This window comes from Acinetobacter sp. CWB-B33 (assembly GCF_039655955.1).
GTDB classification, from domain to species: domain Bacteria; phylum Pseudomonadota; class Gammaproteobacteria; order Pseudomonadales; family Moraxellaceae; genus Acinetobacter; species Acinetobacter bouvetii.
In genome coordinates this window covers 1-115,343 of sequence record NZ_JAGFEU010000006.1, presented here as the reverse complement: position 1 = coordinate 115,343, position 115,343 = coordinate 1, and the positions used below count along the sequence as shown (strand labels likewise).

At 45.3% G+C, this 115,343-nt stretch carries 95 protein-coding genes, 3 tRNA genes and 1 rRNA gene (1 of these 99 running past the window's edge); 39 read left to right on the top strand and 60 right to left on the bottom strand.

Features of this window, described 5'->3' with window-relative positions; all coding sequences use genetic code 11:
• A protein-coding gene (locus JZ784_RS15290; protein ID WP_346315452.1) for an AAA family ATPase crosses the window boundary here: on the top strand, window positions 1-1,709 show its 3' portion. 715 nt of this gene lie to the left of the window's left edge; the window shows 1,709 of its 2,424 coding nt (coding positions 716-2,424); the start codon falls outside the window, past its left edge; it ends in the stop codon at window positions 1,707-1,709.
• Window positions 1,710-1,823: 114 nt separating this feature from the next.
• On the opposite strand, the gene guaA is transcribed toward JZ784_RS15290, so the two are convergent.
• Together guaA and JZ784_RS15280 are read right to left on the bottom strand one after the other, a co-directional pair.
• On the bottom strand, window positions 1,824-3,392 hold the full coding sequence (gene guaA / locus JZ784_RS15285; RefSeq protein WP_005012168.1) for a glutamine-hydrolyzing GMP synthase: 1,569 nt from the start codon (window positions 3,390-3,392) through the stop codon (window positions 1,824-1,826).
• Between the two features lie 223 nt (window positions 3,393-3,615).
• Window positions 3,616-4,032: a DoxX family protein gene (locus JZ784_RS15280; protein WP_346315451.1), complete on the bottom strand. Its 417-nt coding sequence runs from the start codon at window positions 4,030-4,032 to the stop codon at window positions 3,616-3,618.
• A 192-nt stretch (window positions 4,033-4,224) separates the two neighbouring features.
• On the opposite strand from JZ784_RS15280, the gene JZ784_RS15275 reads away from it, so the two are divergent.
• On the top strand, window positions 4,225-4,854 hold the full coding sequence (locus JZ784_RS15275; RefSeq protein ID WP_005012171.1) for a DedA family protein: 630 nt from the start codon (window positions 4,225-4,227) through the stop codon (window positions 4,852-4,854).
• A 33-nt stretch (window positions 4,855-4,887) separates the two neighbouring features.
• On the opposite strand, the gene JZ784_RS15270 is transcribed toward JZ784_RS15275, so the two are convergent.
• From JZ784_RS15270 to JZ784_RS15250, 5 genes are all read right to left on the bottom strand, one after another.
• A complete protein-coding gene (locus JZ784_RS15270) occupies window positions 4,888-5,481 on the bottom strand; it encodes a threonine transporter RhtB (RefSeq protein ID WP_346315450.1) in 594 nt (197 codons plus the stop codon).
• Window positions 5,482-5,812: 331 nt separating this feature from the next.
• Window positions 5,813-6,220, bottom strand: a complete 408-nt coding sequence (locus tag JZ784_RS15265; protein ID WP_005012173.1) for a hypothetical protein — start codon at window positions 6,218-6,220, stop codon at window positions 5,813-5,815.
• Between the two features lie 13 nt (window positions 6,221-6,233).
• Window positions 6,234-7,070, bottom strand: a complete 837-nt coding sequence (locus JZ784_RS15260) for a ParA family protein (RefSeq protein ID WP_005012175.1) — start codon at window positions 7,068-7,070, stop codon at window positions 6,234-6,236.
• A 114-nt stretch (window positions 7,071-7,184) separates the two neighbouring features.
• Complete coding sequence (locus JZ784_RS15255; protein WP_026253476.1) at window positions 7,185-7,577, bottom strand: SirB2 family protein; 393 nt, start codon at window positions 7,575-7,577, stop codon at window positions 7,185-7,187.
• A gap of 16 nt (window positions 7,578-7,593) precedes the next feature.
• A complete protein-coding gene (locus tag JZ784_RS15250; RefSeq protein WP_005012178.1) occupies window positions 7,594-7,902 on the bottom strand; it encodes a BolA family protein in 309 nt (102 codons plus the stop codon).
• A gap of 234 nt (window positions 7,903-8,136) precedes the next feature.
• On the opposite strand from JZ784_RS15250, the gene JZ784_RS15245 reads away from it, so the two are divergent.
• The 3 genes from JZ784_RS15245 to JZ784_RS15235 all read left to right on the top strand — a co-directional run bounded on the left by JZ784_RS15245 (window position 8,137) and on the right by JZ784_RS15235 (window position 8,454).
• Window positions 8,137-8,209: transfer RNA gene (locus JZ784_RS15245), tRNA-Gly, on the top strand.
• A gap of 47 nt (window positions 8,210-8,256) precedes the next feature.
• A tRNA-Gly gene (locus tag JZ784_RS15240) sits at window positions 8,257-8,332 on the top strand.
• Between the two features lie 46 nt (window positions 8,333-8,378).
• Window positions 8,379-8,454 (top strand) — tRNA-Gly (locus JZ784_RS15235).
• Window positions 8,455-8,744: 290 nt separating this feature from the next.
• Here the strand turns inward: JZ784_RS15235 and JZ784_RS15230 are convergent.
• The 5 genes from JZ784_RS15230 to JZ784_RS15210 form a co-directional block, all read right to left on the bottom strand.
• Complete coding sequence (locus JZ784_RS15230; protein ID WP_346315449.1) at window positions 8,745-10,115, bottom strand: MFS transporter; 1,371 nt, start codon at window positions 10,113-10,115, stop codon at window positions 8,745-8,747.
• 113 nt (window positions 10,116-10,228) lie between these two features.
• Window positions 10,229-11,446: an OprD family outer membrane porin gene (locus JZ784_RS15225; protein WP_346315448.1), complete on the bottom strand. Its 1,218-nt coding sequence runs from the start codon at window positions 11,444-11,446 to the stop codon at window positions 10,229-10,231.
• Between the two features lie 135 nt (window positions 11,447-11,581).
• On the bottom strand, window positions 11,582-12,670 hold the full coding sequence (locus JZ784_RS15220; protein WP_346315447.1) for an aromatic ring-hydroxylating dioxygenase subunit alpha: 1,089 nt from the start codon (window positions 12,668-12,670) through the stop codon (window positions 11,582-11,584).
• 41 nt (window positions 12,671-12,711) lie between these two features.
• Window positions 12,712-13,671 carry a PDR/VanB family oxidoreductase gene (locus JZ784_RS15215; RefSeq protein ID WP_346315446.1) on the bottom strand — a complete coding sequence of 320 codons (960 nt, stop codon included), beginning with the start codon at window positions 13,669-13,671 and terminating at the stop codon, window positions 12,712-12,714.
• A gap of 117 nt (window positions 13,672-13,788) precedes the next feature.
• The gene (locus JZ784_RS15210) at window positions 13,789-14,538 is read right to left on the bottom strand and encodes a LuxR C-terminal-related transcriptional regulator (protein WP_346315445.1); all 750 of its coding nucleotides are present in this window, start codon (window positions 14,536-14,538) and stop codon (window positions 13,789-13,791) included.
• A 348-nt stretch (window positions 14,539-14,886) separates the two neighbouring features.
• Here JZ784_RS15210 and JZ784_RS15205 point away from each other — a divergent pair, with 348 nt between their 5' ends.
• Both JZ784_RS15205 and JZ784_RS15200 read left to right on the top strand, forming a co-directional pair.
• Window positions 14,887-16,098, top strand: a complete 1,212-nt coding sequence (locus JZ784_RS15205) for an iron-containing alcohol dehydrogenase (protein ID WP_005012190.1) — start codon at window positions 14,887-14,889, stop codon at window positions 16,096-16,098.
• Window positions 16,099-16,288: 190 nt separating this feature from the next.
• Window positions 16,289-17,257, top strand: a complete 969-nt coding sequence (locus JZ784_RS15200; RefSeq protein WP_346315444.1) for an alpha/beta hydrolase — start codon at window positions 16,289-16,291, stop codon at window positions 17,255-17,257.
• Window positions 17,258-17,265: 8 nt separating this feature from the next.
• On the opposite strand, the gene JZ784_RS15195 is transcribed toward JZ784_RS15200, so the two are convergent.
• Window positions 17,266-18,453, bottom strand: a complete 1,188-nt coding sequence (locus JZ784_RS15195) for a transcriptional regulator (RefSeq protein WP_346315443.1) — start codon at window positions 18,451-18,453, stop codon at window positions 17,266-17,268.
• Window positions 18,454-18,660: 207 nt separating this feature from the next.
• Between JZ784_RS15195 and JZ784_RS15190 the strand changes: the two genes are divergently transcribed.
• From JZ784_RS15190 to JZ784_RS15145, 10 genes are all read left to right on the top strand, one after another.
• Window positions 18,661-20,172, top strand: a complete 1,512-nt coding sequence (locus tag JZ784_RS15190) for an aldehyde dehydrogenase family protein (protein WP_005012199.1) — start codon at window positions 18,661-18,663, stop codon at window positions 20,170-20,172.
• A gap of 269 nt (window positions 20,173-20,441) precedes the next feature.
• A complete protein-coding gene (locus tag JZ784_RS15185; RefSeq protein WP_346315442.1) occupies window positions 20,442-21,344 on the top strand; it encodes a LysR family transcriptional regulator in 903 nt (300 codons plus the stop codon).
• Between the two features lie 495 nt (window positions 21,345-21,839).
• Complete coding sequence (ribBA, locus tag JZ784_RS15180; protein ID WP_005012202.1) at window positions 21,840-22,961, top strand: bifunctional 3,4-dihydroxy-2-butanone-4-phosphate synthase/GTP cyclohydrolase II; 1,122 nt, start codon at window positions 21,840-21,842, stop codon at window positions 22,959-22,961.
• 11 nt (window positions 22,962-22,972) lie between these two features.
• Window positions 22,973-23,443: a 6,7-dimethyl-8-ribityllumazine synthase gene (gene ribE, locus JZ784_RS15175; protein WP_005012203.1), complete on the top strand. Its 471-nt coding sequence runs from the start codon at window positions 22,973-22,975 to the stop codon at window positions 23,441-23,443.
• Window positions 23,444-23,447: 4 nt separating this feature from the next.
• Window positions 23,448-23,897 (top strand): transcription antitermination factor NusB, encoded by a 450-nt coding sequence (gene nusB / locus JZ784_RS15170; protein WP_005012209.1) that lies wholly within the window; start codon window positions 23,448-23,450, stop codon window positions 23,895-23,897.
• 19 nt (window positions 23,898-23,916) lie between these two features.
• Complete coding sequence (gene thiL, locus JZ784_RS15165) at window positions 23,917-24,834, top strand: thiamine-phosphate kinase (RefSeq protein ID WP_346315441.1); 918 nt, start codon at window positions 23,917-23,919, stop codon at window positions 24,832-24,834.
• Window positions 24,812-25,333, top strand: coding sequence for a phosphatidylglycerophosphatase A (locus JZ784_RS15160; protein WP_346315440.1), 522 nt, complete (start codon window positions 24,812-24,814; stop codon window positions 25,331-25,333). The genes thiL and JZ784_RS15160 overlap by 23 nt, the downstream gene beginning before the upstream one ends.
• Window positions 25,334-25,354: 21 nt before the next feature.
• A complete protein-coding gene (gene glmU / locus JZ784_RS15155) occupies window positions 25,355-26,719 on the top strand; it encodes a bifunctional UDP-N-acetylglucosamine diphosphorylase/glucosamine-1-phosphate N-acetyltransferase GlmU (protein ID WP_346315439.1) in 1,365 nt (454 codons plus the stop codon).
• Between the two features lie 12 nt (window positions 26,720-26,731).
• On the top strand, window positions 26,732-28,570 hold the full coding sequence (gene glmS / locus JZ784_RS15150) for a glutamine--fructose-6-phosphate transaminase (isomerizing) (RefSeq protein WP_005012215.1): 1,839 nt from the start codon (window positions 26,732-26,734) through the stop codon (window positions 28,568-28,570).
• 68 nt (window positions 28,571-28,638) lie between these two features.
• Window positions 28,639-30,009 (top strand): phosphomannomutase CpsG, encoded by a 1,371-nt coding sequence (locus JZ784_RS15145; RefSeq protein WP_346315438.1) that lies wholly within the window; start codon window positions 28,639-28,641, stop codon window positions 30,007-30,009.
• Between the two features lie 52 nt (window positions 30,010-30,061).
• Here the strand turns inward: JZ784_RS15145 and galE are convergent, their stop codons facing one another.
• From galE to tviB, 24 genes are all read right to left on the bottom strand, one after another.
• Complete coding sequence (galE, locus tag JZ784_RS15140) at window positions 30,062-31,081, bottom strand: UDP-glucose 4-epimerase GalE (RefSeq protein ID WP_346315437.1); 1,020 nt, start codon at window positions 31,079-31,081, stop codon at window positions 30,062-30,064.
• Window positions 31,074-32,747 (bottom strand): glucose-6-phosphate isomerase, encoded by a 1,674-nt coding sequence (pgi, locus tag JZ784_RS15135; RefSeq protein ID WP_346315436.1) that lies wholly within the window; start codon window positions 32,745-32,747, stop codon window positions 31,074-31,076. Before pgi ends, galE begins: the two co-directional genes overlap by 8 nt.
• Window positions 32,747-34,003: a UDP binding domain-containing protein gene (locus JZ784_RS15130; RefSeq protein WP_346315435.1), complete on the bottom strand. Its 1,257-nt coding sequence runs from the start codon at window positions 34,001-34,003 to the stop codon at window positions 32,747-32,749. The genes pgi and JZ784_RS15130 overlap by 1 nt, the downstream gene beginning before the upstream one ends.
• Window positions 34,004-34,023: 20 nt before the next feature.
• Window positions 34,024-34,899, bottom strand: coding sequence for a UTP--glucose-1-phosphate uridylyltransferase GalU (gene galU, locus JZ784_RS15125; RefSeq protein WP_346315434.1), 876 nt, complete (start codon window positions 34,897-34,899; stop codon window positions 34,024-34,026).
• Window positions 34,900-34,939: 40 nt separating this feature from the next.
• Window positions 34,940-35,560 (bottom strand): sugar transferase, encoded by a 621-nt coding sequence (locus JZ784_RS15120; protein ID WP_130145430.1) that lies wholly within the window; start codon window positions 35,558-35,560, stop codon window positions 34,940-34,942.
• A 131-nt stretch (window positions 35,561-35,691) separates the two neighbouring features.
• Window positions 35,692-36,813 carry a glycosyltransferase gene (locus JZ784_RS15115; RefSeq protein WP_346315433.1) on the bottom strand — a complete coding sequence of 374 codons (1,122 nt, stop codon included), beginning with the start codon at window positions 36,811-36,813 and terminating at the stop codon, window positions 35,692-35,694.
• 1 nt (window position 36,814) lies between these two features.
• Window positions 36,815-38,449 carry an alginate lyase family protein gene (locus JZ784_RS15110; protein WP_346315432.1) on the bottom strand — a complete coding sequence of 545 codons (1,635 nt, stop codon included), beginning with the start codon at window positions 38,447-38,449 and terminating at the stop codon, window positions 36,815-36,817.
• A 1-nt stretch (window position 38,450) separates the two neighbouring features.
• Window positions 38,451-39,506, bottom strand: coding sequence for a glycosyltransferase (locus JZ784_RS15105; protein ID WP_346315431.1), 1,056 nt, complete (start codon window positions 39,504-39,506; stop codon window positions 38,451-38,453).
• 5 nt (window positions 39,507-39,511) lie between these two features.
• On the bottom strand, window positions 39,512-40,714 hold the full coding sequence (locus JZ784_RS15100; protein WP_346315430.1) for an O-antigen ligase family protein: 1,203 nt from the start codon (window positions 40,712-40,714) through the stop codon (window positions 39,512-39,514).
• The gene (locus JZ784_RS15095) at window positions 40,704-41,849 is read right to left on the bottom strand and encodes a glycosyltransferase family 4 protein (RefSeq protein ID WP_346315429.1); all 1,146 of its coding nucleotides are present in this window, start codon (window positions 41,847-41,849) and stop codon (window positions 40,704-40,706) included. Before JZ784_RS15095 ends, JZ784_RS15100 begins: the two co-directional genes overlap by 11 nt.
• A complete protein-coding gene (locus JZ784_RS15090; protein ID WP_346315428.1) occupies window positions 41,846-42,922 on the bottom strand; it encodes a polysaccharide pyruvyl transferase family protein in 1,077 nt (358 codons plus the stop codon). The genes JZ784_RS15095 and JZ784_RS15090 overlap by 4 nt, the downstream gene beginning before the upstream one ends.
• Window positions 42,897-43,424, bottom strand: coding sequence for an acyltransferase (locus JZ784_RS15085; protein ID WP_346315427.1), 528 nt, complete (start codon window positions 43,422-43,424; stop codon window positions 42,897-42,899). Before JZ784_RS15085 ends, JZ784_RS15090 begins: the two co-directional genes overlap by 26 nt.
• The gene (locus tag JZ784_RS15080; RefSeq protein WP_346315426.1) at window positions 43,421-44,593 is read right to left on the bottom strand and encodes a hypothetical protein; all 1,173 of its coding nucleotides are present in this window, start codon (window positions 44,591-44,593) and stop codon (window positions 43,421-43,423) included. The genes JZ784_RS15085 and JZ784_RS15080 overlap by 4 nt, the downstream gene beginning before the upstream one ends.
• Complete coding sequence (gene wecC / locus JZ784_RS15075) at window positions 44,594-45,853, bottom strand: UDP-N-acetyl-D-mannosamine dehydrogenase (RefSeq protein ID WP_346315425.1); 1,260 nt, start codon at window positions 45,851-45,853, stop codon at window positions 44,594-44,596.
• Between the two features lie 18 nt (window positions 45,854-45,871).
• Window positions 45,872-46,993, bottom strand: coding sequence for a UDP-N-acetylglucosamine 2-epimerase (non-hydrolyzing) (gene wecB / locus JZ784_RS15070; protein WP_346315424.1), 1,122 nt, complete (start codon window positions 46,991-46,993; stop codon window positions 45,872-45,874).
• Window positions 46,994-47,204: 211 nt separating this feature from the next.
• Entirely contained in the window at window positions 47,205-49,055 is a 1,851-nt protein-coding gene (locus JZ784_RS15065) for a nucleoside-diphosphate sugar epimerase/dehydratase (RefSeq protein WP_346315423.1), read from the bottom strand.
• Between the two features lie 39 nt (window positions 49,056-49,094).
• Window positions 49,095-50,282 (bottom strand): DegT/DnrJ/EryC1/StrS aminotransferase family protein, encoded by a 1,188-nt coding sequence (locus tag JZ784_RS15060; RefSeq protein WP_346315422.1) that lies wholly within the window; start codon window positions 50,280-50,282, stop codon window positions 49,095-49,097.
• A gap of 31 nt (window positions 50,283-50,313) precedes the next feature.
• Window positions 50,314-50,970 (bottom strand): NeuD/PglB/VioB family sugar acetyltransferase, encoded by a 657-nt coding sequence (locus tag JZ784_RS15055; RefSeq protein ID WP_346315421.1) that lies wholly within the window; start codon window positions 50,968-50,970, stop codon window positions 50,314-50,316.
• The gene (locus JZ784_RS15050; protein ID WP_346315420.1) at window positions 50,963-51,574 is read right to left on the bottom strand and encodes a sugar transferase; all 612 of its coding nucleotides are present in this window, start codon (window positions 51,572-51,574) and stop codon (window positions 50,963-50,965) included. Before JZ784_RS15050 ends, JZ784_RS15055 begins: the two co-directional genes overlap by 8 nt.
• Window positions 51,575-52,717: a glycosyltransferase family 4 protein gene (locus JZ784_RS15045; RefSeq protein ID WP_346315419.1), complete on the bottom strand. Its 1,143-nt coding sequence runs from the start codon at window positions 52,715-52,717 to the stop codon at window positions 51,575-51,577. It abuts the gene before it with no gap.
• A 395-nt stretch (window positions 52,718-53,112) separates the two neighbouring features.
• The gene (locus tag JZ784_RS15040) at window positions 53,113-54,183 is read right to left on the bottom strand and encodes a glycosyltransferase (protein WP_346315418.1); all 1,071 of its coding nucleotides are present in this window, start codon (window positions 54,181-54,183) and stop codon (window positions 53,113-53,115) included.
• Window positions 54,180-55,391 (bottom strand): oligosaccharide flippase family protein, encoded by a 1,212-nt coding sequence (locus JZ784_RS15035; protein WP_346315417.1) that lies wholly within the window; start codon window positions 55,389-55,391, stop codon window positions 54,180-54,182. The genes JZ784_RS15040 and JZ784_RS15035 overlap by 4 nt, the downstream gene beginning before the upstream one ends.
• 5 nt (window positions 55,392-55,396) lie before the next feature.
• Entirely contained in the window at window positions 55,397-56,416 is a 1,020-nt protein-coding gene (locus tag JZ784_RS15030; RefSeq protein WP_346315416.1) for an NAD-dependent epimerase/dehydratase family protein, read from the bottom strand.
• Between the two features lie 20 nt (window positions 56,417-56,436).
• Window positions 56,437-57,714 carry a Vi polysaccharide biosynthesis UDP-N-acetylglucosamine C-6 dehydrogenase TviB gene (tviB, locus tag JZ784_RS15025; protein ID WP_005012260.1) on the bottom strand — a complete coding sequence of 426 codons (1,278 nt, stop codon included), beginning with the start codon at window positions 57,712-57,714 and terminating at the stop codon, window positions 56,437-56,439.
• A gap of 873 nt (window positions 57,715-58,587) precedes the next feature.
• Here tviB and JZ784_RS15020 point away from each other — a divergent pair.
• The 12 genes from JZ784_RS15020 to JZ784_RS14965 all read left to right on the top strand — a co-directional run bounded on the left by JZ784_RS15020 (window position 58,588) and on the right by JZ784_RS14965 (window position 69,102).
• The gene (locus JZ784_RS15020) at window positions 58,588-59,688 is read left to right on the top strand and encodes a polysaccharide biosynthesis/export family protein (protein WP_346315415.1); all 1,101 of its coding nucleotides are present in this window, start codon (window positions 58,588-58,590) and stop codon (window positions 59,686-59,688) included.
• A complete protein-coding gene (locus tag JZ784_RS15015) occupies window positions 59,688-60,116 on the top strand; it encodes a low molecular weight protein-tyrosine-phosphatase (RefSeq protein WP_005012263.1) in 429 nt (142 codons plus the stop codon). Before JZ784_RS15020 ends, JZ784_RS15015 begins: the two co-directional genes overlap by 1 nt.
• A 19-nt stretch (window positions 60,117-60,135) precedes the next feature.
• The gene (locus tag JZ784_RS15010; RefSeq protein WP_346315414.1) at window positions 60,136-62,328 is read left to right on the top strand and encodes a polysaccharide biosynthesis tyrosine autokinase; all 2,193 of its coding nucleotides are present in this window, start codon (window positions 60,136-60,138) and stop codon (window positions 62,326-62,328) included.
• Between the two features lie 247 nt (window positions 62,329-62,575).
• Window positions 62,576-63,289, top strand: a complete 714-nt coding sequence (locus JZ784_RS15005; RefSeq protein WP_346315413.1) for an FKBP-type peptidyl-prolyl cis-trans isomerase — start codon at window positions 62,576-62,578, stop codon at window positions 63,287-63,289.
• 56 nt (window positions 63,290-63,345) lie between these two features.
• Entirely contained in the window at window positions 63,346-64,038 is a 693-nt protein-coding gene (locus JZ784_RS15000) for an FKBP-type peptidyl-prolyl cis-trans isomerase (RefSeq protein WP_005012266.1), read from the top strand.
• A gap of 204 nt (window positions 64,039-64,242) precedes the next feature.
• On the top strand, window positions 64,243-64,989 hold the full coding sequence (locus tag JZ784_RS14995; protein ID WP_346315412.1) for a dienelactone hydrolase family protein: 747 nt from the start codon (window positions 64,243-64,245) through the stop codon (window positions 64,987-64,989).
• Window positions 64,990-65,039: 50 nt separating this feature from the next.
• A complete protein-coding gene (locus JZ784_RS14990; RefSeq protein ID WP_130145391.1) occupies window positions 65,040-65,399 on the top strand; it encodes an HIT family protein in 360 nt (119 codons plus the stop codon).
• A gap of 139 nt (window positions 65,400-65,538) precedes the next feature.
• Entirely contained in the window at window positions 65,539-66,567 is a 1,029-nt protein-coding gene (gene mutY, locus JZ784_RS14985; RefSeq protein WP_346315411.1) for an A/G-specific adenine glycosylase, read from the top strand.
• 84 nt (window positions 66,568-66,651) lie between these two features.
• Window positions 66,652-67,194 (top strand): M23 family metallopeptidase, encoded by a 543-nt coding sequence (locus JZ784_RS14980; protein WP_026253473.1) that lies wholly within the window; start codon window positions 66,652-66,654, stop codon window positions 67,192-67,194.
• A gap of 16 nt (window positions 67,195-67,210) precedes the next feature.
• Complete coding sequence (locus JZ784_RS14975; protein WP_005012281.1) at window positions 67,211-67,456, top strand: hypothetical protein; 246 nt, start codon at window positions 67,211-67,213, stop codon at window positions 67,454-67,456.
• A 33-nt stretch (window positions 67,457-67,489) separates the two neighbouring features.
• Window positions 67,490-68,044: a DNA-3-methyladenine glycosylase I gene (locus JZ784_RS14970; RefSeq protein ID WP_346315410.1), complete on the top strand. Its 555-nt coding sequence runs from the start codon at window positions 67,490-67,492 to the stop codon at window positions 68,042-68,044.
• Window positions 68,045-68,079: 35 nt separating this feature from the next.
• Entirely contained in the window at window positions 68,080-69,102 is a 1,023-nt protein-coding gene (locus JZ784_RS14965; protein WP_346315409.1) for an NAD(P)-dependent alcohol dehydrogenase, read from the top strand.
• A gap of 63 nt (window positions 69,103-69,165) precedes the next feature.
• Here the strand turns inward: JZ784_RS14965 and JZ784_RS14960 are convergent, their stop codons facing one another.
• On the bottom strand, window positions 69,166-70,611 hold the full coding sequence (locus JZ784_RS14960) for a PLP-dependent aminotransferase family protein (RefSeq protein WP_346315408.1): 1,446 nt from the start codon (window positions 70,609-70,611) through the stop codon (window positions 69,166-69,168).
• Between the two features lie 97 nt (window positions 70,612-70,708).
• Here JZ784_RS14960 and JZ784_RS14955 point away from each other — a divergent pair, with 97 nt between their 5' ends.
• Entirely contained in the window at window positions 70,709-71,143 is a 435-nt protein-coding gene (locus tag JZ784_RS14955) for a hypothetical protein (protein ID WP_346315407.1), read from the top strand.
• A gap of 22 nt (window positions 71,144-71,165) precedes the next feature.
• Here JZ784_RS14955 and JZ784_RS14950 read toward each other — a convergent pair whose 3' ends face one another.
• On the bottom strand, window positions 71,166-71,810 hold the full coding sequence (locus tag JZ784_RS14950) for a hypothetical protein (protein ID WP_005012300.1): 645 nt from the start codon (window positions 71,808-71,810) through the stop codon (window positions 71,166-71,168).
• Between the two features lie 58 nt (window positions 71,811-71,868).
• Window positions 71,869-72,690, bottom strand: coding sequence for a 4-hydroxy-tetrahydrodipicolinate reductase (gene dapB / locus JZ784_RS14945; protein WP_346315406.1), 822 nt, complete (start codon window positions 72,688-72,690; stop codon window positions 71,869-71,871).
• A gap of 209 nt (window positions 72,691-72,899) precedes the next feature.
• On the opposite strand from dapB, the gene JZ784_RS14940 reads away from it, so the two are divergent.
• The gene (locus JZ784_RS14940) at window positions 72,900-74,540 is read left to right on the top strand and encodes a Wzy polymerase domain-containing protein (RefSeq protein ID WP_346315405.1); all 1,641 of its coding nucleotides are present in this window, start codon (window positions 72,900-72,902) and stop codon (window positions 74,538-74,540) included.
• A 109-nt stretch (window positions 74,541-74,649) separates the two neighbouring features.
• On the opposite strand, the gene dnaJ is transcribed toward JZ784_RS14940, so the two are convergent.
• From dnaJ to JZ784_RS14920, 4 genes are all read right to left on the bottom strand, one after another.
• The gene (gene dnaJ, locus JZ784_RS14935) at window positions 74,650-75,768 is read right to left on the bottom strand and encodes a molecular chaperone DnaJ (protein WP_346315404.1); all 1,119 of its coding nucleotides are present in this window, start codon (window positions 75,766-75,768) and stop codon (window positions 74,650-74,652) included.
• Between the two features lie 104 nt (window positions 75,769-75,872).
• The gene (locus JZ784_RS14930) at window positions 75,873-76,250 is read right to left on the bottom strand and encodes a hypothetical protein (RefSeq protein WP_018573160.1); all 378 of its coding nucleotides are present in this window, start codon (window positions 76,248-76,250) and stop codon (window positions 75,873-75,875) included.
• Window positions 76,251-76,384: 134 nt separating this feature from the next.
• Window positions 76,385-79,522: an efflux RND transporter permease subunit gene (locus JZ784_RS14925; RefSeq protein WP_346315403.1), complete on the bottom strand. Its 3,138-nt coding sequence runs from the start codon at window positions 79,520-79,522 to the stop codon at window positions 76,385-76,387.
• A 2-nt stretch (window positions 79,523-79,524) separates the two neighbouring features.
• Window positions 79,525-80,628: an efflux RND transporter periplasmic adaptor subunit gene (locus tag JZ784_RS14920; protein WP_346315402.1), complete on the bottom strand. Its 1,104-nt coding sequence runs from the start codon at window positions 80,626-80,628 to the stop codon at window positions 79,525-79,527.
• A 150-nt stretch (window positions 80,629-80,778) separates the two neighbouring features.
• Here JZ784_RS14920 and JZ784_RS14915 point away from each other — a divergent pair, with 150 nt between their 5' ends.
• The 4 genes from JZ784_RS14915 to JZ784_RS14900 all read left to right on the top strand — a co-directional run bounded on the left by JZ784_RS14915 (window position 80,779) and on the right by JZ784_RS14900 (window position 86,859).
• Window positions 80,779-81,396, top strand: coding sequence for a TetR/AcrR family transcriptional regulator (locus tag JZ784_RS14915; protein WP_346315401.1), 618 nt, complete (start codon window positions 80,779-80,781; stop codon window positions 81,394-81,396).
• Window positions 81,397-81,557: 161 nt separating this feature from the next.
• Window positions 81,558-84,242 (top strand): phosphoenolpyruvate carboxylase, encoded by a 2,685-nt coding sequence (ppc, locus tag JZ784_RS14910; protein ID WP_346315400.1) that lies wholly within the window; start codon window positions 81,558-81,560, stop codon window positions 84,240-84,242.
• Between the two features lie 297 nt (window positions 84,243-84,539).
• Window positions 84,540-85,844, top strand: coding sequence for a solute carrier family 23 protein (locus JZ784_RS14905; RefSeq protein WP_346315399.1), 1,305 nt, complete (start codon window positions 84,540-84,542; stop codon window positions 85,842-85,844).
• A gap of 109 nt (window positions 85,845-85,953) precedes the next feature.
• A complete protein-coding gene (locus JZ784_RS14900; protein WP_346315398.1) occupies window positions 85,954-86,859 on the top strand; it encodes a LysR family transcriptional regulator in 906 nt (301 codons plus the stop codon).
• On the opposite strand, the gene JZ784_RS14895 is transcribed toward JZ784_RS14900, so the two are convergent.
• The 4 genes from JZ784_RS14895 to JZ784_RS14880 all read right to left on the bottom strand — a co-directional run bounded on the left by JZ784_RS14895 (window position 86,856) and on the right by JZ784_RS14880 (window position 91,439).
• Complete coding sequence (locus tag JZ784_RS14895) at window positions 86,856-87,593, bottom strand: sulfite exporter TauE/SafE family protein (protein ID WP_005012315.1); 738 nt, start codon at window positions 87,591-87,593, stop codon at window positions 86,856-86,858. The genes JZ784_RS14900 and JZ784_RS14895 overlap by 4 nt on opposite strands.
• Window positions 87,594-87,774: 181 nt before the next feature.
• Entirely contained in the window at window positions 87,775-89,250 is a 1,476-nt protein-coding gene (locus tag JZ784_RS14890) for a sulfite reductase subunit alpha (RefSeq protein WP_346315397.1), read from the bottom strand.
• Window positions 89,251-89,259: 9 nt separating this feature from the next.
• On the bottom strand, window positions 89,260-89,850 hold the full coding sequence (locus JZ784_RS14885; protein ID WP_346315396.1) for a PepSY-associated TM helix domain-containing protein: 591 nt from the start codon (window positions 89,848-89,850) through the stop codon (window positions 89,260-89,262).
• 29 nt (window positions 89,851-89,879) lie between these two features.
• Window positions 89,880-91,439: a DUF2271 domain-containing protein gene (locus JZ784_RS14880; RefSeq protein ID WP_346315395.1), complete on the bottom strand. Its 1,560-nt coding sequence runs from the start codon at window positions 91,437-91,439 to the stop codon at window positions 89,880-89,882.
• A gap of 100 nt (window positions 91,440-91,539) precedes the next feature.
• On the opposite strand from JZ784_RS14880, the gene JZ784_RS14875 reads away from it, so the two are divergent.
• Entirely contained in the window at window positions 91,540-92,433 is an 894-nt protein-coding gene (locus tag JZ784_RS14875) for a DUF4198 domain-containing protein (RefSeq protein ID WP_346315394.1), read from the top strand.
• A gap of 64 nt (window positions 92,434-92,497) precedes the next feature.
• Here JZ784_RS14875 and JZ784_RS14870 read toward each other — a convergent pair whose 3' ends face one another.
• The 8 genes from JZ784_RS14870 to JZ784_RS14835 form a co-directional block, all read right to left on the bottom strand.
• Window positions 92,498-92,785, bottom strand: coding sequence for a chorismate mutase (locus tag JZ784_RS14870; protein WP_346315393.1), 288 nt, complete (start codon window positions 92,783-92,785; stop codon window positions 92,498-92,500).
• Window positions 92,766-94,088, bottom strand: coding sequence for a hypothetical protein (locus JZ784_RS14865; RefSeq protein WP_346315392.1), 1,323 nt, complete (start codon window positions 94,086-94,088; stop codon window positions 92,766-92,768). Before JZ784_RS14865 ends, JZ784_RS14870 begins: the two co-directional genes overlap by 20 nt.
• 72 nt (window positions 94,089-94,160) lie before the next feature.
• Window positions 94,161-95,846, bottom strand: coding sequence for a dihydroxy-acid dehydratase (ilvD, locus tag JZ784_RS14860; RefSeq protein ID WP_346315391.1), 1,686 nt, complete (start codon window positions 95,844-95,846; stop codon window positions 94,161-94,163).
• 34 nt (window positions 95,847-95,880) lie between these two features.
• Window positions 95,881-96,057 carry a hypothetical protein gene (locus JZ784_RS14855; protein ID WP_346315390.1) on the bottom strand — a complete coding sequence of 59 codons (177 nt, stop codon included), beginning with the start codon at window positions 96,055-96,057 and terminating at the stop codon, window positions 95,881-95,883.
• Window positions 96,058-96,726: 669 nt separating this feature from the next.
• The gene (gene ilvD / locus JZ784_RS14850) at window positions 96,727-98,556 is read right to left on the bottom strand and encodes a dihydroxy-acid dehydratase (RefSeq protein WP_346315389.1); all 1,830 of its coding nucleotides are present in this window, start codon (window positions 98,554-98,556) and stop codon (window positions 96,727-96,729) included.
• A 355-nt stretch (window positions 98,557-98,911) separates the two neighbouring features.
• Window positions 98,912-99,262, bottom strand: coding sequence for a hypothetical protein (locus JZ784_RS14845; RefSeq protein ID WP_346315388.1), 351 nt, complete (start codon window positions 99,260-99,262; stop codon window positions 98,912-98,914).
• A 146-nt stretch (window positions 99,263-99,408) separates the two neighbouring features.
• The gene (locus JZ784_RS14840; protein WP_346315387.1) at window positions 99,409-100,224 is read right to left on the bottom strand and encodes an OmpA family protein; all 816 of its coding nucleotides are present in this window, start codon (window positions 100,222-100,224) and stop codon (window positions 99,409-99,411) included.
• A 74-nt stretch (window positions 100,225-100,298) separates the two neighbouring features.
• A complete protein-coding gene (locus tag JZ784_RS14835; RefSeq protein WP_346315386.1) occupies window positions 100,299-107,216 on the bottom strand; it encodes an ESPR-type extended signal peptide-containing protein in 6,918 nt (2,305 codons plus the stop codon).
• Window positions 107,217-107,626: 410 nt separating this feature from the next.
• Between JZ784_RS14835 and fmt the strand changes: the two genes are divergently transcribed.
• Window positions 107,627-108,589: a methionyl-tRNA formyltransferase gene (gene fmt, locus JZ784_RS14830; RefSeq protein ID WP_346315385.1), complete on the top strand. Its 963-nt coding sequence runs from the start codon at window positions 107,627-107,629 to the stop codon at window positions 108,587-108,589.
• Window positions 108,586-109,893, top strand: a complete 1,308-nt coding sequence (rsmB, locus tag JZ784_RS14825; protein ID WP_346315384.1) for a 16S rRNA (cytosine(967)-C(5))-methyltransferase RsmB — start codon at window positions 108,586-108,588, stop codon at window positions 109,891-109,893. The genes fmt and rsmB overlap by 4 nt, the downstream gene beginning before the upstream one ends.
• Before the next feature lie 96 nt (window positions 109,894-109,989).
• On the opposite strand, the gene JZ784_RS14820 is transcribed toward rsmB, so the two are convergent.
• On the bottom strand, window positions 109,990-110,133 hold the full coding sequence (locus JZ784_RS14820; protein WP_005012345.1) for a methionine/alanine import family NSS transporter small subunit: 144 nt from the start codon (window positions 110,131-110,133) through the stop codon (window positions 109,990-109,992).
• 1 nt (window position 110,134) lies between these two features.
• Window positions 110,135-111,622, bottom strand: coding sequence for a sodium-dependent transporter (locus JZ784_RS14815; RefSeq protein WP_346315383.1), 1,488 nt, complete (start codon window positions 111,620-111,622; stop codon window positions 110,135-110,137).
• A 707-nt stretch (window positions 111,623-112,329) separates the two neighbouring features.
• On the opposite strand from JZ784_RS14815, the gene JZ784_RS14810 reads away from it, so the two are divergent.
• Window positions 112,330-113,022, top strand: coding sequence for a TIGR04219 family outer membrane beta-barrel protein (locus JZ784_RS14810; protein WP_346315382.1), 693 nt, complete (start codon window positions 112,330-112,332; stop codon window positions 113,020-113,022).
• A 288-nt stretch (window positions 113,023-113,310) separates the two neighbouring features.
• Here JZ784_RS14810 and JZ784_RS14805 read toward each other — a convergent pair whose 3' ends face one another.
• Together JZ784_RS14805 and rrf are read right to left on the bottom strand one after the other, a co-directional pair.
• Window positions 113,311-114,684: an MFS transporter gene (locus JZ784_RS14805; protein ID WP_346315381.1), complete on the bottom strand. Its 1,374-nt coding sequence runs from the start codon at window positions 114,682-114,684 to the stop codon at window positions 113,311-113,313.
• A gap of 544 nt (window positions 114,685-115,228) precedes the next feature.
• A 5S ribosomal RNA gene (gene rrf, locus JZ784_RS14800) occupies window positions 115,229-115,343 on the bottom strand.

Sequence of the window (115,343 nt, the reverse complement as noted above, 5' to 3'; positions counted from 1 at the left end):
TCGAATTACTTAACCCTCCAGAACTGCAATCTTATACTTTAAATTTCCCTTCCCTAATGAATTCAACAGTGCAAATTTTGAAAACTGTTGTTGGTGGTTCTCAGAAAATTGAGGAGTTAGTCCAAGATAGTGATCTTAATTCATGGGTTCAGCAAGGTCATCACCTACATAAGGGTCGATCTAATTGCGCTTTCTGTACTAATGAGATTAATGAACAAAGACAAGTAGAGTTAAGACAACATTTTGATCATGAAACACAACTTCTTCAAAATCGTATTGTAGATGGTATAAAACAGATAAAAACTTTATTGGAGAGTCAAAGTTTTATAATAAATTTTAATATAAATCATTACTATCAAAAATATCATGGCACTTTAGTTGAATTAAAAGCAAATCTTCACGCGACTATAGATCTACAAAAGATCTCACTTGAACAAATTATAAAATTACTCGAACAAAAAAATGGAAAACTATTTACTCAGTTAGAAGCTGAATATCCAATGGACTATTCAGATCGTATCAAAGCTATTCTTGAACAAATCTCTGGAATCCGAGATGAATGTATTCAATTGAATATCAACTTAAAAACCCAACAAAGCGAAGCTAAAAATATTTTACGCCTCAACCACGTTTATCATTTCTTGCAAAATATTAATTATACTCAACAAAATTCAGATATAAACCTAGCTTTTCTAGCTATAGCTCCTTTAGAAACTGAACTAACAACCCTAAAAACTAGAAAAGGAATAATCCTGTCAGATATTCAAATTGAAGAAGCTAGATTAAAATCTGAGGATGAAGCTTGTATTCGTATCAACGATATTATTAATCATGACTTTGGCCATCAGCATTTGAGTCTTGAGCCAATTGAGACTTCTAACACTAATGGTCAATCCATAAAATTTGAAATACAGCGACTTAAAAATGGAATAAAAACCAAAGCTCACAACTTAAGTGAAGGTGAATGTAGTTTAATTTCTTTTTGCTATTTCTTAGCAAAAATTCAAGATGATTTAAACCAAGACAAGAAACCAATTATTTGGATAGATGACCCAATTTGTAGTTTAGATAGCAATCATATTTTCTTTATCTTTTCTCTAATTGAAGAAAAAATTGTAGTTAATCAAAAATTTGGGCAACTTTTCATTTCAACACACAATTTAGAATTTTTAAAATACTTAAAACGACTCAATGGGAAAAAATGGGGCAACATACAATTTTTTATTGTCAAAAGAAACTTTGATTCCTCTGCTATAGTTCAAATGCCAAATTATATGAAAAACTATTTTTCAGAACTTAACTTCCTATTTCATCAACTATATCTTTGTGCAAGCGAAGAAAACATTAACGATCAAAACTATAATGTTTTTTATAATTTCCCCAATAATGCTAGGAAATTTTTGGAGTTATATTCTAACTTCCACTATCCCGATGGATTCTCTAATACCGATACGGAAAAGCTTAAATCCCTTTGGGGCGAACATTTAATATTTACCTTTACAGATAGAATCAATAATGAATATTCGCACTTAGCAGGAATATTCGAAAGATCTTTTACTCCCTTAGAACAACCTGAGATGAATAAAGCTTCTTTTGCTATTTTAAAAAGAATTATTTCTTTAAATCCAAGACAATATGAAGGTTTCTTAAAAAGTATCGGAATCGAATCAACAACCCAAGATCCTCTTTACATAAAACTAACTACATAAAAAAAGAGCGCCTAGGCGCTCTTTTTTATTGAATATTTAGGGTAACCTAAATAGCCTCAAGCATAGCTTTCGGCGTAAAACTGGCACGAAGCAGTGCTTCGTGAAATCCCAGTTTTACTCCCATTCAATCGTAGCTGGTGGTTTAGACGAAACGTCATAAACAACACGAGAAACGTCTGCAATTTCGTTCATGATGCGTGTAGAGATTTTGTCTACAAGATCATAAGGAAGGTGCGCAAAACGCGCTGTCATAAAGTCAACTGTTTCAACGGCACGAAGCGCAATCACCCATGCATAACGGCGGCCATCACCGACGACACCAACCGATTTAACCGGTTGGAATACAGCAAAGGCTTGAGCAGTCTTATCATACCAGCCGCTTGCGCGAAGTTCCTGCATAAAGATGTCATCTGCTAGACGTAAAATGTCCGCATATTCTTTTTTCACTTCACCCAAAATACGCACGCCCAAACCTGGACCTGGGAATGGATGACGGTAAAGCATTTCAAACGGTAAACCTAAAGTTGTGCCTAAACGGCGAACTTCATCTTTAAACAAGTCACGGATAGGCTCAACCAATTCAAACGCTAAATCTTCCGGTAAGCCGCCCACGTTATGGTGTGATTTAATCACGTGCGCTTTGCCATTTTTAGTGGCAGCAGATTCAATCACGTCAGGGTAAATTGTGCCTTGCGCAAGGAAGTTTACGCCATCAAGCTTACGCGCTTCCTCAGCAAAGACTTCAATAAATTCACGGCCAATGATTTTACGTTTTTTCTCAGGATCCACTTCGCCGGCAAGCGCAGTTAAGAAACGGTTTTCAGCATCTGCACGGATCACTCGGATACCCATGTTTTTCGCAAACATGTCCATCACTTGCTCGCCTTCGTTCAAACGAAGCAAGCCGTTATCCACGAATACACATGTCAATTGATCGCCAATCGCGCGGTGTAAAAGCGCAGCCACGACAGATGAATCCACACCGCCAGATAAGCCTAGAAGCACTTTTTGATCGCCAATTTGCTCACGCAGCTGTTCTACGCGCAAATCAATAATGTTTTCAGAGTTCCAAAGGTTACGGCAGCCGCAGATGCCGTGAACGAAGTTAGACAGCAGCTCTGCGCCTTTTGCAGTGTGCGTTACTTCAGGGTGGAACTGAATCCCGTAAAAACGGCGGGCTTCATCAGAAACCATCGCATACGGACAGCTTGGCGTGCTTGCAGTAACCTGGAATCCTTCAGGAATACGCGTTACTTTGTCGCCATGGCTCATCCACACTTTTAACTGGTCTTTAGTATCTTCTAAATCGCCAATTAATTTGTCACGAACTTGAATATTGACTTCAGCATAGCCAAATTCATGCACTGTACCCGGCTCTACTTTGCCGCCCAGCTGCTCTGACATGGTTTGCAGGCCATAGCAAATGCCAAGAACAGGCACGCCTAAGCTGAATACAACTTCTGGCGCGCGCGGACTACCTTCTTCATGAACACTTTCTGGACCGCCCGAAAGGATGATCCCGTTTGGGTTAAATGCACGAATATCTTCTTCAGACATATCAAATGCGTACATTTCTGAATAAACACCAGCTTCACGTACACGGCGTGCAATAAGCTGGCTATATTGAGAACCGAAATCCAAAATCAGGATGCGGTCTTCAGTAATTTGGGTATTGGTAGTCATGGCAAACAACTATGCAGGCAACGAATATAAGCGCGGTATTCTAGCATTTTTCCACGCAATGCGCACACTATTCGGACAGACCCCTAAATTGGCCGATTCCAGTGACATTGACGGCGCACATTCCTCAAAAAATAGAGATACATCGACCGGCCTTCAACAGCAGGAAGCCGCTGAAAGCGGCTTCCTTATTTTACGGCTGGGCAAAAAGCCCTCAATCTGCGGATTATTTTTCAATAGCCTGATCAATACTGAATTTTCCTGCGCCCTGCAGCATTAAGAACAGCAGGCCGCCGGTCATGGCAAAATTCTTCATAAAATTGATGCTGTCCTCGGCGCCGCCATGAAATAAAAATGCCGTGATGAGGCTAAACACTGCCAAGCCCAATGCCGCAAAGCGTGCCTGAAAACCAAACAGCAATGCCAAACCGCCGCCGAACTCTACCAGAATCGTTAAAGGCAGCATGGCGCCCGGCACCCCCATAGACTCCATATAACCGACTGTTGCACTGTAGGCCGTTATTTTCCCCCAACCGGCAACAAGAAAAATGTACGCCATAAGAATACGGGCAATCAGTGCAACAGCCGCATTGGCGGCGGGTTGATTGACAAGATTTTTAACAGCAGCATTTGGATTAAACATGGTGACACCTTTTGAATTCTATTTTGAAGATGGGTCAATGGTACGTCGTTGCTTTTATCTAATAAATATAGATTATCAACACTCAGCGTTCCGTATTTAAAACAATGTGAAATGAAATTAATTACGTTTTAATACTGACTTTACAAGACTGTGCTGATAGCATTCCATTACATTTTTGCTTGTTTTTCACTCATGGAACTTATTGATTTTATATTACATGTAGATGACCACCTGCTGGAATTCATTGCCAATTATGGTGTCTGGATTTACGGCATTCTGTTCCTGATTATTTTTGTCGAAACAGGTTTAGTGGTGATGCCGTTTTTGCCGGGTGACAGCCTGCTTTTTGCCGCTGGCGCATTGGCTGCATCTACAGGGGCAATGGATCCTTGGATTTTATTTATCTTGCTGTTTCTGGCCGCAGTTTTAGGTGACACGCTGAATTATCATATCGGCAAGTACATCGGCCCTCGGGTATTTGAAATTGAATCCCGCTTTATCAATAAGCAGCATTTAATTGCGACACAAAACTTTTTTGCCAAGCATGGCGGTAAAACCATTATTTTTGCCCGCTTTATCCCTTTTGCCCGCACTTTTGCGCCTTTTGTGGCTGGCGCCGGCAGCATGAATTATAAATTTTTCCTGAGCTACAATGTCATTGGCGCGCTGTGCTGGACAGGTTCATTCATTCTGCTGGGCTATCTGTTCGGCAACATGCCTATTGTGAAAGACAACTTCACGCATTTAATTTTCGGCATTATCATTATCAGCGTCTTGCCGGGCATTATTGGCTTTATCCGCCAAAAAATGAAGAAAAACTGATTCTTCGGCGCCGCGGCCATCTGCGCTTTCCGCTTAAGAAAAAAAGCGGATCAGCAAAGGCAGCATGCACAGCACCAGCATCATGGCCGATCCCTTATATAAAAGATCGGCTTTGATCTGCTTGGTATCGCCAGACAGAATTGCGCGCCCAAAAGACATCCAAAACAAGGCGCACGGCAGCAGCACCAGACTGAATACCGCAAAAACCAAGATAAAATTGGTGGAATTTCCCCATGTTTCCAGCGGCAAAATGCCGGCAGCGAACAGCAGCGCTTTCGGATTCTTAAGCGTTGAAAAAAACAGCTGGCGCGGACGGATAGACGTGAAACGCTGATTGTGCTTATGCAAGTCTGAAGACTTCCACAGACGGAAAGCCAGCCAAAACACATAGGCCATACTCAAAAAATGCAGAATATGAATTAAATTTGGCCAAATGGGCGCACTTAAATGAATCAATAAAGCCCAAAGATTAATGGCATAAAAATAGCCAAAAAATTCTGCAGGAATAAATAAGCTGGTTTTCGCGATGCCCTGTTGATGCGCTGAGCTTGCCAGCAATGCATTGGTCGGGCCTGGCGTCATCAGTACCGCAATCATTGCTAAAACAAAAAGCCAACTCTCAATCATAAAAACCCGGAACTATGCAAAAGTGGGCACACCTTAGCTGAAAATAATTTATAAAAACAAGTACAGATCAGGCTAAAAAAGAATTTTACGGCCGGCATCACAGGAAATAAATGCAGAATTGAGAGCACTGGAACAGTTTTGCACATAAAATCAATGTTAATTTTATTTTATATTTTTCAAATATTTAACATCAAAAAATCATCTTCCCCATAAGCACGGAGCAGATATTTGAAAATGCAGGGATACATCGACAAGTTTTATTACACTTTTCTCATGCTCAGCCTATTTTGCAGAAGCAGGCTGAGCATGAGGGTGCATGCATGAAATGCTATTATTGCGCAGCGGCTGTCCGTGGAATCATCGGACAGCCTTTAAATTTAGCGGCTTGAAGCACGGCTTCCTGTTCGCCCATCAAACGGGCAATTTCTGTCTTTTTGGTATTGGAAGACTGGCCCATATTGACCGAAACACTAGGGCCAATGCCCCAGCCGCCGTGATTGCTCCAGCCGCCGCCTAAACCGACACCTACTCCCATGCCTGTACGCTTGGCAGGCTGTACGCCATTATTCAAATATTCCTGAATGCGGTTATATTCGCTTTGCAATTGAAAACAATTCAGTGACTGGTACTGTGTCGGTGAAACATAGGTTGGCTTTACCGCCGTGGCGCATGCGCCCAACAGCAGTGAACTGGCGGCCAAAAGGCTTAACTTGAGAAGGCTGAATGTGCTTGCTTTCATAAATGTCTCGATCTTATTTTTGCTCAATTTCATTGAACAATGATTGATAGGCCTGCGTCAATTTATGATCTGCTGCCAAATGCACCAACGGCTGATTTTTATGATGCGATTCTTTCATCAAAACTGACGGCGGCAGCATATTTTCAAGCACCGGCAATCCTTCATCCTTCAGCTGCTGCACCACTTCACGCGGCAGCTTGGCCTGCGCCTGAAATTGATTCACCACAATGCCTTCGATTTCCAAACCGTCATTGTGGTCATCCTGCGTTTCAATCACATTTTCAATCAGTGTTTGCAGTGCGCGTTTTGAAAAAACATCACAATCAAACGGAATCAGTACCCGGTCGGAGGCAATCAATGCCGACAGCGTAAAAAAGTTAAACGCAGGCGGCGTGTCGATAAACACACGCTCATATTTTCCGCTCAGCTGCTGCAGCGCATCGCGCAGCTTATAAATTTTATGCTTAGACTCGAGCGCATAAGCCAAAGCGCCTAGGCTTGGGCTGGCAGGAATGACATCTAAATTCTTAAACGGCGATTGGTGCACATAACTGTCCAATCCTTTAGAACGGTTTTTTAAAATTGAACCAATGGCATTGCCCAGCAAGCCTTTGCTTTGCTGCGTGCCCAGCACTTCTTCAAAATAATTTTCAATATTGGGTTCCAATGCAGGCTTATCGGCCGAATACGTCGCGTCATCCCCCAGCAAATACTGGCTGGAATTGGCCTGCGGGTCCAAATCAATCACCAGCGTTTTTAAGCCCTGATGCGCGCTGATGGCCGCCAAATTTACTGTAATGCTGGATTTCCCCACACCGCCTTTTTGGTTAAACACCACTCGTGTACGCATAAAACCCCTCTATCTCATTATTATTTAAACTGTTCTCAGTCTACCTGAGAACAGTTTATGTGCAATTTATTATGTCTGACAATTTATGCATCCTAAAGCATCCCTGCCTGAAGATCAGCCAAAGTTCGGCTTAATCATGACCAAGCCAATAATGGCAAGCAAGGCCACAGCCGCCAAGAATAAGCCTGCGCGGCGCTGCTGCAGCTGTACAGTATCAGTTTTACGGTAGGCCTTGCTTAATGACGACAACATGACTAAAAACAGTACTACTTTGGCATAAAACCATGGCTGCACATCAAAGTTTTTCATCACTAATAGCGCAATACCTGTCGCTGCAATCAGCGTCATGGATAAATGCTGCAGCGCCACAAACAGCTTTCGGCCTGCTGGGTTCGGCTGATTGCCCTGCACCCCCTTAAACAGCGTAAAGGCCCGGATGAAAATGGCCAAAACAGCCAATGTAACCGCGGACATATGAATGATTTTAATCAGCAATTGAGTTTCCATATTCATTCAATGTCCGTTAAGGCTTTGGAGCGTGCGCGCAGTCAGGGCTGGAGGTATCCTGCCCTTTCCATTCTTCAGGCAAATAGGCGTGAATCGCCAGCGCATGAATACTGCCCGGGCCTAATAAATCGCCTGCCGCTGCGTAGACTTTTTGATGACGCTGCACCAAACGCAAGCCAGCAAAAGCCTCACTGACGATCACCGCTTTAAAATGTGATTCTTTGCCTGGGAAATAGCCGCCATGGCCTGCAGATTCATTCACCACGTCTAAATGGCTTGGCGATAACTGCTGTAAACGTTCGATGAGTTGCTGTTCCAAGCTCAAAGCTGCGCTCCAAAATTAAAAAAACTGCTTTCAGTATAGCGTGTTCTCACTGCCGGTTCCGCTGTCATGAGCAAATTTAACTCAGCAGAACACTGCCTGCAGCACCTAAAATCAAAGCGTTTTGTTTAAATATTTAGCAACCATCTTAAAATTGTTTTTATTTTATGCAATTGAACCAAGGTTTTGCATAAAGTTATTGACCTTGAAACTGCTTACTGTATTATACGTGGCTATGCGGGAATAGCTCAGTTGGTAGAGCATAACCTTGCCAAGGTTGGGGTCGGGAGTTCGAGTCTCCTTTCCCGCTCAAAATTTTTTCATTCGGTTTTTTATTTAAAAAATTGGATAGACTCCGCGGGAATAGCTCAGTTGGTAGAGCATAACCTTGCCAAGGTTGGGGTCGGGAGTTCGAGTCTCCTTTCCCGCTCCAAATTTTTTTCGATTCAGTTTTTTAGTAAAAAAACAGGATAGACTCCGCGGGAATAGCTCAGTTGGTAGAGCATAACCTTGCCAAGGTTGGGGTCGGGAGTTCGAGTCTCCTTTCCCGCTCCAAATTCAAAAAGCCCTGATCGAAAGATTGGGGCTTTTTATTGTCTTTTTCTCAGCGATTGGCCTAGAACGAAATCCTCCATGATTTTATGAGCAGCCAAATACCGCCTATAGCAGCTCAGCATCACCCTAAAAATACCTTCACCCTGCTCAAAAATGTGTAAGCCCCAATAGACGTACAGAATTGAAATCACCTGATATTGACCGTCACTTATTTCCCTCATTCAGATATTAAAAAAGCCCCAGTCAATCACTGGGGCTTTGAAATCCAAACCAGTATCACATCACCAAAATTATTTGCGCCATACCAGCGGTGACTTGCTTTGTTCAGCTTCATGATCAGGCCCTAATGGAATGCCCGTGCGGTCACGAATAGCCAAGGTCGAAAGCAGTGCAACGGTCGCCATGAATGCTAAATAGTATGAAACCGCAGCGGTTGAACCCGTCACACTCACTAGCCAAGTGCCAATCATTGGCGCAAATGCCCCGCCTAAAATTGCACCCAGCGCATATGAAATTGAGATGCCTGAAAAACGAATTGATGCAGGAAAAAGCTCAGCATAATAAGAAGACTGCACGCCATACGTTAAGCCAATGCCGCTTGCCAAGAAACATAAACCCAGCGCAAAAAGCTGGAAAATCCCTGTATTTACCAAGGGAAATAAAGCAAAAATACCGACAAGCTGCACGATCCAGCCCAAGACATAGGTCTTTTTACGTCCAATTTTATCGGACAAGGCCCCTGAAATATAAGTAGTAATCAGCCAGCAGAAAGAAGCCATCGTGACAGCAATCAATACTGGCGTACGCGCCATGGCTAAAGGGCCATCAGGATTTGTCGCATAGTTTTGAATAAATCCGCCCGTGGTCATATAACCGCTTGCACTGTTCCCGGCAAAGACCAAGGCCGCTAACAATACAACAAGGCTATGGTTTTTAAATAAATCGCGAATCGGTGTTTGAGATGCGCTTTTACGCTCTTTGATTTCTTCAAAAACAGGGCTTTCTTCAACTGTACGGCGAATCCAATGGCCAATGAACAGCAGCACGACGCTGAATAAAAATGGAATGCGCCATCCCCACTCTACAAACGCATCTCCTGGAGCAATCACACCGGTCATCAGCGCAAACATGCCCGAAGCAAGGATCAAACCTAAGGGCACACCAATTTGCGGGAATGCGCCAAAACGGCCACGCTTATGCTTGGGTGCATGCTCGACCGCCATCAGTACAGCGCCGCCCCATTCACCGCCAGCCGCAATCCCTTGAAAAATACGCAGCACCAGCAGCAAAATAGGCGCCATCACACCAATACTGGCATAGGTTGGCAATAAGCCAATACATGTTGTGGCTAAACCCATCAATACCAATGTCGTGACTAAAACAATCCGGCGCCCATATTTATCCCCTAAATACCCTGCTAAAAAGGCGCCAAAAGGACGAAATAAAAAGCTGATGCCAACGGTGGCAAAGGCCAGCAATGTTCCTAAAGTATTGCCTGCCGGCGCAAAGAACAGGTCTTTAAAGATCAGGCCTGCCGCTGCCGCATAGATAAAAAAGTCATACCATTCAACCGTCGTTCCCACAATGGTGGCATAGGCGACTTTTCGCTCATCCCTGGTCATGCGGTCCTTGCCTGACACTGCTGCAGAAGTTAATTCCATCTCTATCTCCATATAATAGAATGTTTTTTGACTGCCTATTTGTTAATATATTAACTAAATGGTAAAAAAAATTTAAACCATTAATTTCGCATCACACTCAGTTGATTTCGTGATTAAAATTTCTTTGTATAAGTGACAAAAAAACGATTTTCATCAAAATCATTGCCATATTTAGTGTCATATTTTGCAAATAAATATTGCAAGCCCACACCTTTCAAATAATCATGCTGAAAATTATAGGCACCGATGAGATTCAGCTCTGACTCATTATTTTCAATACCATCCGCAAGTTTAATTTTTTCACCGTATGAGTATTTCACCAAGGCATTTAAGCCTGGCACATAATCTTTAAAATTATAACCATAGATGAAATGATACGTTTGTTCATTCTTTTTGAAAAACCCGGTGACATTCCAGTTCACAAAGTAAAGCTCTGGAATGTAGCCATCCAGCGCAGGGAATGCATCTCCCACTATTTTTTGCACGCCGGCAGCCACGGTATGATTTTTATATTTTACAGTTTCAATCACACCAATATTTTGGCTGTCAATAGCTGCAATTGAGCCGGTGTCTTGCACATTGAAATAACGCACTTTAGAATTGAGCTGGGTATCCGCACTCAAAGCATAGTTATGCTCTAAACCCACATAGTGTTTATTGAAAATATTTTCTAAATGCGCAAATGAATACGCTGCTTTCAGCTGATCATTCACGCGATATTTAAGATCGATATAGCTCATCCCATCTGACTGAATCTTATTGCCATTTTGGGTATAGGATAGCTTTCTGAACTGATCATCATTGCGTGCTGAATATTTGCTGAGCACGCCCAGCTCAAGGCTCAAATGATCATTGACGGTACTGCTTAGAGTTCCCCCCAAATACGTACCAACCAACTGGCGGCTCGCATCAATATTTGCAACCGGCGAGTCAGACCAAATCTCACCGGCCTTCAGCACATTCTCTTTATATTTGAGTTTTACTGCGCCCCCAAATTTAGCATAGTCAGAGGCCTGCTTTTGGCTCTGCGCATCGAAAGGCAGCACCGAATCAGCGGCATGCTTATCATTGCTCAAACGCACTGCATATTGCACATTTGCATCCAGGCCAATTTGCAGCTGATCGATTGGCGTATCTTGAAATTTTGAATCATAAAATAATGAAATGGCTTGCGACCAACTGCCGGTATCTTTAACTGCATCATTATCAAAATCACGATCAATATATGCATTTTTCAAAAAAAGCTTCCAATGATCTTCTGCAAGCGCATTTTGAGAAAGCCCTATGCTTAATATCGCCAAGCTCAAAAGCTTGATTTTTTTTGATCTCATCATCATTTTCCATTTTCCGAGGTGAAGTCCATTTACACGCTTTCAACTTTAATTAATATATTAACTATTTTTTTAAAATCATACCCCGACTAAAGGCGTATTTCAATTTAATTTAAATATGCCTTTAACTTTAATTTAGCCTTTCTCTTGTTCGGCACGTTTTTTTAAATAAATGCGTGTTGCAACTGCGGGTGAGTCACTGGCGACAGAAATTTCAAAATGATGCTCATCCTGATCATCTAAAATCGCTTCCAATGCACCTAAACCCTCAACATCCTCTTGAAAGGCTGCAAATAATTGCTCATGCATAAAACGTTCAATGTGTTCATCATTTAAGGCAAAATCGCGGCCGTGAACAATAAAATAATGCATGGTATTGTTGGTTTCCGGGGTCAAAATATGCGCGGTATGAATTTTATAATTTTCACGCGTTTCTTCATCCAGTGCCGAATCATAAAATTTCACACTGACCTGATGTAAGCCTGGAGACAAAAATTCTGAGGTTGCAATGCGCGCAGCGGTATCTTTTCCCGCCAAGCCTGTTGTTTGCCCCCAAACTGGCGATAAAGTCGTGGGTACAACTTCACGAATGAGTTTGTAATGCCCATCCTTTAATTCGGTCTTATACGGCGCGCTGGCATAGTCTGGCGTGCCAATTGTGGCAGCATGCAAAAAGGTTAAATGGGTTAAATCCATCAGGTTTTCATGCATGCTGACATAATTTCCTGGATGGAAAAAATAGCCCGATGTACATGCCCAATTTGAGTCCTCCAGCCAAGACAAATGCGGAATCTTAGATTCATCCGCAAGACTTTGATCCCCCAGCCAAATCCAAACCAGTGGCCCAGTTTCTGCCAGTTTATAGGTTTTAATGCCAATCCCATGCGGGCATTTGCTTTGTGACGGAATTTCAACCAGGTCACCCGTGCAGCTATATTTAAAGCCATGATAGCCGCAAATAATATTGTCACCGTCTAAGTGGCTTTTAGACAGCGGGAATGACCGGTGTGCGCAGCGGTCTTCCAGCGCAATTGGCGCCCCGTCCAAAGTACGGTACATCACCACACGCTTATTTAAAATTTTCCGCGCTAAGAGTTCACGGCCGACCTCATCTTTAAACGCAGCCACATACCATTCATTTAAAATTAATGGCGTATCTTTATTGGCCATTTTATCGCTGGCTTTACGGCAAGCTTCAATAATATTCACTACTGGAATCGTCATGTTATTTCCCTATTTTTTTGATTTGAATATTTATTTCACAGTCAAAGATCAAGCTCAATCATTGCGCTTTTGGCGCGAGACACACAAATCAGCATCGATGTATTTGCAGCTTTTTCTTCATCACTTAAAATCATGTCTAGATGATCCGGCGTTCCTGAACATACCGTGACTTCACAGGTGCGGCAGATCCCAGCACGGCATGAAAAGGGCAAATCCAGTCCGGCTTGCTCTAAGGCATCTAAGATTGACTGGTCCGCCATCACCGGTATTTCTTGCCCGGAGCGTTTTAATTTGACCCGAAATCCTCCGCTATCGGTTGCTGCCGGTACTGAGGCTGGCGCACTGAACCATTCAAAATGCACATGCTGGGCAGGAAGATGGCCAGCAGCATCCTTCACGCTTTGCATTAAAGCCTCAGGGCCGCAGCAATAGAGATGTTCTTCTGGAGACAATGAAGCAACCACCTTGCTGATATCGAGCTGACACCCTTCATGCTCATCATTGAAATGAAAATAAATATTGCGATCTGATAACTGCTGCAGCTCTTCATAAAACCCAGCGCGCTGTTTATTGCGCACACTGTAAAATAACCGCCATTTTTTCCCTTGCGCTATGCATCTGCGGAGCATAGACAAAATCGGCGTAATGCCTATGCCGCCGGCAATAAAGCAATATTCAGATGCATCGACTAAACTAAAATTGTTTCGCGGCGGACTCACTTTAAGCAAATCCCCCATACGCAAAGCCTGATGAATATTTTGTGAACCGCCGCGCCCATTTGGCGCCAGTCCAACAGCAATCACATAACGATGCGTTTCACTGGGACAATTCAGCAATGAATAATGCCGGATACAGCCGTTTTGCAAATACACTTCCAAATGTGAACCTGCGGTAAAAGGGCTTAATGGCTTTTTTTCCGGATGCTGCAGTTCCAGCACCACAATATCTTTGGCTTCTGACTTGAAGTCAGTAATGCGCAGTTCGAATGCTGAACGTTCCATAGCGAAGGCTTCCATTCCATATATTCCCTATATGTTCTGAAATATATACAACATCCTGACGCGGCCTTGTCCCCCAAAAAGAGGACGTCCATGGCCTGAAAGACTCGTTCAATACATTTAAGCGTGCATAAACATTGCAAACAGCTGGTTTTTAAAATGAATCCCCAATTTATCAAAGGCGCGGTTGCGGTAGGTTTTGACCGTCGACTCTTTCAGCCCCATCGTGACCGCAATGCCGGCATAGCTCATTCCCTTTAATATCAAAGCGCAGACTTCAATTTCTTGCGGCGCCAGCAAAGGCTGTCTTTTCAATAGCTGGACTTTAAAATCAGGCTGGACTTGCAATGCTAAATGACCTTGCATCAGCTTAGACAATGCAGGAATCATCTGTTCAAAATTGGCAATTTCATGATCCGAATAAAAGCCCTGCTCTTTATGGCGGTATAAATTAAATAAAACCGGATGATTATTTTCATCTCGATAAAAACCGCACAAGCGCTGAATTAAATTATTTTGTTCGTAAATTTCACGCCGATAGGGCGAAAAAGCAATATCCTCCGCACACACCTGCCCAGTCAGTATTTGATGCTGCTGAAGCTCTTGATTCACTAAATTTTGATATAAATCATCATAAGCATGAAAGCGCTGTACATACGACTGGCCGCAGCGCAAAGGGACGCTGTGATGATCATTATATGTGCCGCATAACAATAGGGCTGGAGACTGATCCTGCACCCTCAAAATAGAAAAGTGCTTCGCTTGCACCCACTCTGCAAGGCAGGCCAATAAAGACGAATCAAATTGCGGATGTCCCATCAGCGCAACCAGATCAAGAAAGTTCGTCAAATTTCTACGTTCATTCATCATGCAAATCCTTTGAGATGAGTTTAATGAATATATTAAGTTTCCGCACAAGATGAAACCGCTTTTCATAGCAAAATATTGTTGCAGCACTCAAGCCATAGCTGATGTGTTCTAGCCGACTCGGGTTATATCGACCTTAGTGGCATGAAAAGCGCGCTTAAACTTTTTTAAAAATTAAAAAAATAAATAAATATCAAATTCTTAAAAATTAAATCTGATAGCGCGCCAGCAATCCCTTATGTTTGGTAGGTCTTTGGTAGGTGTAATTTTCAGAACCGCTATTCAATACTCATTTTACGGTGAGCATCACCCATAACAATGACGACAATGAATGGTAGAAGGAATCGCACCATGGCTTTTAAAAATATTGCAGATCAAACGAACGGTTTTTACATCCCTTGCGTATCGCTCTTTGGCCCAGGCTGCGCCAAAGAAATCGGCGGCAAAGCGCAAAATCTGGGCGCGAAAAAAGCGCTGATTGTGACGGATGCCGGTTTATTTAAATTTGGTGTTGCAGACACCATTGCGGGCTATTTAAAAGAAGCCGGCGTAGACAGCCACATCTTCCCCGGCGCAGAGCCGAACCCGACCGACATCAATGTCCACAACGGCGTTGCTGCTTATAACGAACAAGGCTGTGATTTTATTGTATCGCTGGGCGGCGGCTCTTCCCATGACTGCGCTAAAGGCATTGGCTTAGTCACAGCTGGCGGCGGCCACATCCGTGACTATGAAGGCATTGATAAAAGCACGGTGCCGATGACCCCGCTGATTGCCATTAACACCACAGCAGGCACAGCTTCAGAAATGACCCGCTTCTGCATCATTACCAATACTGACACACACGTTAAAATGGCAATTGTCGACTGGCGCTGCACCCCGCTGATTGCGATTGACGACCCGAAACTGATGGTTGCCAAACCGGCGGCATTAACAGCCGCTACAGGAATGGATGCCTTAACCCATGCTGTTGAAGCTTATGTCTCAACTGCAGCAACGCCAATTACCGATGCCTGCGCAGAAAAAGCGATTTCAATGATCAGCGAATGGCTCAGCCCGGCGGTGGCCAATGGCGAAAACCTCGAAGCGCGTGATGCCATGAGCTATGCGCAATACTTAGCAGGCATGGCCTTCAACAATGCATCTTTGGGCTATGTGCATGCCATGGCGCACCAGCTCGGCGGTTTTTACAACCTGCCGCATGGGGTCTGCAACGCGGTATTATTGCCGCACGTCTGTGAATTCAATCTGATTGCCTGTCCTGACCGCTATGCGCGCATTGCTGAACTGATGGGGGTGAACACTGACGGTTTAACCGTGACTGAAGCCGCATATGCCGCTATTGACGCGATTCGCGAATTATCCGCATCGATTGGCATTCCATCCAGCCTTTCAGAACTGGGGGTAAAAGAGCAGGATTTGGCCGTTATGTCTGAAAATGCGCAAAAAGATGCCTGCATGCTGACCAACCCGCGTAAAGCGACGCATGCTCAAGTAGTCGACATCTTCAAAGCTGCGCTCAAATCAAATGCATCTGTGCTGGATTTTAAAGCGGCCGTCTAATCCCTGCTGCGCCTTTTGTTTGCTTTGACAATTTAAGTGGAATGAAACAGATGTCCATACTGTTTCATTCGGGGCTGCCTCATCCTGTCTGGCCCGTGCACTTAAATTGTCTTTTTTTGTTTGCGGTTGACAAAATTTTGGACTTCATCAAGGATAAGAAGCTTCATGACAATAACAACCAGAGCAAATTATGTCAGCAACCCAGCCCCCTGTCGCATACCAGCCGGATATCCTCGGCGCAGGCTATGAACAAGCCGCGCTGCACTTCCCCAATGATTATGAAGGCAAAGTCATTGCCACCCTGGTGCGCAAAAAAGCCCCGCAAAGCACAGCGAAAGCCGTGCTGTATATTCATGGCTTTATTGACTATTTTTTTCAAACGGAAATGGCGGAGCAGTTCAATCAGCACGGTTTTGACTTTTACGCGCTGGATTTAAGAAAATACGGCCGCTCCATTTTGCCGCATCAAAAATATTACAACGTGCGTGATATTGCGGAATACGATGCTGAAATTACCCAAGCTTTAGAGATTATTGGCGCTGAAGGCCATGATTCGGTATTGCTGTGCGGCCACTCAACCGGCGGCCTGACCACTACACTGTATGCGGCGCATCATCCAAATCATCCGCTGATTAAAGCGCTGTGGGCCAATAGCCCTTTTTACGATTTCAACATGAACCCGGTTAAGCGCAAATTAGGGCTGCTGGGCCTGAGCCGGATCGGCAAGATCTTTCCTGACCTGCAGTTCCCCAGCGAACTGAATAAATGGTATACCGCTAGCCTGCATAAAGATTTAAAAGGCGAATGGGACTTCAGCCTGGACTGGAAAAAAACAGCGTATCCAAAGGTGCGCTTAAGCTTTGTCAGGGCGATTTTTGAAGCGCAAAAAGAGATTCACCGAGGCGTTAAAATTGATGTGCCGGTGCTGGTGATGCACTCGCACCAAACCAAAAATCCGCGCAAATGGGGCAAAGACGCCCAGACCAGCGATGTGATTTTAGGGGTTAAGGATATTCAAAAATATGCAAAAAAAATTCAGGGAGATGTCACGGTGCAAAGCATACAGAATGGCCTGCATGATTTAGTGCTGTCCCAGAAGCCTGTCCGCGACAGCGTTTATCAGCAGCTATTTCAATGGCTGGCCGATAAAGGCCTGTAGCGCATCCATCAGCTGCTGCCGTAGAGCTTCTGCTTCAGCAGCGTTTGATGAATTGGATGCTGCTTGGGCATCAGCTCAATCAGCCGCTCCACCGCATCAATGGCTTCAGGAAACCGCGCCACATGGCGCAGCAGCACATCGGTTTCATTGGCCTTGAAAATCGCATCGCTGAGGCGCGACTCTAAGCAGTCCCGCCAAGCGCATAAAAATGGACTTTCCGTTTTCACCAGGAAAACGCCTGAACACAATTTCAGCGCAGACTCGATATAGCCTGCGTCCAGCGCCTGCTCCGCCAGCAGGAAGTCCGCTTCAACGTTGGCTAAAATCCGATAAGGCCGGGATCCCAGCATGCCGCCCAATACATCGCGCAGCTGCGACATTTCAGCTTTTAATGTGCCGATGCTGACCTTGCGCTCGCCATAGAGCGCCTGATGCAACGTGTCTAAGGTCATGCCCTGCGGACACAGCGCCAAAATCGTTAAAATTTCAATCTGCCGCGGAGTCATGACCAGCACTTTGCCGTTAAACAGCACTTGCGAGGCCGAAAATGCCCGAATATACAGCTGCTGCTTATACTGCTCCTGCAGCGCCGACTGAATAATCGAAGCGCAGCGCTCAGCAGCCAGCAAACCTAGGCTATTGTGATTTTTCCATGTCGTGGATAAATCAATCACCCCCAGAATCTGCTTGGAATAGGGGTCAATAATCGGCGCGGCATAGCACACCCAGTCATGAATGGACGCCATATAGTGTTCATTGGAAAAGACACAGCTGGATTGCTGGGTTTTTAAAGACAATGCCAGCGCATTGGTGCCGACCAGCTCTTCTTTCCATTGCCCGCCCTCCATAAAATGCACGCTTTCAGCCGCGCGCTGCATTTGCTGGCTGGAGGCTGTCCATATAATGGTGCTGCCGACATCCCCAACCGCCACCACCATCGAAGACTGCTGCGCAATATGCTTTAAATCTTCAGCGCAGTGTGTCAAAGCCTGCTGCAACGCATTCGGCGCCTGCCTGGCCACAGGCAGCATCGGCGCCGCCGAACGGCCTTGAGGAATTTCGGCGGTTCTGGAGCGCTGCCAGGAACTGTGTATGCTTTGCCCCAGCAGTTCAGCATGCATGGGCGATAGGCTGCTGCTTTGCCTAAATTTTTCTATTTGCTTCCTTTTTTCTACTAAATTCTGCATCACTGTCATCCTTTAGCTTATCAAGCTATGACTGATCATCTATCCCTGTACTTGCTATCCTTGTAACCATTTGTCTAAAGGTTGTAAACCGTCATTCAACCAACCTTTTTCCAACCTTATATTAGGTATGCTAGTTAAATAATGTACAAAAGTACCTTATACCAAAGCCGTAAGCTTTGAGATAAAGCACACCATAATAAGCAAAGGAATTTTCATATGCGTTACGTCGATCCCAATCAACCCGGTTCAAAAATTCAATTTAAATCACAATATGAAAACTTTATTGGCGGCAAATGGGTGCCGCCTGTAAATGGAGAATACTTCGGCAACATCTCCCCTGTCGATGGCAAAGTATTCACTCAAATTCCGCGCTCCTCTGCCGCTGACATCGAATTGGCGCTGGATGCCGCCCATGCAGCCAAAGCGTCGTGGAACAGCGCCTCTCCCACCACACGCTCGAATCTGCTGCTGAAAATTGCAGACCGCCTGGAGCAAAACCTAGAACTGCTGGCTGTGGCGGAAACTTGGGACAATGGCAAGCCTGTCCGTGAAACTTTGGCGGCGGACATTCCTCTAGCGATTGACCACTTCCGCTATTTTGCAGGCTGCATCCGCGCGCAGGAAGGCGGCATTTCAGAAATTGACGAAGACACCATTGCCTACCATTTTCATGAGCCGTTGGGCGTGGTTGGGCAAATCATTCCGTGGAACTTCCCTATTTTAATGGCGACATGGAAATTGGCGCCGGCATTGGCCGCAGGCAACTGCATTGTTTTAAAGCCTGCTGAACAGACCCCTGTCAGCATTCTGGTTCTGGCTGAGCTCATTCAGGATTTATTGCCGGCAGGTGTACTGAATATTGTCAATGGCTACGGTGTCGAAGTGGGCCGCCCGCTGGCGACCAATCCGCGCATTGCGAAAATTGCCTTTACCGGCTCTACAGCTGTTGGCCAGCAGATTATGCAATATGCCACCGAAAATATTATTCCAGTAACGCTGGAACTCGGCGGCAAATCACCGAATATCTTCTTTGAAGACATTATGGATCAGGATGATGATTTCCTGGATAAAGCGCTGGAAGGCTTTGCCATGTTCGCCCTGAACCAAGGTGAAATCTGCACCTGCCCATCACGCGCACTGGTGCATGAAAGCATTGCAGACAAATTTCTTGAAAAAGCCATTGAACGCGTTAAACGCATCAAGACAGGCCATCCGCTGGACACTGAAACCATGATTGGCGCGCAGGCATCTCAAGAGCAGCAGGAGAAAATTTTAGGCTGTATCGCAACGGGCCGCGGGGAAGGCGCTCAAGTCCTGACGGGCGGCGGCGAACGCAAAGAAGTAGGCGAAGGCTTCTACATCGAGCCGACTATTTTCAAAGGCGACAACAGCATGAAGATTTTCCAGGAAGAAATCTTTGGCCCAGTATTGTCAGTCACCACTTTCAAAGATTTTGATGAAGCCATCAAGATTGCCAATGACACCATTTACGGTCTCGGCGCTGGGGTTTGGTCACGCTCTGCGCATACCTCTTACCGTGCCGGCCGCGCCATTCAAGCGGGCCGCGTATGGACCAACTGCTACCACATCTACCCTGCGCATGCGGCCTTTGGCGGCTATAAAAAATCAGGCATCGGCCGTGAAAACCACAAAATGATGCTTGATCATTATCAGCAAACCAAGAACCTGCTGGTAAGCTACTCTACCAAAGCAATGGGCTTCTTCTAAGCTGTTGATTGACCCATCTCAAAGAAAAAGCGGACACCAGTCCGCTTTTTCTTTCACTTTTTACTCACTCAAATCGGCCGATTCTGAAAATCTGCCGAATTTAAAACAATCAAATTGCTGCGCACCTAAGCACAGCAAAAACAAGATCAGCCAAACCGCTGCAATTTGACGCATGCTGAACACTTCCGAAAAAATCCTGTCTTCAACATAGGCAAAATAAACGATCTAATCTAATATCAAATTTATAGCAACCTATCTCATTTCAAGATATGAAGACCCTAAAACAGTTTCAATATTTCATTGCCATCGTCGAGCACGGCAGTTTTACCGCCGCTTCTGAACAGCTGTTCATTGCCCAGTCCGCCTTAAGCCGGCAGATTAAAATGCTGGAAGAAGAGATTGGATTCTGCTTATTTGACCGCACGGACAAGAAAATTCAGCTGACGGTGGCAGGCTCATCTTTTTATCAAAAGCTGAAAATGCATTTATTGAATATTGAACATTCCATCGACGCCGCGAACAGCATTGCCCATGGACACGGACGCTGCCTGCAGCTGGCGCATTCCAGCAGCATCGTGATGGATTGCATCAAAATTCAGGCTCTGCATAAACTCTGTGAAAAATACACACTCGAAGTGGAAATCAGCACCCTGTCTTCCGAACAGCAGATTGAAGCCGTCCTGAATGGCAGCATTGACCTGGGCTTGATTCGCCCGCCAACCCGACGCCATTTGCAGGATGTGCACTGCGCCGAACTGTATGCGCAGCCGCTCTATGCGGCCGTGCATCAGGATGATCCTTTTTTTCAGCAAAAAGACTGCATCAGCATTGCCGAATTAAGCCAACAGCAATTTGTCTCCACACCGCATGCGGAGCGCGGCGGACTAAGCTACCTAGCTGCAAATTTATGTATCAATCATGGATTTTATCCGCAAAAATCATCCATCCGCTCACGCAAGGCCTGCCAGCTTGATTTAGTTGATGCGGGCCTCGGCATTTGCATTGTGCCGGAAGAATTCCGCAGCCAGCTTCCTGCTGCCGTCAAACTGATTGCGCTTGATCCCGCGCCTGCGCCATCCAAAGTTTGCTTGATTTGGAGTAAAACTGCCGATGAAGCGGTGCATCAAGCTGCCGCTGAGCTGCAAAAAAGTTTTATCGGCGCTGATCAATAGCGCACGCTTCAGCCAAGCAGCCGTTCAGGGATGCTGCCTGGCCCGCTGTGCGGCATATGGCAGCATCTGTTCGCCCATCTGCTGATCTTAAGGTCCAAAAAAAGCCATGATGCGTGAATTTTTAACAGCGGACTCTGGATAAAGGCGGCAAATCCAGACCTAAATACGGCTGATTTTTCGGTGACGCAGGATCAATTCATCAAAAAATGCAGAATTTGCATATTTTAAATGCTGCGCCGCCAAATTGAATGCCGCTTTATGCGCCTGCGATATAACTTTGTCATTTTTCATTCTTTTCAATCGTTTAAAGATTATACACATATGCATTCTTTTGAAATAAAGCCGACTTTAAAAGTCGGCTCGGACTGTGTATAACAATGAACCTGAAAGGGAAAATGATAAGCATAGGCAAAGAACGCAAAAAAACGTTAGACTATGCAGCAATCCATACAAGTTTAGTGTCTTCACAGAAGACGAAGAAGAAGGTGAAGGCTGATGCCGCTCAATACAGTTGAAGAGCTCGTCGCAGATATTCGTGCAGGCAAAATGGTTATCCTCATGGATGATGAAGACCGTGAGAATGAAGGCGATTTAGTCATCGCAGCGACTCATGTGCGCCCTGAAGACATTAACTTCATGATTACCCATGCCCGCGGCTTAGTGTGCTTAACACTCAGCCGTGAACGCTGCGAACAGCTGAAGCTGCCGCTCATGGTGGATGCCAACGGCGCTCAGCATGGCACAAACTTTACGCTGTCGATTGAAGCCGCTAAAGGCATTTCGACAGGCATTTCTCCTGCTGAACGCGCGCATACGATTCAAACGGCGGTTGCTGCGCATGCCAAACCTGCAGATATCGTCCAGCCGGGCCATATCTTCCCATTGATGGCGCAGCCGGGCGGCGTACTGCACCGCGCAGGCCATACCGAAGCCGGCTGTGATTTGTCACGCCTGGCGGGTTTAGAACCGGCATCGGTGATTTGCGAAATTATCAATGAAGACGGCACGATGGCGCGCCGACCTGACTTGGAAGTGTTTGCAGAAAAACACGGCCTGAAAATCGGCACCATTGCGGATCTGATTCATTACCGCATGACCAATGAGCAGACAGTTGAACGTATTGACCAGCAAACACTGGATACCGAATACGGCACCTTTGAATTATTCCGCTACCGTGAAATCGGCAACCCGGATATTCATTTGGCGCTGGTGAAAGGTGAGCCTAAAGCAGGTGTCACCACAGTCCGTGTACACGGCTTCAGCCCTGCACGCGACTTGCTGAAAATCAATAAGCAAGACGGTGAACCCGCGTGGAATTTAGATAAAGCGCTGAAAGAAATCGCCAACAGCGACCGCGGCGTCTTAGTCTGGATTGGCCAGCGCCATTTGCAGGACTTGGGCCCAGCCCTAGACAGCCTGTGTTCGCCAAAACCGACCAAATCTAGCGCCGCGCTGTCTCAGCAGTACCAAACCATTGGCGTGGGCGCACAGATTCTGCGTGATTTAGGCGTCGAGAAGATGAAGCTGTTAAGCTCACCTTTACGCTTCAATGCGCTGTCAGGCTTTAATTTAGAAGTGGTGGAATATATCACCGCAAACCAAACATCAGAGAAATAATCGAGGTTGCTATGGCAGTTCGCCGTATTGAAGGTATGTTACATCTCGCGAGCGAAGGCCGTTACGCGATCCTGGTTGGCCGTTTTAACAGCTTTGTTGTCGAACATCTGCTGGACGGTGCAATTGATACATTGAAACGTCATGGCGTATCAGAGGATAATATCACTGTTGTTCATGCACCAGGCGCATGGGAACTTCCAGTGGTGGCTAAGAAATTAGCGGAAACTGAACGTTTTGATGCCGTGATTGCGCTCGGCGCAGTGATCCGCGGCAGCACGCCTCACTTCGATTTCGTTGCTGGCGAATGCGCGAAAGGTTTAGGCGTGGTTGGCCTGAATACTGGCCTGCCGGTGATTAATGGTGTATTGACTACGGACAGCATTGAACAGGCGATTGAACGCTCGGGTACAAAAGCAGGCAATAAAGGCGGCGAAGCTGCCTTGACTGCTATTGAAATGGTTAACTTGTTAAAGGCTATTTAACGCTATGTCGCAAACACTTCAAGCAACTTATGCAGCAAAACGCAAAGCACGCCGTTTTGCTGTGCAAGGAATTTATGAATGGCAGATGAGCCACAATCCAGTCCATGAGATTGAAGCACGCACGCGTGTGGAAAATGCCATGCACAAAGTGGATCTAAGCTATTATCATGAATTGTTGACTCAAGTGGTTGCCAATCATGAAGCATTGGATGCGCTCTTAATTCCTGTACTGGACCGCGAACTTTCTGCGCTGGACGGCGTAGAACGGGCAGCGCTCCGTCTTGGCGCCTATGAATTGAAAGAGCATCTGGAAATTCCATACCGCGTTGTTTTAGACGAAGCGATTGAACTGGCTAAGCATTTTGGCGGCGCAGACAGCCATAAATACATCAATGGTGTATTGGACCGTTTAGCAACGACTCTACGTGCAGCAGAAAAGCAGCAAGCTCAATAATTTAAGTTGATTTGCGCGTATGGCTGAGTTCTCAATTATCGACACCTATTTCAACCGCAAGAATGCAAATTCTGTCGATTTAGGTGTTGGAGACGACTCAGCCCTGCTCACCCCTCCGCCACAGCAACAATTGGTCATTTGCGCCGATACTTCGGTTGCTGGCCGGCATTTTCCCCTCGATACACATCCGCATGCCATTGGCTGGAAATCTGTTGCCGTCAATTTATCTGATATTGCCGCAATGGGCGCGAAACCGCACAGCATCTTATTGGCATTGAGCTTACCCCAAATTGATCACGGCTGGCTCAAAGGCTTCAGTCAGGGCTTATACGATTGCTGCGATCAATTTGGCGTAAGTTTAATTGGCGGCGATACCACACAAAGCCCCCACCTGACAATTACCGTGACGGCGCTCGGCTGGATTGAATCCGGCAAAGCGGTGACCCGTTCAGGCGCGCAGCCCGGTGATTTCATCTGCGTCAGCGGCACGGTGGGTGACGCCGCTTACGGCCTGCGGCATTTGGGCCATCCGCTGCAAAAGCGCCTGGACTATCCCTCTCCGCGCTGCCAGCTTGGACAGCAGCTGAAGGGGCTGGCCTCCAGCATGATTGATATTTCAGACGGCCTGGCGCAAGACTTAGGGCATATTTTGGATGCCTCAAATGCGGGCGCAATTGTGCATTTGGAAAGCCTTCCCGTCTCTCCTGAAGTTGCAAAATTAGAACAAGAAAAAAAATGGCAGCTGGCTTTAGCCGGTGGCGATGACTATGAGTTATGCTTTACAATAAGCCCGCACAACTATCAGCTGCTGATGCAGCAAAAATTAGATGTAAATCTTACAATTATTGGACAAATTACCCAAAATTTGGGATTAACTTATTTACAGAATGGCGTAAATTGTTCCATTCAATTTCATGGGTATCAACATTTTGCATAAACCGGCAATCAACTTCAAGCAAATGAGCTGGCGGGACCGCTGCATCGTATTTTGCGGTGTTGGCTTTGGTTCTGGCCTGGCACCCAAGGCGCCGGGCACCTTCGGTTCCGCATTTGCTTTACTGTTCATTCCGCTCTGGCTTGCAATTGGCTTTTCCGGCACCATTATTGCGATTATTCTAATGTCGCTCATTGGCATCTATATCTGCGGCCAAACGGCCAAAGTCATGGGTGTCCACGATGATGGCCGGATTGTATGGGATGAATTTGCCGGCCAGTCCATTACCTTCTTGCCTTTGATTTATCTGGGCAGCATGAGCTGGTTCTGGGTGCTCACCGGATTTGGCCTATTCAGGCTGTTTGATGTCTGGAAGCCTTGGCCGATCAGTGTGATTGACCGTCAGGTTGGCGGCGGTTTCGGCATTATGCTGGATGATATCATTGCCGGTATTTGGGCTGCGCTCTGTATCTGCATTTATTTTTATTTCACGTCTATATGATAAATACTCCTAGGATCTGACATGTCTACTAGCGTTATCATTCTCGCAGCAGGTAAAGGGACACGCATGCGTTCCAGCTTGCCAAAAGTCCTTCAGCCGCTTGCTGGCCGTCCTTTGCTTGGCCATGTCATCGAGACTGCAAAAAAACTTCAAGCTGATAATATTATTACAATTTACGGACATGGCGGGAATCTCGTTCAAAATGAGTTTGCGCATGAACACGTGCAGTGGGTGGAGCAGGCTGAACAGTTAGGCACTGGCCATGCGGTTAAAGTCACCCTGCCTGTGCTGCCGAAAGACGGCCAAGCTTTGATTTTATCCGGCGATGTGCCTTGCATTAGCCAGCAAACCCTGCAAAAACTGCTGGATGCCGCGCAACATACCGGCATCGGCTTAGTGACACTGACCCTGCCTGATGCATCCGGTTATGGCCGCATCGTGCGTGAAAACGGCAAAATTCAAGCCATTGTGGAGCATAAAGACGCTTCTGATGAACAGCGCCAAATTAAAGAAATCAATACCGGCATTTACTGTGTCAGCAATGCCAAACTGCATGAGTGGCTGCCGAACTTATCCAACAGCAATGTGCAAGGTGAATATTACCTGACGGATATCGTGGCGATGGCGATTGCAGACGGCTTAGAAGTGGCTTCGGTAGAGCCCGAACGCGCTTTTGAAGTTGAAGGCGTGAATGACCGCGTGCAGCTGGCGGCTTTAGAACGTGAATTCCAAACCTATCAGGCCAAGCTGCTGATGCAGCAAGGCGTGCATCTCATTGACCCAAGCCGCTTCGATTTGCGCGGCCAGCTGACTGTCGGCCAAGATGTGCGCATCGATATCAATGTCATTATTGAAGGCGACTGCGCATTTGGCGATAACGTTGAAATCGGCGCAGGCTGCGTGATTAAAAACACCACCATCGCCGCAGGCACCAAAGTGCAGCCATACAGCGTATTTGACAGCGCCATTGTGGGTAAAAATACTCAGATTGGCCCCTTCTCCCGCTTGCGCCCAGGGGCCAAACTGGCGGATGAAGTGCATATCGGCAACTTTGTTGAAGTGAAAAATTCCAGCATTGGATTGGGCTCTAAAGCCAATCACTTCACCTACTTAGGCGATGCTGAAGTCGGCGCAGGCTCTAACATTGGCGCAGGCACCATTACCTGCAACTATGACGGCGCCAACAAATTCAAAACCATTATCGGCGATGCCGCCTTTATTGGCTCCAACAGCTCGCTGGTTGCGCCTGTGACCATTGGCAACGGCGCGACCATCGGCGCCGGTTCAACCATTACCCGTGATGTCGCTGACAACTGCTTAGCCGTAGAACGCTCTAAACAATTTGTCAAAGAAGATTATCCGCGTCCGCAAAAGATTAAGAAATAAGAGGGTTTTACTATGTGTGGTATTGTCGGCGGCATTGCTGAACGCAGCATTACAAATATTTTAATTGAAGGCTTAAAGCGCCTTGAGTACCGCGGCTATGATTCAGCGGGTGTTGCGCTGATTAACGGCGGCCATGTGCTGCGCGAACGCCGCGTCGGGAAAGTAGCCAATCTTGAACAAGCCGTGAATGAATCGCATATTGCAGGCTCGCTCGGCATTGCGCATACCCGCTGGGCAACGCACGGCAAGCCGACTGAAAACAATGCGCATCCGCATGTTTCAGGCAATGTGGCTGTGGTGCACAACGGCATCATCGAAAATTATCAAGAACTCAAAGACGATCTTGAAGCGCTGGGCTATGTTTTCACTTCACAAACAGATACTGAAGTGGTTGCGCATTTAGTCAATGATGCGCTGAAATCTACCCCAAGCCTGCTGGAAGCTGTGCGCCAAGTGGTGCCGCAGCTGAAAGGCGCTTATGCGCTGGGTATTGTGCATACCGACCATCCTAATGAATTGATTACGGTCCGTGAAGGCTCGCCGCTGGTCATTGGCGTCGGCATTGGCGAAAACTTCATCAGCTCTGACCAGCTGGCGCTGCTGCCGATCACCAACCGCTTTATCTACCTGGAAGAAGGCGACATTGCCCGCTTGACCCGCACCAGCATTGAAGTCTTTGCTGACGGCAAGCGTGTTGAGCGTCCAGTGAAAGAACTGGATGCAACGGTCAGCAACGCCTCTAAAGGCGAATACAAGCATTACATGCTGAAAGAAATTTATGAACAGCCGGAAGCGATTCAGCAAACGATTTCTCAAGCCCTCAACGGCAACAGCCTGCGCGCAGACTTCCTGAAAAATGCGGAAGCGGATTTCAGCCAAATCCAGCAAGTGCAAATTATTGCCTGCGGCACCAGCTACCATGCCGGCATGATTGCCAAATACTGGTTTGAACAGCTGATTGATGTACCTGCGCAAGTTGAGATTGCCAGCGAATTCCGTTACCGCTCACCAGTGATTGTCGGCAGCACGCTGTATATCTGCATTTCCCAATCTGGTGAAACCGCTGATACTTTAGCGGCGCTCCGCGACACGCAAAAGCGCGCCGCGGCCAAAGGCCTAAGCATCTCCACCCTGACCATCTGCAACGTGGCCACGTCATCAATGGTGCGTGAAACTAATCACAGCCTGCTGACTCTGGCAGGCCCTGAAATTGGGGTGGCATCAACCAAAGCCTTTACCACTCAATTGGCGGCCTTGATGCTGCTGATCCTGAAAATCGGCCAGGTCAAAAACACCATCTCTGCTGAAGAAATTGCAGCCATTACCGCTGAATTGTGGCATACGCCAAAAGTGATTTTGGATACCCTGCAAAACAATGAAGCTATTCTGCGCCTGTCTGAATTATTCAAAGAGAAACAGCACTGTCTATTCTTAGGCCGCGGCACGCAATTCCCGATTGCATTGGAAGGCGCGCTGAAACTGAAAGAAATTTCTTATATTCATGCCGAAGGCTACGCTGCCGGCGAGTTGAAGCACGGTCCATTGGCGCTGGTTGACAATGACATGCCGGTGGTGATTCTGGCGCCACAAGATGACATGCTGGACAAGCTGAAATCCAATATGGAAGAGGTTCAGGCGCGCGGCGGCGAATTGTTTGTCTTTGCCGATGTCAACAGCGGCATTAAAGGCAAGGATCGCCAGCATGTCGTACATGTGCCGAATATCAGCGCTGTTTTGGCTCCAATCGTCTACAGTATTCCAGTACAATTGCTGTCATACCATGTTGCCGTCCTGCGCGGCACTGATGTGGATCAGCCTCGAAACTTAGCAAAATCTGTAACTGTAGAATAAGTACAGACCATAAAACTGAAAAGGCTGGTTATTCCAGCCTTTTTTATGCCTATTAGATGAGAACAATGATGACCCAACTGACCTGTTTCAAAGCTTATGATATTCGGGGCAAACTCGGCACTGAACTCAATGAGGAGATTGCCTATAACATTGGCCGCGCCTATGGTCAGATTTATCAGCCCAAAACCATCGTGATCGGATGCGATATCCGATTAAGCAGCGAAGATTTGAAACAGGCGGCGATTAAAGGCTTAAATGACGCGGGCGTTAATGTGCTTGACCTTGGCATGACGGGCACGGAAGAAGTCTATTTCGGCGCATTCCATCTAGATGTACAGGGCGGCATTGAAGTCACCGCCAGCCACAATCCCATGGACTATAACGGCATGAAACTGGTTCATGAAAATGCCCGCCCCATCAGTGCCGATACTGGCCTGAAAGAGATTCAAGCTTTGGCTGAATCTGGCGAATTTGTTGATGTTGTGACGAAAGGCACAACTGGCAAATACAATATTTTGCCTGAATTCATTGAACATTTGATGACCTATATAGATCCTGCAAAAATCCGCCCGCTTAAATTAGTCATGAATGCCGGCAACGGCGCAGCAGGCCATGTGGTTGATGCCATTGAAGCAAAATTTAAACAGCAGAATATTCCTGTTGAATTGATTAAAATTCATAATGAAGCAGACGGCACTTTTCCAAACGGCATCCCTAATCCAATCTTAGTGGAAAACCGTGAAAGCACCCGTCATGCGGTACTGCAGCACGGCGCTGACATGGGTATTGCCTGGGATGGCGACTTCGACCGCTGCTTCCTGTTTGATGAAAAGGGCCAATTCATCGAGGGCTATTATATTGTCGGCTTATTGGCGCAAGCCTTCCTGCTGAAACAGTCCGGTGAAAAAATTGTGCATGACCCGCGTTTGGTCTGGAATACTTTCAATATTGTCGAAAAATACCAAGGCGAAGCGATTCAATCCAAATCAGGCCATTCCTTCATCAAAGAAAAAATGCGTGAACACAATGCTGTTTACGGCGGTGAGATGAGCGCCCATCATTACTTCCGTGATTTCGCCTATTGCGACAGCGGCATGATTCCTTGGCTGCTGGCCATTTCTGTATTGTCTGAAACGCAGCAAACACTGTCTTCACTGGTGGAAGGAATGATTGCAAAGTTCCCTTGCTCGGGTGAAATCAACTTTAAAGTGGCCGATACGCAGCTCACCATTCAAAAGATTTTTGATTATTATACTGAGCAAAAGCCCGCCATTGATCACACAGACGGCGTAAGTCTTGATTTTGGCGCTTGGCGTTTCAATGTGCGCGCGTCCAATACGGAACCTTTGCTGCGCTTGAATATTGAAAGCCGCGCAGATCAAAATCCGAAGCCAATGCAAGACTATGTCGATGAATTGACCACCTTGATTCAGGGTTGATCTTGAATGGAGAATAAAATGGGAGCTTCTGCTCCCATTTTATTTGGGGGTGTCAATTTTTATAACCCGCTGGATTCTGCTTTTGCCAATTCCAGCTGTCCGCCAGCATATCTTCTAAAGCATATAGCGGTTTCCAGCCCAGCTCTTTGACAGCGCGCGCATTGTCTGCAAATGAAGTCGCCACATCTCCTTCACGGCGCGGCTCAATACTGTAGGCAACAGGCACATGATTGACCCGCTCAAAGGTCTTCACGACATCGAGAACAGATGAGCCTTGACCTGTACCAATATTCCAGGCCCGGCAGCCTTTGGCCATCAGGCGATTATTCAAGGCGCACAAATGAGCGCGCGCCAAATCGACCACATGAATATAATCACGCACGCCTGTGCCATCAGCAGTATCATAATCATTGCCGAAAATAGACAATTTTTCACGGCGGCCCACCGCGACTTGAGTCACATATGGCATCAGGTTATTTGGAATGCCTTGCGGATCTTCACCAATACGGCCACTTTTATGCGCGCCGACTGGATTGAAATAGCGCAGCAAGGCAATTGACCAGCGTTCATCTGCCACGGACAATTTCTGCAACAGCTGTTCCACCATCAGCTTGGTATAGCCATAGTTGTTGCTTGGCATACCAGTCGGCATGGTTTCATTTAAAGGCGCTGCATTCGCCTCATCATAAACGGTTGCCGATGAGCTGAACACTAAATTAAATACCCCGGCACGCTCCATGGCCTGCACCAGCTGAATAGAACCGGAAATATTATTATCAAAATAAGCCAGCGGAATTTGCTGACTTTCGCCGACCGCTTTGAGGCCGGCAAAATGAATCACTGCATCAATCGGATGCTGCTGAAAAACCTGATCTAAAGCCTGCGCATCCCGAATATCGCCCTGCACAAACGTTAAGGATTTTCCGCTAAGCTGCTGCACGCGATTCAAAGACTCTTCGGAACTATTGCACAGATTATCCAGAACAATCACTTCATGGCCTGAATTTAACAGTTCTACGCAGGTATGTGAGCCAATATAGCCTGCACCGCCGGTTACTAATATTTTAGCCATGTGCCTTTCCTAATAATATCTGCAGCAGACCTTGAGTCGAAGCATCTAAACCGGAAACGTCCTGCTGATCGCCATTTAATACAGGAAGCAGCTGATTGGCAAGCTCCTTGCCTTTTTCTACCCCCCATTGATCAAAGGGATTAATGCCCCAAAGCACAGACTGTACAAAAACTTTATGCTCATACAGCGCGATGAGCATGCCTAAAGTATATGGGCTGAGTTCCTGCAGTAAAATTGTGCTGCTGGGCTGATTGCCGGCATACTGCTTATACGCTGGCAGCCCCGTTAACCCGCCTGTTTCCAATGCCTGATTGCCAAAGGCCAGCAGCCGCGACTGCGCCAAACAGTTTGATAACGCTAGATGATGCTGCAACGCCAAAGCCTCCGCATTATCCACATAGGTAAACTGCTGCGCCGTATAGCGGCGCACTGGCGCAATAAAGTCGCAACTGACGGCATGCGTTCCCTGATGCAGCAATTGATAAAAGGCATGCTGCGCATTCGGCCCGACTTCTCCCCAGACAATGGGGCAAGTATCCAGAGTGACTTTTTCGCCATTGCGCTGCGTCGACTTGCCATTCGACTCCATTTCCAGCTGCTGTAAATAAGCCGCAAAATATTTTAACCGGCCGTCATACGGCAATACCGCATGGGTCTGAATATTTAAAAAATTATTATTCCAAGCGCCCAGCAACCCCATTAATACCGGGATATTTTGCTCAAACGGCGCGTGCTGAAAATGCTGATCAATGGCATGCGCGCCAGCAAGCAGCTGCTTAAAGCCCTCTGCCCCTATGGTTAATGCAATGGGCAGGCCGATGCATGACCAAAGTGAATAGCGGCCGCCCACCCAGTCCCAAAGCAGAAACTGGTTTTCAGCGGCAATGCCCCACTCGGTCATTTTTTCAGCTTTGGTCGAAATGCCAATAAAATGATGCTTCAATATTTGCGCACTGCTGCCCAGCGCTTTTTCGAGCCACAGGCGAACCGTTTGCGCATTGGATAGCGTATCGATCGTGCCAAATGATTTTGATGAAATAATAAATAAAGTCGTTTCAGGACGCAGCTTATGCAGCAGGTCGGACAGCTGGCTGCCATCCATGGTCGAAACAAAATGAATCCCTAAAGGTTTCGCAGTCTGCACCTTAAAATCTGAAAGCGCATGCGTCACCATCAGCGGACCCAAGTCTGAACCGCCAACTCCAATATTTACGACATCCTGAATAACTTCACCCGAAGCGCCGCGGTATTGCCCCGCATGAATTTTTTCCACCAGCGCATACATCCGGTCCAGCTGCTGATGCACTTGCCGAGATAATTCAGGATATTCTGCACTGCCGCTGTCCAGCCGCAAGGCCCAATGCATTGCCGCACGCTGTTCGGTCGGGTTTATTTCAGCATTGGAAAAAAGCTTTTTAACCCATGCATGCAGATCCTGCGAATGCGCCCAGCTGATCAGCGCCTGCATCACCTGAGCGTCGATCCGGTGCTTGCTGTAATCCAGCACAATCTGATCAAACTGTAAAGAAAGCTTGCTGAACCGCAAAGCATCCTCTGCAAAAAGCTCGGATAAGTGGCGTTCTCGAAAATTCGCCTGCAGCGCATTCAGCTGCTGAACGGACTGCTCTGAGTCAGCTGAGGCGCCCCTAAGCGGCTGTACTGCCATTAGCGGCCAACTCCCATATAAGCAAAGCCTTTTGCTTTCACATAGTCTGGATGATAAATATTGCGCCCATCCAAAATCAGCGGATGATTCATTATTTTGAGCAATTCAGAATAATTCGGGCTCCAATACTGTTTCCATGCAGTAAGTAAACATAATGCATCTGCATTTCGCGCAGCGGCGTATTGATCCTGGCATAAAATCAAGTCAGCGCGTGTTCCATAAAGCTGCTGAATTTCCGGCAATGCCTGAGGATCATGCAATTGGACCATCGCGCCTTGCGCCCATAGGGCTTTCAGCATGATATGAATTGGCGACTGTTCAATTCTGGATGTATTTTCTTTAAATGAAGCGCCCCAAATGGCAACTATTTTTCCCTTTAAATCACCCTGAAAATAGTTCCAGAGTTTTCTAAACAGCAGCTCTTTTTGCTGTTCATTAATCTCCCAAACCTGTGCCAGCAGCTGGCTTTTTACGCCCGTTGTCGACACGGTATGCGCCAGCGTCACGATATCGTGAGAAAAATTTTCGCCGCCAAAGCCCGCGCCTGGATATAAATATGAAGCGCCGATGCGGCTATCTGCAGCCATGCCTTGGCGGACATGCTCAATATCAATACCCAGCTTTTCGGCCACCAGCGCCATATCATTCATATAGCTGATGCGGGTCGCCAGCATGCCCGATATGCTGAACTTGGTAAATTCAGCATCCAGCACCGGCATAAATAAATATTGGTATTGTCTTGGGAAAATAGGCCGCAAAAACTCTCGAACGACACTTTGCACCCGCTCATCCGCACAGCCCACCACCAGCTGCTTGGCTTGCGTTAAACTGAGAATCGCATTGCCTTCCTGCACAATATCAGGCATATAAACCCAATCATCCTGCGGCATATAACGTTTCAATTTTTCAGTTCCATGCAGCCCTAGCGTTGAGGCGTTCAACATTAATTTGGGATGAATCATGGGCCGCTTTTGCAGCTGCTGTAAAATTTCAACTGCTTGATCTTCTTCATTGGGACTGAAACTGAACAGATAAATATCAATATCGATCGGGAGGCCTGCCAGATCGCAATAGTGAAGAAAGCCTTTTTGATGCTGCGCCTGCAAGAGCCGGATAACCGCTTCATCATATTGAAAGCATTGCGATTCTGCATTTGTTTCGAAAGCTTGGCCACAGTAAACCTCATGACCGCATTCCGCCAGCAGGCCCGCCATCACCATGGCATACAGCGTTTTTCCCAATATGGCAATTTTCATCGCCACTCCTTTTTTTTGCGTTATAGAGGTATATCTTTCATCAGCGCTTTGAAAGCATCCCCCAATTGTGGATGATCTGCCCCATAATGCAATACTGCTTTCAAGTAGCCTATTTTATTGCCGCAATCAAAAGTCTGGCCGCTCATCCGGTAAGCTTCCACAGCCTCGCTTTGCTGCAGCATGGCAATCGCATCGGTCAACTGGATTTCATTGCCTGCGCCTTTGGGCGTCTGTTCCAGCAGCTGCATAATTTTTGCAGGCAAAATATAACGCCCAACTACTGCTAAATTAGAAGGTGCAGCATGGGCTGCGGGCTTTTCAATAATACCCTGCATCACGGCACTTTGACCTTCAGCAGGAGGCTCGCTCACATCGACAATGCCATACTGATCAACCAGATTTTCCGGAACGGCCTCCACCATAATTTGCGCCGCCTGCGACACATCAAAACGCTGAATCATGCGAGAAAGGTCACCCTCAGCCGTTTTATTTTTCACCAGAACATCCGGCAGCAGCACCGCAAAGGGCGCATCACCGACAATCTCTTTCGCGCATAGCACAGCATGGCCCAAGCCTAATGGCTGCGGCTGGCGCACGCTGACCACACTGACATGCGCCGGCAGCATATGGGCAATTTCGTGCAGCATTTCGGATTTATGTTTGGCAGCCAAAGCAGCTTCCAATTCAAAATTACGGTCAAAATAATTTTCAATAGAGGCCTTTGATGAATGCGTCACCAAAATGATTTGCTCAATGCCTGCAGCCACAGCCTCTTTGACTACATAATCAATGGCGGGGCGATCCACAACAGTCACCATTTCTTTGGGAATGGATTTGCTGGCAGGCAGAAAACGCGTTCCCAAACCAGCAACAGGGAGAACCGCTTTTTTAATCATACTAATTTTACTGAATTAAAAATTAAAGTATTCAATGATACTATTTAGAGCCTGTCTCTGTCTCTGTCATTTCTTGATTAGAAAAACGCGCGGCGCCCACTTCTTGATCTGGCGCATTAATCCCTTCTTTAGCGACCATGACTTTGACCGTTTTACACATAATCTTAAAATCCAGCCAAATGGACTGATTCTCAACATAGGCCACATCTAAAGCAAATTTTTCTTCCCACGATAAATTATTGCGCCCGCTTACTTGTGCAAGCCCCGTCATGCCGGGTTTCACTTCATGGCGGCGCATTTGTTCTGCAGTATAATGATCTAGAAAATCTTTCATCTGAGGGCGCGGGCCGACAATGCTCATATCGCCTTTCAGCACGTTGATTAACTGAGGCATTTCATCCAGGCTTGTTGACCGCAATTTATGCCCAAAAGGCGTAATCCTCTCGCCATCAGGCAATGGATTTCCATGCTTATCTACAGCATCCAGCATGGATCGGAATTTAATCATTTTAAAGATTTTGGCATCTTGCCCTGGGCGCTCCTGATAAAAAAATACAGGTGAACCCAAGTTTTTGCGCACTTTAAAAACAACGATAAGAAAAATTGGGCTTAAAATAACCAACGCAGTAAGAGCAATAAGAAAATCAATTAACCTTTTCATTCACATAACCTGATTTAGTCTGGCTGATTCATAAATTTTCAGTAAGAATCTGAATTTTTTTATATAAAAGAAAAAACATTAATGCATGTTCATTATAACGCGGAAATGAACAGCATGGCTCCTATTTTGGATTAAATCTCAGAAACCAATTTTTGTACCGTAATATCCCGTATATATTGTGATTCAATTAACATTCTATTCTGTACAGAAATTCCCTTATAGCTTTGGCTAGCGATCACCTTTTCAATTTCAGTCTTTAAAACTGCAATATCACAAGGCTGCACCAGCGAAACATGTTCAAATTTATTTAATGTATTGCTTGCCACACCGACACCGCCATAAATGACATATTTACCAGTAGATAAATATTCATATAGTTTGGAAGGCATTGCACTCGCAAAATCAGGTGTTAACTGAGCATATAAAATATCGCTGTGATTATAAATCTCGATGAGCTCATCAAATTTTTTACGGCCTAAGAACCTCAAATTTATTTGCTTAGGATCAGCGAATGCAGACACTCTTTCAAAATCCGTACCGCCGCCAACAATATTAAATACCACTTGCGGCAATTGCTTGCTCACGGCAATCAATGTGGATAAATCCTGTGCTAAGCCAACATTGCCCACATAGGTGACCGTCAATACATTTGTTGCATTTTCAGTAATAGCGCTGAGTTCATTAAAAACCTTTTGCGCAACCCCATTAGGCACTTTAACTATTTTTTGAGCACTTTGAATATGCTTAGAAACATATTCAAATTCATGATCATTAGTAACACTTAAGATATTGAATCTTTTGAAATTCAGCAATGCGCTATAAGTGAAAATTCTTTTGGCGACTCTATTGACCAAAGAATTCTCATCTAAATATTCCCAGCTCAAATCACGAATATCGAGTATTTTTGTACTTTTTCCTGTTAACAGCCCGCTAAGGTGAAGTAAAAACATAGACGGTATTGTGATTAAATTGACATCACAGTTCAGCTCATTTGCTTTGTTTAAAGCAGATGAGGCTATTTTCATTTCTAGAAAAGCGCGCTTTATAAATGACGGTATTTTTGTATCAATAAATGGAATCTTATGATGCGTAAAATGATCGTGCTGAATAAGTTGATATTCAGCATGATCCATAGAAATTAGGTTAACCGTATGCCCCTCAGCTAAAAAAGAATTTACGAAACTGAGAACCCGATTTCGTGAAGCATTTTCATTTTCTAGGCTATTGGCGCTGATAATACATATATTTGACATTTTAAAAACCTAGACTTCTACGCGATATTAAAATCTCATAGTTATTTGAGAGCAAATTAATTTTCAAACACTTATTAGGTACAGATTTTCCAAATTCTGGATGCCAAAAACTATTTACAAGATTGGCTTCAATATCACCTTGCAATTGAATTTCAATGATATGCCCCATCAAATCGCACACATAACTGTTGCCTTGTGCTTTATTAATTGTGACATCCGGATGAAAATAAAAATATGAAACTGCTGAATTAAATTGACCGTTTAAATCATCTTTTAAAATAATCTGATCATCCCAAAATTTAACCGCACGGCGATGAACCACATGTTTCAAACTTTTATAGGAGGCTGAAAATTCAGTAATCTGGCCTAACTCAAAATTTATATGATCCAGCTTTGGGCTAACGCGTCTAGCAACTCTGAAACCAGACCAAATTTCACTCGAATTTTGCTGATCAATTTCAATGGTATTATGAGCAGCTGTACTTCTCTGATGCAAACGTTCGGAACCCAGCCCATATTGTGAAATTCCTGAATTCACAATAAATCTTGCACCCCAAATACTCAGTTCGAAACTTAAAGTATCAGCATGAGCATGGCCAGGCTGGTAGCTTGGCCCAACTTCTGCAACATCCATAATAAATTTATAGCTTGGTTTTTCTACAACAATATAACCACTTTGCTTTAAATAACGATCTTGCGATTCCGATACTGGAACAAATATATTCAATTTTTCAGCATAAATTTTCAAATTTTCATAGGTTGATGCAATACCAAAAGTGGCGTCATTAAAAAATGAAATTTCGCCATCGGGATGTGACATATATTTCAACCAATCGAGCATTTTTATTATTTTAGTTTGCAGGTGCTCGACATCTATTAAATCTGATTGAGCATAACCACGTGTAATGAGTTGATAGAGATCCAACAGATCTTCTAAAAAAATGGCATGGTACATTGGAGTCAATTCAAAGTTCGCTCCATCTGCTAATACTTGCTCATCAATTTCTTGATGATAAATCTTTAAACCCAGCGTTAACCATTTTTTTGATTCAACCGTATCAAAAAAGAGACCTGCAAAAATCAATGCTTTTGCATTTGCAAACAGATGATTTGCTAAGATGTGCCACTCAACTATTTTAGATAAATGTTCTGCCTGCAAGGCCAAATTTTGTAATTGTTGTTCTGTAAGCTGATGACCCTGCAAACTCCACTTTACCCAATTGACAATGCGCAGCGAGTTTGGATAAGGCTCCCAGCCATTGCCTTTTGCATAAGGATTTTGATCAATCCATTTCTGAATAATATCTTTATGCCACTCAACTCGATCAGATGCATTTTCAGCATTTAAATCATCAAAATAATGTAAATTATATAGCCATAATTTTTCTTGCTGATTGGTATTCCAATCCTCAGCCCTATTTAATTGACCTGGATGGTTCAAAAATAAAAACTGTGTTGGACTAAGCATACAAATAGGCTTAGCTATCGCATTTTCCCAATTTTGTGCTGCGTATCTAAGCTGAGTTTTAAATACTGTTTGCTTGACGCTTGGTTTAAGTAAAAGATAATATAATCTATAATAAATTTGTATAAACTTTAAATACTTAACAGTATTTATCAATTTTAAAGTTTTCATTTCATTTATCCAAATTTTTAAGCCAATCCGCAACAATTTTTGACCATGTATAATTTTCCATAACTGATTGTCTTAACTGTTGAGACTGCTGATAATAACTTTGATAATCTTTAGTCACTGAAGTTAGTGTATTTAATAAATCTTCTGAGTTCCCAGATTGATAAAATACAACACCATTTAATTTAGAAGCCTGTTGTTCGATACTGTTGCCTACAATCATTGGCAGGTTTAAAGAAGCATATTCAAAAAGTTTCATAGGACTTCCTGACTTAGCCATCTGTGTATCACTAGGATGTAATATTAATATTGGGTTACAAATGGCTGACAATTTCACTATTAATGAATTATGATTGAATGAACCTAAGAATTCTTTAGAAGAATCATTTTCTCCATCAAAACCAAAAATATAAAATTTATCAAAGTTATCTTTATTTCTTTCATAAACTTCAAATAGCATATCCCAATCATAATATTCTTGTTTTTTACCAAAATAAATTAAATTAGGTTTAAAATCAAAATTTATACTTGCTTCATATTTCAGAAATGGCTTAGGGTTAAATCCATTAGGCATAATATAAACTTCATGAACTGGAAAACAAATTTCATTAATTTCTTTTTTTGAATTAGCAGAAACAACAATAATTTTACTAAATCTTGCTACTATAATAATAGATAACTTGACTGCATTACGAATAACAAAATTCTTGGAATTTATTCCTGTTATTGTATTCACTTCAAAATAAAAATTTTTATATATTAACAAAAAAGGAAAGAATATGTACGGTAGAAAAAAACGCCAACGGATTACTATTTTTTCTTGTTTTAGGATGGATTTAAAAATTTCAATAATACAAAAAATATAAAAAAAACCATTAATATTTTTAAATATTAAGTTACTGTTTTTTTCAATAAATTTTTCTGCACCGCCATCAGAAACCAAAGCGACTGACTTACGATTATAGATTAGACCATCAACAAAACCTTTTGCATGACTAACACGGCCACAAGGCCCTTCTTTGAAGAATTTTCTGGTTGTTAAAATATATTTAAAATTCATTTCTATCATCTACCTTTATAGAATCTATTAACGGAAACCAGAAGACCCATACCGGAAAATAATAGAATAGAGCTACTAATACTTCCACTAAACATGCCCATAAAGACTCCATGAATAAAAACTATCAATGGTGCTGCATCAGTTTCTTTCTTAGCTATTATTAACAACTCTTTAAAACAAAATAAAACACATAAAACAAACAAACATAGAATAAAAAGACCTTGCCCCATGCCAACTTCTAAAAATATATTATGAGGATAAACACCCTCTACAAGGAAGTGACCGCCTAAAATAGAATTATCTTGAATGTAAGTGAATGCTTGATTCCATTGACCTAATCTATTAGTAACAGAAGTATCTTGGTTCTGGTATGAATCTCCAATGGACATAAATCTAACAAAGACTGCGCTGCCCATTTTTATAGAAAAAAAGATTAAAGCAGCAAGTACAAAAGGAAAAATCATTAGGATTTTAATCTTTACAGATCTTTTTGCTACAAAAATTATAGATAATAAAAGACTTAAGAAAAGAGTAATTACTGAACCGCGGGATGCACCAAGATTATATGGAACAAATGAAATTAATATAAATAAAATATACTTTAAGTTGTTAGAAAATTTATTTATTTGTATTAATTTAAAAAAACACATAGATATAGTTAACGATGCAGCATATGACATAGATAAGGGGCTAAGGAAAGAATCTTGGCCTTCGTATTTCAGCATACTTATTCGACCGATACCGGATAGCATTAAGTCCTTATATAAATAAAGAACCATAAGTGATAGAACGACACCAGATGAAATAATAGCATTTACAAGGATATCTTTAATTTTTTTATAATCTATAAAGGAGAAAAAAATGAAAGGTATAAGAGAATAAACAATCATATATAAAATGTATTCAATTTTCTTATTGAAAAAAGAAAGCTGTGAAAAAAGATCTACAGCATAGGTTAATATAATATAAAAGCAGATAGCAAAAACTGAGAAAAAATAATAATTATTATTAATTTTATTCTTTATATTTTTAATTATAAAATACAACATAATTAAAGAGCACACCAATCTCAATGGCACACTATAAACGCTTGTGAAGCCATCACCCAAAAAGCTTATTACAAAAGCCAATCCGGCATAATATCCGCCATATAGAAAGAAACAAATTAAGAAGAGAAAAAAATATTGACTAGAAAAATTAAACTTCATCACTCTCAACCTGATTAACCATTTCTATCCACTTTTTCTTCCATAGGCTATAATTAAAACCACTCTTTACAGTATCATATGCATTATTACTGAGAAATCCTCTCTTTTCAGAATCATTTATTAGCTCCATTATTGCTAAATAAATATTTTTTTCGTTTGGATTAACAATTTTACCATTAAAATCATCAATGACGACATTTGTTAACCCACCAATGTTAGTAGTTACAACAGCGCATTTACATGACATAGCTTCTAATAAACTTAAAGATGTACCTTCAGATCCTAGAGTCGGAACAACAGCTATATCAATTTTTTTGTGAAAATCATATGTTCCGTCTTGGTTGAATTTCGTAATCTGAATATTCTCTGGATATTTTTCTTGCAAGGCTGTAATTTTAAATTTCTCAGGCCCATCTCCTGCAAAATAAAAGTTTAGATCTGTGCGATTTTTTAAAATTTTTTCAGCTACATTCAACATTGTATCCACACCACGCTTTTGTACAAAACGTCTTGCAAAACAAATATTTAAATTAACATTTTTATTTTTTTCAAAACAAAACAATTTTGTAAAGTTCGGAATAACAGTTATATTATTCATTTCATTGTTATGCTTAATGGCAAAAGTACGATACCAATTTAAATAATTATAATCAACGCAAACCATATAATTACTGTTTTTACTTTTTTTCAAAGCAATGTATCTTTGGTATAATTTATATATTGCAATCAAATTAAAACTTTTAAGCATTTTCTTAAAAGTAGAATCTTCAGAATACATATCAAAAGCAATACCATGCTGTATACTTAAAGTTTTTTTATGGTTGATTTTTTGAGAAATTGTATCAGCCCCCCATATAACAATATCAGAGTCATTAATTTTGTATTTGCTTTTTAAATAATGAAACCCATTATAATATTGCTTCTTACCACATATTAATTGTTCAATTTTGATATTTGAAATTTCACCAACGCCAATTTCTTTACCAAATTGTAGGACATAAACATCATATCCTTCACTATTCAAAACAATTGAAAGCTCATAAAGATATCTCTGAACTCCGCCGATTTCTGTTAAAAAATTTCCTTCCGAAAATTTAAAAACTTTTTCATATATGATAAAAATTCTTTTACTCACAAAAAATTATCCTCAATATCATTAATAATATTCTTTAATTCACCTTTTTTTTGCAAATTAGGTTGAAACTTGTTTACTAAAGATGAATTAACTAGATTATATAATTCATCCTGATTAAATGGCTTCTCCCATAAAAGAACATTATTATATTCTTGACTTACAATCTTAAGTTTTGGCTCTATTTCAATTGCAATAGAAGGAATCTGATGAATTAATGCGAATATAATCCCATGATATCTAGCAGATACAATTAAATTATATTGAGAAAGCAAATCTGAAAACTCTAATATTTCTAATTTTTTTGCATCCCACTGCAAATAAGGAATATTTTTTTCTTGCAATCTTAAACAACAACTAGAATCTTTGCCAAATAATACAAATTCAATATCAAATTCATTTGAATATTTTTTATAAAAATCTAAAAAATAATCTAAATATTTTATTGAATCATCATAATACCAATCTCTTAAAACTACAGCTATTTTATTATTTTTACTTGTGGTTTTCACATAGTATTCACTATCTAGCAAACAGATATCCTCTGATTTATAGATACTATTGCAAGAACCTTTTAAATAATTATAACTCTCTTTATCTCTAACATATATTATATCTGCTTGACCAATTTTTTTAGCTGTTAGATTTTGTTTCTTTTTGCTTGCAAAAGGACCAAAACCGACGCATAAGTATATTTCATTTTTAAAAACAACCTGCGGTCCTTTTTTAACTTTTAATAATTTATAGAAAACTGTTTCAGGACTTAATAAAGTGTTTAATATTTTTTTAAATAAAAATTTCAAAGAAAAAAAATCATAAAACTGAGTACCACCACCCCACAATAATACCTCAGTATACAACTCTATATCTTCATCATAAGAAAAATAATCAAGCCCCTTAAATAGATTATCCATATATTCATTTTTCTTACCAATCACCGCTATTTTTTTTTCGGATGAAATATTCCTGATCAGTGAATACAATAAGGCGTCATCACCAAAATTTTCAGCACCGTAAGCTCCCCTAATAACGATGTCATAATTAATTTTATCATTTAGCAAAATATTCTTTCCCATAAAATTTTTCATCATGAATTAATTTATCTAAAATTAATTTTTCATCATCAGTCGAATAACGCTTTTTCAGAATTTTAGCCGGATTTCCACCAACTAAACAATAATCTGGTACATCTTTAGTTACTACACTACCCATAGCGATAACTACACCATTACCAATTTTAACGTTTGGACATATTTTTACATCTAATCCAATCCAACATCCTTTACCAATATAAACACTACTTTTTATAGTGTTTTTACTATATGGCAACATTTCAAATGTATTATAATCATGATTTACTGACCAAATCTTAACCTTTGGCCCCAATATTGTTCCATCATCTATATATACACCACCTGCAGCATGTATATAACAGTCAGGACCAATATAAACATTATTTCCAATCTTCATATTACTTTTTTGAAAAAAAGTTCCACGTTTAATAATACTATTAATACCGATATCTATATTTTTTTTCCAAAAAAAATAGTTAATAAAAAAATTAATAATTTTCATCATACCAATACCTTAACTTTTTTCGAAAAACTCAAATAGGAATATAATCTGACAATAATAAATGTTAAAACTGCACCCCATATTCCAAACAAATAAATAAATATAAAGTTACAAACAATTGATATCAAAAATTGATTAATTACGATCCTATCTACACCTTTGATACCATAACCCATTAACTTTAATCTTTCTATATTTGCTAAAAAGGCAAAAAACACACCCACACCTAAACTTAACACATAATATGGCAGAAAATTATAGCTTGAGCTTAAATAATATTTTGAAGCTACGTATGATGCAAAAACACTAATAATCAACAATAAAAACATAATCATTATAACTTTGCGTATCAAAAAATTTAATTTTGAAAAATTATTTTCTGCTGATTCTTTTATATAAGGCAAAATCAAATTTGCTAATGTACTTCCCATTATTGAAACTATCATTATAAAATTAAAAGCTGCCCAATAATTTGCTATATTTTCTTTGGGTAAATTAATAAAGCTACTATAGAATGACAAAATCCAAACTTCAGCTCTCATCATTAACATCGCGCATAAATCAAATACTAAAAAGCTAAATCCATCCCTATATATCGAAAGATTATTTTTAAAATCTAATGTGTGTAAATTTATTTTAAATAAAACAAAAATTATGTAAAAAAACATGAATATTATTGCAATGTTTCTAAATATAAATTGAACATCTGCTTTTTTTAAAAAATATGATGTTAAAATAACAACGATTAGAATAATTGCCGTTTTTACTGGCATGAATAAAGAGTATTTAATGAATTCTTTTTTTGCTTGTAGTGATACTAAATAAGAATCAAATATAGAAGATGCTATTCCACCTATCATTGCAAAAAAAATTAAACTTTTTATTAACGAAAAACTATATGCACCTATAATAACCAACATAAATAGTGAGAAATAAATTTTTACATTGTTATTTTTTTCAATTAATTTTATATTTTCATTATCTAATGCTACTTGATTATTAATACCCATACCTGGTAACAAAGAAAATGCAGTGTATACTGTAAATGCAAATGAGTAATCTGAAAAATCATAAACAGACATATTTCTCATACAGTAAAACATTGTTAAAAAAGAGAGGACTGCTGTCAATCCTCTCCAAAATACAACTTTAAACAATATATTTAAATTCATTTAAATATATATTCCTTTTGTATCGATTACATTTTCAAGATTAGCTAAAGAATTATTTTTAAAATCTTTATGATCAACTAAAATTAAATGAATATCCGCATCATTACGCTGATTAAAATCAATTAATCTAACATTACTTGGTAGACTTGCAGGAAGTTCATGAATATTTGGTTCAATTGCCAGAATATTTAGACCTTGTTCAGCAAGTTTCTTTGTAATTTCTAAAGCTGGGCTTTCACGCAAGTCATCAATATCCGGCTTAAAAGCTAAACCATAACAAGCGACGGTTACATCTTTAATCGTTTTTTCAGGGTTCGCCTGTAAAAAATCAGCAATCTTAATTTTAACCTGATCAATCACCCATTCAGGTTTTGCATCATTCACTTCACGCGCAGTACGTATTAAACGCGCTTGCTCAGGTGTTTTGGCTACAATAAACCAAGGATCAACTGCAATGCAGTGTCCGCCTACACCCGGCCCAGGCTGCAGAATATTGACACGCGGGTGGCGGTTTGCCAAAGCAATCAACTCCCAAACGTTAATATCCAGCTTGTCACAAATAACAGAGAGTTCATTAGCGAAGGCAATATTGACATCGCGGAACGAGTTTTCTGTCAGTTTACACATTTCAGCGGTACGCGCGTTGGTTTCAATACAGCCACCCTGTACAAATGTTTTGTACAAATTGCTGGCAGCAATTGAACAAGGCTGTGTCATCCCGCCAATAATGCGGTCATTGCTAATAAGTTCTTGCAATACCTTGCCTGGCAAGACACGCTCAGGGCAGTGAGCGACACGAATATCCGATGCTTCACCCGCCTGCTGCGGGAAAGTTAAATCAGGGCGCGCTTCACTTAGCCATGCCGACATTTGCTCTGTTGCGCCTACTGGAGAAGTTGACTCTAAGATCACCAAATTGCCTGATTTAAGATAAGGCGCCAAAGCCTTCGCTGCAGACTCAATATATTTTAAATCCGGTTGATGATCATCTTTAAAAGGCGTCGGCACTGCCACAATATACACATCGGCTTCTGCTGGTACAGTCTGAGCAGCCAGCATGCCTTTTGTGACAACCACTTTAACCAATGCATCCAGATCAGGCTCTACAATATGAACCTTCCCCTGGTTAATCATATCTACAGCATGCTGATTGACATCAACACCCGTAACTTTTACCCCATGTGCAGCAAAAGTCGCTGCGGTCGGCAACCCAATATAGCCTAAACCAATGACACAAATATGCTTAAATTGACTATTCATATTCTTTCTAACACTTACTCAGTTACTTTTTAAAAAATCAATAATTTGCTTGCAGGCAGTTCCATCACCATACGGGTTATGCGCCTCTGCCATTTGCTGATACAGCGCTGCATTTTCAATAAGATCTGTCACCGATTGTTCAATGACTGCAGCATCTGTACCTACTAATTTTACTGTTCCAGCTTCTACAGCTTCTGGGCGTTCCGTTGTATCACGCATAACCAATACCGGTTTGCCTAATGACGGCGCTTCTTCCTGAATACCGCCAGAATCCGTCAAAATTAAATAACTGCGATTCATTAAATATACAAATGGCAAATAATCCTGAGGCGCAATTAAATGAATATTGGAAATGCCGGACAGTAATTCATTTACAGGCTTTTGTACATTCGGATTTAAATGCACTGGATATACAATCTGCACATCTGAATATTTTTGAGCGATATTCGCCAATGCCTGGCAAATATTTAAAAAACCTTGACCAAAGTTTTCGCGGCGGTGTCCAGTAACTAAAATCAGCTTTTTGTCTGCATCTAAAAAACTGAATTGCGTATTAAAATCTGCAATAATTTTATGATCTGTTTCAACTTTTTCTTTGACTTTTAATAATGCATCAATCACCGTATTTCCTGTAATTGTAATACTTACAGGATTAATATTTTCTTTAATTAAATTATTATAAGATGACTGTGTCGGTGCAAAATGATAGTTTGCCAAAGCGCCTGTTAATTTACGGTTTGCTTCCTCAGGCCATGGTGAATAAATATCCCCCGTACGCAAGCCTGCCTCAACATGCCCAATTTTTACTTTATGATAATACGCCGCCAAAGAAGCGGCAAAAGTCGTTGCAGTATCTCCATGCACCAAAACAACATCTGGCATCCACTCTGCAAATACGGCTTCTAAGCCTTTTAAAACGCCAGAGGTCACATCAGAAAGTGTTTGACCAGGCTTCATCAAATTTAAATCAAAATCCGGCTTTAAATTAAAAAGCTCTAATACCTGATCTAACATTTGACGGTGCTGACCAGTTACGCACACTTTTGTGTCAAAATCCGGCTGCTGCTGTAATTGTAATGCTAAAGGAGCCATTTTAATTGCTTCCGGCCGTGTTCCAAAAACCAGGAGAACTTTTTGCACGTCAAATCCTTATCTAAAATTATAGTAAATGAATTAAGCGACCGAGATTCTACCAATATTATTAATTTTATTAAACACAATATTAAGCCTCATTATTAATTCTGCTTAATATACACATTTTATTACATTTCATTTATTGAAAAGAATATCTTGAAATTTCAGCAGATATTTTCAAAAAACAATACTAATATTAACTATCTAAATCAATAGCTTATGAATTTTTAAATCCAGAAACATATTTCAATAATATAGAAATTAATGCCTCTTTATTCTTTCCATCCAAACATAATCTTTCTAATTCATTAAATGTATTCATAACTTCAGCAAAAGAATAAAAAACTTCAAACGACTTTAAAATCCGTTCATGATCCGTTTTTTCTACATTATCTGCATCAATTAATAACTCTTCATACAGTTTTTCACCCGGCCTTAGCCCTGTAAACTGAATGGCAATATCCCCTGTTCCTTGATCATCAACAGGATAGAACCCGCTTAAACGAATCATCTGCTTCGCTAAATCAACAATTTTAACCGGCTCGCCCATATCCAGTAAAAACACATCGCCGCCTGTACCCATTGCGCCCGCCTGAATCACCAGCTGCGCCGCTTCAGGTATGGTCATAAAGTAACGCGTCACATCAGGATGAGTCACCGTTACAGGGCCGCCTTTGGCAATCTGCTTTTTAAATAAAGGCACGACGGACCCCGAAGACCCCAGCACATTGCCAAAACGCACGATGCTGATTTGGGTTTTAGGCTGTGTAGAAGCCAATCCTTGACAGTACAGCTCCGCCATGCGCTTAGATGCGCCCATGATATTGGTCGGGCGCACCGCTTTATCCGTAGAAATCAGAACAAAAGTTTCAACATTTTGATTGACTGCCGCATCGACACTGCGCGCTGTACCAATGGATGTATTATAAATGCCCTCAAATGGATTCGCCTCGACCAAAGGGACATGCTTATACGCCGCTGCATGGTAAACAGTCTGTACTGCATACTGCTGCAATATACGTTCCAATTTTTGCTGATTTGTGACCGAACCCAATACAGGAACCACCTGAATGCCTTTGTCTTGCAATTCGCGGTCAATCGAATACAGGGCAAACTCAGACATCTCAAACAGCACCAGCATTTTTGGCTGATGCTTGACAATCTGACGACAAAGCTCAGAGCCAATTGACCCCCCTGCCCCTGTGACCATCACCACTTTATTTTTAATATTCTTTTCAAGCAATTCAGGCTTAGGCGGAACTGGATCACGGCCCAGCAAGTCAATAATATCCACTTCCTTAATATCAGATACACTGACTTGACCATCCACCAGCTGCGTCACGCCTGGCAGTTCCATGATTTTGACATCAGCGGATTCAAAAGACTCAATAATGTCTTTCTTCCGGGCACGGCCAACGGAAGGCATCGCCAATAAAATTTCTTCTATGCCAAAGCTGCCGAGTTTATTCGCTGCGCGTTTAGGCGGGTAAATTTTCAATCCGCTTAAAGACTGGCCATGCAGCGAAGCTTTATCATCGATGAAGCATACAGGCAAATAATCGTCTGAGCGCTTTAAGGCTTCTGCAATCTGCTGTCCGGCCAAGCCTGCGCCATAAATGGCAACCCGCTTGCGGTTCTGCCTTTTCGCAAAAGTTCTGAGCGTGGCATAACGTATCACCGCACGGCTCCACCACATCCATGAAAACAGCACAAAACCGTACATGAGCGGAATACTCATGGGAATAAAGGCCAGATCCAGCTTTTTAATGGCATATAAGCCAACAATTTGGATGAATACCGCAATGGAAATGCGCAGCAGATAATCTTCGTTAAACGAGCGCACAATGGCGCTGTAAACACTTAATAAAGCAAAAACCGCAACGCCAAAAAAACCGACATAGATGTACCAAAAATCCAGCCCTTGCATGACCGGAACATTGGGCTTGGCTAGGCGAATGGCATACACCAGCCACATCATCAGCGGCAAGACACAAAGATCCATCACCGCCAGAACAATTTGTTTTTGGCGGCGCGGCAAAGATGCGATTAATCGAATTAAGTCTTTCACAAAGGGCTCGAAGGGAGTTTGAGTGACATCAAAGCGCAATTATACGCCATCAGCATTTGATATACGCGTAATTACGGTTTGAATAGCATCAACAGTTTTCGTCAAGCTGCCATTGCTTAAAGTCGGATGAACCAAAAACATTAAACTGGTTTCGCCCATATGCTGCGCATTTTTCAGACGCTCTGCCGGACGCCAGGGCGTATTGTCAAAGGCATGCTCTAAATAAACTTCAGAACACGATCCGCTAAAGCAGGGCACGCCTAAAGCAGAAATTTCATTCATCATGCGGTCACGCGACCACCCTTCCGGCAGCTGCTCCGTATTCACCTGCACATAGCACTTATATGCAGCATGCATGTATTCTTCAGTAGGCTGATACACCGTTACATAAGGCGTATTTTCAAACGCTTTATAAATTCGCTGCATGTTTTCATTGCGGACTTTGGTCCATTCAGCCATCTTTTTCAGCTGCATGCGGCCAATGACAGCCTGCATTTCCATCATGCGCCAGTTGGTGCCAAAAGAATCATGCAGCCAGCGGAATCCCGGCGGATGCTGTTTGTTGTAAATGCTGTCAAAGTTTTTACCGTGGTCTTTATAAGACCACATTTTTTTCCACAGCGCTTCGTCATGGGTTGTAACCATACCGCCTTCGCCGCCCGTGGTCATGATTTTATCCTGACAAAAAGACCATGCGCCAATATGCCCAATAGAACCCGCAGACTTGCCTTTGTATTTTGCGCCATGCGCCTGCGCGCAATCTTCAATCACGTAAATGCCTTTTTCTTCAGCCAGCTGCATGATTGGATCCATATCGCACATCCAGCCCGCTAAATGCACACAGATAATGGCTTTGGTGTTCGGCGTTAAAACGGCTTCAATGGTCCGTGCAGAAATATTCTGAGAGTCCAATTCCACATCGGCAAATACAGGGTTCGCGCCAGCCGTCACAATCGAGCTGGCAGATGCCAAAAAAGTGCGGGAGGTGACAATCACATCATCGCCAGCGCCAATGCCTAAAGCTTTTAATGCGGCATCCAATGCCACAGTGCCGTTGGCCAAAGCCACTGCATATTCTGTCTCTGCAAATGCAGCAAATTCTTTTTCAAATTCACGGCATTCCTGACCCGTCCAATAGTTCACCTTATTCGACAGCAATACTTGAGAAACAGCATCAGCTTCTTCTTGCGTAAAGCTTGGCCATGGTTCAAATGCAGTGTTTAACATATTCAATTCCTAGATAAGATTTTAAAAATCTTTATTTCTTCTCTAAAATTCGGGCAGGATTGCCGACCACCGTCACGCCTGCAGGAACATTTTTCGTCACCACCGCGCCCATGCCAATCACAGCGCCTTTGCCGATAACTAGCGGCTTGCCTGGCGCGCCCTGCTTAATCACCGCGCCTGCGCCAATATAAGCATGGTCTTCAATATGAATATTGCCATTGCACTTTACGCCTGGGGCAAATGTCACATAATCGCCAATGACACAGTCATGTTCAACATAGCTGTATAAGTTGGCATGAAAACATTTACCAATTTTGATATTGGAGGTAATGGTGACAAAAGGGCTCAATGCAGCGCCGGCTCCAACAGAGACATCATCCATAGTGACGGTATTATTTGCCTTAATTGACCAAAGTGCAATTTGGTCCAGTTCCAGTTTATTTGCCAGCATTTCACGGATTTTACCGTTTGCGATGGCAATTAAAACAAATTTATTTTCCGCTGCGATCTGTTTAAAATCATCATAATTTAAGGCGCGATGACCATTCACCACTGCCGGCGCTTTTAGACTATCATCAATAAAAACGATCTCAGCCTTTATCTTCAATCTCGCCAACTGTTCCCTGGCGACAGGCATCAAACTGCGTCCGCAACCGGATGCACCATAAATTGCATACAGTTCAGTCATGGTGCTGATCCTGCTTTGTGCCCTTAAACTTAGTCATGGTGGCCTCGCCTTCAGCACTGATATCTTCTTTTGCAATCACTTTCTGAACGGTCTTCAGCATGATTTTAAAATCCAGCGCCGTGGACTGATTTTCGACATACCATGTGTCCAGCTTGAATTTTTCTTCCCAGCCAATGGCATTGCGGCCGTTCACTTGCGCATGGCCAGTCATTCCAGGACGCACATTGTGGCGCTTTGCCTGCTCTTCATTATACAAAGGCAGATATTCCATCAAGAGCGGACGCGGGCCAACCACACTCATATCGCCTTTGATCACATTCCACAGTTCAGGCATTTCATCCAAACTGCTGGAACGCAGCATTTTGCCGAATGGCGTTAACCGCTCGCTGTCCGGCAGCGGGTTTCCTTGCGCATCCGCCGCATCTTTCATGGTGCGGAATTTGATCATTTCAAAGGGCTTGCCATTTAAGCCCGGACGCACTTGCCGGAACAGCACCGGTGAGCCTAAATTCTTCTTCACCTTATAAGCAACAAAAGCATAGAGCGGCGACAGCAGAATAAGCGCAATTGAAGCAATGACGATGTCTAATAAACGTTTAAGCATTTAGATTAATCCCATTTCCGTCATCATATGTTTATTCACTTCATGCACATCATACTTAGTCAAAGCAATTTCCCTGGAGCGTTGACCCATTTTTTCAGCAAGTTCAGGATCATCAATAAACTTACGCATGGCCTCAACCAAACTCTCAACAGATTTGACAGGAACTAAATAGCCATTTTCCCCATCCACAACAGTTTCACGGCATCCTGGCGCATCTGTGGTAATAATTGCGCGGCCCATTGCCATGGCCTCTAAAACCGTACGCGGCGTGCCTTCACGGTATGAAGGCAGCACATATATAGAACTCTCGGCAATTGCAGGACGGACATCCGACAATTTACCCCAATAATTGATGGTCTTATCGGCCACCCACTGATCCAGCTCTTGCTGAGAAATGGCAGCGGGATTTTCATCAATCCAGCCCACCAAATGAAATTCCACTTCAGGATTTGACTGTTTAATGATTGCCGCTGCGGCCGCAAATTCCCTGACACCTTTATCACCCAATAAACGGGCAATCAGCAAAAAAGAAATTCTAATTTGATGGGTATTATCTAAGGGCAAAGGCACAAGATTAAAATCTGAAACATTCACACCAGACCCATTTACTACAATAGCTGGGGTCGCCTGAGTGATTAAATTCAGCTGTTTAAAAAGCGCCAAGTCATCAGGATTTTGAAAAAATGCTTTGGAACTGCGGACAAGCGCTTGCCGGTACAAACCATGCACCAGCTTTTGAAAAATACTGCGGCCGCCTTCGGCTTCTACATTTTGAAATGCATAGCCCAAGCCTGTAATTAATGCGAACCTCTGCGGAACTTTAGCCAGCCATGCGGCAAGAGTTCCGTAAATAACCGGTTTGATCGTATAGGCAAGCACATAATCCGGCTTTATTTTTGTAATTATTGCACGCATAGCCCAAAGTGTTTTCAAGTCCGCTATCGGATTCGTGCCTGTTCGCTGCATAGGTATTGCATGCACACAATAGCCAAAATTTTCCAGCTTCTTATGCTCTGCGGCAAACTGCTCTAAATCTGGCGACAAGATATGAATTTCAAAGCCTTGCGCATGTATAGCCTCTAACAACTTTCCACGGAAATTTAAAACTGAAGGAAGGTAGCTAGAAATTATACAAAAAACCATTTTACATGCACCATAAAATCTAAATTAATGACTTCTACCCCTCAGATTATAAGCCGTTACAGATGACAAAATCCAAATAATACATCGAATAAAAAGAGAAACCGTCCAGCCATTGTGAGCATCTAAAGTATAGAGTTATGCTGAAGGCTATTTATTTTATTAAAATAGATATGACAATCAATCATATAGCAAAAAAAGCCTGCATGACTTTACACAGACAGGCCCGCATCAGCCCTTTCATAGCTGCAAACTGCAATTCCATGCTTTGAAAGCGGCGGCACACGGGGAATGCTGAATAATAAAAAGGGGAAATAAAAGAAGTATCAACAAATGTTAAAAACACCCCAGCAAGCATCTAAAAATAATTTAGCTATAGGATTAATGCTGCTGAAAATTCATTTACCAGCATTACCCTGATAAAGATTTAACCATTGAGCTAAAATATATTTCCAATCAAAACTTTCCGCTTTTGGGTAGATCCAATTTTTCTGCTCACTATGCAATGAGTTTTCTATCATTTGGGCAAGCGCTTCAGGTTTTCCTATTTCGACCAAATTGGATTGAAGCAATTCAACAGCGCCATCCGTTGCAGTTGCTGCAATTGGACGCTCACATAACATAGCTTCCAGTATTGCAAGCCCAAATCCTTCCCATGCCGATGAAGAAACAAATACATCACTAGCATTTAAAAGCGCTGTAATATCATTTCTGATTCCAAGAAATTGCAGGCGATTTTCTATGCCCAAGACATTTGCCAAATTTTCCATTTCTTGTTTTTTCGGACCATCGCCTACGATTAATAAAAATGCATTTTTTTCTTTTTCCGCAACAATCTTAAATGCTTTTAATAAGGTTGGATAATCTTTTGGAGTATCTATTCGTCCAATCGTCATAATGATTTTTGCATCATCAGCAATTTTCAGCTGCTGGCGGGTGCTTGCCCTTAAATCCGGATCATATTTATAGCGGTTTGAATCGATGCCATTATAAACGGTCATGATTTTTTTATTTTTTACCGCGCCTGCCTGCATTAAGGCCCTTGAAGCATTATCGCTTACATTGGTATGCACATCGCATAAATTTTCCGTCAAGGCGTAAGTGGCCATGCGCAGCCGCCCCCCTTCAAAATTGGAATGAGAGCTGCAAATAACCCGAACGCTTTTTCTGAAAAGTTTAACCAAACGCGCCATAATATTGGCATGGAACATGTGCGCATGAATGACATCAGGCTGCACCTGATCTACCAGCTTCAGCAATGAATAGAGTGACTTAAAAGCCGAAATTCCAGAACTCAGCGAGACTTTATACAGCTTAATATTTTGATGAACTGGCCTTCTTACGATGTCTCCAGTGAAATAAACCAGACAGACTTCCTGACCGGATTCATATAATTTATCCGCAAGTTCACACACAACTTTTTCTGCCCCCCCCATTCCTAAACCAGTAATCAGCAACATCACTTTCATTTTTGCTTACCTTTTAAATGGAAGAAAATCATCGAAAATGCAAGTAGGCACTGAAAAATATAGCTGATAATCAATGTATAAATTCCACCGGTCAGTCCATACTGTGGAATATACAAGTATGAAACGAACAGCGTTAAAATTAATAAGGCTGAAAATAAGTATACCTGCTGCTTGATAATGCCTATTGCTGTCAACGTATAACCCAATACAGTAGATAGATAAAGCGCCAGGCCCGCGCACATGATTAAGATTAATTCTTTTTCATAAACAGCATATGCATTTCCATAGATTAAATTTAAAATGTATTCGCCTAAGATTACACTTGCAATAATCGCGAGGACACCGAGTCCCCCCGCAATTGCTAAAGCGGTCATTAAATATTTCTTAAAATCAGCTATGTTTGTATTCCAGGCGCCGGTAATTTTAGGGCTAAGATACTGGCAAATAGAATTAATAAAAATACTGCCGACAATGATGAAATAACTCAGCACAGTAAAAATACCGACAGATTCAATTCCAGAATATTTATTTAAAAACAATCTGGGAATTGTACTTTGCAGTGTCACAATCCCCAAAGAGACTCCCATAGGAATAGCAGAGCGGAGAATGCTGAGGTTTAAATTAAAAGAATGAATTTCCTTGGTTTTTAGTATATATAAATTATCTAAAAATACCCAAACAAGAAAATAAACGCTTAAAAACAAAACTAAAGAGGTGTGAAAGTCAAAATAATACAGCCCTGAAAAAACAGCTATAACAGAAAATAAACCTTTCACAAACAATGATTTGCTTATTAATTTTGTTTTATCATGAGCATTGTAGTAAGCATAGATGATATCTGAATATGACTCAAAAAACTTCAGCAGGCTTACCAGCAGCAAAACCCAAAAGGATAGATGAGAAGCCAATCCCCAAATTAAACAGCAAATCAACGCTAAAAAAGAAGCGATTATTCTTAAATAATAAAATTGCGAATATGCATATTTTTTCTGGCTATTTACATCCAAAATATACAAAGGCCTCAGCTGTAAATTGCTAATCGCAAATAATGGCGCCGCGATGGCCAAGGCCAATGAATATTGCCCCAAATTGTCCTGACTGGTTAACCGGGCGAATAGAATTAAAATAACCCACTGAGAAAAGGCAAATACAAAATTTCCGCCAATAAGCCATTTTGCCTTTCCCAGCAAGTTTTTTACTTCTTTCATCTTATTTATGCAAATTTAACATACCAAGGCATAGCAATTTTAATGCCCTGCTTGATATTAAAATCAGGCTTAAAGTGCAAATATTTCTCTATTTTTTCTATGCTTGCTTGTGAGTGGCGGACATCACCCGCGCGAAACTCTCTATAAACGGGGTCTTTTAAATACACTATCCCATTTTCATTTAATGCAGATTTAATCTCATTGAATAATTCATTCAATGTGGTCCGATCTCCGACCGCAACATTGTATACCTGATCTTTCGCATCATCTGAAGCTGTTGCTGCCAAAATATTTGCTTGCACAGTGTTATCAATAAAGCAGAAATCACGACTTGTTTCACCATCACCATTAATAAACACATCATCGCCGGCAATCATGGCTGCCGTCCATTTTGGAATTACCGCGGCATAAGCCCCATTTGGATCTTGACGTTTGCCAAAGACATTAAAGTAGCGCAGGCCAATAGTTTTAAAACCGTATGTACGCGCAAAAACACTTGCATACAGTTCATTCACGTATTTCGTCACAGCATAAGGTGACAGCGGATTGCCAATGTTTTCTTCCACTTTCGGCAATGCAGGATGATCCCCATAGGTCGAACTGCTGGCCGCATAGGTAAAGCTTTTCACCTCGGCATCACGCGCCGCTGTCAGCATATTCAGAAAACCGCTGATATTGGTTTCATTGGTGGCGATAGGATCTGCAATTGAACGCGGCACAGAACCCAATGCAGCCTCATGCAGCACATAATCCACCCCGGCGCAGGCTTTTTGGCAAGTGTCAAACTGACGGATATCGCCTTCAATGAATTTGAATTTCGCCCATTGCTCTTTCGACACCAAGCCTTGAACTTCATCCAGATTATATTGATGGCCTGTCGCAAAGTTATCCAGACCGACAACCTTTTGATTCAACTTCAGCAAGGTTTCAAGCAAATTTGAACCAATAAAGCCTGCTACGCCTGTCACGAGCCACGTTTTAGGAGCTTGCTGCAACTGCATGCAGACGGTTTCAAAAGTATTCATGATCTTTCCTTTCACCGCGCTTATAAACGGATATCTGATTCAGCCTCTGACAGGACATATTTCAGGTCATACAGCACATGTTCAGCCTTGCCCAAAGCGCGGATTTCTGCCGCGCCCATCGCTTTAAACTGCTCATGCGCAACCGCTAAAATCACAGCATCATATTGGCCTTGCTCAACCGTTTGAATCGGCTGAATGCCGTACTCATGCTCCGCTTCAGCCGCATCCACCCAAGGGTCATGCACATCTACATTGACATGATATTCTTTCAGTTCATTCACAATATCGATAATGCGGGTATTGCGGATATCTGGGCAGTTTTCTTTAAAGCTTAAGCCTAAAATCAAGACTTTGGCATCTTCAACCTGAATGCGTTTTTTCAGCATGGCTTTGACCAGCTGGGTCACCACATAAGCGCCCATGCCGTCATTTAAACGGCGGCCCGCTAAAATAATTTCCGGGTTATAGCCTATGGCCTGCGCTTTATGGGTTAAATAGTACGGGTCAACGCCAATACAGTGACCGCCCACCAAACCGGGACGGAACGGCAGAAAATTCCATTTTGTGCCGGCAGCATTTAACACGGCTTCAGTATCAATGCCCATTTTATTAAAAATCAGCGCTAGCTCATTGATTAAAGCAATATTGACATCACGCTGCGTGTTCTCAATCACTTTCGCCGCTTCTGCAACTTTAATGCTGGCCGCTTTATGCGTGCCTGCTTCAATAATCAAGTTGTAAACTTGATCGACATATTCGGCAACTTCTGGCGTTGAGCCAGATGTGATTTTCAGAATATTGGTGACTCGGTGCAATTTATCACCGGGATTGATCCGCTCAGGGCTGTAGCCTGCATAAAAATCTTGATTGAAGCTAAGTCCTGAGTTTTTTTCTAAAACAGGAATACACACTTCTTCTGTCGCGCCAGGATAGACGGTTGACTCATAAACCACGATATCGCCTTTTTTCAGCACTTTAGCAATGCTCTCTGAGGCTTTGACCAAAGGGCTTAAATCAGGCTGTTTATATTCATCAATTGGCGTTGGCACGGTCACAATGAAAAAATTGCAGCCGCTCAGCTGCTGCAAATCAGTGGTATAGCTTAAAAAAGCCGCTTGTTTTAATTCTTCTGGAGATACTTCTAAAGTATGGTCCTGTCCGCTTTGCAACTCATCAATGCGTTTTTGATGGATATCAAAGCCAACCACTGGCACCTGTTTTCCAAACTCGACCGCTAACGGCAAACCAACATAACCTAGCCCAATAATTGCTATTTTCAGTTCAGATAGTTGTAACATATAAAGCCTGTGCCATCGATGTATTGTGATTCATCGTTACGTTGTAAAGAGCCTTATAATATAGCAGAAATCAGATCTAAATGATGTTGTAAAATATTATGAAAATTCAAACTCCCGAACCCTGCAAACTGTTGAAATCCGCCAAAGAATGAGAACCCGGCAGATTCATTATATTCAAGCCGATCAATTAATGATGAAGCGCTTTGTACAAAACCATTCTAAAATACATACTTCCTCAAAAGTTTAGAAAGCGCGGCAAATATTTCAAATCAATCTAAACACCGGCTTCATCAATACAGACCGTGCAATCTGAATGGCATCCGCTGCTCAATCCATCCAAAATAAATGACCAGCTGAAGTATAATTGCAGCTCATGTCACATAATTTATACAAGAAGGCAAACAGTTTAATTCATTATCTAGGAGGTAAAAAATCCAAGCATCCGGCACAAATACAATAACCACCGCTTTTAAGGCCATCCTGATTGAGCACAGCAGATATCCACTCCACTGCCTGCACAAAAACCACACTTAATGTATTATTTTTATTAATATTTTTAAATTCAAACATTCAATCAACTTTATAATACTGGCTTATTTAGAGGATTCACCGCATTTTGAATCAAGCCTGATTTCATCAACCTCTAAATAGTTCACATTATTTTTCAATAAGGCTATGAATAAACAGTTTAACTATTTTTTGATACATAATTAAACCAGTACAAGCTGTATACTTAAAATGTGTGCGAATCAGCGGCATCTTATGGTATATTCCACAACAATGCTGGTATAAAATCATACCGTTTTAAATTTATATTTTGGGTATATTCAGCCTAATTAAGCAACTTATTATTTTTATAAAACAGGATTTCGAGTGAGTTACTACCGTTACAGCATTATGTTGGCATTAAGTCTAGGAATGACGGGCTGCGCCATAACTTCAGGCCTGCAGACCTATGATTTGCCCAGTGAAGGTGTTTACCAAACTGACTTAGGAACTCAAGTCAACGTAGTCCAGCTTACTCAGGAGAGCTTAGCGGCTGTGCAGCCAGCTCAAATCAATCAGCAAAGTTATGCCAATTTATTTCATGCTGGACATAAAAATTACCGCTTAAGCTCTGGCGATATCTTATCCATTTATTTATGGGCCTATCCGGAAATCACCCCGCCAACCAATACAATAAGCAACGAAGAAGCCATTAAATCCAACGGCTACCAGATTGATCAGCAAGGCTATATTCAATTTCCGGTTATCGGCCGTTATAAGGCTGCCGGCAAAACTTTAAATCAAGTCAATCAGGAATTGCGCAGCCAACTCTCACGCTACCTTAAAACACCAGACGTAGTTGCGCGGGTTTTATCATATCAAGGGCAGCGTTTTTCGGTTCAAGGCAACGTCATGAAAGGCGGGCAATTTTCGTTAAGTGATCAGCCTATCAGTATTTATAGCGCTTTAGGCATGGCGGGCGGCGTCAATACCCAATATGGCGATAACACCTCCATCACTTTAGTGCGCCAAGGGCAAACCTATAACCTGAACAGTATTGAGCTGGAAAAGGCTGGCTATTCTCTGCATAATTTGCTGATTCAGCCGAATGACACGATTTACGTCAATTCCCGGGAAAATCAAAAAGTTTATGTCATGGGCGAATCCGGCAAAAACCAGTCTCTGCCGATGCGCGACCAAGGCATGACTTTGAGCGATGCTTTAGGTGAAAGTTTAGGTTTGAACCCATTATCTGCCAGCCGCGGAAAAATTTATGTGGTGCGCAGCAGTCCAAGCAACCCGATGACTGAAATTTATCATTTGAATCTCACCAGCATTGGCGATTTTGGCCTTGCCAATCAGTTCAAGCTGCGCAGCAACGATATTATTTATGTAGATGCTTCAGGCTTGGCACGCTGGCAGCGGATTATCAACCAAGTGATTCCATTTTCCAACATAATTTATAATATGGACCGTTTGGGACAATAATGCAGATTAATAATATTTTAGTGGTGTGCATTGGCAATATTTGCAGAAGCCCCATGGCGGAATACTTTTTCAAACAGGAATATCCCGCTTTGCGCATTCATTCCGCTGGAATCTCCGGACTTACTGGCCATTCAGCAGATGAAAAAGCGCAGCTGTGCATGCAACGCTTAGGCATTGACATGTCTGGACACGTTGCACGCAAGCTGAACGCAGAATTAATTAAACAGGCAGATTTGATTTTGGTCATGAGTCAAAATCAGCAAAAGCACATCGAACAAGCTTGGCCCTTTGCGAAAGGCAAGACTTTCCGCCTCGGGCACTGGCAAGGCAAGAATGTGGCTGATCCCTATCGGCATGATCAATCTGTATTTGATGAGACCTGTCAGCTGATTCAGCAGTATGCTGCAGACTGGAAAAAACATATTTAACTGAATTTGAACTACGATTATGAGCCAAAATACCAATACTGAAGATACAATTGACTTAAAAGAACTGTTTTTTTCTTTAATCGCGCAATGGAAGCTGATTGCGCTTTGCGTCATCTTAAGTTTAGTGTGCGCACTGCTGTATCTTAGAGCAACGCCAGATACTTATGCAGTCAATGCATTGGTTCAAGTCGAAGAAAGCAAAGGCGCTTCAGCAGCCTTATTGGGTGATCTGTCCAGCATGATTGATCAAAAGCAGCCCGCTCAAGCCGAAATCGAAATCTTAAAATCACGCTTGGTCTTAGGCACCGTCATTCAAAATCTGAATTTAGATTTGAAAATTTCCGGTACGCAAAATTCTTTTACAGACCGTTTATTTGCGCCGCATGACTACAGCACAGAGTATCTGTCAAAATCTGTTGTGTTTAAAGATGACGAAAAAACATTTGAAGTGCGTAAATTTATTGTTCCGGCAGCCTATCGGGATAAACAGCTGGAACTGCATTTTGCAGGCAATAAGCTCAATATAATTGATCCGAAAACTGATCAGACTGTATTTAGCGGCAGCATCAATGCCAATAATCAGTTGCAAACTCCGCAAGGCCTATGGCAAGTCTCGATTTTCAGCCAAGATCAATTCAAAGATGCTTACTTAATTAAAAAACAGTCCTTGCCTGCAGCTGTTGATAGTATTTTAGACAGCTTTTCTGTTGCTGAAAAAGGCAAAATGACCGGCGTGCTGGGTTTAAATTATCAAGGCCAAGATAAACAGCACATCACCAAAGTATTGAATTCAATATTGGCCGCCTACAGCCAGCAAAATATTGAACGCCGTTCGGCTGAAAGCGCGCAGACCTTGAAGTTCCTGGATGAACAATTGCCGGATCTGAAAAAACAGCTGGATGTTGCAGAACGTGAATTCAACAAATTCCGTCAGCAATACAATACGGTTGATGTCACCAAAGAGTCTGAACTGTATTTGACCCAAAGCGTTACTTTAGAAACGCAAAAAGCCGAACTGGAACAGAAAGTCGCAGAAGCAGGCGCGAAATATACCAGTGAGCATCCGGTGATGCAGCAAATGAATGCCCAGCTGACGGCATTAAATAAGAAAATCGGCGAACTGGAAGGCACCTTAAAACAGCTGCCTGACTTGCAGCGCCGCTATTTGCAGCTGTACCGCGAAGTGGAAGTTAAAACCCAGCTGTATACCGCCCTGCTGAACTCTTATCAGCAACTGCGCATTGCCAAAGCAGGCGAAATCGGCAATGTCCGTGTCGTCGATACGGCGGTTGAGCCGATTGAACCGATTGCGCCCAAAAAATTGCAGATTTTAATTCTGTCTATTTTTCTCGGCGGCTTCTTAGGCACCTTGCTGGCCTTGCTGCGCAATATGATGCGTTCCGGCATTAAAGATTCTACCCAAATTGAAAATGAGCTGGACCTGCCTGTTTATGCCACTGTGCCGCGTTCACCGGTGCAAGAAAGCCGCATAAAATTGCTGAAAAAGAAAAAATATATTCCTGTACTTGCGGTTAAAAATGGCGATGACATTGCCATTGAAAGCCTGCGCAGCATGCGTACCGCCATTCACTTTGCCTTAAGCGCAGCGAAAAATAATATCATTATGATTTCTGGCCCTGCGCCGGAAGTCGGCAAGTCGTTTATTTCAACCAACCTGGCCGCCATTCTAGCGCAAAGCGCTAAACGTGTGCTCATCATTGATGCAGACATGCGCCGCGGCTATTTGCACAAATACTTCAACACCGATAATCAGCCAGGCCTTGCTGATTATCTGAATGGCTTTCAGGAACTGGACGCCATTATTAAGCCAACGGAAATTGCGGGCTTAAGCGTCATTACCCGCGGCAAAAATCCGACAAACCCATCAGAGCTGCTCAGTTCAGCAAAATTTGCAGCCCTGCTGGAACAGCTGACGCCAATGTTTGACCATATCATTATTGATACTCCGCCAGTGCTTGCCGTGACTGACGGCATTATCATTTCACAATATACAGGCGTGAACCTCGTAATTGCCCGTTATGCGAAAACACAGATGAAAGAGCTGGAACTTACCGTCAACCGCTTTGAACAAGTGGGCGTGAAAGTCAACGGCATCATTCTGAATGACATTCAGCGCGCGGCCGGCGGTTATGGATATGGCTACGGCTATAACTATTCTTATGGCTACAAGGCGGCCAAAGAACAGGATTAATTGTTTTTCAATCCAAAAAGCCAGTGCCGACACTGGCTTTTTGAGTTTTTAAAGGATAAATTCAATAAGCGCCTTTTTCGCATTATTGTATGAAAAATGTTTTATATATTCAGTATTTTATAGAATAATACCCTAAAGATGTCTATGATAATTTTCTGGGCTGCAGTCACTTTAGAAAACTGCTGCTGAGAAAAGTCTGCTAAAATTTTGGCAACTTTTTACATATAAAATAATTGTGGGAAAATTTATGAGTAAGGCCCTACCCATTGCTGTCGCTGTTCTTCTAGGCGGTGCTGCGCTTGTTCCAGTTTATTATGCAACTCAAAAGCCTGCTGTGCAGGCAGCGACTTCCACTCAGCCCCCTGCAAATGCGTCAGCAGTAGAAAAGATCAGCTATGCTTTGGGCTACGAAGTTGCGCACCAGACACCGCCTGAACTCAACATTGACAGTTTTGTTACCGGTGTCCGCGCCGGCCATGCGCGCGCTCAGCCAGCCTATACCGAAGAAGAACTGCAGCAGGCCTATGTTCAGTTCCAGCAGGAAATGCAGCAAAAGCAGCTGGATCAGACAAAGCAAGCGAAAACCAGCAGTGATTCTTTTCTGACTGAGAATGCGAAAAAGCCTGGCGTGATAACAACAGCATCCGGCCTGCAGTATAAAATCACGCAGGAAGGCACAGGCAAACAGCCGGCTGCAAATTCTGTGGTGACGGTGCATTATAAAGGCCAGCTGGTGGACGGCAAAGTCTTTGACAGCTCGATTGCGCGCGGCGAACCGATTGAATTCCCGCTGAACCAGGTGATTCCAGGCTGGACTGAAGGCCTTCAGCTGATGAAGGAAGGCGGCAAAGCCACACTGTATATTCCATCTAATTTGGGCTACGGTGAGCAAGGCGTACCGGGAACGATTCCGCCAAACAGCACTTTAATATTTGATGTTGAACTGATTAAAGTGAAATAACAAAAATTTTAAGGAGAGCTGGCTACGCTCTCCTTTCTTTATTTTTTGAGATGCCTATGAAAATTCAGATGACCCTGCTCTGCCTTGCACTATGCGCCAGCAGTACCTTTGCCAAAGAGATTAACAACAAAAGCAGCATATCAGAACAAGTCGGCTACAGCTTCGGCTACAGTTTCGGCCGCAGCAATGCAGACGCCATGAAAGATATGGATGTGAATGCATTTATTGAAGGCTTGAAAACAGCGACTCAAGGCAAAAATGCATCTCTCAGCGATGAAGAAATAACCCGCGTATTGACTCAGTATAAAAAACAGTCTGAAGCAAAACAGCTGATTGAACTCAAGCAGAAAGCCGAGCAGAATGCAAAAATCGGCGCCGCTTTTTTAGCAGAGAATGCAAAAAAAGCGGATGTGAAAGTGACTAAATCCGGCCTGCAGTATCAGGTATTGAAAGAAGGCCAAGGCAAATCCCCAAAGGTGAACTCTACTGTAAAAGTAGACTATGAAGGCCGCTTGATTGACGGCACGGTTTTTGACAGCTCTATTGCGCGCAATCAGCCGGCAAGCTTCCAAGTCAGCCAAGTGATCCAAGGCTGGACCGAAGGCCTTCAGCTGATGAAAGAAGGCGCCAAATACCGCTTTTTTATTCCTGCCAATTTAGCATATGGGCAAATCGGTTCAGGTGATGCTATTGAGCCTAACAGCACTCTTATTTTTGATGTTGAGCTGATTGAAATCGCCGCCAAATAAATCATTACAATTTTTTCAGCATGCAGCGCTTTAATGCGCTGTATGCTTTTATCCGCACCGCTGATGTACTCTTTAGCGTATTTTTATCTTTTTTTCATTTCGCCTGCTGCCGGTGAATATACATCCTTTTTCTTAATCATTATTAATAAAATCAGATTATTATGCTTTAATCATGGCATTGGCCATCAAACAGGGAGCGATAATATGGCACTGAAAATTAAAACACGCGAAATTGAATATACTGCTGCCGACGGCGCCAAACTGATCGGCTATTTTGCAGCGCCTGAAACTGATGCTGCCGTGCCGGGAGTGATTGTCGCGCCTGAATGGTGGGGCCGCAATGAATATACAGAGCAGCGCGCACGCGAATTGGCTGAACATGGCTATGCAGCCTTGGCCATCGATATGTATGGCGGTAAAAAAGTTACCACTGCGGTCAGTGACGCCTCCGCATGGATGATGCAGACTTTCGAAGACCCTGAAACTATTGTTGTCCGCGCGGCGGCTGGATTAAACACTTTGGCGCAGCAGCAAGAAGTCAATGCAAATAAGCTTGCGGCGATCGGCTTCTGCTATGGCGGCAAAGTGGTCCTGGACTTAGCCCGCTCAGGCGCTGATTTGCGCGCTGTTGCAACCTTCCATGCCGCATTGGCGCCAAAAGCTCCGGCTCAGGAAGGCAAAGTTAAAGCGGAAATTTTAGTAATGCACGGCGAGCTGGACAGCATGGTCACCTTAGACGATGTCGCAGCCTTCCGTCAGGAAATGCATGCAGCCAAAGTCGAGCACGAAGTGATTGTTTTTGAAAATGCAAAGCATGGCTTCAGCAATCCATTGGCCGACGAGCGCGCCAAAGCCAACGGTGTGGATTTAGGCTATAACGCAGCTGCGGAAAAAGGCAGTCTGGATGCAATGTATGCGCTGCTGGACCGCCAGCTGAAAAGCAAAGAATAAGCAAAACGCTGCGTGAATTAAAATTGAATACTGATTTGGAGGATTGAACAATGACTGACAGCAACTGCCCTTACTGCAATTATGATGAATATGACGCAATTGCAAAAAATGACTTTGGTGCCATCTTGCCAGAACCTCACAGCCTGTCAAAAGGCCATTGCGTCATTATTCCCTTGCGCCATGTCCGCTCTTTTTTTGACATTACCGATAAAGAGCGGAAAAGCCTGATGGCTTTACTGGAACAAGCCCGCAATGAACTGAATCTGCTCCATCATCCTACAGGCTTCCATATTGGTTTCAATGACGGCACAGTGTTTGGAGAATCCACTGAGCATTTGCATATTCATATTATTCCGCGCTATGAAAATCAGGCCTTAACGCTGGATGAGCGCTGGGGCATGGCAGGCTGAAAATTCCTGCATGTCAAAAAGGATCTTCGGATCCTTTTTTTGTCCGCCTTAAGCAGATTTCATTATTCTGCAGATGCGGAAAATTCCTGAAAAGATTCCATGTATACTGAGGCAGTTTTTCTGTTTGCTGTTCACTTTTATGTTTGTATTTTCAGATGCCCTGCTGTCTTGGTTCGATGTTCATGGCCGCCATGATCTGCCATGGCAAGTGGCAGATGATCCTTATAAAGTCTGGGTATCTGAAATTATGCTGCAGCAGACCCAAGTCAAAACTGTACTGCAATACTTCAAGCGTTTTATCGAACGCTTCCCAACGGTTGAAGCTTTAGGGACAGCATCATGGGATGAGGTTGCGCCCTACTGGGCAGGCCTGGGCTACTATGCCCGCGCACGCAATCTGCATAAAGCCGCAGGGGTCGTGGCGCGCCAGGGGCATTTTCCTGAAACCTTGGAACAATGGATAGAACTGCCGGGCATTGGCCCATCCACTGCAGGCGCACTGATGTCTTTAGGATTGCGTCAGTACGGCGTTATTATGGACGGCAATGTCAAACGCGTACTCGCGCGTTTTTTCGCCATCGAAGATGATCTGTCTAAACCCGTACATGAACGCAGCATGTGGCAACTGGCCGCTGAACTTTGTCCAACTGAACGCAACCATGACTATACCCAAGCCATCATGGATTTGGGGGCAACCGTGTGTACCCCGAAAAAACCGCTGTGTTTATACTGCCCAATGCAGCAGCACTGTAAGGCCCATGCACAGGGGCTAGAAACTGAATTGCCTTTTAAAAAGCCCAAAAAAGCTGTGCCTGTGAAGTCTGCCCAAGTTTTGGTGCTGCGCCATCACAATCAGTGGCTGTGGCAGCAGCGCCCGAATAGCGGGCTGTGGGGCGGTTTATGGTGTTTACCTATTTTTGAAAACCGTGATGAACTCACGCAGCTGTGCCAAAGCCTAGGGCTGAAACAAGTCTCGCAACGCGCTGGAATTTCACATAGTTTCACCCATTTCACTTGGCAGCTTGAAGCGCTTTGCTTTGAGGCGGATGCCGATCAGCTCGAACATTTCAGTATAGAACTGGCCAGCACATGGCTAGACATACAAAACGTCACAGAAATGGGCATCCCAACCGCGATGAAAAAATTGATCTCGGCAATTCAACTGTGACATAGTCAGGTAATCCATTGGGTTTAACCTGACACTTTAAAATTAGATCACTGAAAGAATAAAGGATTGTCCGTGCGCTATTGTTTGCCCCGCCTTTCTGCGCTTGCCAGTTTAAGTTTTGTGCTTCTGCTGCTCGCAGCTTGCCGCACCGCGCCGCCTGCGCCAAGCGGAAGCCCGCTGCCTGCCTCAAAAGTCCAGCAGCTGAAAAATATGCGTTTAGCTCAGCAGCTGCCTGTCCCCGTTCAGGGCATTAAGCGTCATGGACTCAAAGATACTTGGGGCGCTTCACGCAGCCAAGGCCGCGCGCATGAAGGCATTGACATCTTGGCTCCACGTGGAACAAAAGTATACAGCGCTACAGACGGGCTGATTGCTGACTTACGCAATAACAATTTGGGTGGTAAAGTGATCTGGGTCATGGGGCCTGCGGGATCATGGCATTACTATGCGCATTTAGACAGCCACAAGCACGGCCTGAATGTCGGCGACACAGTCAAGAAAGGCGATCTGATCGGCTACGTCGGCAATACCGGCAATGCGCGCAGCACCGCGCCGCACTTGCATTACGGGATTTACCTGAATGGCAAAGGCCGCGGCGCAGTCAACCCCTTCCCTTATTTACGCTAATTGTTAGGAATTATTCATGTCAGAAGCATTGATCAACCGTCTAGTCGAATTTGCTGAATCAGGCAATCAGCAGAAAATTGTCTTAGCCGGACAAAGCTATCAAGGCTGGATTATGGAAATTACTGAAGAAGCCTTATTAATCAGCACCGGCTATGCCGATAAATCCGGTAAAGACGTCTGGATTCAGTTTACAGACCTGGATCAGGCCGAATTATCCTACTGGGACAATCAAGGCAGTCAATGGGCTGAATTTAAGCTCTAAGGCCCTGCCGCTTTATAATTTAGGAGGATTCGAATGACTGTGCAGCGCTGCGGCTGGTGTTCCAATGACCCGCTCTATATTGCTTACCATGATCATGAGTGGGGTCAGCCGCTGCATGATGAAAAACAGCTATTCGCGATGCTCTGCCTCGAAGGCCAGCAAGCCGGGCTGTCTTGGATTACCGTCCTGAAAAAGCGCGAACATTATCACCGCCAGTTTTTCCAACATTCCATCGAGCAGATTGCGGCTTTCAGTGATATAGACTTAGCCGAGAAAGTCCAAGATGCAGGCTTAATTCGCCATATCGGAAAGCTGACCGCCATTCGTGACAATGCGGTTGCATGGCAAGCGCTGAAACAGCAAGGCATCAACCCTGTCGAGTGGCTCTGGAACTTTGTCGAGCAGCACGCCATCAACAATGATGTCCCAGACTACCGCACAGCGCCTGCGCAGACGCTTCAAAGCCAAAATATGTCAAAAAATCTGAAAAAACAGGGCTTTAAATTTGTCGGACCCACCACCTGCTATGCCTTTATGCAAGCGGTGGGCATGGTCAATGACCATGAAAACAGCTGCCATTTTAAATAAAAGCACATAAAAACAGGTAAATAAGGATATAAGATATGACGGATAACACCATTCGCGCTTATGCGGCGATGCAGGCGGGCGCAGCTTTGCAGCCCTATCAATTCGATGCAGGCGAACTGCAGCCGCATCAGGTCGAAGTCAAAGTCGAATACTGCGGCTTGTGCCATTCCGATGTTTCGGTGATTAACAATGAATGGAACTCTTCGGTCTATCCGGTTGTCGCTGGCCATGAAATTATCGGCACCATCCGCCGCTTAGGCTCCGAAGCCAAAGGGCTTAAACTTGGACAGCGCGTCGGTATTGGCTGGACAGCAGAAAGCTGCCAGCACTGTGACCCCTGTGTATCGGGCCAGCAGGTGCTCTGTACTGGCGGATCAACAGCAACCATCGTCGGCCATGCTGGCGGCTTTGCCGACAAAGTCCGCGCAGGCTGGCAGTGGATTATTCCTTTGCCTGAAGAGCTGGACCCTGAGTCCGCAGGTCCTTTATTGTGCGGCGGCATTACCGTTTTTGATCCGATTTTAAAACACCAAATTCAAGCCATTCACCATGTCGGAGTGATTGGCATTGGCGGTTTAGGGCATATCGCGATTAAGCTGCTCAAGGCATGGGGCTGTGAAATTACTGCGTTCACCTCGAACCTCGACAAAACTGAAGAGCTCAAGGCCATGGGCGCAGACCATGTGGTGAATAGCCGTGATGTGGATGCGCTTAAAACCCAGCGGGGCAAGTTTGATCTAATCCTCAGCACCGTGAATGTCCCGCTCAATTGGCCGGCCTATATCAGTACACTGGCGCCGAATGGCACAATCCATCTGCTAGGCTTGCCTCTGGAACCCATCAAGCTGAATGCAGGCAGCCTAATCGGCGGAGCCAAGTCCATCACGGGTTCGCCGACAGGCTCACCTGCAGCATTGCGTCAGCTGCTCAAATTCGCTGCACGCAAAAACATTGCGCCGCAAATCGAACTGTATCCCATGTCACAGTTGAATGAAGCCATCGAGCGCCTGCATTCAGGGCAAGCCCGCTACCGTGTGGTGCTGAAAGCGGATTTTTAAAACGGCTGGCATGTGCACAGCATAAAAAGCCTGCTGCTAAACAGGCTTTTTATGCGCCGTTATTCAGGATGCATTCACCTGCACAGCTGTTGAGAGCCCATGCTTCACCCAATGCGCCAGCTGCAATATGGCCTGCTGAATTTCTGCCGAGAGTTCATGGCCGGCATTCAGGCGAATGCAGTTGTTATAGCGCCGGTCCTCCCCAAACAGCAGTCCAGGCACAATATTGATGCCTTGCTGCAGCGCGTGATAGTACAGCGCCAAACCGTCCACGTGCTCAGGAAACTGCAGCCATAAAGCATAACTGCCCTGAGGATGATTGATCCTCACCGCCACACCTGCAAAAGCCTGCACAATAAACTGCCGGTACTGTTCCACCTGCTTCATGAGTTTCGGGCGCAGCTGGCTCAAATGCTGGCGGTATGCCCGGCTGTAAATTAAATCCGCCAGCCCCAGCTGCAAAGGCGTATTGACGGAAATATTCTGAATAATCAATTTGGCATGCAAATGTTTCAGCTGCGGCGGTATGCAGAACCAGCCTACGCGGTAAGAGGGAGATAAGGATTTTGAGACCGAACCGCAATAAACCACATAGCCCTGCTGGTCCCAATACTGAATGGGCAGAGGCCGCGCTGCACTGAAGCTGCACTCAGCGTAGATATCATCTTCAATCACATGGCATTGATATTTGGCCGCCAGCTGCGCAATCTTTTGCTTTTCCGCGTTGCTGAGGCAAAAGCCCAGCGGGTTTTGAAAATTAGCCGTCAGCAGGCAAAGTTTTGCGCCTGAATGCTGCATGGCCTGTTCCAGCCGCTCCAAGTCAAAGCCTTCGGTATCTGCAGGAATTTCAATAATTTTACGTTTCAGCAAAGCCAGCAGCTGCAGCTGGCCATTATAATTGGGCGTCGGAACAATAATGCTGTCCCCTTCCGCGCTTAAGCTTTGGATCATGACCGACAGTGCCGGCATGCAGCCATTGCTGACATAAATCTGCTCTGGGGCAATATGAAAGCCGTCTTCAGACCAATGCGCCGACAGCGCTTCACGCAGCCGCACATGCCCCTGCCGGTCACTGTATAAAAAATCTTCGGGCTTGCAGTACTTCAAGGCGCGCTGTATCGAACGGCTCAGCGCCTTAGAAGGAACAAGGTTGGGAGAAAGCTGGATCGAGCCTAAATGGATCAGCTTGCTGTCAATCGCGGCTTCATGGATCTGAATTTGCAGTTCCAAATTGGAAATTTCACGAACTTTGGGCTGAAAATCCGGATGCTCAGGCACCGCAATTTCACGGCCAGGCGCCTGCTCCTGCACAAAATAGCCGGACTTTTCTTTAACGTAAATCAAGCCATTGGCTTCCAGCAATTCATAGCAGCTTTTTGCTGTATTCAAACTGATCCGCTGCTGCGCTGCAAACTGGCGCAAAGAACTGAGGCGCTGATCTGCACTCAGTTCCCCGGTATAAATTTTCTGTGTAATTTGCTGCGCCAGCAGCTGGTACTGAAAGGCCATGCTGTACCCATTTTTTAATATTTACTGTATCTGTACCCTAAACATTAACATATTTAAGCTTGCTGTACAGTTTTTCAATCAGATACAGGAGCGATTCATGAAAACAATAACAATGCCCTTCACGCTTTTCAGCCTATGCCTTTGCCTGATGGCCTGCCAGCCTCAACAGCCCAATGCCGTTGCGCAGCAGCAGAACTTTATCTGCAGCGCATTGATTGAAGGATTTTTAAAGTCTCAAAAACTGACGCATTATCAGCTTTGGAAAATACAGCCCACGCTCCACAGCACCGCGAGTCAGCGCTTATATATCTATCAAGCGCAGGGCTCAAACAATATGAATATTCTGCCCCAGCAGCAGAAACTGCGCTTTGCCTGTGAACAGCTGTCTGCACGCCAGTTTCAGCTGAAATTGTCTGATCCGCAGCATGAAAATGCTGTCGCGCAGCTAAGTATTGAGCTGCCCGAACCGATGCAACTGAAAACCCTCACGGCATTCAGCCTTCCATCCGAGCAAAGTGTTCAGCCCGAATAGGGCTGAAGCGCTTTAATATGGGCTATTTCAAAATGGCCGGCAGCTCAATCGCCCCTTGCGGTTTCGCCAATTCCGCTTTCATTTTCTGCAGCATTTGATAAGGCTGCTGCTGCACAAACATATTGGTCACAGACAGCGGAATAGAGCCTTCAGGATTGGCATAGCCGTAGGTCGACACTTTCACCTTCTGCGGACCCAGCTTTTGAAAGGCCCAGTCGCCTTCGTAACTGGTTAAGCGCACATAATTGCTATTCAGCGGATAGCCTTTTTTTAGCGCTTTATTTTGAATGCTGATAATGCCCTGCGCATCTTTGGACATTTTACCCTGCACAATTAAATCGCGGTCTTTTAACGGGAATGGAAAATCCAGCACCATATACAGCTGAAACTCGCCTTTTTTATCATCCCGGTACAGCAGCTTCATCTTGCCCAAAAACGGCACCCAATCCACCGCATGATCCACATTTAAAATGAGCGCGACAGCCTGCTCAATCGGCACATTTAACGTCGTTTCCGCTTTATACATCATCACGGGATTTTGACTGTCCTGATAGGTCCAGACCTTAATATTGTTTTTATTTAAGCTGAGTTTCGGGCTGCCCGCAGGCGCAGCCTGTGCCGAAACGCTCAGCGCTGCGGCACAGGCCATCAATATGACTTTTTTCATTCCATTGTTCGTCTTATTTTAGTTTTCTATTCTTTTTATAGCGGATTTTGATCCAGATTTATACCTGAATATCGTTAAATCCCAGCACATCCTTCATGTCATATTTGCGCGGTTCACGGCCGACTACCCAGGCAGCGGCGCGGACAGCGCCAGCAGCGAAGTTCATGCGGTTGGTGGCTTTATGGGTAATTTCAACCCGCTCGCCTTCACCAATAAACATTGCTGTATGTTCGCCGACAATGTCGCCGCCGCGGATGGTTTGGAAACCGATGCTTTGACGTTCACGCGGACCGGTGTGGCCTTCACGGCAGTACACCGCATCCTGCTTCAAATCACGGCCCAGCGTTTCAGCAATCGCCTCACCCATCATTAATGCGGTGCCAGACGGCGCATCAACTTTGTGGCGGTGATGCGCTTCAATAATTTCAATATCCACGGTATCGCCGAAAACTTTCGATGCCAGCTCCAGCAGCTTAATCGAAACATTGACACCCACTGAATAGTTTGCGGCATACACCACAGGCGTTTCCTGCGCGGATTCATCCAAATGCGCTTTCTGCTCATCGTTCATGCCGGTTGTGCCGATCACAATCGCCACACCGGCTTGACGGCAAAGTTCAAGATGATGCGCTGTCGCTGCCGGCGCAGTAAAATCAATCACCACATCACAGTCTTTCAGGACCTGCTCCAGGCCGCCAGCGACTTTCACGCCTACCGCGCCAATGCCTGCCAGCTCGCCTGCATCTGCACCCACCAGGCTGCTTTCCGGACGCTCCACCGCTGCCGCCAATTGATAGCCGGCCTGCTGAACCGCTTGAATTAAGATGCGCCCCATGCGGCCGCCTGCACCCAATACCCCAATGCGCGGATTTGCTGACATAACCTTTTCCTAATGCTGATTCGAAATTGCTCTTACTATAGCAAAACTCCTGAGCTTGGCTAAGTTCGGCGGACAAAAAATCCTGAAAATTCTGCGGGCTGTTTTCGGCGCGCCATTCCTGTTGCCTGCCGCTGCAGAAAATGCAGCGCTTTTTTATATCTTGCGCATTTCGATGTATGATAAGCGCGTTTTTTCCACGATGATCAGGCATGAGAAACTTCCTGTTTGCGCTCGCTGCAATTTTTATGTTTATTGCATGGCTGCACCCCATTCATTACCGGCCATGGGCAACTTATTTAGGCGAGCTGTATGCTTTTTTTGCGCTGTTCGCTTTAGCGGCAGCGTTCTTAAGGCAGCACATTCAGCTGCCGAAAATCACCTTGCCCATCTTCGGGCTGGCGCTGATTCCGCTGATTCAATTCGCCTTCGGCCATGTCTATTATTTCAGCATCGCGCTGCTGGGATTCCTGTATGTCTTTTCATTCTGGATGGCTATTGCCATCGGCTTCAGCCTAAGCAGCCAGCCGGACAGCCGTGAGAAAACCTTCCTCTATTTAAGCTACACCTTTCTCGCTGGCGGTATCGCCACAGGCCTGGTGGCGATCTGCCAGTGGCTGAATTTTGATGAGTCGCTGAGCTGGATTATGATGAATATCAGCGGCAGCACCCGGCCATTTGCCAATTTTGCCCAGCCCAACAACATGGGTACATTCCTGCTGATGTCCCTGCTGGCCTGCCTTTATCTGTATGAGAAGAAAGCCGTCGCCACTCAATGGCTGGTTCTGGCTGCGCTGCCCATTCTGATTGGCGTAGCGCTCAGCCAGTCGCGCACCTCTTGGGTGGCTTGTATTGCGATTCTGCTGTATCTGTCTTATCAGCAGTACCGCCACGTCATCCGCCTGCCATGGCGCTACAATGCGGTGTGGCTGGCCTGCTTTGCCGGATTGATTTTTTGCCTGCCGGAAATCAGCCAATGGCTGGCGCAGGTGTCTGGCTTGCAGATGATCGAAAGCCGTGATGTGGCGCAGCGTGCTGGCGGCGATATGTCGCGGCTGGCCATTTGGCAGCAGATGGCGCATGCTCTGGCGGCGCAGCCCTGGTTTGGCTATGGCTGGTATCAAACCAGCACCGCCTTCGTGTCTATTTCCGATACCTTTCAAGGCCCCGTCTGGGTCCGCAGTTCACATAATTTTATTTTAGATTTTCTGATTTGGAATGGTGTGCTGGTTGGCGGGCCATTTCTGATATATTTCGGCTATTTAGGCCTTCAGCTGCATAAGCGCGCGCAATCAGCGGCAGCGGTGATTGGCCTCCTCATGATTGGTGTTTTCGTTATTCATGCCATGCTGGAATTTCCGCAGAATTATGCATACTTCCTGCTGCCTGTCGGTTTCATCCTGGGCACCGTGCTTGCGCAAAAAGCGGATACGGCCGCGCTAACGCTGCCTCCTGCCTTTATGCGTACTGTGTTCATTATTGGCCTTGCATTGCTCGCCGCAATTTACCGGGATTATGATGTGCTGGTGCCTAAAATGGATCAGGCTGCCCGCTTTGAAAAAACCCCGGAAAAAATTACCCGCAATAACCGGATTTTCTTGCTGACGGAGTTCAGCCACCGCATTGATCTGATCCGCGCGGACCCTTATCAGCGCATGTCGAAAGCTGAGCTGGATGAAGTTGAAAATTTGGTCCGCAGCTATCCAACCAAATACAATTTGACCAAATATGCCAAAATGCTGGCCTATAACGGTTATGAAGCTGAAGCGAAGCATCAGCTGCAGCGGATCAAGATCATTCAGAAAAAAGATTTAAGCTACGAAGAGCTAATCAAAGATATGCCGTCAAAATAAACAGCGCATCTGTGTATCAGCACGGGCTATTCTTGTCTTATTGATCATCCCAGCCTAAAAAAAGCCTGCAAAATGCAGGCTCTTTTTTTATCGCGCTAATTTAATCATATTAGTCAAATAGGCGGTCAAAGAATGATTTTTTCTTTGGCGACGACCGGCTGCCTTCGCCATCCATGGTTTCCTGCAGCTCTTTCAGCAGTTCACGCTGACGCGCCGTCAAATGGACAGGAGTTTCCACCACAATACGGCAGAGCAAGTCACCCTGCATGCTGGTGCGTACCGGTTTTACCCCTTTGCCGCGCAAACGGAACATTTTTCCGGTTTGTGTGCCTTCAGGAATTTTCAGGCTGACACGGCCATCCAGCGTCGGAATCTGAATTTCTTTACCTAAAGCCGCATCCGCAATGCTGATCGGCACATCCATATACAAGTCTGCACCGTCACGCTGGAAGATTTCATGCTCACGCACCACGACTTCCACATACAGATCACCTGACTGGCCGCCGCGGATTGCTTCGCCTTTGCCACTTAAGCGTACGCGGTCGCCGTTGTCCACACCTGCAGGAATCGTGACTTCAAGTGTTTGCTGACGGTCTGACACCCCTGAACCATGACATTTATTGCATGGATTCTTGATGATTTTGCCTTGGCCGCGGCAGGTGCTGCAGGTTTGCTGCACTGAGAAGAAACCCTGCTGCATGCGCACTTGGCCTGCGCCATGGCAGGTTTTGCAGGTTTCAACATCATTTGGATTTTTCGAACCGTTGCCGTCACAGGCATCACACGGCGCCGGCGCAGTAAAGGTAATGGTTTTCTTCACACCTTTGACCGCTTCTTCAAGCGTCAGTTCCATCACATAGCGCAAATCTGACCCGCGGCGCGCGCGCTGCTGGCCGCCACGGCCGCCGCCGCCAAATGCGCCGCCGAAAATGTCGCCGAACTGGCTGAAAATATCTTCTGCGCTGAAGCCGCCAAAACCGCCGCCTGCTCCGCCCATGCCGCCTTCAAAAGCCTGATGGCCCATGCGGTCATACATGCTGCGCTTTTCGCTGTCCGACAGCACTTCATAAGCTTCAGAGGCTTCTTTAAATTTTTCTTCAGCTTCCGGGTTGTCTGGGTTGCGGTCTGGATGGAACTTCATCGCCAACTTACGGTAGGCTTTTTTAATTTCATCATCACTAGCGGTTTTAGCGACACCCAAAACCTCATAATAATCACGTTTAGCCATGACTGGCGATGCTCCTCACGGAATTTAATTAATACTTAACTGAGGTCTGAAATTGGGTTCAAACCAAGTTTTACAAGGGGGGAGCTGGAAAAAAATCCGCAGGCTTAGAAAACTGCTTTATTTTTGAAAAACTTAGAAATGCCTTTAATCCAGGCATTGAGTAAATACAGAAAGGCGATACAGGAGAATACCACTCCTGCTACAGTGCAGCCCGTCACCCATAAATAGGTGTCCCAATAATAGAAAAATAATGGGATAAACCATAAGGCAGCAAAACACGCCAAAATAATATAAATAGTGATGGTGCGCATGACCCATAATGCGTGCGCCTGCATCCAGACTTCCGCTGAATCCAGCTGCGTAACTTTACGGGCAAACCAATAGGCCAATAGGCCGCTCACAACGGTAAACAGCGCAAAAAACATGAAGACATAAGAAATCGCTATATAGCGGCGATACTTGGTAATGTTGTCTGTCGTCATGTCTGATTCAACCCCATCCACTGCCCATCAAATCCCTGAATACGCGCAGTGAATTGCTTATTAAAATTATCAATAAAGATTAAGTGCTACTATATTGAAAAAAACAATATTTCGCACCCAATTTTATGAAACTTTTATGGATTCTGCTGAATTTTTTTCACCTTGAACCACTGCGCATACAATGCAGGCAAGAAAAATAGAGTCAGCAGCGTTGCAATAATCAATCCGCCCATAATCGCAACGGCCATCGGGCCGAAGAAAATACTGCGTGACAGCGGAATCATGGCCAGCACAGCCGCCAAGGCGGTCAGCACAATCGGCCGGCAGCGGCGCACAGCGGCATCCAAAATCGCATTCCATGGATCATGCCCCGCTTGAATATCCTGCTCGATCTGATCAATCAAAATCAGTGAATTGCGCATGATCATGCCAGACAGCGCAATCGTGCCCAGCATCGCCACAAAGCCAAAAGGCTTATTGAACAGCAGCAGGAACAGCACCACGCCAATAATGCCTAAAGGCGCTGTCAGAAAGACGATAAAGGTGCGCGACATGCTGCGCAGCTGAATCATCAGCAAGGTCAGCACAACAGCCAAAAACATCGGCATGCCGGCATTGACTGAGTTTTGACCGCGGGCAGACTCTTCCACGGTACCGCCCACTTCCAGCAGATAGCCGCTTGGCAGCTGGCTGCGCAATTCAGCCAAAGGCTCAGACAATTCATTGACTACGGTTGCCGGCTGCAGTTTTGTGCGGATATCCGCGCGCACTGTAATAGTCGGCAAACGGTTGCGGTGCCAAATCAAGCCTTCTTCAAAACCGTATTCAATTTTTGCAATTTGCGCCAAGGGCACCGAGCTGCCCGATGCTGTCGGAACCGCCAAACTGCTGAGCGAGCCGACATCTACACGCTCGGCTTCATCACCGCGCATACGGATTTCAATCAGCTCACGCTTTTCACGGAATTGGTTAATGGCAGCGCCGCTGATGGAACTGTTCAGGAAATTGGATAAGTCCAGCGTATTTACCCCCAATTGGCGAGCGCGGTCCTGATCAATGTCCAATTTAATGACTTTGCTGGGCTCGCCCCAATCCAAATGCACATTGGTGGTATTTGGATTGTCACCGACCTTGGCGGCCACTTTCTGCGCCCATTCACGCACCTGTCCCAAATCTTCGCCAGACACGCGGAACTGCAGCGGATAGCCGACAGGCGGGCCATTTTCCAGCAAAGCCACACGGGTGCGCGCTTCCGGCAGCAAGACGCGGATTTTTTCACTCAAACTGCGGCGGATTTCATCCCGGTCATCCAGCGAGGATGCCAGGACCACAAACTGAGCAAAACTGGCCTGCGGCAATTGCTGATCCAGCGGCAAATAAAAACGCGGCGAACCGGTGCCGACATAAGCCACAAAGTTGTCGATGCCCTGCTGTTTAGACAGAAAACTTTCCACTTTGCGTACAGCCGCTTCTGTCGCTTTTAATGAAGCGCCTTCTTCCAGCTTGATATCCACTACAATTTCGGCGCGGTTGGAGGGCGGGAAGAACTGCTGCGGCACCAATTTGAACATCAGCACGGACAGTACAAAAATCCCCACCGTCGCCGCAATCACGGTTTTGCGGTAAGTGACGCAGGCATTGACCCACTTTTTAAAATGCTGATAGAACTTGGTCTGATAAGGATCATGCTGTTCCCCAGCATGGTGCACCATTGGCTCAGGTTCCGGCTGCCTGCGCAGGCGCGCCCACAGCCGCTGATACCACGGCGCACGCTGCACCACATCTTTATTGAAGTCCGGCAGCAGTTTGTCGCCCAAATACGGGACAAACAGCACCGCGGCAAACCACGATACAATCAGCGCAATGGTCACCACTTGGAAGATGGAGCGGGTATATTCACCTGTGCTGGATGCCGCAGTCGCAATCGGCAAAAAGCCGGCAGCCGTAATCAGCGTGCCCGTCAGCATCGGAAAGGCGGTCGTGCGCCACGCATGGCCCGCGGCCTGCAGCCGCGTATAGCCCTGCTCCATTTTAACCGCCATCATTTCCACGGCAATAATGGCGTCATCCACCAGCAGGCCCAGCGCGAGAATCAGGGCGCCAAGGGAAATTTTATGCAGGCCGACATCAAACAGATTCATGCCGGCAAAGGTCATGGCCAGCACCAAGGGAATGGAAAATGCCACCACCAAACCAGTGCGGAAGCCCAATGAAAAAAAACTCACCAGCAAGACAATGATGACCGCTTCCGTCAGCACCTTCATAAATTCATTGACGCTGCGCTTTACCGCTACAGGCTGATCGGACACTTTTTGCAGCGTCATGCCCAACGGTAGCGCTTTCTGCAAGGCGGCAAATTCGGTTTCCAGGTTTTTGCCCAGCGCCAAAATATCGCCGCCCTTGCGCATCGATACCGCAATGCCGATGCCGTTTTCCGACATAAAGCGCATGCGCGGCTGCGCGGGTTCGCTAAAGCCGCGGTAGACGTCAGCCACATCGCCCAGCTGAATGGTCTTGCCATTAATCAGCAGCGGCATTTGCTTCAGTTCTTCTACGCTATGCAGGTTGCCGCTGGCGCGGACTTGAATGCGGTCAGAACGGGTTTCGAAGAAACCCGCGCTGGCAACGGTATTCTGCTGCTGCAAAGCCTGCTGAATCGCGCTGACCGGAATCCCCAGCTGAGCAGCTTTGGTATTGGACATTTCAATCCAGATTTTCTGATCCTGCAGGCCAATCAAATCGACCTTGCTGACATCTTTGACCCGCTGCAACTGCAGCTGCAGGCGGTCGGCATAGTCTTTCAGCGTGGCATAGTCAAAATCTTTGCCGGTCAGCACATAAATATTGCCGAAGGTATCGCCGAATTCATCATTGAAGAAAGGCCCCTGCACGCCGCTCGGCAGCTGGTGCTTAATATCATTGACCTTTTTGCGCACCGTGTACCAGACATCCGGAATGTCCTTGGAACGCAGGGAGTCTTTGGCAACAAAAGTCACCATGGATTCTCCGGGGCGTGAATAGGCCATAATGCGTTCATACTGGCCGGTCGTCATCAGCTCTTTTTCAATGCGGTCAGTGACCTGCATCGATACTTCTTTGGCGGTTGCCCCAGGCCAATAGGTCTGAATCACCATCACCTTAAAAGTAAAAGGCGGATCTTCACTTTGCGACAGCTTGGAATAGGACACAATGCCGACAATGCCGAGCAGCAGCATAAAATACAGCACCAGGCCTTTATTTTTCAGCGCCCATTCGGAAAGGTTAAATTGCATATTTAGCCTCCCGCCTGAATGGTCACTGGGCGGTTTTCACGGTCAATCGGCTTGATTTTCTGCTTTTCACGCAGCAGATGCACCCCGCCAATCACCACATAATCTGACGGTTTCAGGCCGCTGAGCACCGGCACACTGTCGCGGCCATAAGCGCCCAGCGTTACAGGCGCTTTATGCACGGTATTGTCCGGGTTGACGGTCAGCACATAAGCCTGCTGCCCCTGCGCCGATACGCTGGACAAAGGCACATTCAGCTGGCCGTTGTCTGTCTGGCTGAAAAAGACCCGCGCGCTTTGCCCCAGCTGAATCAGCGCATTGCCTTCCCGCAGCGCCACTTTCACAGTGTAAGTGCGCGACTGATCCGCCGCCGGAGAAATTTCACGCACATAAGCGTTAAACTGTTCGTTCGGCTTAGACCATAAAGTGACTTTGGCTGGCTGGCCGGCTTTAATTTCTGCAATCGCCTGTTCCGGCACACCAATCACCACCTCTCGCTCGCCATTGATCGCCAGCTGATATGCCGGCTGACCTGCCGCTATCACTTGACCGGCTTCAATATTGCGCTCGGTAATCACCCCATTTTTTGTGGCGGTCAGCTGGTTGTACTGCGTTTGATTGCTGCTGACGTCATAAGCCGATTGCGCCTGCTTTAGATTTGCCTGTGCCGTTTTATATTGGTTTTCAGCGGCATCGTATTGCGAACGGCTGACGGCATTGATCGGCAGCAGCAGCTGAAAGCGCTTCAATTCACTTTCTGCAGTTTTGACTGCAGACTGCGCGCTGTCCAGCTGGGCGCGGTTGGCATTTTTCTGCAGTTCCGCATCTTTCACATCCAAGCGGGCCAGCACTTGCCCAACCCTGACCTGATCGCCAACGTCCACATAGCGCTCAACAATTTGACCGGCCACGCGAAACGCCAAAGCCGTCTGCTGCCGCGCCTGCACTTCGCCGGCATAGCTTTTTTGATTGACTTGCACAGCACCCGGCTGTGCCACCATCACCAATGGGACTTCCTGTTCAGCAGATGCCTGATCCTTGCTGCATCCCCCTAAGGTCACGCCGCAGACAATAATCATGCTGGCAACAGCGGTTTTTATCGTGCTCATGAAGCTCGCTCTTATATCAAAGTAGTTTTTAAGGCAAAATAGGCCTATTAAAAATTGATTGTTTTTTAATTAATAAACCCATCGGTACATTAATTGTTAATTTAAGAAAAAATCAATGACCTGAATGACATTTTTGGAATTTTTTTGCACATGAATGCTGGACGTCCAAAAGACTTTGAAAAACGCAAGCGCATCCTGGATGCAGCCAAAATCTTATTTTTAGAATGCGGCTATCATGGCTGCAGCATGAATAAAATTGCGCAGAAAGCCGATACCACTAAACTGACGGTGTATAACCATTTCCAAGATAAAGAAAGCCTGTTTACAGCCGCCATTGCAGAAACCTGTGACAAGCTGATCAGCGCGCAGCCGATTCATTTGTCGGCAGACAGCAATTTTCTGCAGGCGCTGCAGCATGCCTGTGAGCTGTCTTTAAATATTGTCAATCTGCCGGAAGCGCTGAAAATGGAATATCTGCTGCTGGAACTGGCGTCGCAGCATAACCCGCTGGCGCAGCAGTTTTACAATGCTTCGCATCAAAAGCTCTGCGGTTTATGGGAAAATTTCTTTGAACAGGCGGTTGCGCTCAAATTTATCCGTCCGGATGTCCCCCGCACACAAACCATGCTGATTTTTTCATTGCTGCTGGGCCTGCGCCATCATGAAGTCTTAATGGGCATCCGGACTGTTCCCGATCATGCAGAGCAGCAGCAGATTATTCAGGACAGCATGGCGCTGTTTCTGCTGCGCTATGGAACTGGCGCCTGATGGCTAAGGTATTTTTCTCTTAAATTGGCCGCGTCAAGTCTAGATCGGCATAAACATTGCTATTTTCTAAGCAAACTGAATCCGACTTTTGTCTGTGCCTGCTTGGATTGTCATTGAATCGGGGTATATTCAAAGTCAGAACAACCGGAGAATGCGAAAAAATGATTCAACAAATTGATGCTCCATTACGTGACGATGTACGATTGCTGGGCAACCTGCTGGGCGAAACCCTGAAGCAGCATGCTGGACAAGATTTGTTTAATCAGGTTGAACAGATTCGCGCCCTTGCGAAAGGCGCACGCGACGGGCAGGCTGAAGCGGAAAAGCAGCTGGAACAGCTGTTCCTCAGCCTGGAAGATGATGAAATTCTGCCGCTGACCCGCGCTTTTACCCATTTTTTAAACTTTGCCAATATTGCCGAGCAGTACCATGTGGTGCGCAGCCGGCGTCAAAGCGAATTTGATGAACAGGCGCCATCGCCCAACCCGCTGGATCATTTATTTCAAAAATTCAAAGACCGTGACATTTCTGCCGAAGCGCTGTATCAGCAAATCTGCGAATTAAAAATTGAACTGGTGCTGACCGCGCATCCGACTGAAGTCAGCCGACGCACTTTGATTCAAAAATATGACGGCATTAATGACTGCCTGTTTAAGTTCGATCAGCAGAAGCTGACCCCGCGAGAACGCCAAGCCGTATTGGACGATTTAAAACAGCTGGTGTGTTCTGCCTGGCAAACCGATGAAATCCGCCAGCACCGCCCAACCCCTGTCGATGAGGCAAAGTGGGGCTTCACTACCATTGAACAGACGCTATGGAATGCTGTGCCGAAGTTCATGCGTGAATTGGACAGCATGGTCACTGGACATTGCGGCCAGCAGCTTCCGCTGACTATTGCCCCTGTCCGCTTTGCCTCATGGATGGGCGGCGACCGCGACGGCAATCCGAACGTGACCCATAACATCACGCAAGAAGTACTGTGGCTGTCGCGCTGGAAAGCCGCCGACCTGTATGTGCGCGACATTGAAGCCCTGCGCTGGGAACTGTCAATTGAACAGTGCAGCGCCGAATTGCGCGCCGCTTTAGGTCAAGACCACCCGGAACCGTACCGTGAATATCTGCGTGATACCCGCCAGCGCTTAAAAGCCACCCGTTACTGGCTGGCGCAAAAACTGAAAGGTGAAGATGCAGATGACAGTCAAGTCATCCGAAGCAAAGATGAACTGCTGCAGCCGCTGCTGCTGTGCTACCGTTCACTGATAGATTGCGATCTGCCTGAAATCGCCAATGGCAAACTGCTGGACTTTATTCACCGCGTGAACTGTTTCGGCATTGAACTGCTGAAACTGGACATCCGCCAAGAATCCGGCCGCCACCGCCAGGCGATTTCCGCCATTACAGAATATTTAGGCCTGGGCAATTTTGAAACGTGGACCGAACAGGCCCGTCAGAACTTCCTGCTGCAGGAACTGCAAAGCAAGCGTCCGCTGCTGCCAAAGCATCTGAATGAACCGGAACAGAGCCTGATTGAACACCCTGATGTGCAGGAAGTCTTTGCCACCATGCGCACACTGGCGCAGCAGCCGTCAGAAAGCTTAGGCGCGTACATTATTTCAATGGCGGAATATCCAAGCGATGTGCTGGCCGTGCTGCTGCTGCAGAAAGAAGCCGGCATTCAGCAAGCGCTGCGGGTGGTGCCATTATTCGAAACATTGAAAGATTTGGATGGCGCCGCAGCCACCATGCAGACCTTATTCGGCATGCATTGGTATAAGCAGCATATTCAAGGCAAGCATGAAGTCATGATCGGCTATTCTGACTCTGCTAAAGATGCCGGCTTTATGTCTGCCAACTGGGCGCAGTACCGCGCGCAGGAAGAATTAACAGAGATTGCAAAGAAACACGGCGTGCAGCTGACCCTATTCCACGGCCGCGGCGGTTCGATCAGCCGCGGCGGCGCGCCAACCCAGCAGGCGCTGTTCTCACAGCCGCCGGGTTCAATTTCAGGCGCGATCCGGGTCACCGAACAAGGCGAAATGATCCGCTTTAAGTTCGGCTTAGAAGGCATTGCCTTGCAGAATTTGGAAATTTATACCGCAGCCACCTTAGAAGCGACGCTGTTGCCGCCGCCTGAACCTAAGCAGGAATGGCGCGCGCTGATGCACAAAATGACTGAACTGTCTGTGCAGGTCTACCGTAAAACCGTCCGTGAAAACCCGCATTTCGTCAAGTACCTGCGCACTGTAACCCCTGAACTTGAACTGCAGATGCTGCCTTTGGGCTCACGCCCGGCCAAGCGTAAAGTCAGCGGCGGCATTGAATCCTTGCGCGCCATTCCATGGGTCTTTGCCTGGACGCAAATCCGCTTGATGCTGCCTGCATGGCTGGGCACCGGCGCAGCGATCAACCAAGTGCTCGATCAGGGGCAAAAAGCCGTACTGGAAGAGATGCTGCATGAATGGCCTTATTTCCAAACCCTGATTGATATGCTGGAAATGGTGCTGTCCAAATCGGACAGCCATGTCGCGCTGTACTATGAGTCGCATCTGACGCAGGATGAAGATTTGAAAGCCTTAGGCGAAGAACTGCGCCAGCGCTTGCGCGATGCGGTGCAGACCTTGCTTGCGCTGAAAGGCGAATCCAAGCTGCTCAGCAGCAATGACGTGCTGGATCAGTCGATGAAAGTGCGTAAGCCATACCTGCTGCCGCTGCACCTGCTGCAGGCAGAATTGATGAAGCGCCGCCGCGCCTATCTGGCTGAACGTCAGGCGGAAAACACCCCAGTCGATCATGCCCTCATGGTCAGCATTGCCGGCATTGCTGCAGGTCTGCGCAATACCGGCTAAAGCCCCAAACCCAATAAAAAGGCATATCCAAGGATATGCCTTTTTATTGACCATTTATTCTATAATCCATACATTTAATCATAAGTTAAATCAAAAAAATTTATGACTGCCCTCTGCAGGCTTTAAATTTATTAATTACTGATTTAACGCTATTTTTAAAATAAAAAACTTTTACCGTGCGGTAAAAAATAATGAAAAGTCATAGAATTAGTTTTAATTTTTTTTTTATTGCAGTGATTAAATCTTCCAAAAAAGAAGCGTATGATGTGCACAATTTAAATTTTGAGTGCTCGTTTTATGTCCAATTGGTTTCCCAAATGGCGCCCGTATGAAGGCAGTATCGATGCACGTCCAGTTGGCACCAATGAATATCTGCCGCCTGCGCAAAGTGTTGTATTGGGCATACAGCATGCCTTTGCCATGTTCGGGGCGACGGTTCTTGCGCCGTTCTTAATGGGCTTTGATCCAAACTTGGCCATCTTAATGTCAGGCCTGTGCACCATTTTGTTCTTTATTATCACGGGCGGCCGTGTGCCAAGCTATTTGGGGTCAAGCTTTGCCTTTATCGGCGTCGTGATTGCCGCCACGGGCTATGCAGCGTCTGGCACCGGTGCGCCGAATGCCAATATTGCCATGGCTGCTGGCGGCATCATGGCCTGCGGTATTTTATATGCTATTTTCGGCTTCATTGTGATGGCCACTGGCACCCGCTGGATTGAAAAACTGATGCCGCCTGTAGTCACAGGCGCTGTGGTGATGATTATTGGCTTGAATCTTGCGCCGGTGACCGTTAAAGGCGTGATGGGCAACAGCTTTAATATGTGGATGTCACTGGTGACTGTGCTGTGCATGGGCTCCATTGCCGTATTCACCAAAGGCCTGTTGCAGCGCTTGCTGCTGCTGGTCGGCCTGCTGCTGGCTTATTTAGTTTATTACATCGTGTCCAATATCATGGGATACGGCACGCCGATTAATTTTACGCCGATTCAGCAGGCGGCTTGGTTTGGCGTACCACATTTCCATGCGCCTGAATTCAACGTCAATGCCATGCTGATTATTGCCCCAATCGCCCTGATTTTAGTGGCGGAAAACCTGGGCCATATTAAAGCCGTCAGCGCAATGACCGGTGAAAATCTGGATCCGCATATTGGCAAAGCTTTTGTGGCGGATGGCGTAGCGACCACCCTTTCAGGCGCTGTCGGCGGCCCAGGCATGACCACGTATGGCGAAAACATTGGCGTCATGGCAGTCACCCGCGTCTACTCCACCATCATCTTTGTGGTGGCGGGCGTATTTGCAGTATTTCTGGGCTTGTCTCCAAAATTTGGCGCCATCATCCATACCATTCCAAGCGCAATTTTAACCGGTGCATCCATTGTAGTCTTTGGTTTAATTACCATTGCCGGTGCGAAAATCTGGATTGAAAACAAAGTCGATTTCTCTAAAAATAAAAACCTGATGGTGGCAGCCGTGACCATTATTTTAGGAACCGGCGACTTTGCGCTTCAGTTCGGCAGCTTCAATTTAGGCGGCATTGGCACTGCAACATTTGCAGCTTTAATTCTGAACTGGTTCTTCAGCTTAGCGGATAAATCAGAATAATTTGACGCTTCAAATATAAAAAGCAGCCATTTGGCTGCTTTTTTCATATCCGCATTTTTTGTCTGCCGATTTTAAGTAAAATAAAGCCTTCTTATAAGAGCAAGAATGCATGCGCTTAGATCTGTTTGACCTGCAGCTGGTACTGAATATTGTGGAAACCGGCAGTCTGACCAAAGGCGCTGAGCGCTCTGCCATTTCTCTGCAGGCCTGCAGTGAGCGCATTAAAAAAATGGAACAGCGTTATGCGGCCAGTTTATTTACCCGCCATGCTTCCGGCGTAAAGCTTACGCTGGCAGGCCAAACTTTCGTGGAGCATGCGCAGCAGATCCTGCAGCAAGGCCGGCAGCTGGAACAAGCCATGGCGCCTTTTGCGGCTGGGCTCAGTTCCAGCATGGTGCTGTGGTGCAATTCTTCTGCGCAAAGCGAGTATTTGCCCCTGCTGCTGCCGCAGTATTTATTGCAGAACCCCAATGTGCAGATTGAACTCAAAGAGGCGGAATCCCATGATATTGTGGCCGCCATTGAACAGGGTACGGCGCAGCTGGGGCTGATTTCAGGATTTTTCAGATCCAGCCAGCTGCAGACCTTGGAATTTGCAGATGACCCTCTGGTGCTGATTTTCCCGAAAACGCATGAGCTGACAGGCCATGCGCCAATGCCGCTGGCCCAGACTCTTGGCTATCCTTTTGTCGGGCTGATGCAATATCACTCCTTGCAGCAGTCCATTGAAACGCAAGCCAAACAATTAGGATCCCGCATTCAATACCGGCTGCGTCTGCCTAACTTTGCCGCTATTGCTCAAGTGGTCGCCAACGGCGTAGGCGTTGCCATCATGCCTAAACGGGCGGCTCTGCGCCTGCAGGCGCTGTATGCTTTTGACACTGTAGATTTAACCGGTGACTGGGCCAACCGGAAACTGATGCTGACTGCCCGCAGCTTTGATGATTTGTCTACACCGTATCAGCATTTCAGCCAATTTTTAATTGCGCAGCACAGCCTATTGACGCTGGATTAAATCCAGCCGAATTGATGCAGCATCATATAGCCGCCAAGGGCAATCAGCCCTGCAAAAAAGACCTTGCGGAATTTCTGCTCCGGTATGCGGTAACGGATTTTTTTGCCTGCCCACATGCCGATTAACGCTGGAAACAAAGCAATCAAAGACATTTGGTAATCCAGCGGCATATTATCGACAGGATTCTGCTGTAAAAATACTGCAAGGCAAATGGTCGATGTCGTAAAAGCCAAACCCAGCGCCTGCACGAGGTCATCCCGCTTCAGCTGCAGCCCTTGCAGATAAGGCACCACAGGAATCACCACTACGCCAGTCGCTACAGTGAGCGCGCCGCCTAAATAGCCAATGATGGGCGACAGCCATTTTTCCTGCCCGGCAAAATTCGGCAGTTTTTTTGCACATAAGCCATAAAGCCCATATAAAGCCAGCATTGCCCCGAGCAGCGCCTCACTTTGAAATTCGCCATGGCCTAAAGTCGGAAAAACACTCCAAATCGAACCGGCAATTATGCCCAGCAGCAAAGGCCAAAAACGCTGGACCAGCTGCAACACCCGCCCTTCAGCGAACAGCTGCCAAAAATTAGTGACCATTGAAGGGACTATCAGCAATGCCGCTGCCTGAAACGGACTGATCACCATGGTCAGCAGCCCCATCGCAACGGCAGGCAAACCCAGCCCAATCGCGCCTTTAATCATGCCGGCAATGGCAAATACCGCAATGACAAACCCAATCATCTGCTTACTCGTTTCATGTTTAGCGCTATGCTAAAAAATTCTGCGCCAATCAAAAATCACTGTTTTTGGAATCCAGCCTCAATTAAATATTGAGGCTTTGCTGTAATCCGCATTCTGCCGCAATAAAAAAGCGCCCATAGAGGACGCTTTTTTAAATGCAGGTTTAAGGCTTGCATAAAGCTCAGTACACATCACGGCGGTAGCGCTGTTCTCGGCGCAGCTGCTCCAGTTGCGCCGCGCCTAAAATTTCAGTCAGCGCTTCGTCCACCCCTTGCGCCATCCCCTGCAGGCTGCCGCACAGATAAATATAAGCGCCCTGATTCACCCATTCGCACAGCTGTTCAGCTTTTTCCGCCAGCGCATGCTGCACATATTTTTTAGGCTGATGATCGCGTGAAAATACTGTATCCAGCGTATGCAGAACACCGCTGTTTTTCCAGTCTGAAAGCGGCTGTTCAAACAGAAAATCGAACTGCTGCTGCCGTTCGCCAAAAATCAGCCAGTTTTGGCGGAATCCCCAAGCATGGCGCTGCTGCAAATGCGCCATCAATCCCGCGATTCCGGAACCATTGCCAATAAAAATCATTGGTTTATCAATTTTTTCCAAATGAAACGCTGGATTCGTCCGGATATGTGCAGTGATACTTTCTCCTAAAGCAGCGCTCTCCGTCAGCCAGCCCGAACCGACGCCTAAGCCCTGTTCAGTGATTTGCTGGCGCACCACCAGCTCCAGCTGCTTAGACTCAGGAATCGAGGCAATGGAATAATCCCGCAACGGCAGCGGCTCAAAGCGTGTGATCCACTGGCTGAAGCTTTCATCCGGCTGGCGTAACGGCAGCTGGCGCAGATTTTTCAGCTTGAGGGTATCGGCCGCAGCCTGATCAGAATCAGCTGGATGCCGCTCTAAAAAACACTGAATCTCCGCAGCGCCATTTGCGCTTTGCACTTCCAGAATATCCCCAGACTGCCACTGCTGATTGTGCGCAGACAGCATGATGCGGTACATTGCGCCGCCGCAGCTGCCTGCGTTCAGCAGCTGCCGATCCTTCAAGCGGAAATCTGCCCACTGTTTTTCCTCATGCGCCATGCCCAGCTGCAGCTCCGCTGCTTTTTCAAGATGGTGTGTCCAAGTGTCCAAATCTGCCGCTGAGGACTGATCAACACAGACCAAATCAAACCATGGCTGCGCCTGCTGCTTCAGCAGCCATGCATTCAGCTCCTGCCCAAAATGGCAAAAATTGGCATAACGGCGGTCGCCAAAGGCCAAAACAGCATAAGACATCTGAGATAAATCAAAAGACTGCGTGAGAATTTTTTGCTGAAAGGCCTGTGCTTGATCTGGCGCATCCCCCTCGCCATAGGTGCTCACCATCCACAAAACTTTGTAGGCCTGCGGCAATTCCTCAGCGCGGATGTCTTGGATATTCACGCATTTTGCGCCCGCGCCCGCTTGCCGCAGCTGCTGTGCAGTATGCTGCGCATACTGTTCGGCTTGACCTGATTGGCTGGCGTAAATAATGAGATACTGCTGAGGGTCGAGTCTTCGCGTCTGTTTTTTTTCAGCACGCCAAGCGTACAGCAGCCAAACTAAAACCAGAAAATGAATAAACAATAAAACCGCAAAAAAACTCAGAAGCAGAAGGGCTGCATGTGTCATATCAAATGCCTATACAGCCGACCAAATTAAAACGATCAGCACCGCAAGGCTGGCCGCCGTCAGCAGCAGATGCTGCACTAAACGCGATTTGATGCTGAGGAATAAAATATAGCCCGCCAAAGACAGCGCCAGGATTAAGATCGCACTGATATCAATCAGCCAGCTCCACGCAGCGCCGGCGTTTTTGCCGCGGTGCAAATCACTGATCAGCGACACAGCGGATGCCGGCTTTTGCGTAATCTCAACTTCGCCGGTATCCAGCAAAGCCCAAACATCTGTAGAACCGGCAGGGCTTTCCAGACGGATCATCACTTCGCCATCCAGCACTTCGCTGCTTTGATAGCGGCCGACAATAGCTTCTTTTTGACGGACATACGCCAGCAATGCATTAGAAGGGTTTTCCTGCTTCTGCAGGGCCTGAAGGACATCTTCAGGCAATTCGATTTTGACCATTTTTTCGTCTTTTGCCGGATCAAACCATTCGGGATGATTCAGCAGCAGGCCGGTCAGGGAGAAAAACACCAGCACAATAAAGGCGAATGCAGACAGCCAGCCATGCACATAGCGTGCATGGCGGTAAAAATCACGGCGTTGGTACACGGTTTAAACCTTCATCATCCATCAAAAAATTAATGGATTTTTTGGAAATTCATTTTGACACTGCCAATTTCAGTTTGCGCTGGCAGGCTTTGACTGGAATTTTTGGCTTTCACATCTAAATTCATCATTTGATAAGAGTGATCGCCATGCTCCCGGGAAGTTTCAATATGCACAATGTATTGACCGGCAGCGACAGCTTTGCCGCTATCATCTTTGCCATCCCAGGCAATTTTGTATTGGCCCGGCTGGCGTGAGGGCTTGGCAACCGCATCGAGCTTTTCCATTTGACGGCCATAGCGGCGCCACCAGACATAGTTGGAATTAATCCATTTTTCATCTTTACCCCAGACTGCAAGGGTTCTGACTAATTTTTTATCGGCATCCGTCACCCAAACCGAGACATACGGCGCGCGGTATTTTTCCACATTGATTTTCGGAATGACCAAATCAATCGCCGCTTGATAGCCGGATGGCCATTTTGCCGATGACGCGCTTGCCACAGCCTGCATTTCTGGCTGCGCCGCTTGACGCTGCAATAAGCCATTCCAGCCCGCGCTTTGATAAGATGCGCCGCTGCGCATGGTCAATTTCGCTTCATAGCCGGCCAAAGCTTCAATCAGCGCCAAGCCCTCTGCAGGCGGCATAGCAGCCAAAGCCGTGGCTAAAGCATCGGCATCCGCTGCGCAAGTGCCGACAACCACGCATTGCTCAACCTGCTGCAAAGGCAGGCCGGTTTTCGGATCGAGTAAATGCGATTGACCTGCCAATGAACGGTAGCCTTGACCGCTGAATGCCACAGCCTGATCTTTAAGCTGCAGCACCTCGCTTGGCACAGCTAAATCATGATGATTAAACGCATCCTGCACGCCGACGCTCCAGCCGTCCTTCTGAGGCGCGCTGCCCCATACGCGGATGTCTCCGCCGATATCAATCAGCAGGCCTTCAGCCGCAGGCACTTTTTGACGGGCGGCCACCATGGCGTGGTCAATGATATAGCCTTTGGCATAGGCATCTGGCGCAAATGACACCGTAGCATCCATCTGGATCCGCTGCGCAGATTCATCCATCTCCACGCTGTCCGGCTTCAATAAATTCAGCACCTGCGCATGGGTTGCTGTATCCAGATCTGTGATGCCTTGCGATTTTTCCCATAGGCCAATCAATTGACCTAAGCGCGCGTCAAATGCGCCGCAAGTTTTATCGCGCCAAGCTTCACAGGCGGCAATCACTTCAAAGAGTTCAGGGGAAACCGCGCCGGCTTTGTTTTTATTCAGGGCGGTAATTTCGCTGTCTGCCCGCCAAGTGGAAAGTTTCTGATCCATGCGGGCAATTTCAGTTTGAATCGCGTCTAGCGCCAATTTGGCCTCTTGCTTAGAGACCCCTGTCACCACCACATCTAAAGACGTGCCCAAGACATAATCGCGGTGAAAACGGTGCGCTTGCGCTGCTTGCTGTTCAAACTGGCCATCTTCTGCTTTTTGTTCCGCCGCCTGCACGCTGATTGGAGAAATCAGCGCCAGCGCTACAACCAATGGCGTTAGTCGGAATGCTGTCCGTGCAGGTTCATTTTTATTAGCAGTAAATGGCATACTGATTCTCCAAAATATTTTCTGAATTTTATTGATAATGATAGTAGTTATCAAGTAGATTACGACCGATAATTTCGATTTAAATTTGGAGTATGGTTCAATGAATCATTGGTTAAAAATTGCTTTGCTCTCTTCTTTGCCGGTATTGAGCCATGCACATACTGTCAGTCCGTTCATCCTGCCGGACGCATTTGATATAAGCAGCTCGAATGTCAGTTTCCAAAGCGCATTAACGGTGGAAAAATTCTTTGTTCCAAGCAATAACTTTAAAACCAGCTATATCATTACGCAGCCGGGCGGCCAACAGCTTGCGCTGGATGCGGCCGCATCGTTAAAGCGCTTTAATGTCGCTGAATTCAGCCCTGCTGATGAAGGCACTTACCGCATTCAGACAAAGGATGCGGTCGGCAACAGCGGAAAATACGCGCTGATTGACGGCCGCTGGCTGCGTGTCCGCCCGATGCGCGCTCCAATGGCTCAGCAGGCAAAAGCGCCTGAAGCGCCCAAAGCCGAAGCGGCGAAAACCCCTGCGCCTGCCAATGCACAGCCTCCGCGCATGATTGCAGCTGACCAAGTGCCTGCCAATGCGCCAGTATTCGAAGTGAAAAATACGCTCATTGCTGAAACTTACATTACCAAAGGCAAGCCAAGCGCAATTCCAGCGCCTTCAAATAAAGGCTTTGAGCTGAAACTGCTGACTCATCCAAGCGAACTGTATGCAGGCGAAGCCTTAAAAGCGCAAATCCTCTTCAATGGCAAAGCTGTGCCGAATGTAGAAGTGGATGTCTTCAAAGGCGCCGGCAGCTTGGATGCTGAAAAAACCAAAGAGCTTCCTGCAGTCAAATCCAATGCGAAAGGCGAAATTGAAGTGAAATTCGAGAAAGCCGGCGTTTATTTAATTACTGCGGCGTATCCTGAAGCCAACCCGGACAATACGAAAAAGCCGCAAGCGGAATCGTTTACTTATGGCTTAACTGTGGAAGTTGCTGAATAAGCTCAAATAGCAACTGCGTCAAAAAGCTCCGATACTGGAGCTTTTTTGTTTTTCTAGCGCTTGATTAAGGCCTGATTTCCTTTAATTCACGGCGAATGAAATGCTGGATCATTTCACGGTAAAGATGTTCAACCAAATCCGGATCAACCCCTTGGGCCTCCGCTGCGCCGCGCACTTTTTTAATGACCTCATCCGCCCGTTCCGGTGACTGCACATCCTGCTCGGTCCGTTTAAAACGCACTGCCTGATCCACATAAAATTGACGCGCCGCAATCAATGCTATCAGCGCTTCATCAATCACATCGATTTGCGCGCGGGCTTGTTCTAAAGATTCAACTTTCTCTTTGTTCATGCGGCTTCTGTTCACTGTCAGCTGTGTTTTCACTTTTATACTTCTCTTCTAACACATTACTGAAAATACTTTCAATCATCCAAACGCGGTATAAGCTGTTAAACACATAGCTTTGCCCGTCAATCCGCAGCTCAAGCACAGGAAAATCGGGCTGAGATTTCATTTCACAATGCATATCGTTTTCTTTCAGCATTGCTTCTACATCTTCTTCAGTCAGCGCGGCAATGCCCAAGTCCTGCTGCAGCTGCTGAAAATGCGCTTTAAAGGATAAATCCCTGCCCTTGGTCCACACCGCCTGCAGAATGTGGTACATCGCCTCAATGCGCTGCTCTTCCGGAACGCTGTAATACAGCTGCGCCATGTACAGCGTCGCAGCTTCTGTCGGACGGCAAAACGGCGTAAATGCCACTTCTGTCCGCTTAGACAGGCGGGTCGCCAAACTCCAGTCAAACAGGTCGCGGCTATGGTAGCTGAGCGGATAGACATTCAGCTGAATATTATAAAAATCAGCCAATTCCTCTTTAATATAGGCCAGCAAGAGCCACGAAATCGGGTCTTCCAGCGCAATATACAAATCCAGCTCCGGATCCAGCGCCTGAATTTCATTCAGCTCTTCCGCATCACTGATCAAATGCTCGCGCCATTCAATATGATTGATCAGGAAAATCGGATTATCCGTCAGCAGCTTCTGCTGCTTTAACCGGCGGGTTAAGCGGAGCAGGTCATCCACCGCATGGTATTTGCGCCCGCCAAATTCGAAATAGCTCGCCAGCACGGGCATTTCGCCAAAGACGCGCTCCGGGAAATGCTGCGGCTGATGATGGCGGCTGGCCATGGCGTGCAATGTGCGCAATTTGCCATACTGCTTTTGCCACAGCATATGGAACACATCTTCCAGCAAATATAAAAAGTCCTGACCGCGCAAAGGCGTATTGCGCAATATGGTTTCCGCCTGCTGCAGCGCTTCAGCCGTGGGCTGTTCAGGCGTGTCATGAAAGCTGAAGCGGTGCTGCTTAGACAGAATTTGGGCATCGTTTAAGCAATACTGCTGCCATTCTGCAGCAGACATGTGATTGGGCGGTTCACCGCTCTGGCTGGATATATAAACTTTTAAGGGCTTCAGTTCATCACTGAGGATTTCTTCCAGCTGAGGCAGCTGCTGGGCAGCCAAGTAGCTGTAAACATCATCTAAACGCAGGTAAACGCTTAAACCTTGTTCCGTGGGTAACACCGTTTGCCGAGTCGGTTTTTGATAAAACCAGCTCGATCGGATTGGATCAAACCAACGGCGCAGCAGTGACATGAGATTTGCCTCGAAAAAATAAACCCTTGCAGGACTACAAGGGTTTATAGCAACTTGTTAGAGAATGATCAATTATACATCTAAATTCAGATCCGTAACTGCTCCTTTCTCAGCCCCTGAAGTCAATTTTGCAAACTTGGCTAAGGCGCCATGGGTATAATTCGGCTTAGGCTTGACCCAAGCCGCCTTGCGGGCTGCAATTTCATTTTCCGACACATGCCAGGTCATTTCACGGGTTTCGGCATTAATGGAAATTTTATCGCCATTTTTAACCAGTCCAATCGGCCCGCCTTCATAAGCTTCCGGCGTGACATGGCCAATCACGAAGCCATGGCTGCCGCCGGAAAAACGGCCATCGGTCAGCAGCGCCACAGACTTGCCTAAGCCTTTGCCAATAATCGCAGAGGTCGGTTTCAGCATTTCCGGCATGCCCGGCCCGCCTTTCGGCCCTACACCGCGGATGACCACCACTTCGCCTTCCTGCACTTCACCATCTAAAATGCCGCGCATAGCGCCCTGCTCACCTTCAAATACCCGTGCCGGGCCTTCAAAGAATAAGCCTTCCTTGCCGGTAATTTTAGCGACCGCCCCCGTTGGCGACAGGTTGCCTTTCAACACAACCAGATGCGAGTCTTTTTTAATCGGCGCATCAAAGGGCAGAATAATCTGCTGGCCTTCCGGATAGTCTGCGACATCCGCCAAATTTTCCGCCAAGGTTTTGCCCGTCACCGTTAAGCAAGAACCGTCCAGCATGCCGGCATTCAGCATGCGTTTCATTAACGGCTGAATACCGCCAATCGCAATCAACTCCGACATCAGGTATTTGCCTGATGGGCGCACATCCGCCACCACTGGAATGTCTTGACCAATGCGGACGAAGTCATCCAAGCTGAGTTCCACGCCCGCCGTATGCGCCATGGCAATCAAATGCAGTACGCCATTGGTTGAGCCGCCCAAAGCAATCAGCACTTTAATGGAGTTTTCAAACGCCGCTTTGGTCATAATGTCACGCGGCTTGATATCGAGGCGCAGCAGATTCATGACCGCTTCGCCTGCACGCTGGCAGTCTGCCAGTTTATCCGCCGAAACGGCTTCCTGCGCCGATGATCCCGGCAGGCTCATCCCCAAGGCCTCAATCGCGGAGGCCATCGAATTAGCGGTATACATGCCGCCGCAGGAACCCGGGCCCGGCAGCGCGACTTCTTCAATCTGTTTGACTTGAATGGCATTGATTTCGCCTTTGGCATACTGCCCCACAGCTTCAAACACCGAAATCATGTCGGTATGCCCTGCGCCCGGTTTAATGGTTCCGCCGTAAATAAATAAACCCGGACGGTTTAAGCGCGCCAGGCCCATAATGCAGCCGGGCATGTTTTTGTCACAGCCGCCAATCGCAATCACACCGTCATAGGCCTGACAGCCCACCACGGCCTCAATGGAATCGGCAATAATTTCACGTGACAGCAAAGAGTACTTCATGCCTTCGGTGCCATTGGAAATGCCGTCTGAAATGGTGATGGTGTTGAAAATAATGCCTTTGCCGCCAGCAGCATTCACGCCGTATTCCGCTTCGCGCGCCAAGCCGTCAATATGCATATTGCACGGCGTGACATTGGCCCATGTTGATGCAATGCCAATAAAAGCGCGGGTAAAGTCTTCATCCTGCAAGCCTGTTGCGCGCATCATGGAACGGGCTGGCGCATTTTCAATGCCTTCATAGACAGGGGCTGAATGTTCTCGGATATTTTCTTTACTCATTGTTATGTTCCTTGGCGATGGCTGATGCTAAGCTTCAGCCTTTGGCGAATTGTTTTGCATTTATTGTATAGAAATAAGACAGCGCAACATAGTGAACCTCTTTCAAAAATCCAAAATGATCACTAAACCGCTCATAAAATGAATATTGAAAGCCTCTTCTTTTTTCGGGATGAGGAGCATGCTCCGCAAAAGGATGAAGGTTTTTTTTCATATCAATCCTCTCCCTAACCCTATCCTTTTAAAAGCAGAGGGAATGTCCATTCTTTCCCCTCTGCAGCGCATAAACCAGCTGAAGCAAGCGCCATTTATGATATTTGATACGCGGCAAGACCATCTGCAGCTGTTCGAGGCAGGACTAAAATTAATATCGAATGCTTCCGTGATTAACTGAAAAAATGTGGGTATTTAACGAGTTTTGCAGTGAGGAGCAATGCTCCGTAAGATGGTTTCCTTGCAAAGCTTCGCTTCTCATTTTGCCAAAACAAAAGTAACATTTGCTTAAAAAAGATAGGGCACCGTCGTACCCTACCGTCCAATTTAAAAACTTAGATTGTACGAACTGTATATTTCATAAAACACATCATATGTACCATATAAAATTTCATTATAAAAAAAGTATTGATATAGACCTTAGATTGTTTCCCATACAGCCTCAAATTACCTGATTAATTTCTAATATTATCTCGTAGGCGCTTTTTACTTTTGACAGGCCAAAAGTAAACAAAAGCCCTTATTTGCCCGATATGGCATCCCTGCCATACGGACAAACGTGCGACTTCCTGTCGCCCCCCTACTTAACAAAAACTGGGAGTTTGAAAATAATTTTTTGCATAAAAAAAGCACCCCATGCGGAGTGCTTTTTGACTTAAAAATCTAAACTTTAGATTTCACGTACTGCGCCTTTAGAAGCACTTGTGGTATGCATCGCATACGCTTTCAAGGCTTTAGAGATTTTACGCGGACGCTCTTCCGCAGGCTTCCAGCCTTTGGCTTCTTGCGCTGCACGGCGCGCTGCCATGGTCGCTTCATCAACGGCTAAGTGGATGGTACGGTTTGGAATATCGATTTCGATACGGTCGCCATCTTCCACCAAACCAATCGCGCCGCCTTCAGCCGCTTCCGGAGACACGTGGCCGATCGACAGGCCCGATGAACCGCCAGAGAAACGGCCATCCGTCAACAAAGCACACTCTTTACCAAGGCCTTTCGATTTCAAGTAGCTGGTTGGATACAGCATTTCCTGCATGCCCGGGCCGCCGCGCGGGCCTTCGTAACGGATCACTACCACGTCACCGGCTTTAATTTCATTGCCCAAAATGGATTCAACTGCTGAATCTTGGCTTTCAAAGACACGCGCTGTGCCGTTGAATTTCAAGATTGAATCGTCAACACCCGCCGTTTTGACAATACAGCCATCCAATGCAATGTTGCCGTAAAGCACTGCTAAACCGCCGTCTTGTGAGAAAGCATTGGCAGCGTTACGGATCACGCCATTTTCACGGTCACCATCTAAACGTGAATAGTAGCGGTTTTGTGAGAATGCTGTCTGCGTTGGCACGCCGCCCGGCGCCGATTTAAAGAAGTTGTATACATCTTCATCTTCTGTACGGATGATGTCCCATTTGTCCAAAGCATCTTTCAAGGTTTTTTCATGCACGGTCGGTACGGAAGTATCCAATAAACCGGCACGGTCCAATTCGCCCAAAATGGACATGATGCCGCCGGCACGGTGTACATCTTCCATATGCACGTCCTGTTTTGCCGGTGCAACTTTACACAATACCGGCACTTTACGTGACAAACGGTCAATGTCGGCCATGGTGAAATCAACTTCAGCTTCATGCGCTGCCGCCAATAAATGAAGCACTGTATTGGTTGAACCGCCCATTGAAACATCAAGCGTCATTGCATTTTCAAAGGCTGCTTTAGTGGCAATTGAACGCGGCAATAAGCTGTAATCGTTTTCTTCATAATGGCGTTTGGTAATTTCAACAATCAATTGACCCGCACGCTCAAATAGTTTTTGACGGTTGGCATGCGTCGCAAGTGTCGAACCGTTGCCTGGCAGCGATAAACCGAGTGCTTCAGTTAAGCAGTTCATTGAGTTTGCAGTAAACATGCCTGAACATGAACCGCAGGTTGGACATGCTGAACGTTCGTATTCCGCCACTTCTTCATCGGTGAAACTGTCATCTGCTGCGACAATCATGGCATCGACAAGGTCAATGGCATGCTCATTGCCGCGGATTTTGACTTTACCCGCTTCCATTGGCCCGCCTGAAACGAATACCACCGGAATGTTGAGGCGCATAGAGGCCATGAGCATTCCCGGGGTGATTTTGTCACAGTTAGAAATGCAGACCATGGCATCGGCGCAATGCGCGTTCACCATGTATTCTACAGAGTCTGCAATCAAGTCACGCGAAGGCAGTGAATACAGCATGCCGTCATGCCCCATCGCAATACCGTCATCGACCGCAATGGTATTAAACTCTTTGGCCACACCGCCTGCCTGTTCAATTTGGCGCGCGACCAATTGACCCAAGTCTTTCAAATGCACATGACCGGGAACGAATTGCGTGAATGAATTGACCACCGCAATAATCGGCTTGCCAAAGTCTTCATCTTTCATCCCCGTCGCACGCCATAAACCGCGTGCGCCAGCCATATTTCTTCCGTGTGTCGATGTTTTTGAACGATAGTCAGGCATTATATATTTCCAACAAAGTTTGAGCTTGAAATGAATCAGACAGATTCATTTTGGCTAAATCATACTGACCATGATGTTAAATCAGCCGAATTTCACACATATCATACTACAAGCCATTGTTTTTCAAGATGACCCATTCGTTGAATAAAATGGCAGATATGCGTATAGGTGCGTCTCGACGATCTGACGACAAGAATCTTTAATGAAATCTACTATAACGCCATCATTCCAGATTCATTGCAAAACTTTCATGAATAATTTTTAAATTTTATATAAATATAATTTATTAAAAATCCGAAATTGATCAATCTTAAGTTATAAAAAAGCTTCCGAAGAAGCTTTTTAAGTGAAAAGATTATTTCTGCTTGATGAAATAAAGGCCTAAGCACTTTTTACCTTCCAGATCGCTGCATAATTCAGCCGTTTTTGCCGAAATCCATTTCAAACCTAAACGGATTTGTGCCTTGCTATAGTCCGTGGCTTGATTGCCGCAGCCTGCCTTTTTGTTGTCCTCGCCAACCGACATTGCAAAAACATCAATCTGGTTCGGATCCTGCGTACGGATGACAGAAAACTCACCCGTCATTTTTTTCTGCTTCGCGCTATAGGCCACTTGCGCTGGCTGGGTAAATTGGTACGTTTCTGTGCATTTGGTCTGAGCATTGTACACAGACCATGTGCCCCAGAAATTTTTCTGTAAATCCATTTGATTTTTATCAAAGGCTTGGGCCGAAAATGCACAGACACTTGCAAAAGCAAGGCAGGAGATTTTTTTAAACATTACATTTCAACTATAAAAATGCCATGCCTGAAACAGGCATGGCTGAATACATCAGTTTGATGAACTTGAACTTACCAGCTGACATTTACGCGGCGGTTTGGCGCCAAGCATTTCACAGTCGATGCCGATTTTGTTTGGCCTTCGCATTCCTTATAAATGCGGGTTGAACCGTTAGCATCGAGATTAATTTGCGCTGCTGGAATACCGTTTTGCGTAAGCAGATACGCCACAGTATTTGCACGCTGTGCAGACAAAGCCTGGTTATAGGTAAAATTGCCTAATTTATCGGCAAAACCAGTAATACGCACTTGCTTGCTGCCAGACTTTTTAATGGCGTCGGCAATTTCTTCAACACGGCTGAAGTCACGGTTAACCGCTGCTTCATCATGACGGTCAAAAGCAAACAGTACACTGGCTTGCTCATTCGCCGCATCTAAACCAGCCGCTACAAAAGCATTGGGATCTGCAGACTCGTTGTTGGCGCCATATTGCGCTAGCCCTTGGCAAGCTTCACCTTTCCAGTAATAGGCTTTAGCCAAATACTTTTTATCAAAGTCAATGCGCAGCTGGCAGCGCTTGTACTGCTGTGTTTCAGGTACACGAATGTCTAGTACATAATTCCATTCACGCACAGCAAAGACGCCTTCACTGAAGTGAGGGTGTCCCAAAATATAGCGAATCTGGTCTTTGGTTAAGCCCGCATCCAAACGGTTCACCTGATGATATTCATAGCGGTGAACTTGGTCTAAATAGCTGTCTTTCACTTCCGGAAAATGAATCGATTCATCCGCCATGTTCAGGTTCAACTGTTCAGCGGCCCAAACTGGCGTGCTGCATGCTAGACCCACGATTGCTGAGCCGATAAGGCTTTTTAACATTGTGTTCATTGTCTTCTCAATATGTATATGTGCAGTAAAAGGACAAGAGGGAAAAAGCGCATGGCTCTTTCCCGTCTAATGCATTAATCAATCACGCCGCTGATGCCGACGCGCACGCTTGGATCGCCTGATGAACCTGCAGCCACACCGCCAGTCAATGACCAGCGGCCATTGTCGGCAGTTTTACGCAAGGTGACGCCAATGGCATTTTCACCGCCGTGGTAAGCTGCGCCCGCTGCATAGGTGTATTTGCCTGGAATGTACGGCGCATTTTCCAGCGCCATGGCTGCGGCAATGCCGGCATTGGCCTTTTTCTCTACATCGTCAATACGCTGATTGGTTGAGTAGAATGCTTGCTGCAACTGATCGCCTAAGTTGGTGATGCGGTCACCCAGCACTTGATCGGCTTGGTTTAATGCGCCCAAAGCATCGCCAACGTTATTGTAGCTGCCGCCATTGACGTTATACGCCGGCGCATCAAAGCTTTCAGTGATGTTGTTATAGCCAGCGCCGCCGCCCAGATACTGAGCCAATTGCCCCATATTCACCGCGTCACTGGTTTGCACGCCATTGCTGACATTGCTCACCGCTTTATTGCCCGCATCTACGCCAGAAGCAGTCATTGATGGGCCGTTTTTAATGCTCACGCCATTGCTGTCTATTGTGGTGTTGCCCGCAACGACTTTATCCGCATTGATTTCTTTCGCTGTGACACTGTTTAAAGTCATGTCATCTTTGGTTGCCACCACATAGTTTGTGCTGCCGTCTGCATTTTTAGTAGACGTCACATCAATGTTTGAACCCGCTGTGACTGTCGTTTTGGACTCAGTCGCTGCTTTGTTCACCGCTGCAAATGCATCATTAATATTGTTTGCACCTGTGCCGCCGATGTTGCTTAAGTTGCCAGCAGCATCATAAGCGCCTGCGCCCATCATGTCGTGGATTTGACCGCCATTGACCGCATCTTGTGAACCCGCAGCAATTTGACCGTCAGCCACATTGGTCACTTGCTTATTGCCGGCATCAATGCCGTTTTTGGTGACGCTTGGACCACCGGCAATGCTTAAACCATTGTCATCAATTTTGGTATCGCCCGTTGTTACACTGCCCGCAGCGCCCAGATTAAGGTCTTTATTCAAATCGACCGTAATGTTATTGCCCTGATTTGAAACTTTTAGATTGCCATCAGCATTGCTGAAATCAACGGTATTTCCCGGTTTCACATTGCTGGCTGCACCGCCATTGGTGCTGACATTCCAGCCTTGGTTGGCATTGGCCGCCGCATTATTGACTGATTGAATCGCATCATGAATGTTGTTTGCGCCCGTGCCGCCAATATCTGAAGCGGTGATATTGCCTGTATTGGGATCAATAACGGTATTGCCGCCAATCAGGTTCGCCACATTGTTTTGTGCGTTATACAGCTGGCGGCCATTCACGGCATCTTGCGATGCAGCATTTACCGCACCATTCGCAACATTGGCAATAATCATATTGCCTGCATTAATGCCTGCATAACTGATGCTTGGACCCGTCGTAATGATGTTGCCATTGGCATCCAAAGTTTGGAAGCTTAAGCCATCAGCATTAATAACCGTGCCGCCTGCATTTACAGAATCAACGGTTAGATCTGGATTCAATGCAAAATCAATGGTATTGCCCGTTTTAGTGACAGTCAGGTTTTTCTCGGTTGATGCGGTGCCAATATCAATGGTCTCCCCCGCAACCACTGCTTTTTCATTCAGTCCGTTGGCGCTCAAATTAAAGCCTTTTTCTAAGGCATTAATGTTCTTGTTAATAATGCTGTCTAAACGTGAATCCAGCGCATATAGCTGACTGCCGTTCACCGCATCTTGTGAAGTTGAAGTCACTGAACCGTTGGCAACATTGGTGATTTTTTTGTTGCCTGCATTAATGCCTGAAACCAGAACACTTGGGCCGCCAACAATGCTCAAACCTTGGTTGTTCAATAAACTGCTGCCAGCTTTCAACGAAGTCACATCTAAATTGTCAGCGGTTGCAACTTTATAGTCGCTGCTGCCGTCGGCATTCTTAGTTTCAGTCACCACCATATTTTTGCCTTGGCTTACCGTGGTTTTAGCCGCAGCCACCGCTTCATCAATGGTGTTTTTGCCTGTACCGCCAATATTGGAGGTACTGATATTGCCGGTGTTTGGATCAATAGCGGTATTGCCGCCAATCACATTCGCCACATTGTTTTGCGCGCTATACAGCTGGCTGCCATTCACAGCATCTTGCGAACTTGCAGAAACATTGCCATTGGCAACATTGGCAATTTTCTTGTTGCCTGCATCAATGCCAGAAGCTAAAACACTTGGGCCGCCAACAATGCTTAAACCATTGCTGTTAATTGCGGTATTGCCGGCTTTTAATGAAGTCACATCTAAATTGTCAGACGTTGCAACTTCATAGTTGGTGCTGCCATCTGCATTTTGAGTGGCTTTCACTTCCATGTTCTTGCCTTGGCTGACCGTGGTTTTGGCTGCAGCTACGGCTTCAGAAATGGTGTTTTTGCCTGTACCGCCAATATTCGACGCACTGATATTGCCGGTATTTGGATCAATGGATGTATTGCCGCCAATCACATTCGCCACATTGTTTTGCGCGCTATACAGCTGGCTGCCATTCACAGCATCTTTTGAACTTGCAGAAACATCGCCATTGGCAACATTGGCAATTTTCTTGTTGCCTGCATCAATGCCATTTACACCAACACTTGGCCCTGTGGCAATAGGGTTGCCGTTTGCATCTAATCCTACAAAGCTTAGACCGCTGTCATTTAATACCGTGCCGCCCGCAGTCACCGAAGTCACCTTCAAATCCGGGTTCAATGCAAAATCAATGGTATTGCCGGATTTGGTCACAGTGAGATTTTTCTCATCCGCAGCGGTACCAATATCAATCGTTGCGCCAGCAACAACCGCTGCGGTGTTTTGACCATTTGCAGTTAAACTAAAACCTTGCTCAAGATTGGCGATATTTTGATTTAAGATCTGATCAATACGCGAATCTACCGCATAAAGCTGGCTGCCATTCACCGCATCACTCGAAGTTGCAGTCACATCGCCATTGGCAACATTGCTAATTTTCTTATTGCCTGCATTGATGCCTGAAGCTAAAACACTTGGGCCGCCTGTAATACTTAAACCATTATTATTAATGAGTGTATTGCCGGCTTTCAGAGATGTCACATCCAAATTATCCGCTGTCGCGACTTGATAATTGCTGCTGCCATCGGCATTTTTCGTTTCTTTAACCGTAATGTTTTTGCCTTCAGTCACAGTCGTTTTGGCTGCAGCAACCGCTTCAGAAATGGTGTTTTTACCCGTACCGCCAATATTTGCAGCAGTCACTGCCCCAGTATTTGGATCAATTACCGTGCTTCCGCCAATCAGGCTGGCCACATTATTCTGCGCGCCGTAAAGCTGACTGCCATTGACTGCATCTTTTGAGGCTGCTGAAATGCTGCCTGCGGCAACATCGCTGATCACTTTATTGCCGGCATTAATACCAGCTAAAGTAATACTTGGGCCATTGGCAATGGTTAAGCCGTTGTTGTTAATCAGCGTATTGCCTGCTTTCAAAGATTTAACATCTAAATCATCTGCAGTTGCCACGATGTAGTTGCTGCTGCCGTCCGTATTTTTTGTTTCTTTAACGGTAATGTTCTTGCCTTCTTCCACTGTGCTTTTCGCAGCAGCCACCGCTTCAGAAATGGTATTTTTACCTGTACCGCCAATATTGGAGGCGCTGATATTGCCTTTCGCATCGACAACAGCAGTGCCGCCAATCACATTCGCCACATTATTTTGCGCAGCATATAACTGGCTGCCATTCACCGCATCTTGCGATGTTGATGAAATCGCGCCCGCAGCGACACTGCTGATGACTTTATTGCCAGCGTCAATGCCCGCAGATGTCACACTTGGACCGCCGTTGGCAATGCTTAAGCCATTGCTGGTTAAAATGCTGTCACCTACGGTTAAGCCTTGCGCATTTAAAGTATTGCCGCCTGCCGTAATGCTGTTGGCGACATTAATGTCATCACCCAAACGAATTTGAACTTGGCCATTCGCAACCAGCGTCTCAATATTTGAATCTGCGCCCACCACGTCAACGGCTTCACCCAAAGCTTTTTGAACCGTTCTGCCGTCTTGCGCTTTTAATGCAAAGCCTTTATTGGCTGTATCTAAAGCAGTTTGTGCTTTGTTATCTGTTTTAAATAACTGACTGCCATTGACCGCATCTTTAGAAGTTGCATTCACATCTCCGGCTAAAACATTTTTAATTTTTGTATCGCCTGCATTAATGCCCGATACAGTAATGCTTGGTCCCATGAGATCGCCAGTCGCATTGACAAATTGTAAGCCGTTATCACTAAGCTTAGTTGCGCCTGTCGTAACAGAATCTAAGGCCAAGTCTTTATTCAAACTAAAATCAATCGTTGTACCAATACGCGATACATTTAAATTCTTTTCAGTTGCATCTGTACCAATATCAAGGATGGCACCTTCACCAACCAACGACGGCGCATCCCCATTGCTTGCAACAGAGAATTTTGCTTGTACACCAGTTAGTGCCTTTGTGATCACATTATCAACGCTTTGCTGAACAGCATAAAGTTGACTGCCATTCACGGCATCGGAAGATTGAGCGCTTAAATCCCCTTTAGCAACTTGGGTTATTTTATAGTCGCCAGCATTAATCCCTGTAGCTGTAATACTTGGACCTGCAGGCGCACCTGCCGCAGTAATAAAACTTAAACCATTTTGGTTAAGGACCGTATTGCCTGCTGTGATGCTGTCTACAGTAATGTCTTTCGCTAAAGCTAGCTGTACACCATCACTTGTAGTCGTGCTGGTGACATTACTGTCACCCTTCACATTAATTGTGTTACCTAGTTGGTAATTATTATTTGTTTTGCCATCACCAAAATTAATGCCTTTGTTTGCTGTTGCTTGCGCAGCGTCCGCTGCAGTTTGCGCATTCGTTACATTTTGGTTAGTTTGATAAAGCTGGCTGCCATTCACTGCATCTTTTGATGATGCAGATACATCACCTTTGGCCACATTGCTAATTTTCTGATTACCCGCATTAATGCCCGATGCAAGAACACTTGGACCGCCAGCAATGGTCAAGCCATTGTTATTAATAGTGGTATTGCCAGCTATTAAAGACGTAACATCTAAATTGTCATCTGTAGAAACTGCATAGTTAGTGCTGCCATCAGTATTTTTAGTTTCTTTAACAGTAATATTTTTACCATTGCTGACCGTCGTTTTTGCTGCTGCTACAGCTTCAGAAATAGTGTTTTTACCTGTACCGCCAATATTAGACGTACTGATATTGCCTGTATTTGGATCAATAGACGTACTGCCGCCAATCACGCTCGCAATATTATTTTGCGCGCTATACAGTTGACTGCCATTCACGGCATCTTTTGAAGCAGCGCTGATATCACCATTGGCGACATTGGTCACTTTTTTGCTGCCTGCATCAATACCGGAAGCCAGTACACTTGGACCGCCAGCAATGGTTAGGCCGCTATTATTTAAAACATTGTTTCCAGCGGCAATACTGTCTACAGTAATGTCTTTCGCTAAAGCCAGCTGTACGCCATCACTTGTAGTCGTGCTGGTGACATTGCTGTCACCCTTCACATTTATTGTTTCACCCAGCGCATAGTTATTATTTGTTTTGCCATCACCAAAGCTAATGCCTTTATTTGCTGTTGCTTGCGCAGCATCCGCAGCTGTTTGCGCATTCGTTACATTTTGGTTGGTTTGATAAAGCTGGCTGCCATTTACTGCATCTTTTGAAGCAGCGATGATATCACCATTGGCGACATTGGTCACTTTTTTGCTGCCTGCATCAATACCGGAAGCCAGTACACTCGGGCCGCCAGCAATCGCTAGACCATTATTGTTCAGCGTGGCATTGCCAGCTGTTACAGACGTTACATTTAAATCATCTGCTGTTGCAACTTCATAATTGCTGCTGCCGTCAGTATTTTTAGTTTCTTTAACGGTAATATTTTTACCATTGCTGACTGTCGTTTTCGCTAGAGCAGCCGCTTTTTTCAGCTGTGAAACATTGACTGCATCTGTATCTGCAGAACCTGCACTTACCCCCGTAATACGGCGGTCCCCGATATTCATTTCGCCTTTAGCCGTGCCTCCGACCAAATAGGCTTGATTTGACAAAGTTTGACTGTTTGCAATTGATCCGGAACCCATAGCAATAGAATTTTTATTATTTGCTACCGCGCCATTACCAATCGCAATCGAATTGATGGCTGCTTTATCGACAATTGAGTTTGTACCCAACGCAATACTTTGATCTGCTTGCGCTTTAGAAATTGCGCCAATGGCCAGCGCGCCGCCGCCAGCAGCATTCGCAAATACCCCCAATGCAGTGCTTGCAACACCAGAAGATGTTGCCGTCATGCCAACGGCTGTAGAGAAGTTGCCTTCCGAATATGCCTGTACCCCCAACGCCACTGAACCATGGCCTTTTGATTCTGTTGAACGGTACTCTTTCGCTTTTAAACGCACACCGGTCAAGGCTTCATAAGAATCATTGACTGCTTTGTTTTCAGCCATACGGTCAATATCATCACCGCCAATTGCAATCGATGAATTGCCTGATGAAATGACATTTGCACCCAATGCAATCGATTGGTCACCTGATGCTTTTGTAATATTGCCAATCGCAATCGATTGATTCGCACCAGTCACACTGCTTGCTGTAGTTGCATCGGTGCCAATTGCAATTGAATTGTTCACTACAGCTTTGCCGCCGCCAATTTCATATGAAGCTGCTAACACTTCAGATGAACATAGAATGCCGCCGATTGCTAAAGGCAATGCAAGCAGCTTGAGTGTTTTCGATTTTGTTTTCGAATGACCTTTGGCTAATTCAGAAACAGCAACCCACGTACCTAGAGTTACATTCCACACAACTTTATAGACTTTATTCATCTAAATCTGGCTCTCTTTTCAATGAATTTATGCGTTTTAATTTCGATGATTTAACACACAAAAACATAACAAATTACGTGCATAAAAATATGTTTGATCTATTTTATTTTAATCTGTTTTTTCATAAAACATGAATAATATACAAAAAATAACCACCACTCTCATCATAAAGTCATGTTTAATATGATTTTATTCAAAATATCTAAATAAATTAGTTTTACTATTTAGTAAAATGAAAGAATTTCGCTTTTTACAAAAATAAATCATTAAATATTTTTAAACAGTCACTTTTATTTATTTAAAAAAACTAAATTCTTATATATTTTTTATATTAATTAACAAATTTGGGCTGACAAAGGTTTTTTGAACCATGTTTGATATAATCAACTTTTAATTTTTTAGGCATACATGTGAAAATCGTCTTTGCGGGTACACCTGAATTTGCAGCTGAAGCACTGGCTGCGCTGATCAATACAGATCACGAAATTATCGCGGTCTATACTCAGCCTGACCGCAAAGCTGGACGCGGACAGAAGCTGACAGCATCTGCTGTCAAGCAATTAGCCCTCGAACACAATTTGCCGGTTTATCAGCCCTTGCACTTCAAAGCGTCAACTGAAGAAGGCTTGGCTGCGCAAAAACAATTAGCTGAATTGAATGCCGATGTCATGGTTGTGGCTGCTTATGGCCTGATCCTGCCTCAAGCGGTTCTGGATACGCCTCAATACGGCTGCCTGAATATTCATGGCTCATTATTGCCCCGCTGGCGCGGCGCCGCGCCCATTCAGCGCGCGATTGCAGCGGGAGATGCAGAAACAGGCGTAACCATCATGAAAATGGCGGCAGGCCTGGATACCGGCGACATGATGTATAAAACCATTTGCCCAATAGACGCAACCGACACGTCAGCCAGCCTGCAAGATAAATTAGCGCGTCAAGGCGCAGAGGCAATCGTTGCTGTTCTCGAGTCTGAAGAAAAGCTTAAGCATTACTTGGACACCCGTGAAGTTCAGGACGAATCACTCACGGTCTATGCGCATAAATTGTCTAAAGCGGAAGCAAAAATTGACTGGTCGCTGGATGCGGTCAGCATTGACCGCAATATCCGCGCATTTAACCCATGGCCTGTAGCCTTTATCCCGCTGGACGAAAGCAATAATCTGCGTGTTTGGGGTTCAATGCTGTCTGAGCAAAATGCTGCCGGAAAGGCGCCAGGCGCTATTCTCTGTTTAGACAGCCTTGGCGTTCATGTGGCTTGCGGCAACGAAAAGGCCGTTTGCCTCACCAGCCTGCAATGGCCCGGCGGTAAAGCGTTAAATCCAGTTCAAATTAATCAAACTCAAAAACTATCAGCAGGAAATACATTCGCATGAGCCAAATTCAATCGTCTGCAAAAAATTTGAATTTGCGTGCGCAAGTCGTTAAGACATTACTGGCCGTACAAAATGGGCAATCTTTAACATCTGTCTTAAACCAGCATCTCAATATTGTTTCTGAACGTGACCGCGGCTTGTATCATGAGCTCAGCTTAGGCTGCTTGCGCCAGTGGTATTCCTTAAAAGCCATTACCCTGCCCCTGCTCACTAAGCCTTTAGACAATGAAGCCTTAGAAAGCTGTTTATATTTAGGTTTATATCAGCTTTTATGCACGCGCATTCCTGCACATGCAGCAATTTCTGAAACCGTCAACGCGGTCAAGCAATTAGGCTTTGAGCCGATGAGCGGATTGGTCAATGCCATTCTGCGCCGTGTTTCACGTGAAACAGAGGAATTTCAAACGGCCTTGGGAAATAGCCATGGCCTGCCAAGCTGGCTGTTCAAGCGCCTGAAAAAAGACTGGCCAGAACAGCTGACGGAACTCTGTCAGAATCTGAAGCAGACTGCACCGCTGACCCTGCGCGTCAATCAGCGTCAAATCAGCCGTGATGAATATCTTGAAATTTTAGATGAAGAACAGATCGGCGCGCATGCATGTGATCTTTCAGATGCCGGCATTGTCCTTGAGCAAACAGGCAATATTACTCAACTGCCGGGTTTTGAAGAAGGCGGTTTTTCAGTTCAGGATGAGCATGCGCAATTGTGCGCCATGCTGCTGCCCAACCTTGATGACAAAATTGTCGTAGATGCCTGCGCTGCACCAGGCGGTAAAACCGCGCATATTTTAGAACGCTTCCAGCCTAAAAAATTGATTGCGCTGGACCATGACGCCAAACGCTTGCTGCGTGTTTCAGAAAACTTAGAGCGCCTGGAATTAAGCGCGCAGGCGGATGTCGAAATTATCACTGCGGATGCAGCCAAATGGACTGCGCCAGAACCTGTAGACTGCATTGTGCTGGATGCGCCATGTTCCGCCATTGGCGTCATGCGCCGCCATCCGGATATCCGTTTGCTGCGCCAGTCGGCCGATATTCAGCAAACTACAGATTTGCAAAAGCAGATTTTGAACCACATGTGGGGGCAATTGAAAGTCGGCGGAACACTGCTGTATATCACATGCTCTATTTTAAAAATTGAGAATGAACAGCAAATGGTGAATTTCTTTGCTGAACATGCAGATGCCAAAGAAATTAAAATTGAAGAAAATTGGGGGCTGGCGCAAATCCACGGCCGTCAACTCTTGCCTGAGAACGGTTTTGGAGACGGTTTCTATTATTGCCGAATCCAGAAAACCGCTTAACTTTCCTTGACGCTCTCCCCCGCTGAAAAGCAGAAGCTGAGCAAGCGCGGATAAAAAAAGCAGGCTGTAAAGCCTGCTTTTTTTTGGGGATGATTATTAAAGCGTGTGCTGGTCCTTCACATCTTCCAACACATCATCCAGCTCTTCCGGGTTCTTCATTAAGTGCAGAATGGACAACGCCAATCCGCCCCATAAAAACACCATGGAAATCACCATCATCACAATTGCGGAAGTATTCATCTTAACGCTCCTCACGGTCTTTCATTTGCGCCAAAATAAGAGCAACCACGGCACAGAACATCACACAGCCCCAGCCAAATATCCATTGAAGGCTGGCGCTGTAATCACCATAGCCTTTCATCAGCAGGTGGTAAACCGTCATGGCCAGCGTCACCAGCAGAATCAGTGACGTGATTACCGTTAAAGTGAAATCCCAGCCCTTGCCCAATTTTACCGTAGAAATGGCATTCACATGATTTTTAATTTCCAGCAGCGCCGAACGCTTAAACCAGGCAATGCAGACAATGGACAGCAAAGCGCCGCCAATAATGCCGATGTTATTGATGAAATGATCAATAATATCCACCAGCTTAATTGAGTTCACACTGGAAAACAGCGCAATAGAAACCACTGCGCTTCCGCCGCCAACAATTGTTACCGCTTTTTTACGGCCCCACTTCAGCTTATCCATCATGGCGGCAATTGGAACTTCCAAAATACTGACCATTGATGAAATGCCCGCGACAAAAAGCGAAGTGAAGAATAAAAAGCCAAAGAGGTCTGAACCAGAACCCATGCTGGAAATAATTTTAGGAAAGGCAATAAAAGCTAAGCCAATTCCGCCGCTGACCACATCCTGAACATTCGAATTTGCGGTATAGGCCATAAAGCCCAGCGCGGCAAAGATACCGATGCCCGCTAATATTTCAGTCGATGCATTTGCAAAACCAACGATTAAGCCTGAACCAGTCAAATTGGTTTTCGGCTTTAAATAAGATGCATAGGTCACCATAATCCCGAAGCCTACAGACAGCGAGAAGAAGGTATGGCCATAGGCCGCCAGCCAGACTTTATAATCCATCATGGCGGCCCAGTTCGGCGTAAAGAAAGCATTTAAGCCCGCTGCAGCGCCTGGCAAGCGCAATGCCTGAATGACTAAGACTGTAAACAGCACAAATAATAACGGCATGAAAATTTTATTTGAAAGCTCGACGCCTTTTTTCACGCCGCCGTATAAAATCACCAGTGTCAGCGCCCAAATGCCTGCCAATGGCCAAAAGATATGGCTGACAAATCTGGGATCAAAGCCGGCTGCATCACTGGTCTGCAAATAGGTCTTAAAAAAGAAGCCTTCAGGATCATGGCCCCACATTTGGCCAATCGAGAAATACACATAGCTGCCGGCCCAAGTCAGCACGCTGGCATAGTACAGGCCAATAATGATGCACACACAGACTTGCCACCAGCCCAGAGTCTCGCCTCCGCGGAACAGCTTGCGGTATGCTTTTGGAGGCGAACCGCTGCTTTTATGGCCAACCGCGTAATCTAAGAATAAAAGCGGTAAGCCGGCAGTAATTAAAGCAATTAAATATGGAATTAAAAATGCGCCGCCGCCATTTTCATAAGCAACATAAGGGAAACGCCAAATGTTGCCAAGCCCTACCGCAGATCCGACGGCTGCAATAATAAAGCCCGATCGTGACGTCCAGTTTTCACGAGTATCTGTCATAAAATATCAACCTTAGGCTCCTTTTGATGCTGCTTTTTTATCGATTATTCGCAAGCCGCAAAAGTGCCATTAAAAAAATAATTCTGTGTGTCTGAACATAGCGCGCCGCCTTTTGAGCGGTATCAGCTAATTGCAAACAGGAAAATTCTGCTAAATCTTGCTTAAAGTTCTTTACAGATATTGACCTTTATATGAACTAAACAATACCGTCTTTTAAGCAAATTTTCTGTAATTTGTGGCTGAAATATTCACTTTTCATAATATATTTCTATTCATTTGAACAAATTATCAGCTTATTTTTTATACATTATTATTCATAAATAAACAAACTTTTTGGAATGCATTTGCCGCCTGAATCAATGCGTCTTTAAACCGCGCGGCTAACCGGCATTCAGCACATCATCAAACCGCTTTTTCAGCTCTTTTATATAAATCCCAAGCGATTTTTTCACCATTCATCAAATGCCGCTCTGCATCAGCCTAGTTTCAGCATATCCGTCTGCCCTTTTAGCGCATTATTCATGTGATTTCCTTCATTTTTTATAAGTAAAGCACAGTCCTAACGCTTTAATAGCATTTTTTTTAAAACAACCGGACTTCAGATTTTCTTTTCGCAGGGGCACATTCAAGCTATGATGCGCGTGGAATATGGGCACTTTTCAGCCGCCTCAAACTTTTAAGATTATTTTTCATAGATGGGATGCAACATGAAAGCTTTAAAACTCCTTTGCGCCATTCTGGGCATAACGGCGCTGCATAGCGCGCATGCTGATTTTATTGGACTCAAAGGCAGCATTGATTACTGGCAATACAATGCGGATCTGAGCCATCCGCAGCACAATCCCTCTCAGTCTGAACTGGATGATGACCGCGGGCTTGCTTTCTCTGCAGCCATTGAACATCCTGTACCCTTTTTGCCCAATGTCAAAATTAAGCATATTAATCTGCAGGCAGAAAGCGCAGAAAGCTTTTCTGATGTTCAGCGCAACCAGCTCGATATTAATTACTCAGACTTTATTCTGTATTACGAAATCTTGGACAATATTATCAATGCAGATGTCGGCGCAGGTGTGAAAAGCATTGAGGGTGATATTCGCCATAATTACACTTCAACGCAAGATATCAGTGAAACCCTGCCTATGCTGTACGCGCAGGCAGGCGTAAAATTGCCTTTGACTGGATTTAGCGCTAATGCTGAAGTCAGCGTAGCCGGATTGAATCATGAGCAAGTCACGGATGCTCAGGCTGAACTGAAATATAATTTTATTGATTCTGCTTTAGTCGATGTCGGCGCAAAAATCGGTTACCGCATACTGGATATTCAATTGAAGAAAGATTCAGATGACGAAGCTAAACTGAAATTTAAAGGCCCATATTTAGGCGTAGAAGCGCATTTTTAAATGCATTGCCATGTACGCAATCGCTTACAAGCGCTGACGAAAAGCAGTGCTATACAGCCATGCTGAATTCAAATATATTGAGATCATACAGAGACAGGATGTCTCAAAAGAACAAAATGAAAAGAATAAAATTAAAGAAAGCAGGAAGCTTAGACCGAACAGGAGTTCAGTCGAAAACTGATACGAAAAAGCCCTTGGCAGGATACCAAGGGTTTTTTTCTTTGCAACCTGATTCTTTTAAGCGTAAAAAAGGCCCCGATAATCTGAGCCTTTTAATCAAGCATGAAATTAACCCAATGAACGCTGTGCCTTTAAGGCCTTTTTAGACGAAGCTGCGGCTTGAATCTCTTCAACGTCTGTTTCGCTTTTACGGATAAAGAATACCGCAACAGCCGCAATCACCACAGGAATACCGACGGCCATAAAGTTGACTTGATGCGGAAATTCTTTAGACAATAGAATACCGATCAAAATAGGCCCGACAATCGCCCCCGTACGGCCAACTGCGGATGCCCAGCCGATTCCTGTTGAACGCACAGATAATGGATAATATTGCGCCACATAACTGTACAGCAAAATTTGTGAGCCAATGGCAGAAGCGCCTGCAACGGCAACCAGGAAATAAAGAACCGGCTGCGGCGAGTTGAAGCCCAGCAGCGACAATGCAACCGCCCCTGCTAAACATAAGCTGATAATCACCGGCTTTAAGTGGAATCTATCTGCCAGAATACCGCCGCCGACAGTCCCGATCACTGCACCAATATTCATCGCCAGCAGAAACATTAAGCTGCTGCCCATCGAATAGCCTGCCGCCATCATCAATTTAGGCAGCCAGCTGCCTAACGCATAGAGCGTCAATAAGCACATAAAGAAGCAAAGCCAGAATAAAGCTGTACCGATACCCCGGCCTTGCTGATACAGCGCCTTAACTGTTGTTCCGCCTGGCACAGTCACTTCCGACAGTTCAAGCTGTGTATCGGCACTCAAAGGCTGCTCAGGAGAAATCTTTTTCAGAATTTGACGCGCTTCATCATGACGCTTGACCTTGACTAAAAAAGTCACTGATTCAGGCAAAAATTTCCATGCAAATGGCAATAGCAGCAGCGGAAAGCCCGCAATAAAGAACATGATCGGCCAGCCAAAGCTTGGGGTAAACCATGATCCAAACAGCGCTGCCATAATTCCCCCCATGGCATAGCCGCTGAACATGGTTGTCACCAGCGTACTGCGCAGCTTTTTCGGCGCATATTCCGAAGTGAGCGCTACAAGGTTAGGAAGCACACCGCCGATGCCTAAACCGGCTAAAAATCGCAATGCGCCAAATTCAGTTGGGTTCGATGCAAAGCCGCCCGCAAAAGTAAAACCGCTGAATAAGAATACGCAAATCATAATGACCTTTTTACGGCCAATCTTATCTGCCAGCGTGCCAAACAGCATCGCGCCAAACATCATGCCAGCCAATGCCGTACTCGCCAGCATGCCCGCTTGAACTGTGGTTAGCCCCCAATCTTTCATCAACAGCGGCAAAGCCACGCCATTAATCGCTAAATCATAGCCATCAAATAAAATTAAAATTAAGCACCAAAGCATGATGCTTAAATGCGATTTTGTAAATTTTGCATTATCTATGGCATTATTCACATTCATTGTGTTTGCCGACATGAGACCTCACCTCCAATTGTGAGATTAATTTCGGTTTACAATGCGGTTTTGAATGGTTTTTGTCCAAAATTTCAAAGGTATCACCCCATACCTTAAAAATATCAAAATCATAATTGGTAATAAAATGTCAGAAAAAGCTATGGAGAATAAAAATATTTATTTGATACTTAAGCGATGAACCATGGGTCTAGTTTTATTTTTAATAAAAATCAATGTGTTAATGATATAAATTCAACAATCAGACAATAGATGATTTGATATAAAAATTGGCAGTTTTAACCAGATAATCTATAAAAAATTATGAAGGCCTGAGCCTATAGCCGCATTTATCCCTTAAATGGCAAAAAGAATCAGACTAAATCATAATAAAACTCAGAATAAAATGATGTCTGGAGCAATAAAAATACGCTGCATATCTTAAGAAGATCAATATCAGGGCTTCAGACTGCGTTCAAGGCTCTCCGCGGGCAACTATTTCCTATTTTTTTATTTCGCATAAAAAAACACCCCTAACTGCTTGAGTTAGGGGTGTTTTAGAATAATGAGCTGGCGATGACTTACTCTCACATGGGTAACCCCACACTACCATCAGCGCTAAGAGGTTTCACTTCTGAGTTCGGGAAGGGATCAGGTGGTTCACTCTTGCTATTGTCGCCAGC

Bases quoted from the DNA above. Each gene is read 5' to 3' on its own strand.
- guaA (WP_005012168.1), bottom strand. From the start codon at position 3,392: ATGACTACCAATACCCAAATTACTGAAGACCGCATCCTGATTTTGGAT.
- JZ784_RS15280 (WP_346315451.1), bottom strand. From the start codon at position 4,032: ATGTTTAATCCAAATGCTGCTGTTAAAAATCTTGTCAATCAACCCGCC.
- JZ784_RS15275 (WP_005012171.1), top strand. From the start codon at position 4,225: ATGGAACTTATTGATTTTATATTACATGTAGATGACCACCTGCTGGAA.
- JZ784_RS15270 (WP_346315450.1), bottom strand. From the start codon at position 5,481: ATGATTGAGAGTTGGCTTTTTGTTTTAGCAATGATTGCGGTACTGATG.
- JZ784_RS15265 (WP_005012173.1), bottom strand. From the start codon at position 6,220: ATGAAAGCAAGCACATTCAGCCTTCTCAAGTTAAGCCTTTTGGCCGCC.
- JZ784_RS15260 (WP_005012175.1), bottom strand. From the start codon at position 7,070: ATGCGTACACGAGTGGTGTTTAACCAAAAAGGCGGTGTGGGGAAATCC.
- JZ784_RS15255 (WP_026253476.1), bottom strand. From the start codon at position 7,577: ATGGAAACTCAATTGCTGATTAAAATCATTCATATGTCCGCGGTTACA.
- JZ784_RS15230 (WP_346315449.1), bottom strand. From the start codon at position 10,115: ATGGAATTAACTTCTGCAGCAGTGTCAGGCAAGGACCGCATGACCAGG.
- JZ784_RS15225 (WP_346315448.1), bottom strand. From the start codon at position 11,446: ATGAGATCAAAAAAAATCAAGCTTTTGAGCTTGGCGATATTAAGCATA.
- JZ784_RS15220 (WP_346315447.1), bottom strand. From the start codon at position 12,670: ATGACGATTCCAGTAGTGAATATTATTGAAGCTTGCCGTAAAGCCAGC.
- JZ784_RS15215 (WP_346315446.1), bottom strand. From the start codon at position 13,671: ATGGAACGTTCAGCATTCGAACTGCGCATTACTGACTTCAAGTCAGAA.
- JZ784_RS15210 (WP_346315445.1), bottom strand. From the start codon at position 14,538: ATGATGAATGAACGTAGAAATTTGACGAACTTTCTTGATCTGGTTGCG.
- JZ784_RS15205 (WP_005012190.1), top strand. From the start codon at position 14,887: ATGGCTTTTAAAAATATTGCAGATCAAACGAACGGTTTTTACATCCCT.
- JZ784_RS15200 (WP_346315444.1), top strand. From the start codon at position 16,289: ATGTCAGCAACCCAGCCCCCTGTCGCATACCAGCCGGATATCCTCGGC.
- JZ784_RS15195 (WP_346315443.1), bottom strand. From the start codon at position 18,453: ATGACAGTGATGCAGAATTTAGTAGAAAAAAGGAAGCAAATAGAAAAA.
- JZ784_RS15190 (WP_005012199.1), top strand. From the start codon at position 18,661: ATGCGTTACGTCGATCCCAATCAACCCGGTTCAAAAATTCAATTTAAA.
- JZ784_RS15185 (WP_346315442.1), top strand. From the start codon at position 20,442: ATGAAGACCCTAAAACAGTTTCAATATTTCATTGCCATCGTCGAGCAC.
- ribBA (WP_005012202.1), top strand. From the start codon at position 21,840: ATGCCGCTCAATACAGTTGAAGAGCTCGTCGCAGATATTCGTGCAGGC.
- ribE (WP_005012203.1), top strand. From the start codon at position 22,973: ATGGCAGTTCGCCGTATTGAAGGTATGTTACATCTCGCGAGCGAAGGC.
- nusB (WP_005012209.1), top strand. From the start codon at position 23,448: ATGTCGCAAACACTTCAAGCAACTTATGCAGCAAAACGCAAAGCACGC.
- thiL (WP_346315441.1), top strand. From the start codon at position 23,917: ATGGCTGAGTTCTCAATTATCGACACCTATTTCAACCGCAAGAATGCA.
- JZ784_RS15160 (WP_346315440.1), top strand. From the start codon at position 24,812: ATGGGTATCAACATTTTGCATAAACCGGCAATCAACTTCAAGCAAATG.
- glmU (WP_346315439.1), top strand. From the start codon at position 25,355: ATGTCTACTAGCGTTATCATTCTCGCAGCAGGTAAAGGGACACGCATG.
- glmS (WP_005012215.1), top strand. From the start codon at position 26,732: ATGTGTGGTATTGTCGGCGGCATTGCTGAACGCAGCATTACAAATATT.
- JZ784_RS15145 (WP_346315438.1), top strand. From the start codon at position 28,639: ATGACCCAACTGACCTGTTTCAAAGCTTATGATATTCGGGGCAAACTC.
- galE (WP_346315437.1), bottom strand. From the start codon at position 31,081: ATGGCTAAAATATTAGTAACCGGCGGTGCAGGCTATATTGGCTCACAT.
- pgi (WP_346315436.1), bottom strand. From the start codon at position 32,747: ATGGCAGTACAGCCGCTTAGGGGCGCCTCAGCTGACTCAGAGCAGTCC.
- JZ784_RS15130 (WP_346315435.1), bottom strand. From the start codon at position 34,003: ATGAAAATTGCCATATTGGGAAAAACGCTGTATGCCATGGTGATGGCG.
- galU (WP_346315434.1), bottom strand. From the start codon at position 34,899: ATGATTAAAAAAGCGGTTCTCCCTGTTGCTGGTTTGGGAACGCGTTTT.
- JZ784_RS15120 (WP_130145430.1), bottom strand. From the start codon at position 35,560: ATGAAAAGGTTAATTGATTTTCTTATTGCTCTTACTGCGTTGGTTATT.
- JZ784_RS15115 (WP_346315433.1), bottom strand. From the start codon at position 36,813: ATGTCAAATATATGTATTATCAGCGCCAATAGCCTAGAAAATGAAAAT.
- JZ784_RS15110 (WP_346315432.1), bottom strand. From the start codon at position 38,449: ATGAAAACTTTAAAATTGATAAATACTGTTAAGTATTTAAAGTTTATA.
- JZ784_RS15105 (WP_346315431.1), bottom strand. From the start codon at position 39,506: ATGAATTTTAAATATATTTTAACAACCAGAAAATTCTTCAAAGAAGGG.
- JZ784_RS15100 (WP_346315430.1), bottom strand. From the start codon at position 40,714: ATGAAGTTTAATTTTTCTAGTCAATATTTTTTTCTCTTCTTAATTTGT.
- JZ784_RS15090 (WP_346315428.1), bottom strand. From the start codon at position 42,922: ATGGGAAAGAATATTTTGCTAAATGATAAAATTAATTATGACATCGTT.
- JZ784_RS15085 (WP_346315427.1), bottom strand. From the start codon at position 43,424: ATGATGAAAATTATTAATTTTTTTATTAACTATTTTTTTTGGAAAAAA.
- JZ784_RS15080 (WP_346315426.1), bottom strand. From the start codon at position 44,593: ATGAATTTAAATATATTGTTTAAAGTTGTATTTTGGAGAGGATTGACA.
- wecC (WP_346315425.1), bottom strand. From the start codon at position 45,853: ATGAATAGTCAATTTAAGCATATTTGTGTCATTGGTTTAGGCTATATT.
- JZ784_RS15060 (WP_346315422.1), bottom strand. From the start codon at position 50,282: ATGTTAAACACTGCATTTGAACCATGGCCAAGCTTTACGCAAGAAGAA.
- JZ784_RS15055 (WP_346315421.1), bottom strand. From the start codon at position 50,970: ATGACTGAACTGTATGCAATTTATGGTGCATCCGGTTGCGGACGCAGT.
- JZ784_RS15050 (WP_346315420.1), bottom strand. From the start codon at position 51,574: ATGCTTAAACGTTTATTAGACATCGTCATTGCTTCAATTGCGCTTATT.
- JZ784_RS15045 (WP_346315419.1), bottom strand. From the start codon at position 52,717: ATGGTTTTTTGTATAATTTCTAGCTACCTTCCTTCAGTTTTAAATTTC.
- JZ784_RS15040 (WP_346315418.1), bottom strand. From the start codon at position 54,183: ATGAAAGTGATGTTGCTGATTACTGGTTTAGGAATGGGGGGGGCAGAA.
- JZ784_RS15035 (WP_346315417.1), bottom strand. From the start codon at position 55,391: ATGAAAGAAGTAAAAAACTTGCTGGGAAAGGCAAAATGGCTTATTGGC.
- JZ784_RS15030 (WP_346315416.1), bottom strand. From the start codon at position 56,416: ATGAATACTTTTGAAACCGTCTGCATGCAGTTGCAGCAAGCTCCTAAA.
- tviB (WP_005012260.1), bottom strand. From the start codon at position 57,714: ATGTTACAACTATCTGAACTGAAAATAGCAATTATTGGGCTAGGTTAT.
- JZ784_RS15015 (WP_005012263.1), top strand. From the start codon at position 59,688: ATGCAGATTAATAATATTTTAGTGGTGTGCATTGGCAATATTTGCAGA.
- JZ784_RS15010 (WP_346315414.1), top strand. From the start codon at position 60,136: ATGAGCCAAAATACCAATACTGAAGATACAATTGACTTAAAAGAACTG.
- JZ784_RS15005 (WP_346315413.1), top strand. From the start codon at position 62,576: ATGAGTAAGGCCCTACCCATTGCTGTCGCTGTTCTTCTAGGCGGTGCT.
- JZ784_RS15000 (WP_005012266.1), top strand. From the start codon at position 63,346: ATGAAAATTCAGATGACCCTGCTCTGCCTTGCACTATGCGCCAGCAGT.
- JZ784_RS14995 (WP_346315412.1), top strand. From the start codon at position 64,243: ATGGCACTGAAAATTAAAACACGCGAAATTGAATATACTGCTGCCGAC.
- JZ784_RS14990 (WP_130145391.1), top strand. From the start codon at position 65,040: ATGACTGACAGCAACTGCCCTTACTGCAATTATGATGAATATGACGCA.
- mutY (WP_346315411.1), top strand. From the start codon at position 65,539: ATGTTTGTATTTTCAGATGCCCTGCTGTCTTGGTTCGATGTTCATGGC.
- JZ784_RS14975 (WP_005012281.1), top strand. From the start codon at position 67,211: ATGTCAGAAGCATTGATCAACCGTCTAGTCGAATTTGCTGAATCAGGC.
- JZ784_RS14970 (WP_346315410.1), top strand. From the start codon at position 67,490: ATGACTGTGCAGCGCTGCGGCTGGTGTTCCAATGACCCGCTCTATATT.
- JZ784_RS14965 (WP_346315409.1), top strand. From the start codon at position 68,080: ATGACGGATAACACCATTCGCGCTTATGCGGCGATGCAGGCGGGCGCA.
- JZ784_RS14960 (WP_346315408.1), bottom strand. From the start codon at position 70,611: ATGGCCTTTCAGTACCAGCTGCTGGCGCAGCAAATTACACAGAAAATT.
- JZ784_RS14955 (WP_346315407.1), top strand. From the start codon at position 70,709: ATGAAAACAATAACAATGCCCTTCACGCTTTTCAGCCTATGCCTTTGC.
- JZ784_RS14950 (WP_005012300.1), bottom strand. From the start codon at position 71,810: ATGAAAAAAGTCATATTGATGGCCTGTGCCGCAGCGCTGAGCGTTTCG.
- dapB (WP_346315406.1), bottom strand. From the start codon at position 72,690: ATGTCAGCAAATCCGCGCATTGGGGTATTGGGTGCAGGCGGCCGCATG.
- JZ784_RS14940 (WP_346315405.1), top strand. From the start codon at position 72,900: ATGAGAAACTTCCTGTTTGCGCTCGCTGCAATTTTTATGTTTATTGCA.
- dnaJ (WP_346315404.1), bottom strand. From the start codon at position 75,768: ATGGCTAAACGTGATTATTATGAGGTTTTGGGTGTCGCTAAAACCGCT.
- JZ784_RS14930 (WP_018573160.1), bottom strand. From the start codon at position 76,250: ATGACGACAGACAACATTACCAAGTATCGCCGCTATATAGCGATTTCT.
- JZ784_RS14925 (WP_346315403.1), bottom strand. From the start codon at position 79,522: ATGCAATTTAACCTTTCCGAATGGGCGCTGAAAAATAAAGGCCTGGTG.
- JZ784_RS14920 (WP_346315402.1), bottom strand. From the start codon at position 80,628: ATGAGCACGATAAAAACCGCTGTTGCCAGCATGATTATTGTCTGCGGC.
- JZ784_RS14915 (WP_346315401.1), top strand. From the start codon at position 80,779: ATGAATGCTGGACGTCCAAAAGACTTTGAAAAACGCAAGCGCATCCTG.
- ppc (WP_346315400.1), top strand. From the start codon at position 81,558: ATGATTCAACAAATTGATGCTCCATTACGTGACGATGTACGATTGCTG.
- JZ784_RS14905 (WP_346315399.1), top strand. From the start codon at position 84,540: ATGTCCAATTGGTTTCCCAAATGGCGCCCGTATGAAGGCAGTATCGAT.
- JZ784_RS14900 (WP_346315398.1), top strand. From the start codon at position 85,954: ATGCGCTTAGATCTGTTTGACCTGCAGCTGGTACTGAATATTGTGGAA.
- JZ784_RS14895 (WP_005012315.1), bottom strand. From the start codon at position 87,593: ATGATTGGGTTTGTCATTGCGGTATTTGCCATTGCCGGCATGATTAAA.
- JZ784_RS14890 (WP_346315397.1), bottom strand. From the start codon at position 89,250: ATGACACATGCAGCCCTTCTGCTTCTGAGTTTTTTTGCGGTTTTATTG.
- JZ784_RS14880 (WP_346315395.1), bottom strand. From the start codon at position 91,439: ATGCCATTTACTGCTAATAAAAATGAACCTGCACGGACAGCATTCCGA.
- JZ784_RS14875 (WP_346315394.1), top strand. From the start codon at position 91,540: ATGAATCATTGGTTAAAAATTGCTTTGCTCTCTTCTTTGCCGGTATTG.
- JZ784_RS14870 (WP_346315393.1), bottom strand. From the start codon at position 92,785: ATGAACAAAGAGAAAGTTGAATCTTTAGAACAAGCCCGCGCGCAAATC.
- JZ784_RS14865 (WP_346315392.1), bottom strand. From the start codon at position 94,088: ATGTCACTGCTGCGCCGTTGGTTTGATCCAATCCGATCGAGCTGGTTT.
- ilvD (WP_346315391.1), bottom strand. From the start codon at position 95,846: ATGAGTAAAGAAAATATCCGAGAACATTCAGCCCCTGTCTATGAAGGC.
- JZ784_RS14855 (WP_346315390.1), bottom strand. From the start codon at position 96,057: ATGAAAAAAAACCTTCATCCTTTTGCGGAGCATGCTCCTCATCCCGAA.
- ilvD (WP_346315389.1), bottom strand. From the start codon at position 98,556: ATGCCTGACTATCGTTCAAAAACATCGACACACGGAAGAAATATGGCT.
- JZ784_RS14845 (WP_346315388.1), bottom strand. From the start codon at position 99,262: ATGGATTTACAGAAAAATTTCTGGGGCACATGGTCTGTGTACAATGCT.
- JZ784_RS14840 (WP_346315387.1), bottom strand. From the start codon at position 100,224: ATGAACACAATGTTAAAAAGCCTTATCGGCTCAGCAATCGTGGGTCTA.
- JZ784_RS14835 (WP_346315386.1), bottom strand. From the start codon at position 107,216: ATGAATAAAGTCTATAAAGTTGTGTGGAATGTAACTCTAGGTACGTGG.
- rsmB (WP_346315384.1), top strand. From the start codon at position 108,586: ATGAGCCAAATTCAATCGTCTGCAAAAAATTTGAATTTGCGTGCGCAA.
- JZ784_RS14820 (WP_005012345.1), bottom strand. From the start codon at position 110,133: ATGAATACTTCCGCAATTGTGATGATGGTGATTTCCATGGTGTTTTTA.
- JZ784_RS14815 (WP_346315383.1), bottom strand. From the start codon at position 111,622: ATGACAGATACTCGTGAAAACTGGACGTCACGATCGGGCTTTATTATT.
- JZ784_RS14810 (WP_346315382.1), top strand. From the start codon at position 112,330: ATGAAAGCTTTAAAACTCCTTTGCGCCATTCTGGGCATAACGGCGCTG.
- JZ784_RS14805 (WP_346315381.1), bottom strand. From the start codon at position 114,684: ATGTCGGCAAACACAATGAATGTGAATAATGCCATAGATAATGCAAAA.